Raw genomic sequence first — 113,871 nt, 5'->3', positions numbered from 1 at the left:
CGCCGGCCACGCCCGCCGCACCGCCGTCGGGGGTTTGGCCGCTGCGGAGCGGGGTTCGTCGCGATGCGAGGACATCGGCGCTCTCCGGGGCGTGGGCGGGTTGGGGACGAAGGGAGTCGAGGCAACATATTCCGTCCCGCGCGCCGCGCCACGTCCTCGCCCGTCTGCCGATTTGGCACCCAAGCTCGGCTGGATACCGGGTTGAGTGCCATTTTGTCGGAGGAAAGGGCGATCAGGGGGCCCGTGGGGAGGCACGCCACTTGCAACCTGAGTACCTGTTCGCGGGCGAACGTCCCATATCGGACTCTCGACCCGCGCCATGCGGACCAGAATTGAAACACCGGACAAGGACAACCCAATGGGCAAGATCATCGGCATCGACCTCGGGACGACAAACTCGGTCGTCGCCGTGATGGAAGGTGGAGACCCCGTCGTCATCCCGAGCGCGGAGGGCGCGCGGACGACGCCCTCGGTCGTCGCCTTCACGAAGGAAGGGGAGCGCCTCGTGGGACAGGTCGCCAAGCGGCAGGCCGTCACGAACCCCCTCAACACCGTCGCCTCGATCAAGCGCTTCATGGGCCGCAAGCGGTCCGAGGTCGGCGAGGAGATGAAGCTGGTGACGTACAAGATCGAGGGCGACAGTCAGGATCGCGTCCAGGTCAGCGTCCCGCAGGCGAACAAGACGTTCACGCCGCCCGAACTCTCGGCCATGGTGCTCCAGAAGATGAAGCAGACGGCCGAGGACTACCTGGGTCAGGAAGTGACGGAGGCCGTGATCACGGTCCCGGCGTACTTCAACGACGCGCAGCGCCAGGCGACGAAGGACGCGGGCAGGGTGTCCGGTCTGAAGGTCCGACGGATCATCAACGAGCCGACCGCCGCCGCGCTCGCGTACGGTCTCGACAAGAAGTCGGATGAGAAGATCGCGGTGTTCGACCTCGGCGGCGGCACCTACGACATCTCCGTGCTCGAACTCGGCGACGGGGTGTTCGAGGTGAAGGCCACCAACGGCGACACGCACCTCGGCGGAGATGACTTCGACCAGCGGCTGATCCAGTGGCTCGTCGAGGAGTTCCGGAAGGATCAGGGAATCGACCTGTCGGCCGACCCGATGGCGCTGCAGCGCCTCAAGGAGGCCGCGGAGAAGGCGAAGATCGAGCTCAGCTCGACCATGCAGACGGACATCAACCTGCCCTTCATCACGGCCGACCAGGCGGGGCCCAAGCACCTGAATCTGGTGCTCACGCGGGCCAAGTTCGAGCAGCTGGTGGACGACCTGATCCAGCGCACGATCCCGCCGATGGCGCAAGCGCTCGAAGACGCGGGGCTTTCGGTGAGCGAGATCGACGAGGTCATCCTGGTCGGCGGTTCAACCCGCATTCCGAAGATCCAGGAAGTCGTGAAGGACTTCTTCGGAAAGGATCCGCACAAGGGTGTGAACCCGGATGAGGTGGTGGGGATCGGGGCCGCGATCCAGGGCGGCGTGCTCGGAGGCGACGTCAAGGACGTCCTGCTTCTGGACGTCACGCCGCTGTCGCTCGGGATCGAGACGCTCGGCGGGGTCATGACGTCGCTCATCGAGCGGAACACGACGATTCCGACCAAGAAGTCCGAGATCTTCTCGACCGCCGAGGACAACCAGAGCACGGTCGACATCCATGTGTTGCAGGGCGAGCGGAAGATGGCGAGCGGCAACAAGACGATCGGCCGCTTCCAGCTGACGGGAATCCCGCCCGCGCCGCGGGGTGTGCCGCAGGTGGAGGTCACGTTCGACATCGACGCGAACGGCATCCTCCACGTGAGCGCCAAGGACAAGGCGACCGGGAAGGAGCAGAAGATCCGCATCGAGGCATCTTCGGGACTCTCCGACGCCGAGATCGATCAGATGGTCAGGGACGCCGAGGCGCACGCGACCGAGGACCAGGAACGCCGGGAGGTCGTCGAGGCCAGGAACCGGCTCGACTCGCTCGTCTACCAGACCGAGAAGAACCTCGAGGACTGGAAGGAATCGATCGACGACGACGACCGTTCGGCGATCGAGGCGGCGATGGAGCGTGGCCGGGCGGCGCTCAAGCAGGATGATCAGGAGGAGGTCACCGCGGCCACGACGGCTATCCAGGAGGCGGTGGGCGCCGCAGCCCAGAAGATGTATGCCGCCGCCGGGATGGGAGACGATGCCGCGCCGGGCGATGCCCCGGGACCGGACGACGCGGAGTCCGGGGTCGAGGTCGAGGACGCCGACGAGGAGGAAGTCGTCGAGGCGGACTACGAGATCGTCGAGGAGTCCGGGGACGATAAGTAGGCGGCGTCCCGACAGGCTGTACGCGCGACCCGGGCGAGCTCCCTGCGGGCAACCCCGGGTCGCGGCCGTTCATCCTATGATCCCGCATCCCCTCGGGTGACTCGCGCCGGTCTGACGCCGTCATTGGAGGGAGATGCACTGAAACGCTAGATTGTCCTGATGAATAAAGGGTCCGGCCATGCGATGGGTCGGGCCGGGAGAGGGAGATGGAGCGGATGAGCGACTCGTTGCGTACTCGATTGAATCTCTTGATTGCGACCACCATCGCATTCGCCTTCGGCCTGGGGCTGGCCTCGGCGCTTGACCTGACGCCGTTCTCGATCGCGGCGGACGGCGACACGGACCCCGGCTGGGTGATCGGAGCGCCCGGCGCCGCGGCGCCGACGATGGAGAACGGCTTCGCGGACGTGGCCGACCGGGTCGCGCCCGCTGTCGTGACTCTGTACGTGTCGGGAGAGCGCGGGATGCCGTCCTTCAGCCCGTTCCCGTTTCCGCCGGATTTGGAGCCGGGGCCCGGCGACGAGGAAGACCCGCCGACCCGCATGGAAGCGTGGAGCGGATCCGGCTTCATCGTCTCGGAGGACGGCTACGTGGTGACGAACAACCATGTCGTCGCCGACGCCGAGCGGATCGACCTCCAACTCCACGATGGCCGTCGCTTCAACGACGTGGAACTCGTCGGACGCGATCCGCAGACCGATGTCGCCCTGCTGAGGCTCGACGCGGATGAACTGGCCGTGCTGCCGATCGGCTCCAGTGACGCGACGGAGGTCGGCGAGTGGGTGCTGGCGATCGGCAGCCCCGGCTTCCGGTCGTCGCCGGGACCGCTTCACTCATCGGTCACGGCCGGCATCGTATCGGCCAAGGGCCGGAACATCGACATCCTCGGGCGCTTGAGGGGGAACCCGTTCGCGATCGAGGACTTCATCCAGACCGATGCGGTCATCAACCGCGGCAACTCCGGTGGGCCGTTGGTGAACGCTGCGGGAGAAGTGATCGGGATTAACACGGCAATCCTCTCGACAACGGGGAGCTACCAGGGGTATGGGTTTGCGGTGCCGATCGAACTGGCTCGCGAGGTCGTTGACGATCTAATCGAGTTCGGCGAGGTGCGGCGGGCGCTGATCGGCGTCGCGATCACTGATGTCACGGCGGCCGATGCCGAGTTCTACGGCCTGGATCGGGTGGAGGGCGCCTTGATTCAGAGTTTCTCGTCCGGAGACAGCCCGGCGCGCGATGCGGGGCTGGAGGTGGGTGACGTGATCGTGGCGGCCGCGGGAGAGCCGATTTCCGGCGTGTCGGAACTGCAGCGACGGATCCGCGCGTTCGAACCCGGAGAAACCGTGAACCTGGAGATCGTGCGCCGATCCACCGTCCAGCGCGAGGTGGCGAGCGTTACGCTGATCCCGGCGGAGGTGGACTCTCCTCCGAGGCTCGCCGCGCAAGCCGAGCCAACCGAGTCCGGCGACGCACTCGGCCTCGAGGTGAGAGACTACGACGAATTGTCACGCGCGGACCTCCGGCGATACGAGGGCGACGAAGACGTCGAGGGCGTCATCATCGTCGGCGGCGACCCGCGCGGTGCGGTGGGTCGACAGTTCGGCCGGATCCCGGTCGGCGCCACGATTATCGACATCAACGGCGCCGAGGTTCGCGGCCGCACGGACTACGACCGCATCGTCGCCGGCCTGCGGCCCGGAGATGCCGTGAGCCTGCGCTATCTCCGGGACTTCGATCAGCAGAGCCAGATCCGGAGCGTTCTGATCCCCGAGCGCTGATCCGCGGCACGGCGGGCCGGCCGGCAGTTCCGGTCCGCCGTTGCTTGCCCCCGTTCTGACTGATCCCGAGATTCCCGCCGAATCACGCGAAAGTGGCGGAACTGGCAGACGCGCCAGCCTTAGGAGCTGGTGGCCGCTTGGCCGTGGGGGTTCGAATCCCCCCTTTCGCACCTCGACCTGAACCGTCCGCCCGTCCGGGGACGCGGAGCCGGAGCCATACCGCCCTTGAGTGCAGCCGACGCGCGAACCGCCGCCGCAGATCCGTTCGATGTCGCGATCAAGCGGGAGAACGACTACCTGCGCCGTCTCGACATCACGGTCGCGCCCCCCCAGGTGGCGGCGGCCCGGCGCCGGGAGGCGGCCAAGATCCGCAAGACCACCCGCATCAAGGGATTCCGGAAGGGCAAGGTCCCGATCAGGATTGTCGAGGAGCGCTACGGCCCCTTGATCGACGAGCGGACGGTCGACGCGCTTGTGAACGGCGCGTTCCGGGACGCGGTGCGGCGGCACGACCTCTCGACCATCGGTGAACCCGTCGTGAGCGAGGTCGACTACCGGCCGGGGGAGCGGCTCTCGTTCCGCATCGACGTCGAGGTGATGCCGAAGGTTGACCTGGCTCGGACGGGCGGCTTCCGCGTGAAGCGGCGTGACGTCGATGTCCCGGACACCGCGATCGACGAAGTCGTCGAGAACTTCCGTAAGGAACACGCGGTGCTCCAGCCCGCGGATCGCCAGCCCCGGAGCGGAGATGTCGTATCGGTGACGATCCGGGAGCACGAAGGCGACGACGATGCCCCCGCGAAGCCGTACCGGTTCGAGCTCGGGGCCGGCTACGCGATTCCGGATGTAGAGGAGGCGATCCTCACGCTGGCGCCCGGAGAAGAAGGCCGCTTCACGGTTTCCTATCCGGAGGATTTCGGATCCGAGGAGCTGGCCGGAACCACCCGGTCGCTACGGATCCACCTCGATGATGTCCGCACCAGCCAGCTCCCCGAGCTCACGGATGAGTTCGCGAGCGAGGTCGGGAACTTCTCGACGCTGGTCGAGTTTCGGGAGGCGATCGAAGAGGAACTGCGCCTGCGGGGCGAACGCGAGGCTGATGAAGAGGTGGGCGAGAAGCTCGTCGACGCGGTGATCGAGGCCAACGGGTTCGAGGTGCCGCCGAGTCTCCTGTCGCATTATCTTGATCGGGTGATCGACGCCCCTGAGGGGACCGACCCCGAGCAAGTAGAGGAAGCTCGCAGGTCGGTGACGCCCGTCGTGGAGCGTCAGGTCAAGCGGGACCTTGTGCTGGAGCGGCTCATCGAGGATCAGGATCTCGATCTGTCGAGTGAGGAGTTCGACGAGCGCTTGTCAAAGCTGGCGGAGGCGAGGGGCAAAAGTGTGGTGGAAATCCGTCGACAGCTCGCGAGGGAAAAGCAACTCGATCCCCTGCGCCGCCGCTTCGCCATCGACAAGGCGTTCAAGTTTCTGATCGACCGCTCGGACGTGACCTGATCGGGCGGGGAAAAAACCAGGGGGCTGACCGAGCCATGCCGATATTCGCACCGTACGTCATTGAACGCTCGAGCCGCGGGGAGCGGACCTACGACATCTTCTCGCGCCTGCTCATGGATCGGATCGTCTTTCTGGGATCTCCGATCAACGACGAGGTCGCGAACGTGGTGATCGCCCAGCTTCTGTTCCTCGAGGCCGACAACCCCGAGCGCGAGATCAACATCTACATCAACTCCCCGGGCGGCACCGTTCAGGCCGGCCTGGCGATCTATGACACAATGCAGTTCCTCAACTCGCCGGTGTCGACGATCTGCATGGGCATGGCGGCTTCGATGGGCGCGTTTCTGCTCGCCGCGGGTACGGAGGGCAGGCGGCGGGCGCTGCCCAACGCGCGCATCATGATCCACCAGCCTTCGGGAGGCTCCTACGGGACGGCGTCCGATATCGAAATCCAGGCGAAGGAGATTCTCAACGCCCGCGAGAGGCTGAACCGGATCCTCGCGAGCCACACCGGGCAGGATATCGAGCGGATCGCGGACGATGTCGACCGCGACCGATTCATGTCTCCCAGGGAAGCTCTTGAGTACGGGATCATCGACGAGGTGGTCGAGCACCGGGATGATGTCGCCGGGGCCAACGGCCGTCCCGGACCCACAGTGGCGAAGTAGCGGCACAGCCGCACGGAGGCCGGCCGACCCCGGGACGGAGGTCGAGCCGGCGCGCACGGACCACACCGAGGAGACAGGAGGGCGACGATGCCGAGCGATAAGCACCTGCGCTGCTCCTTCTGCGGCAAGTCCAAGGACGCCGTCAAGAAGTTCATCTCCGGTCCCAACGTCTATATCTGCAACGAGTGCATCGCGCTCTGCAACGAGATCCTCGCCGAGGAAGAGGAACGCGAGCAGTCGGGGCGGTTCACGGAGATCCCGACACCGTCGGAGATCAAGGCCACGCTCGACGAGTACGTGATCGGGCAGGAGATGGCCAAGAAGACGCTCTCGGTGGCCGTCTACAACCACTACAAGAGGATCAACCACAGCAGTCTCATCGACGATGTCGAGATCGAGAAGTCGAACATCCTCCTGCTCGGCCCTACGGGTGTGGGAAAGACGCTCCTGGCCCAGACCCTGGCGCGGATTCTGCAGGTACCGTTCACGATCGCCGACGCGACGACGCTCACAGAGGCGGGCTACGTCGGCGAAGATGTCGAGAACATCCTCGTGCGGCTGCTGCAGGCGGGCGAGTACAACGTGGGCGAATGCGAACGCGGCATCGTCTACATCGACGAGATCGACAAGATCGCGCGCAAGGCCGACAACCCGTCGATCACGCGTGATGTTTCCGGCGAAGGCGTGCAGCAGGCTCTGCTCAAGATCCTCGAGGGGACCGTGGCGTCGGTACCACCGCAGGGCGGCCGGAAGCACCCTCAGCAGGAGTACATCCAGATCGACACGCGGAATATCCTCTTTGTCTGCGGCGGCGCCTTCGACGGTCTGGAGGAGATCATCCAGGAGCGGCAGGGCCGGCGCCAGATCGGCTTCCTGGAGGACCGGGTACGGCCGGACGGCGTGAGCGACGAGGACAACATCCTCACGCACGTCGAACCGGAGGACATGCTGCGCTACGGACTCATCCCGGAACTGGTGGGGCGGCTGCCGGTGCTCGTGTCGCTGCACGACCTCGACGAGGATGCCCTGGTGGAGATTCTGCAGCGGCCCAAGAACGCGCTCCTCAAGCAGTACACGAAGATGTTCGAGCTGGAGGGCGTCGGGCTTACCCTGGACCCCGAGGCGCTACGAGCCATTGCACGCAAGACGATTACGCGGGGCACGGGGGCGCGGGGGCTGAGGGCCGTGATGGAATCCATCATGCTCGATGTGATGTTCGACCTGCCGGGACGCATGGACATCCGCGAGGTGGTGGTCACCCGCGACACCGTCGAGGAGGACAATCAGCCGCTCCTCATCCTCGAACCCGGGGCGAAGCGCAGGGAAGCGTAGGCTCGTGCCACGGGCTGCCGGCGCCGTCACCTGTGTGAGGACGGCCGAATTCGTCGGCGCCGTCGGTGCGCCGGGACAGAAGCCGCCGCGGGACCTTCCCCAGATCGCGATCGCCGGACGCTCCAACGTCGGCAAGTCCTCTCTCCTCAACCGGCTCGTCGGACGGAAGAGCCTCGCCCGGACATCAAAACAGCCCGGGCGCACGCGGGAGATCAACTTCTTCCTGGTCGACGACCGCTACCTCCTCGTCGATCTGCCGGCTTCGATACGGCTTCGCACGGGCGCCGAAGAACGTGCGCAAGCAATGGGGACGGCTGATCGACGCCTATCTTCGGCAGACAACGCCGCTGCTTGGACTCGTACTTCTGGTCGACGGGCGTCGCGGGCTGACGGACGACGACCGGCGCATGGTCGAGTTCCTGGAAGGACTCGGCACACCGACGCTGTTTGCGCTCACGAAGACCGACAAGCTGAACCGCTCGGGGCGTCGGAGGGCGGTCGAAGGCCTCCGGGACGCCCTGGGGCTCGATGAAGACCAGCTGGTCGAGACCTCCGCGCAGACCGGCCTGGGCATGGGCACCCTGCTCGAGAGCATCACCGCCCTCGTCGCCGAGGCGGAAACCCGCTAGACCGGGAGGCCGGGTGTCCAACTCCTTTCCGGCTCGCTACGGGAAGTGGGCCGTGGTGGCGGGTGCGTCGGAGGGGCTCGGCGCCGCCTTCGCCGCCCAGCTTGCCGAACGGGGCATGCACCTGGTGCTGATCGCGCGCCGCAGCCTTCTCCTGGCGGAACTCGGGGAGCGGCTCACCGCAGAATACGGGGTCGAGGTACGCTGCCTGGCCCTGGATCTGGCCGACCCCTCGTTCGCCGGCGCACTTGCGGATGCCGTTACAGGGCTGGACCTCGGCATACTCATCTACAATGCGGCGCACGTACCGGTCGGACCGTTCCTTGACGCCGAAGACGACGCGATCGAGCGGGCAGTGGACGTCAACGTGCGGGGGCCGCTCCTGCTTCTGCGGGCGCTGGCGCCGGCCATGTGCGAGCGTGGGAGGGGGGCTGTGGTGTTGATGTCATCGCTCTCGGGGCTGCAGGGGTCGCCCCACGTCTCCGTCTACGCGGCCAGCAAGGCGTTCAACATCGTTCTCGCCGAAGGTCTCTGGTACGAACTGCGCGCGCACGGTGTCGACGTCGCCGTCTGCTGCGCCGGCGCGATGCGCACCCCCGGCTATGTCAGGTCGTTCGACCGCGACGTACCGGGGATGCTGTCTCCCGAAGAAGCCGCTCGCCAGGCACTCGATGCGCTGGGTAAGGGGCCGCGTCTGGTGCCGGGACGGATCAACCGGATGGCGGCCCAGCTCCTGGGGCGCCTTCTCCCCCGCCGGGCCGCGATCAGACTCATAGCCAGAAGCACGAAGCACCTGACATGATCCGCGTTTGCAGGAAGGAAGCAGGATGACTTTCGGCGGGCTTCGCTGCTGGTGCTGAAGCTGCGGGGCAGGACACCGGACGAGGCCGCCGCGCCCGGGTCAGATATGCGGACCACAAAATACAACCGGATCGGGAGCGCGGTATCCAGCGCGATCGTCGATCGCTTCTCGCGACGGGAGACGCTCAGCCCCGTGCCGGAGAACGTCCGCGTCGACGGCAAGGTCTGCCTGATCACGGGCGCCAACAGGGGGCTCGGAAAGGCGGTGGCGGTCGATCTCGCGAAGCGCGGCGGGCACGTCCTCATGGCCTGCCGCGGCGGCCATCCGAATGCCGGCGAAGACGTCAAGCGATTGTCAGGCTCCGACACGGTGCAAATGCTGAAGGTGGATCTCGCCGACCTCGAGTCGGTGCATGCGCTCTGCGACAAGCTCGAGCGTGACCACCCGCGGGTCGACATCAGCGTTCTGAACGCCGGTCTGATGCCGTTGAATGCGCGCAGGTCGCCCCAGGGTTACGAGTTGATGTTCGCCGTGCATTTTCTGGCCAATCGAGTATTGATCGACCGGTTCCTGGCCGACGGGACGATCCGGCCGTCCGGCCACCCCGGGGAGACTCCGAGGATCGTGTTCGTCGCGTCCGAAACGTATCGATCCGCAGGCCCGATCGACTTCGAAAATTTCGGCACTTTTACCGACTACGGTCTGAAGGACGGCCTCAAATACTATGGGTTGAGCAAACTGCATCTGTGCACCTACGCGCAGGAACTCTCGCGCAGACTGAATCCGGAGCGTGAGATCCGGGTCGCGGTGAACTCGCTCTGCCCGGGGGCGGTCAACTCGAGCCTGGCGCGAGAAGCGCCGTCGTTTCTGAAACCCCTGCTCTACCCGCTCATGCGGTGGTTCTTCGCGACGCCGGAGAGGGCGGCAGCACCCGTCACGTACGCGTGCTGCGCGGAGGAGATGGGCCGGCGCAGCGGTGTCTACCTGCACGTGATGCGGGAGAGGGAGGTGTCCGCGCTGGCCATGGATGAGGCCGCCGGCGCGAGGCTGTGGGAGGCGAGCGAGGCACTGCTGGCAAGACATGCGCCAGGTGGCGCGGCGGACGCGTCCGGATTTCGAGGCTTCACCGAAGCATAGCGAGGGATCACCGTGTTCAAGCACCTGTTGAGTTCGGATGCCGTGGACATCGACGCCCCGATCGAACGGGCGTGGGACATACTCATGGATGTCGAGCGGTACGGGGAGTGGAATCCCTTTACACCCCGCGTCACCACGGATTTCGAACTCGGCTCACGCGTCGATCTGTACGCCATGATCGGGCCGGTGGCGCTGAAGCAGGTCGAACGGATCGAGTCCGTCGATCGGCCGCACCTGCTGGCCTGGAGTACGAAGATCGGCCATCGCTTCCTGCTCTCTGCCCTGCGGGAACAGCGATTGGAAGCCCTGGGTGAAACACGTTGCCGCTACCTGACGACCGACGCGTTTGCCGGTCTCCTCGCACCGCTGGTCATGCTGCTCTTCGGGAACCTGGTCCGGCGTGGCTTCAACGACGTGGCACGGGGGCTGAAAGCACACGCGGAAGCCGCCTCCAGCCGCTGACGAACGCGCTAGAAGTCGATGCCGTACTTGCGGATCTTGCGGTAGATGGTCCGTTCGCCGATCTCGAGTTCCTCGGCAGCTCTACGCCGGTTGCCGCCTACCTTGTGCAGCATCGCGATGATCGCCTGGCGCTCGATCTCCGCCATCGTCATCCCCGGTTCGATGACGATCCCGTCCGGTGCAGGCTCATGCTCGTGAGGGGAAGCTGGCCCCGCGCCAAGTGGATCGGCGTCGGGGCTGGGTTCGGCGGCGGCCCCGGCATCCGTGGAATCCGACCGCGGCCCGGGAGCGTCGAGGGTGTCGGTGATATCGATCTCGACGGCGTCCCCCGCCCCGGCTCGATCCGGACCCGGCGGGAGTCGACGAACGCCCGTCTTGTAGGCCTCGAACTCCCGCTTGAGGTCTTCGATATCCACCTTGAGGTCGACCAGCGTGCGGAACACGAACTCCAGCTGCGGTGAACCGGCGATGTGGCCGGCGCCGGTCTCGCGCCGAGGCATGAGTTCGGGCGCCGGCACCAGGCTGACGCCGCCCGACCGGATCTCGGGAGGGATGTCCTCGGGCCGGATGACGGCGCCGGGGGCGAGCACGACCATGGATTCGATCAGGTTGCGGAGTTCGCGGATGTTGCCGGGCCAGTCGTAGTCGAGGAGGATCTGGAGCGCTTCGGGGGCCAGTCCGCGGAATTCCCGGTCGTGCTGGCGGCTGAACTCCGAGATGAAACGGCGGATGAGCACGGGAATGTCCTTCCGGCGCTCGCGAAGCGGCGGGACGTGGACACTGAGGACGTTGAGACGGTAGTACAGATCTCGCCGGAACTCCCCGGTCTCGACCGCCTGCCTCAGATCGCGGTTCGTCGCGGCCACGACACGCACGCTGACCCGGATTTCGTGGTCGCCGCCGACCCGCATGAAGCGGCGGCTCTCGAGGATTCGCAGCAGCCGGGTCTGCGTGGGCGGCGGCATCTCGGCGATCTCGTCGAGGAGCAGCGTGCCGCCGTCGGCGAGTTCGAACATGCCCCGGCGCAGCGACGTGGCCCCCGTGAACGCGCCCTTTTCGTGCCCGAACAGCTCGGACTCCAGCAGCGATTCGGGCAGGGCGGCGCAGTTCACCGCGATGAACGCCCTCCCGCGCCGTGGCGAGAGCCTGTGGAAGGCCCGCGCCACGAGTTCCTTCCCCGTTCCGCTCTCGCCGGTGAGGAGGACCGTGCTCATGACCGGAGCGATCAGGTGAACGCGCTCGAGGATCTCGCGGACGGCCTCGGTGCGGCCGACGATCCCGGTCTGGCGCTGGAGGTCGTAGCGGTCGAGCTGCGCCTTCAGGACCACCCGGATCTCATCGGGATCGACGGGGACCGAGAGCGCTTCATCGAGATCAAAGGACTGGGCCAGACGCCGGCGCGCGTCAGAACTCGTATCCGTCGTCAGCCCCAGGACAGGGGGACGTGGAATCTCGGCTTCGAACAGGCCCCGCATCGCGGCGGCGCGGCGTTCATCAGGGGCGGACGTGAGGATGAGCGCCACGTCGGCGGCGCCACCCAGTCGCCCTTCGATCTCGCGTACGGACTCGACGAGTTCGACTTCGTGCCCGTCGGCCTGGACGGCCGCCCGGACGGCGATGGCGTCCTCGACCGCGCGCCCGTCGACGAAGACGCGCGCCATCAGCCGCCGGGCCGCGCGGCGGGCTTCGGGGGCGGGGGCGGCGCGTGCACGGTCTGGCCGCGCAGAAGATCGACCGCATGGTCGATGAGAGGTTCGAGGACCGCGAGTCCGTCGGCGACGCCGCCCGGGCTTCCGGGCAGGTTCACGACCAGCGTCTCGCCGCGGATCCCCGCCAACCCCCGCCCGAGGGCGGCGTACGGCGTGGACGCGGCGCCCGCACGGCGCAGCAGTTCGGCGATCCCGGGCGCCTCGCGCTCCAGGATGGTTCGCGTCGCCTCGGGGGTCACATCGCGAGCGGCCAGTCCGGTTCCGCCCGTCGTGAGGACGCAGTCGACGCCCGCCAGGTCGCACCAGTGCAGCAGTCGCGACACGATGGCCGTACTCTCGTCGGGCACGACATCCGCGCCTTCGAGCGTGTACGCCCGGCCCTTGACCCACTTCCTGATCAGCTTCCCCGAACCGTCCTCGCGGGCTCCGGCGTGCACGCCGTCGGAGACCGTCACGACGGCGATCCGCGGGGCGATGCGGTGCAGTGACCCGCGCGTATAGAAGGGCGGCCGCACGACCTCGGCCGCGATGGTCTTCCCCCGAATCACGATCTCGACGGCGTCGCCGAACTCGGCTGCGACCGGCAGATAGGCCGTCGCGATCCCGAAACCGAGGGAGGGGCTCACGGTTCCGCTCCGCACCTTGCCGACCGCGTCCCCCTCGAAGCGCACTTCGTAACCGGGCCGCGGGAACCCCCGTTCCAGAAGCCTCACGAAGCGCAGCCGGCGCGTGAGCCCCCCGGTACGCTGGGCGGCGAGGGCTTCCCCACCCACAAAATCGCCCTTGGCGTGCTTCACGAGCCAGCCGAGACCGGCCTCGAGGGCGGTCGTCTCGTCGTCGATATCGTTCCCGTACAGCGCGTATCCCATCTCGAGACGCAGCGAATCGCGTGCACCCAGGCCCGCGGGGACGGCTCCGGACGAGATGAGCGTGCGCCAGGTTCGCACCGCGTGCGCGTTCGGCATGTACAGCTCGAAACCGATTTCGCCCGTATATCCTGTGCGACTGATGGCGCAGGGGGCACCGGCGATTTCTCCTTCGGCGAACCTGTAGTAGCCGATGTCCGCGAGCGGCTCGTCCGTCAGGTTCGCCAGGATCGCCTCGGCCCGGGGACCCTGGAGGGCGAGGAGGGCGATCTCATCGCTCTCATCCGTCAACTCGACCGAGAACGCCCGTGCAAGTCCGGACAGGTGCGCCCAGTCCTTTGCCATGTTGGCCGCGTTCACGACCAGCCGATAATCCCCCTCTGCCATGCAGTAGACGACGAGGTCATCGATCACCCCGCCCGTCTCGTGGCACATGGCGCTGTATTGGGCGTCTCCCGGGGACAGCCGCGAGGGATCGTTCGTCGTCACATACGAAATGAACCGCAGCGCGTCGTCGCCGCGGACCCGGAACTCTCCCATGTGCGACACGTCGAACAGTCCCGCCGTCTCACGGACCGCGTGGTGCTCGGCCCGGATGCCGGCCGGATACTGCACGGGCATCGCGTAGCCGGCGAAGGAGACAATCTTGCCACCCAGCCGGACGTGCTCTCCAAACAGGGGAGTCTCTTTAAGGTCCTTCACGAGATCGTTCCCATCAGCATGGTGAGGATCGCCTTCTGCGCGTGGAGCCGGTTCTCCGCCTCATCCCAGACGCGCGACGCCGGACCGTCGATCACTTCGGCCGCGACCTCTTCGCCCCGGTGCGCGGGGAGGCAGTGCAGGAAGATCGCATCATCGGCCCCGCGCGCCATGATCCCGGCGTCCACGTGATAGCCGTCGAAAGCACGGGCCCGCTCGGCGGCCTCCTCTTCCTGTCCCATCGAAGCCCACACATCGGTCGTGACGACATGCGCGCCTTCGGCGGCCTCCGCGGGCGCGCGGACCAACTCCACGACGCCTGCAGCCTCTGCCCCGGCGAACACGGCCGGGTCGGGATCGTAGCCTTCGGGGCAGGCCAGCCGTACCCGGAAGCCCAGCTGCGCCGCCGCGTTCAGCCACGAGTTGGCGACGTTGTTCCCGTCCCCGATCCAGGCCACGACAAGCCCCGACAGATCTGCACCGAACTCGGCGCGCACGGTCTGCAGGTCCGCCATGATCTGGCAGGGATGCAACAGATCCGTGAGGCCGTTGATGACGGGGACCGTGCCGTGCCGTGCGAGTCCCTCCACATCCTCCTGCGCGAAGGTCCGGATCATGACCCCGTCCACGTAGCGCGACAGGACGCGGGCCGTGTCGGCGATCGGTTCTCCTCGCCCGATCTGGATGTCGCGGGAGGAGAGGAAGAGGGCCTGTCCGCCAAGTTGATGCGTTCCGACCTCGAACGACACCCGTGTTCGCGTAGAACTCTTCGTGAAGACCATGGCGAGCGTCTTCCCGGCGAGAGGCCGGCCCGCGGCATCCGGGTCCGCCTTCAGCCGGTCGGCCAGGTCGAGCGCCTCTCGAAGCCGCACGGGCGTCCAGTCGGCAATCGAGAGAAAATGTCGGTTCCGGTCCATTGAGACTCCGTTCGGGACGGACGCGGCCGGTGCGCCCGGAGGATCAGAGGATGTATCGTCTCAGGTCTTCGTCATCCGCGATCTGCGAGAGACGGTCCCTGACGAACGCCGCATCGACCGTGATGGTCTGGTCGGCACCCGCCTCCGGCAGGTCGAACAGAATCTTCTCGAGCAGCGTGCTGAGCACGGTGTGGAGCCGCCGGGCGCCGATGTTCTCCGTCCGTTCGTTCACGTGGCTCGCGATGCGGGCAATTTCCCGGATCGCGTCGTCGTCGAACTCGAGGTGGGCGGACTCCGTTTCCACGAGCGCCTGGTATTGCGTCAGCAACGCATACCGGGGCTCGCGAAGGATCCGTGCGAAGGCCTCGGCGTCCAGACTCTCGAGTTCCACCCGGATGGGGAACCGCCCCTGGAGTTCAGGGATGAGATCCGATGGCTTCGAGACGTGGAACGCACCCGCCGCGATGAACAGGATGTGGTCGGTCCTCACCATGCCGTATCGGGTCTGGACCGTCGATCCCTCGACGATCGGCAACAGGTCGCGCTGCACCCCCTCCCGGGAGACGTCAGGCCCCGCACCGCCGCGCCTTCCGGCGACCTTGTCGATCTCGTCGAGAAACACGATGCCGAGGCTCTCGGTTCGGCGGAGGGCCCTCTCGGTCACTTCCTCCATATCGATGAGATTCGCGATCTCTTCGGAATGGAGGATCCTGCGGGCCTCCGCGACGCTGACCAGGCGCCGTCGGGTCTTCCTGGGAAGCATGCCCTTGAGTACCTCCCCGACGTTGAAGTCGAGGCCCTCCATCCCGCCCCCCACGTCCAGCATGGGGATCGAACTCTCGCTCACCTCGACCTCGACCTCGCGTTCGTCGAGCGCGCCGTCGCGGAGAAGTGCCCGGAGCTTCTCGCGCGTGCGCCGTTTGCGCTGGTCGGAAGGTCCATCGTACGGACTCTCGGATGTCTGGCCCGAAAGCGACACGACGAACCGCCTCTCCTCGCCCGGCGCGGGTTCGGGTTCGCCTTCGGCTACGGGAGGCAGGAGCAGGTCGAGCAGGCGTTCCTCGACGCGCTGCTCGGCGATCTCGCCGTGCCGCGCCTCCTGCTCATCCCGGATCACGTTGATGGCGACTTCGACGAGGTCCCGGATCATCGACTCGACATCGCGGCCGACGTAGCCCACCTCGGTGAACTTCGAAGCTTCGACCTTGATGAACGGGGCCCCTGCGAGGCGGGACAGCCGGCGCGCGATCTCGGTCTTTCCCACGCCGGTCGGCCCGATGAGGATGATGTTGTTCGGGAGGATCTCCTCACGCATCCCCTCGTCGACGTGCTGCCGACGCCACCGGTTGCGGAGCGCGATCGCCACGGCCTTCTTGGCTTCGTCCTGTCCGATGATGTACTGGTCGAGTTCCTCGACGATCTGCCGCGGAGTCAGCGCATCCGCGATCCTGGCCTCGCCGGGGGGCGGGACAGGGCTGATATCTGTCTTCATGTGCCTTTCGCCTGGCTGGCCGCCAGTTCGATAACCGTGATCTCTTCGTTCGTATACACGCAGATCTCCGCCGCGATCTCGAGCGCCTGCCGCGCCACTTCGGCAGCCGAGAGATCGGTCCGGCGTGCCAGGGCGCGGCCGGCGGCGAGCGCGTATGGCCCACCGGAGCCGAGGGCGAGGATCCCGTCGTCCGGTTCGATGACCTCTCCCGTGCCGGCGACCATCAGGCTGCTCTCGCGGTCGGCCACGGCAAGCACCGCCTCGAGCCGCCGAAGATAACGATCGCTCCGCCACTCCTTGGCGAGTTCGACCGCCGCCCGTGCGAGGTTGCGCGGGTGTCGCTCGAGCTGCGCCTCGAACTTCTCGAACAGCGTGAGGGCGTCCGCGACCCCGCCTGCGAAGCCCGCCAGAATCCGTCCGTCGCGCATCGTCCGGAGCTTGCTCGACCTCGCCTTGACGATGGTTTCACCCATGGTCACCTGGCCGTCGCCCGCCATGGCGACTTCGCCTCCGACGCGAACGCACAGGATCGTTGTCGCCCTTACGCGCCCGGAACCCACCGCGTTGCGTTCCATCATCTCCTCATTCTCCTCCGCGTGGGTGGGCTCGGGAGTGTACACGCTTGAGGCGGTCGACGGATGTGTGCGTGTAGATCCGCGTCGTACTCAGGCTGGCGTGCCCCAGCATCTCCTTGACCGAAACGAGGTCCGCGCCGCGATCGAGGAGGTGGGTCGCGAACGAGTGGCGGAGCGAGTGCGTCGTCAGTCGCTCGCCACCGGCGACCTGCGCGAGCCGGGCCGCGACATCCCGCTGGATCTGCCGCCTCGAGAGCCGGGTGCCGCGGATCGAGAGGAAGACCGCGCCGGCCTCGCCGGACGGGCGGGCGGAGAAGTACTCGCCGAGCGCCTCGGCCGCAGGCCGGCCCAGCGGAACCACGCGCTCCTTCGCTCCCTTGCCCAGAGCCCGAACCTGTCCGGTGTGGAGGTCCACGTCGATCACGTCCAGGCCGTGCGCCTCCGCCAGCCGCAGCCCGCAGGAATACAGTAGTTCGAGGAGGGCCCAGCGCCGCAGCGCCACTACGGATCCGTCCCGGCGCGCCGTCTCGGCCGCAGAGTCCAGCAGCGCGCGCGCCTGATCCTCGCTCAGGAACGCGGGCAGCGGCCGCTCGCGGCGAGGCGTGCGGAGCAGGAGGGCGGGACTGGCCTCGACCCGATCCGTTCGCTGGAGGAACGTGAAGAAGGCGCGCACGGCGGCGAGTTTGCGGCCGATGGAGGCGCGCTTGAGGCCCCGGAGTTCGAGTTCTCCCATGAAGGAACGGATCGAGACACGATGGACATCCGCCCAGCCCCAGTCGATGGTTCCTTCGTACCCGCACACGAAGGCCTCGAACTGACCCAGGTCGCGCCGGTAGGCCGAGACGGTGTTGGGGGACAGTCGGCGCTCGGCACTCGCGTAGCGGAGGAAGTCCTCGACCCACTCGGTTCGGGCTCGCACCCGTGAATCGGCCGGTGCGGCGGTCCGGGTCATTTCCGGGACGACTTCCCTTGGGGGCCGCGCCGGCCACTCCCCGTCTTCGCGGCGTCCCTCTCCCTCCGCTTCCGCAGAAGCTCCAGCGCGATGGTCACCGTCACATCGTCGGGCTCGAGCCCCTTGGGAAGCGAGGCGTTCATCCTGCCGTGCTTCACATAGGGGCCGTAGCGGCCCTTATGGATCGCGATCGGCTGGCCGTCGTCCGGGTGCTCCCCGACGGTCCGGAGCGGTTTGGCCGCGGCGCGGCGCCCGCGTGTCTTGGGGACCGCGAGGAGTTCCATGGCCCGGTCGAACGTGATGTCGAGCGGGTCGTCTCCGTCCGTCAGCGAACGGTAGTCGGACTGGTGCACGACGTAGGGACCGTACCGGCCGATTCCCACCTTCACCGGCTCGCCGCTCTCCGGATGGGTTCCGAGCGGGGCCGGCATGGCCAGAAGCTTCAACGCTGTCGCCAGCGTGACGTCCTCGGGCAGGACGTTCGCGGGCAGGGAGGCTCGCCTGGGCTTGCCGCCCCCCTTCACGGCCTCGCCGCACTGCACGTAGGGGCCGTAGCGACCGTCCATCAGGTAGATGGTCTCGCCGGACTCAGGATCTTCTCCGAGCCGGTCGGGCCCTTGGGCGCGTTTCTTCAGCAGTTCAAGCGCCTGCTCTTCGCTCAAGTCGGCCGGGGCGACACCCTCCGGTAGCGGGGCCGTGGTGCGCGCGCCATCGAGCTCGAGCTCGAGGTAGGGACCGTAGCGACCGATCCGCACGCGGGGCGTAAGATCCCCGAGGCGCACCGTAGAGGCCTCCCGGGGGTCGATCGCCGCCTCGCGCTCGAGCAGTCGCGCCTCGAGGCCGTCGCGCCCGTTGTAGAAGCCCGCGAGGTAGGATCGCCAGTCGACGTTGCCGCGGGCGATCTCGTCGAGCGCCTCTTCCATCTCGGACGTGAAGCCCGTGTCGACGAGATTCTGGAAGTGGTTCTCGAGCAGTTCCGTCACCGCGAACGCGATGAACGTCGGGACCAGGTGCTTGTTCTGGCGCACCGCGTAACCTCGATCGAGGACCGTGGAGATGATCGCGGCATACGTCGAGGGCCGGCCGATCCCATCGGCCTCCAGTTCCTTCACGAGAGCCGCGTCTGTGAAACGGGCCGGCGGCTTGGTCTCGTGCTTCCGGCTCTCCACCTTGCGGCACGCGAGTTCCTGGCCCTCGCGCATGTCGGGGAGCACGACTTCCTGGTTCTCGAGCGCGGCGTCCGGGTCGTCGGAACCTTCCACGTAGGCCCGGAAGAAACCCGGGAACTCGATCACCTTCCCCGCGGCACGGAACCGTGCGTCATCCGCATCCACGCGGACGGTCAGATGCCTGAGACGGGCGTCCGCCATCTGGGTGGCCGTCGCCCGCCTCCAAATCAGATCGTAGAGCGCCTCTTGCCTGCCCGTGAGTCCGAGTTCGCGGGACGTCGCCATTTCGGTCCCGGCAGGACGGATCGCTTCGTGGGCTTCCTGGGCCGAACGGGACCGCGTCTTGTACCGTCGGGGGGAGGGGCTCAGATATTCCGCTCCGTACCGCGTCTCCACCCGGCTCCTGATCGCCCCGATCGCGACTTCGGACAACGTGACGGAATCCGTTCTCATATAGGTGATGCGCCCGGCCTCATAGAGACCCTGCGCGATCCGCATCGTTTCGCGCGCCCCCAGGTTCAGCTTGCGGTTCGCCTCCTGCTGGAGGGTCGCCGTCGTGAACGGCGGATACGGGCTGCGCTTCGACCGCTTCTCCCGGAGTTCGCCGACGGTGAAGGTCGCGTCGGCAAGCGACGCACGGAGTGCCTCGACCCGGTCCTGGTCCAGGAGGACCACCCGCCGCCCGGCCTTGAGCGCGCCGGTCCGTTCGTCGAAGTCGCGTCCCTTCGCAATGGCCGCCCCCTCCAGCGTCGCGAGATCGGCGGTGAAGGCGCGTCCCTCGGCGGCGAGATGTGCGCGCAAATCCCAGTACGTACCGCTCCTGAACGCCCGGCGCTCACGTTCCCGCTCGACGAGAAGCCGGACGGCGACCGACTGAACGCGACCGGCCGAGAGACCGGGCCTGATCTTCTTCCACAGGAGGGGGGAGACCTTGTACCCGACGAGACGGTCCAGAATGCGCCGCGCCTGCTGGGCCTCGATCCGGGGCAGGTCGATCTCTCCCGGTCGGTCGAGCGCCTCCACCACGGCATTCTTCGTAATCTCGTTGAAGGTGATGCGGCGGAACCGCTGTCGAAGACTCTTTTTTCGCCCGCTGAGCGCTTCGACGATGTGATAGGCGATCGCTTCGCCCTCGCGGTCGGGATCCGTGGCGAGCAGGATCGACTCGGCCTTCTCCGCCGCGTCACGGAGCTTCTTCAGCACAGGCCCCTTACCCTCGATGGTCACGTACTCGGGTTCGAAGCCCCGCTCGACATCGACGCCAAGTCCTTTCCTGGGGAGGTCCCGGACGTGCCCGACCGAGGCCTCCACGCTGAACCCATCGCCGAGATACGATTTCAGTGTGCGCGCCTTCGCGGGCGATTCCACAATCAATAGCTTCACGGGCGGTTCTTCCACTCCTTTTCGGTGAGCTTGCGGAGACCCCTCAGCGCTACCTCTACGAGCTGCTCCGGTTCCAGTCCATCCGTCTCCAGCGTGAGTTCCGCCTCCGCATAGGCGGTCTCTCTCGCGGCGAGCAGAGCGGAAAGCGCGGCCTCAGGCCTCGGGCCCGCCAGCAGCGGGCGAGGCTGCGCGCGGTCCTGCGCGCGGTCCCGGGAGAGGCGATGGATCGCGGTCTCGGGCCGGACGCGCAACCAGACGCGCACGCGGCCGCCGGACGTCCGGTCGATGTCCCGGCGCGCCATCCAGCCGCCCCCGGTGGCTACCACGACGTCCGTGACCTCCGCCACGCGGGCGGCAGCCCTGGCTTCCAGGCGGCGGAACTCGGCCTCCCCGCCTGTACGGAACACATGGGAGATCGTTTCTCCCGCCAGTTCCTCGATCTGGCCGTCGAGGTCGATGAACCGGTATCCCAAACGGCGCGCCAGGAGCGGGCCCACGGTGCTCTTCCCCGCCCCGGACAGCCCGACCAGCCAGATCCGTCGCGGTGCGCTCCCCACGTCACGGGGCTTCCGATCCACCGTTGGTCCCGCCGCGCCCACCATCTCCGATTCTCGCCAGGTAGCTCTCCACGCTGTCCTTCATGTCCGAGAGCGTATCGCCGGCGAATTTCTCGATCCACGCGTCCGCCAGCACAAGCGCCATCATCGCCTCTCCCACGACCCCGGCCGCCGGCACCGCGCACACGTCGCTCCGCTCGCGTATGGCCTTCGCGGGTTCGCCCGTCCGGGTGTTCACGCTGTCGAGCGGACGGCGGAGCGAGCTGAGCGGCTTCATGGCCACGCGGGCAACGATGTCTCCCCCGGTGGTCATCCCCCCCTCGAGCCCGCCCGCGTTGTTCCGCCGCCGCCGGTATCCCCCGCTCTCCGGTCGCGCAGGGTCCCGGTCGATCTCGTCATGCACATCGGATCCACGGGTGCGCGCGGCTTCGAACCCCATGCCGATCTCGACGCCTTTCATGGCATGGATCGACATGAGCGCGCCACCGATCCGGCCGCCCAGCCGGGTCTCCCAGGTGACGTGGCTCCCCACGCCGACCGGCACGCCCCGCGCGACCACCTCGAACACGCCCCCCAACGAATCGCCGTCGCGGCGGGCCGCATCGATCGCCTCGATCATGTCGGCTTCGGCCTGCGGGTCGATACAGCGCACGGGCGAGGCATCGGCCACCGCAAGCAGGTCCTCCGGCAGCGGCCCCGCGGTCGCTTCGACGGGTCCGATGCGAACCACGTGGCTCTCGACACGGACTCCGAACTCGCCGAGCAGCCGCTTGGCCACGGCCCCCGCCGCGACGCGGGCCGCCGTCTCGCGCGCGCTCGCCCGCTCCAGGATGTCGCGCGCATCCCGCCGCCCGTACTTGAGCATGCCGGCGAGGTCCGCGTGCCCCGGCCGCGGCAGATACACGCGCCGCAACACTTCGTCGTCTTCCACATCCGGCGCCTCGACGGCCATCGCCGCCCGCCAGTTTCTGAAGTCGCGGTTGGGGATGCGGATCGCGATCGGCGAGCCCAGCGTCTCCCCGAGGCGGACACCGGCGAAGATCTCGCCTGCGTCCTTCTCGATCCGCATGCGGCCGCCGCGCCCGTGCCCCCCTTGCCGGCGAGTCAGTTCTCGCGCGACGTCGCCCGGCTCGAGCGCCAGTCCGGCGGGCATTCCCTCCAGCACGGCCACGACTGCCGGGCCATGGGACTCGCCCGCCGTCGTCAACCTCAGACACCTCAGCATCGCGCCGCTTCGCTCCTTGTAACGTAGGCCCCGGATGGCGAGGAAAAGGATTCGCCGGGGGCAAGAGCCGCAACCGGCACCCCGTTGCCCCCCCCCCCCCGACCCGCCGGCTATCCGCCGCCGGGGCGGCGTTCGATGACTTCGATGATGTGGGGTGTGACGAGGATGATCAGATCCTGCTTCACCTCGTTCTCTTTCGTGGTCCGGAACAGACTCCCGATCAGGGGGAGGTTCATCAGGCCGGGTATGCCGCTCCGGCTGCGGCTCACCTCACTCAGGGTGAGCCCCCCGATCACCGCCGTCTCGCCATCATCGAGCAGAAGCGTCGTCTCGCCGATCTGTTTCTCGAACACGAAGCCCACGTCGGAGAGACCAAGCTTCAGGCCGGACCGCTCGGCCATGAGCTCGAGTCGAATCTGGTTGTTGTTCGTCACATGCGGGACGACGTCGAGAATGATGCCGGTGTCCTCGAACTGCACGTTGACCCGCGCCGCCTCGGTCCGGGCACCCGGCTCCAGCACGCGGATCGGTGTCCGTTCGCCTACCTGGATTCTCGCGTGGGCATTGTCCACCACCTGAATCGACGGCACCGCCTGAACGTCCGAGAGTTGGTGAGACTCGAGGGCTTCGATGAACGCGAACAGAGAGAACTCGCCGAACGCGACCGCCGTCAGAATCTGGAGCGCCGCCGCCACCGGTCGATCATTCGCGTTCGCCAGGGCCGCGATCGCGTCGCCTCCAAGGTTCACGATCGTCTCGTTCGTTCGTCTGAAGAACGTCTGGTCGGGGACGCCGTCGCCATCGCTGTCGACGAACTGGGGCGGTTCGTTGGGGTCGGGCGCGGCAATGCGGTCGTTGAGGCCTTGCTCCACCAGCCCCCCGTTCCGCTGCTTGAGATCGTAGACGATCCCCAGTTGCTGGACGTCGGTCCGGTCAACGAACACGATCTTCGCTTCGACGGCTACCTGCGGAAGTCGCCGGTCCAGGGTCGCGACGATGGTGTCCAACCGTGCCACGACCGAAGGCGCGTCCGTGACGATGACCGTGTTGCTGCCCGCGAACGCGACGACCTGGCCTCGGTTGGGCGTCGCCAGATGGCGGAGGGTCTCGGCGACGGAATCCGCGCTCGCATAGTTGATCCGGATGACCCGCGTTTCGCTGAGAAGCTGGTCTCGCGCCTGCAGGTTCTCGAGCCAGTCAACGACGATGATGCCGCTCTCGGTCGTGTGCCAGCCGAGGTTCTGGGCTGAGAGGATCGCGCTCAGAGCCACATCCCACGGCTGATCTCTGATGTCGATGCCGCGCACGGTCACCGAGGCGACCTCGCCGTTCGGGACCACCGAGACGTCAGCGAACTCCGAGAAGCCGGCGAGTACGTCGAGCATGCTGGCGCTGTCGTACACGACGGAGATCCGCGGCTCCCCCTGTCCGGCGACCGGCAGCCGGCGGGAGGGTTGCGTCGTCTCCGCCGGGGTGGTCGCAGTCGACCAGGACGCAAACGTCGGGCCGGGATTGCGAAGGATGAGGCGGACTGCACCCGTGTCCATGGCGACCCGGTAGTCGGTCTCAAGAGTGAGATCGAAGACGATCCGTACGACATCGGGCCGAAACTGGCTCGACCGCATGCGAAGGACGCCGCCCCGGCCGATCCCCGTGTAGCTGTGACGCGCGAGCTTGTGGCTCGCTCCCTCCAGGTCGAGGAGGAGCCGCGGGGGGTCCGCGAGCATGAGGTGGCGTGCCGTGACCTCCCCTCCAACCAGGACCGTGATTTCAGTCTCCGATCCGGTCGGCGCGATCCGCACTTCCCGGACGTCGGCTGCCCCGTCGAAGCCGGTCGCGAGGGCGATCGCGAGGACCCACCGGCCCATCATCTTCCGGTACCCCGCTGCCGTCGGACCCTCAGTGTCTCGCTCCGACTGACCCCGAAGTTCGTGATCTCGAAGTCCACCTCGCCGGCGCGGATCCGGACGACCCGTGCCTCCCCGAGGACATCATCTTCCCGTGCCCGATACCTGCGGCCGGTCTTCCTGTCGGTCAGCGTCGCGACGCTGCCCAGGCCGGGGTTGAACAGCACGCCGGAGAGCCTGAGATCCGAGAAACGGGGCCCCCCTTGCTCGCCGATGTTGAGCGGCTGGAACGGGTCTCGCCGACCAAAGGCCGGGTACGTAAAGACTTCGCGTGCCAAGGGGGTCAGGATCGGCACTTGAGCCGAGGCGGACCCGACCGTCGAAGCGGAGGCCGCAGAGGCAAGGATCAGGGCGATCCCGAGAGGCCGGGTCGTGATCATCCGCGCTCCAGTGGAATGCCGCCGGCCGGCGGCAGGACGAAGGTCTCCAGGGTGAAGCGCACATGAACGAGTTGACGCCCTGAATTCGTAATGCGGGCGGGAACGATCTCCTCGACCTCCGGGCGCACGATGCGGGTGAAGGCCGCGACGCGAGCGAGGAACTGGCCGACCCGATGGTATCCGCCCTCGACCTGCATGGCCCAGTGTTGTCGCAGGAAGTAGCCGGCGGAGTCGGGCATCGGGTCGCTCGGTACGACGTGGACGAGCTCGAGCCCGAGTGACTGCGTCTCCGCAGCGATCGCCTCGTAGATCGCGGCGACTTCACTCGTTTCGGGCATAAGCCGCTGGAGAAGGGCGAACTGGCGTTCTCCGAGTTCGAGGTCATCGCGGACGGCATCCAGGTCGCCTGCGCGCGTTTCCGCGAGCGTATTCGCGCGCTCCGCCTGTTCGATGTGTTGCTCCAGTGCGGCGAGTTCGATCCGCCGGGGAGTCCAGACGTACAGATGGAAGGCGACCCCGAACCCCAGGAGAAAGATCAGGCACAGGAGCCGGGTCTGGTCGCGCGGGTCGCGGGGCAGGAGGGTCAAGGTGAGCCGGTCCCGGTCATGTCGGCGCGAGGAGCCGTGGGGGTGCCGGAGAGACGGAGAATCAGAGTGAAGGCCTGCCGGGAGACTTCGTCGGATTCGAAGCCCTGCTTCTGGCTACCGAGAATCCTGACTTCGCCGATGTAGTCGGATGCTCCCAGGTTCCTGACGAATTCCGTGATCGCCAGCGGATTGGCGGCGACACCGTGCAGTTCGAGGGCGAGGTCAGGCGGCGGCGACAGCCGGCGGAGAGAAATCAGCCACGCAAGGCGCGGGAGAGCGCGACTGATCTCGTCGAGGACGTGGGGCCACAGGAAGCGGCCTCGGTCAAGTTGTTCGACGAGGGCGGCCCGCTCCCGGATCTGGGTGGATCTGGCTGTGAGGCTGTCGCTGATGATCCGAAGCCCGGCGAGCCGTGCAGAGTCGGCCGCTGCGTCATCCAGCCGGCCGCGCAGGGTTTGCGCCGCGGAGCGCTGGATCCACCAGAGGAACGCCGCTCCGGACGGGATGGTCAGGGTCGCCACCAGAAGGGCCGTCCCCAGGAGGTCGAAGCGCGCGCGTCGCCGGCGGGACGGATCCTCGGACGATCCGCCCCTCGTGCCCGAGCGCTCCGATCCCGGCAGCAGATTGACTTCGATCACGGGCGCGGCGGTCCGTCTGCGTCGTGCATGCCGGTCACGGCCGACGGAGCGCCAGGCCGACGGACAGCATCAGCATGGGCGCCACATCGCCGAGATCCGTGCGATCCGCCACGTCAGGCCCGACATCGAGACGCTCGAGCGCATTCGCCACATGAGTCTCGACGCCCAGCCGCTGCGCGAGGAGATCCGACAGGCCGGAGGCGGCGACACCGCCGCCGCACAGGAAAATCCGGGCGAGCCCGAGTCCGAAACCACCCGCTTCGACGAACGCTCCGGCACGTTCGATGCCGTTCGCGATGCGGCCTGCGCGCGGGGTCACGTCGTCTCCCGACAATCCCCCGGTTCCGATCCCCAGGTCGCGCGCCAGCACCGGGACACCGTCAGCGAGGACATGCACGGTCGTGGCTTCGGCTCCCACGTCGACCAGCCCGGTGACTCCCTGCATGGCACCCGGGTAGTTGGCCTCGAGCGCATTGTGGAGAGCAAGGGCTTCTACATCGACCGCGACCGGGATGAGCCCCGCCCGCCGGAGCAGAGAGACCCGTGTCTCGATCAGCTCCCGCTTCGCCGCGGCGAGCAACACGGTCATCGTCGGACCCTCCCCCGAGGGATCTGTTATCACGAAGTCCAGCTGCACCGCTTCCATGTCGAACGGCACATGCTGCTCCGCCTCCCAGGGGATCGCTGCGCGGGCTTCCTCCTCATCCATTCGATCCACCTCGATCAGCTTGCTCATGACATCGCGCCCGCTCACGCCGATGACGACCTCACGCTGCGCGATCCCCCCGCGGGCGAACATCGAGGCGAGGGACTCGGCTACCCGGTCGGGATCCCTGATCGCCCCGGCGACCACAGTGCCCTCGGCGTTCGGGGCGATCGCGACCCTCGCCAGTCGGGGCGCGTTCCGGGCGTGATCCACAACCACGGCCTTGTTGAAGCCGCTCCCGATATCCAGGCCGACGGTCGTCCGTCGGCTCCGAAACCCGATCGCCGACAGCACCCGCCCGCCGCTCGCGGGCCGCCCAATCCTCATCGGACACCCATCTCAATTCCGAAGCGGCATCGGGTGGCTGATTCGGCGACCGGCCCCGAGTCTGTTGCGTCCGATGGCCGTCGCGACCAGGCGGACCTCGGCGACACGGGACAGGTCTCCCGAGGCGACACGCGCCTGTGTCGTCCCGTCCGACATCCCATACTCGAACGACGCGCCGGGCCCCAGCGGGAGAGCGAACTCCTGGCCGTTGCGACGGATCGAGAGCGTCCCCGGCTCGGAACTGGATGCCCGGATCGAATACGTGAGGCGGCCGTAGACCCGGGCGAGGGCGCCGCGCGGCGGGGTGGCCCCGAAACGACCGCCCCAGCCGCTCGCGCGGCGGAACTGCCTCGCGGACGCCTGGTTGGCTCGATCCGCCCCGGCTGCCCGGCAGGTAGCCTCCGCGTCAGCCGAGACACCCGAGACCGGCGTAAACCCGTCCGCGTAGATCCAGGGCACGGCGTAGGGACCGGAAACGGCGGTCCCGCGCCATCGGGACCGCAGGTTCGTGGCAGAAACGGAATCGTACACGAACAGGTCTGCGCCGCCGCCACCGACCGTGTCGCACACGATCGTCCTCAGCACGTCGAAACGAAGTGACACGGTATCCGGGGTGGCCTGCAGAAGATCTGCCGAACCGGCTCCGCGGATTTCCGCGCCCATCCCGTCCAGGAGCGCGCGCGTGGTTTGCGCGGCCTGGATGCCGTCTTCGTTACGGAGGTGAAAGCGGCTCTGGCTCGCGAGGAGCCCAATGAGTGCGGCGCCGAGCAGGCTCGCGCCCGCCAGGGCGACGAGCATTTCGGCGAGCGTGAATCCTTCCGGCCCGGCCGCTGGACCGGGTCGGCTCCGCGTCGCGGCGCTCACGGTGCCGCCGGCAGGGGTCGATCCCGCACCAGCAGGATTTCGAACGCGACCGTGGGACCGGGCGGCGAGGCGACCGTCACCTGAACCTGCTTCAACCGCGGCTCGGGGGTCGTCACGACATGCGAAGCCTGGTACCGCCGTCCGGCGACCTCGAGGGTCGTCGTGCCGGAGACCACGCGGTCATGCCCTTCCTGTACGATCGCCTCGACGGCCTTACGACCCGCCAGAGTGTACTGGGTGTCCCAGTTCGAGTGCCGCGCCTGCGAGGCGATCGCGATGGCCACGCCCGCGGCGCCGAGCACGCCGACCGACGACACCGCGATGGCCACCGCGACCTCAACGAGGCCGAACCCCGCGCATCGAGAACCACCCGCGACGTTCACCGCTGCAACGGGACGGCCCGGACCCGCCCCACGAAGTTCGACACGAGACGTACGCCCAGCCGACCGCGATAGAGGTAGAGGCTGCCCGGCGACCCGTGTCCTCGGGCATTGAACCGCAGGGTGGAAGGTCGAAGGCGGGCCGAGTCCAGCCGACCGAGCCCGTGCCGCGCGAGTTCGACGCGAGACAGGAGGCGGCCACCGCGCCGGGCCACTTCGAGCCGCGTGCCGACGAGTCTCACTTCCGTCGGCGCGTGGGTGGCAACGGCCTTGAGTCGCGCCAGCACCAACTGCGATTCCGCCACGCGGGCCGCGCGGCTCAGACCAAGCCGGTCAAGGGGTCCTCGCGACATGACGACGGCGGCCGCTGTGCCGGCGAGACAGATCGCCACCAACATTTCGACCAGGCTGAACCCACTCCACTGTGCACGGGATCGGTATCTTGCCACGGAGCGCCTCCCTCCATCGAATGAGCCTTGCGAGCTTCATCAAGGAGAGTCGTCTCCCGTGTCAACGGCGCCTCAACGACGCCGCCCCCGCCCGCGAACGGGGCGGGGCTCTGTCAGCAGCTGCTGGCAGGCAGGATCTGGCCCACCGCGCCCGTGGCGGAGGCGGCCGACGAGTTCACGCACCATGTCTGGTTCGAAGCTGCGTGCTTCGCGGTGATCTGGTACCCGTCCGTGTAGTCCGTCGCCGTCAGCGACACGTTCTGGCTGGCCTGGAAGTCCGGAGTTCCGTCACCGTCCAGATCCGCCGAGCCTCCGGCCGGGACGGTGGTGGCCGCGTAGGCCTGTGTGGTGAAGAAATAGGCCTCTTCCGCCGTCATCATGTTGCGAATGTCGCTCTTTGCGGCGGCATCGAACGCTTTTTCCTTCGTGCTCGTGAACTGCGGGATCGCCACCGCGGCGAGAATGCCGATGATGACGACCACGATCAGCAGTTCGATCAACGTGAACCCTTCTTCCCTCTTCATCTTCATCCCGCCCCTCACTTCACGCATCGGTGGATCCACGGCGGCTTCCCGGCACCGGCGCCGCCGACGCACAGACTCCGCGCTTTGCGGGAGACGGCGCGCGTTCGCGCTCCAGGAAGCCCTGCACTGACAACGGAGTATCAACCACGGGCCGACCCGGAGGGTTCGTCCATCCCCGGGTCGCACCAGTCGGGCCGCTCATCGAAGCCGGAGATCGAACGGATCCGTCCGTCCCTCAACGAAGCGGTGAGGGAGTGCAGGCGCCCGGCTCCATCGCTCAGCGGAAGGCGTAACGGACCGGCGCCGGCCCCGGCCCGCGATGCAGGAGGAGGCAACCCCGCAGCGCGCATCGCGCCCTCCACCGTGTCGAACCCGTGCAGGAATGCCACGGTCCACGAGCGGATCCGCGCGGGGGCACCCGGCCGCTCCGATCTGGCGCGCAGGCGAACCGACCAGTCCGAGCCCTCGAATCGCAACCATCGATCCTCGCCGACCCTCCGATCGGCGATCGCCCGCCCGAATCGTTCGGAGGCGGTGTCGGCCGGCTCGCCGATAAGGTCTCGCACGTCGGGGGGCGTCCCCCGTCTCGCGTCGCTGGCACTCGCGCACATGGAGCCAAGTAGAGGGACCACCGAACGCCCCGGCAAGCGGGAGTTGCGAAGCCTGTGCCACGGCCCCGCTACTGGATCGTATCGACGAGATCGAAGATCGGAAGGTACATGGCGATGATCATGCCGCCGACGAGGCCGCCCAGGACCACGATGAGGGCGGGCTCGAGCACCTTGAGGAGGCCTTCGACCGCGGCGTCGACCTCCTCGTCGTAGTAGTCGGCGATCCGGGCCAGCATGCCGTCGAGATCTCCCGTTTCTTCCCCCACATGGATCATCTGGGACACCATCGGCGGAAAAACACCGGTCTCCCGGAGCGGCCGCGCGATCGACTCTCCGCCCGCGATCGCGACCCTGCTCTCCAGCACCGCGTCGTGGATCACCCGGTTTCCCGCCGTCCGCGCCGTGACCTCGAGCCCTTCGAGGATGGGTACGCCCGACGAAAGCAGCGTACCGAGGGTCCGGGTGAAACGGGACACCGCCGTCCTGCGGAACAGCGAGCCGAGGATCGGGGACCGCAACAGGATGCGGTCGCAGCGCAGCCGCCCCGCTTCCGTGGCGACCCAGCGGCGCAGGAGCACGCAGACCACGCCGCCCAACGCAAGAATGGCCCACCACCAGCTCTCGACAGCCCGGGAGAGGGCGATGACCACGCGAGTCGGAAGAGGCAGCAGGGCATCGAAGCCCGCGAACACGTTCTCGAACGTCGGGATCACGAACAGGAGCAGCGTCGCGATCACCGCTACCGCCACTCCGAGCACCACGGCGGGATAGATCATGGCGCCCTTCACCTTCCTTCGGATCCGTTCGCTCTTCTCGAGGAAGACGGCGAGACGACCGAGAATCGTGTCGAGCCGGCTGCCGGATTCACCGGCCTCGACCATGTTCACATAGAGTCTCGTGAACACCGCCGGGTGTTGGCGGAGGGCGGCAGCCAGTGTACTTCCGGCTTCCACGTCGTGAAGTATTTCCCGCGCCACCGTCCGGAGCGCGGCGCTCCCGGTCTGCCGAGAGAGAGTCTCCAGCGCCTGCGTGAGCGGCAGACCCGCGTTGATCATGGCGGAGAGCTGACGGGTGAAGATGGCAAGTTCGCGCGGCCTCACACGGTCCCGCGGTTTGAGGGCGGCACGGATGGCCCCGGCCGGCGAAACGGCGCTACGCGTCCAGGCGGGCATATCGCCACACCTCCCAGGGGAGGCCGGGGGGGTAGTTGGACCGACCGCCAGCCCCAGCATCGTCCACCCCACACCCTCGCCGACGGCCGGTCTTCACCACCCCTCTCACTGGACGGCCCCGGCGGGTAGTGAAGTCCCGGTCATCCGTCTGAAGTCCGCCGGATCGGACGAGACCCGAAGGCATTCCTCGAAATCCGCGCTTCGCCGCACGTAGAGCCGGTAGAGGGAATCGTTGAGCGTCTGCATGCCGAACTTCCGGGCGGCCTGCATCGCCGAGTAGATCTGGTGCACCTTCTCCTCCCGGATCAGCGCCCGGGTCGCGGGGGTCGCGACCAGAACCTCGCAGGCCACGACGCGACCCTTCCCCCCGGCCCGGCGGAGGAGGGTCTGGGTGATCACCGCCTCGAACACGAGGGCGAACTGCGCCCGAATCTGCTCCTGCCGGTGGGAGGGGAAGGCGTCGATGATTCGGTTGATCGACTCCGCCGCCGAGTAGGTATGCAGCGTGGCGAGCGCCAGGTGTCCGGTCTCCGCGACCGTGAGCGCCGCCTGGATCGTCTCCGGATCCCGCATCTCGCCGATGAGGATCACGTCGGGGTCCTGCCGGAGCGCGTACTTCAGGGCGTGGGCGAAGCTGCGGGTGTCGTACCCGACCTCGCGCTGGTTGACGATGCACCTCTTGTGGGAATGCACGAATTCGATCGGGTCCTCGATCGTGACGATGTGACCCGCCCGTTCGGTGTTAATCCGATCCACCATGGCCGCCAGCGTCGTCGACTTGCCTGAGCCGGTGGGCCCGGTGACCAGCACCAACCCCCGCGGCTTCCGGGTGAGTCGGGTCACGACGGGCGGGATACCGAGTTCTCTCAGCGTTCGGATCTCGACCGGAATCCGGCGGATCGCACAGGCCACGTTCCCGCGCTGCCTGAACAGGTTCACACGGAAGCGGGACAGGTTCGCGACCGAGAAGCTCAGGTCAAGATCGGCGTCCCGCGCGAAACGCTTCCTCTGGCTGTCGGTGAGGAGGGAGCCCCCGAGCGCCTCCGTGTCGTCGGGACCCAGGACCCCCTCGTCGACGCAGTCCGCCAGCCGGCCGTCGATCCGAAGCTTCGGACGACCGCCCGCCGTGAGGTGCAGGTCGGACGCGCCCCGCTCGATCATCTCGTTCAGCAGTGCGCGCAGCCGGACGCTCGCGACGGGACCTGTTTCCATGACCTCCTCTTCTGGCGCTCGCGGCGGGCGACCCGCCGACCTACGCCGGAGTCTCCCTGAGTACCTCGTCGAGTGTGGCGATCCCCTTCCTCGCCTTGATCAGTCCGTCTTCCCGCAGCGTGACCATCCCTTCCCTGACGGCTCGCCGTTCGATGTCCTCCGCGGACGCGGACGCCAGGACCAGCCGTCGGATGGCGGACGACATCGGGAGCACCTCGTACAGTCCCTGCCGGCCGGAATACCCGGAGCCTCCGCAGGCGTCGCAGCCCTCTCCGTGGTAGAAAACTCGGTCCGCGTCCGGGGAGTCGTCTGTCCCGAACGAGCGAAGGAGTTCGCGCGGATGGGTCGTCTCGGCCCTGCAATGCCCACAGATCCGGCGTACGAGCCGCTGGGCGGTGATCACGCTCACGGCGGCGGCGACGTTGAACGCCTCGATCCCCATGTCCACGAGACGTGTCGTGGTCGAAGCGGCGTCATTGGTGTGGAGCGTCGAAAGGACGAGGTGGCCCGTCAGCGCCGCCTTGACGGCGATGCCCCCCGTCTCGGAGTCGCGGATCTCGCCCACCATCACGATGTTCGGATCCTGCCGCAGGAAGGCGCGCAGCGTGGACGCGAAGGTGAGGCCGATCCCGGATCGGACCTGGACCTGGTTGATGCCGCGGATGCTGTACTCGACCGGATCCTCGGCAGTCAGGATATTGACGTCCTCCGTGTTCAGCCGGGTGAGCGCGCTGTACAGGGTCGTGGTCTTCCCCGACCCCGTGGGCCCGGTAACGAGGATCATGCCTGTGGACTGGGCGACCGCGTCGAGCAGGACGCGTTCCGCGCGTTCCTCCATGCCGAAGGCCTCGAGGTCGAACGCCAGCCTCCCCTTGTCCAGGATCCGAAGCGCGATCCTCTCGCCGAACAGCGTGGGGAGGGTCGAGACACGGAAGTCGATGACCTTCTCTCCCACCCTCATCTTCATCCGGCCGTCCTGGGGCAGCCGACGCTCCGCGATGTTCAGGTCGGCCAGGATCTTGATGCGCGACGTCAACGCGGCCGTCATTCGAAACGGAGGGCGCATGATTTCACGCAGCTTTCCGTCAAGGCGGTAGCGGACGCGGACCTCGCGCTCATAGGGCTCGACGCTTACGTCGGATGCGCCGCGGCGGACGGCGTCACGGAGGATTGAGTTGATCAGCCTGACGACCGGCTCCTCCTCGACTTCGGCCCTCAGCACCACGTCGTTGTAGTCATCGGGCCCGGTGTCCTCGACCCGCTCGATCTCCTTCGCCTCGAACCCGGTCCCCGTTTCCCGGAGGGCGGTGGGTGAGATTCCGTAGTGCTCGTCGATCAGTTGCCGCAGTGTGTATTCCCCTGCGGCGACCGGATCGATTTCGAATCGGGTGATGAACTTCAGGTCATCGATGAGGTTCAGGTTGGAGGGGTCCGCCATGGCCACGGTGAGCCTCCGCCCGGAGCGGCGGAGCGGCAGAACCAGATGCCGGATCGCGAAATCGGCCGGAACAAGCCGGAGGACCCTGCCGTCCGCCTTCTCCAGTTCCGGGCTCGGGGCCGGTCGGCTCACGGAGGCCGCCCCAGTCATGGCGTTCCCGCGCATATGCGATCCGCCAGCCGGGCAAGCGAGCGGTCACCTATACCGCTGACGCGCGTGAGTGCCTGCGGTCGCTCGAAGGGCCCGTTCGCGAGCCTGTCGTCGACGATGCGGTTCGCGATGACGGACCCGATGCCGGGCAGGCTCTCGAGTTGCTCGCGGCTGGCGCGATTCAGGTCGACCAGACTCCCGCCCGGTGGACAGCCGGCCAGCCCTGCGGAAGGGCCGCGGGGAGACCCTCCGGCGAATCCGGGACGCAGTGGCTCCGGCTCGAACCGAAGGTGCGGCGCGAGGCGGCCGGCGGTGACCTCTCCGACGCCGGCCACACGCTTGAGGTCACCCGCCTCCCGGAAGGGGTCCCGCTCCCGTTCCTCGACGATGGCCTGCGCGAGACTCGGGCCGACTCCGGGCAGCCGGCGCAGCTCGTCGACCGAAGCATGATTCACATCGATCCGCTCGCCCTCGGCGAGAGGGGTCTGCGCTCGCTGCTCCCGCACCAGGGCGGAAATCACGTCCCCCTCGACGCCGCGCAGGTCACGCTCGGGATCGATCTTCTCGAGGCCGTCCAATCGACCCGGGTCGGGCGCGAGGACGGTGCGGGCGATGATACTTACGCCCACGAGGACAAGAGCCGTGCCCAGGGCCTTCCGTTCCGCGCGATTCAGATCCCACAAACCCCCACCTCCCCGATCAAGCCGATTGCGGCCCGATGGTCGGAGTCTGTGTCAATCGACTGTCAAACGGTCCGGGGCGGCTGGAAGATGGCGGCTAGAAGATGAAGGTGATCTCGGCCCAGCCGTCGACGGGGTCGCCGTCACGGAGGGCCGGCCTGTACTCCCAGCCGCGTACCTGTCGGATGATATCGCGGTTGAACCCCTCATCCGGGGTCGGTGGGAGCAGTTCCACGAAGCCGGGGCGGCCGGTGGCGTCGACGAAGATCCGCACGGTCACCTCCATGCCCCGCACGGAGCCCGGGGGATCCCAGTGCGGCACGACCGATCTCGGTACGGGCGCTATGTAGCCTCCATCCACGCCCCCACCCTCTCCGTCGTCTCCCTGGCCCGCCCCTTCGCCGCGGCCGGCGGACGGCGCGGGTACGCCGACCGGGAGCAGATCTGCCGCGATCCGGTTTGCCTCCGTCTCCTGTATCTCGACTTCGGGCACGTCGACCGCGAGCACGGGCCGGGGAGGCGGGGGGATCTCGGCGCTGCGGGGCACGGACACGCGCAGCGAGCGCAGTCCTCCGCCGCCCGGGGCGAGATCCGGATCCGACCCGCGCGGCTGAGCGCTGGCAAACTCCGGCACCGGACGGACCCAGGCGAAGAAGAGCAGCGCGTGGAGAAGCGCGGACGCCAGCATTCCGCCCCACCACGCGGCCCGCCCCCGACGCTTGCCTGTCGCTGTCTCACGCACTGTCTGATTCGGCTCCCACCCAGATTGGGGTTTCGCCAACGACGCATCGTACGGAACTCCGTCGCCCCGGGTTCCCCGGCCCCCGGCCGCACACCTCCGATGTGGCGCGTAATCTTGCCGCCCGGTCCGCCGTTCCGGCACATTGTGCGCCGCCCGACCCATCCTCCAGGGAGGAGTCTTCGTCCGTCTCCATGAAAGCGATCCTCAAGTCCGAGGCGGCGCCCGGCCTCGCCCTGCGCGACGTGCCCCTCCCCGAGATCCGTTCCAGCGAGGTCCTGATCAAGGTGCGACGCGCGGGCATCTGCGGCACGGATCTCCACATCCATCAATGGGACCACTGGTCTCGGAACCGCGTGAATCCGCCGCTCGTCCTCGGACACGAGTTCATGGGAGAGGTCGTCGAGACGGGCCGTCTCGTCCAGAACATCGAGGCCGGGGACCGGGTCTCCGCCGAAGGACACATCGTCTGCGGCCACTGCGAGTTCTGCGGTACGGGGCAGTCGCATGTGTGCCGGGACACGCAGATCATCGGCATCGACCGGGACGGCGCGTTCGCGGAATACGTCTCCATCCCGGCGGCGAACATCATTCACATCCCGGACTCGATCAGTGACGACCACGCGGCCCTGTTCGACCCACTCGGGAACGCGTTCCATACGGTCCTGCACACCGACGTGGCGGGGAAAGTCGTGGCCGTGGTGGGGTGCGGCCCGATCGGGCTGTTCGCGATCGGGATCGCCCGCGTGGCGGGCGCGGCCAGAGTGATCGCGATCGAACCGCACGAGGGACGACGCGAACTCGCCGGCCGGATGGGGGCGCACGATTGCCTCGATCCCCTGGGCGGCGGCGTCGAGGACGAGATCGCGGAACTCACCGGGGGCTACGGCGCCCATGTCGTGTGCGAGATGAGCGGGCACCCCGAGGGCGTGCGCTCCGCCTTCCGCATCTGCCGTAACGGGGGCCACGTCCGTCTGCTGGGCCTGCCCAAACACACGGTCGAGGTCAATCTGGCGCGCGACATCATCTTCAAGGGTCTCCACGTCTACGGCGTCGTGGGGCGGCTCATGTACCGGACGTGGATCGAGATGCGGCACTTTCTGGCCGCAGGCCGCCTCGACCTCGACCCGGTGATCACGCACCGTCTGCCGCTCCCCCGCTTCGAAGAAGGGATCGATGCCATGCACTCCGGCGAGGCGGCGAAGGTCGTCCTCGCGCTGGACTAGCCAGCCTTGGCAAGACCGCGCTGCCCGCGTCTCGCGGCTCTCGTGCTCACGCTGCTGATCACGTCCGGTTGCTGGCGGCTCGGAGACGCCATTCCGAGCGACGCGCTCGTCACCTGGGTCGCCTATCCCGAGACCGTGCGGGTGGATGCCCCGTTCTCCTTCGAGTTCGCCGGCCCCGTTTCCCCCGACGGCTGCGGCCGGCTGGACACGGCCACGCTCGCGGTCACGGAGTCCTCGATCGAACTCGCGGCTCGTCGCAGTACCTTCCGGGCCATGTGCGCCCCCCAGCACATCAGCTTCTACGAGGCGCGCCCGCTCACGATTGGTACGCCGGGCGAATACGTCGTGCGTGCCCCGACGGGCATCGAACTCGGCACGCTCGTGGCGACCGACACGGGCCGCTTCTCTGCCGTCCGCACGTGGGGAGAGGGCACGATCCGCGAGGCGGCCGGATGCTGGCTGTTCGGACCGGGGTGGATCGGGAGCCAGCGGGTATTCGCGCTCGACGGCCTCGACCCCGGGCTTCAGGAGGTGGGCACCAACCGTGTGATCTATGTCAGGGGACAACTGCGCGGCTTCATCTCGTGCGGGAACTGGGGTTCGCGCCCCAGAATCCGGGTCGACACCGCGTGGGCCACGGAGAAGCGGGTCGGAGATCTGTACCCGTGAGGACGGTATCATGACACTGTATGAGGAGCGGGATGTGATGACGTCGAATGTGAACCCGGGGCTCGAGCACCGGCTCGCGTCCGAACTCGGGGAGATGAGGGAGAACGGGGTTCACAAGGAGTTGCTGCACATCATGGGGCGTCAGTCTCCCGTGGTGGACATCGCCGGTCTGGGCGAGACCATCAACATGTGTTCGAACAACTACCTGGGACTGTGCGACGAGCCGTCCGTGATGCAGGCCGTGAAGGACGGCACGGACAAGTACGGCGCGGGCACGTCATCGGTACGTTTCATCTGTGGTTCGTTCGACATTCACCGCCAGCTCGAGGCAGAGATCGCCGACTTCCTCGAGACTCCGGCCTCGCTCACCTATACGTCGGCGTGGAACGCGAACGAGGGTCTGTTCGCGCCTCTCCTCGGTCCGGAGGACGCGCTGATCTCGGACCGTCTCAATCACGCCTGCATCATCGACGGGATCCGCCTCTGCAAGGCTCGCCGGCTGATCTACGACCACATGGACATGGACTCGCTGCGCGAGGCACTGGAATCGTCCCGGGACGCGCGGCACCGGCTCGTCATCACCGACGGCATCTTCTCGATGGAGGGGGAGATCGCGCCGCTCCCCGAGATCCGCGAGTTGTGCGACCGGTACGACGCGATCATGGCGGTCGATGACTCGCACGCGACGGGCGTGCTGGGAGACACAGGGCGCGGGACGCCTGAACACTACGGAATGCACGGCGAGGTCGACATCGTCACATCGACGCTCGGGAAGGCGCTCGGGGGCATGGCGGGCGGGTTCACGGCGAGTTCCGAAGCCGTCATCGACTATCTCATCCAGACTTCGCGGACACAGTTGTTCACCAACGCCCTGCCCTGCCATTCGGCGTGCGGCGCGCTGGCCGCGATCCGCCACCTCGAGGAGCACCCCGAACTCGTGGGCCGGCTCCGCGACAACACGGAACACTATCGCGAGGGTTTGATCGAACTGGGGTACAAGCCGATCCCCGGAGGCACCCCCATCGTCCCGGTGATCATCGGGAAGACGGCGGACGCCATTCGGCTCAGTCGCGAACTGTTGCGCGAAGGTGTCTTCGTGATCGGGTTCGGCTATCCGGTGGTCCCGCGCGGCGAGGCCCGTATCCGCTGCCAGCTGTCGGCCGCACACACACGCGAACACATCGACGTCGCGCTCGCCGCCCTGAAGAAGGTGGGCCAACGTCTCGACCTCATCTGAACCGGACCTGACTGGCGGGAGTATCGAATCGTGGATGACCGCGGACTGAAGAGGGACATGCCCGGAGGCCTGATGATCGCGCCTTCGATCCTGGCCGCCGACTATGCGCGGCTGGGCGCGGAGGTGGCCGAGGCGGAGGCCGCCGGCGCGCAGTGGTTCCAGATTGATGTGATGGACGGGCATTTCGTCCCGAACCTCACGATCGGGCTGCCGGTGCTCGAGTCGCTCCGCGCGGTGACGGACGCGTTCCTGGACGTACACCTGATGATCGACAACCCCGGCGAGTTTCTGGAACCCTTCGCGGCGGCGGGCGCCGACCTGATCACGGTCCACCAGGAGGCCTCCGCTCACCTGCACGGAGACCTGCACCGGATCCGGGAGCTGGGCTGCTACGCCGGCGTGGCGCTCAACCCGGCCACTCCCGCCGAGACATTGTCGGAAGTGCTGGGGTACGTCGACCTCGTGCTCGTGATGACCGTGAACCCCGGCTTCGGGGGGCAGAAGTTCATCGGCGAGGCGGTGCCGAAGATCTCCACCGTCCTCCGGATGGCCGCAGACCGCGGGTCGGCTCCGCCGGTCGTCCAGGTCGACGGGGGGATCGACCCGAGCTCGGCTCCCGTCTGCGCCGCCGCCGGGGCGTCGTCGTTCGTGGCCGGCTCTTCGGTGTTCCGGTGGGCACCGGGGATCGCCGCGAACATGGCGGCGCTGCGCGCGTCACTCGCCGTCCACGTCTGAGGGTGCCGTGAGCGACGAGCTTTCGCGTGACGAGCTGGTCCGGTACGGGCGCCACGTCAGCATCCCGGAAGTGGGCCTGGAAGGGCAGCGGCGGCTACGGGCATCGAGCGTCCTCATCGTCGGGGCGGGCGGTCTCGGTTCCCCCGCCGCCCTCTACCTCGCCGCCGCCGGAGTGGGGCGGCTCGGGCTGGTGGACCACGACCTCGTCGAACTCTCCAACCTTCAGCGTCAGGTGCTTCACGACACGCGTGCGGTCGGCACGTCCAAGCTCGCTTCCGCCCGGGCGCGGCTCGAAGGGCTGAACCCGCACGTCGCGGTGGAAACGTTCGAGACCCGCCTGGATTCCGGCAATGCGCTGGACATCCTCGCGGGGTGGGACTTCGTGGTCGACGGAAGCGACAACTTCCCGACCCGGTATCTGGTGAACGACGCCTGTGTGATGCTCGGGACGCCCTTCGCGTACGGGGCCATCCTCCGCTTCGAGGGCCAGGCGTCGGTCTTCGCGGCCCCGGGAGGCCCTTGTTATCGCTGCCTTTTCCGGGATCCTCCGCCGCCCGATCTCGTGCCCAACTGCGCGGAGGCGGGGGTGCTCGGAGTCCTGCCGGGCATCGTGGGGTCGATCCAGGCGAATGAGGCCATCAAATGGCTGGCCGGGATCGGTGACACACTTGCCGGACGCCTGCTCCTGATCGATGCCCTGCGGATGGAGTTCCGTTCGTTGAACATCACGCCGGACCCCGAATGCGCGGTATGCGGGCCGAAGCCGAGCGTGACGGAACTCATCGACTACGAACGCTTCTGCAGGGGGCCGTTGGACGGTGCGGACGCTGGCCCCGCGGAAACGGAGGACACCGAGGAAGCCATGGAAGAGCTGGAGATCGACGTACATGAACTGAAACGCCGCGTCGACGACGGGGAGACGTTCCAGCTCGTCGATGTGCGTGAAGACTACGAGTGGGACATCTGCAACCTGGCGCACGCGGGGGCACGGCTCGTGCCGCTCGCCACGCTTCCGGAAGCCGTCGAGAGCTTCGATCGGGCGGCCCCGCTCATCATCCATTGTCGCTCAGGGCCCCGGGGAGACCGGGCCGTCGCGTACCTGCGCGCGATGGGGTACGACAATGCGGTGAACCTCGCGGGCGGCATTCTCGCCTGGGCCGAGGAGATCGAACCCGGAATGCCGCAGTACTGATGACACCGCCGACCCCGCGCATCGTCTCCCTGCTCGCGTCGGGGACGGAGATCGTCGACGCCCTCGGTCTCGATGGGTACCTCGTCGGCATCTCTCACGAGTGCGATCACCCGCCGCACCTGCTCGACCGTCCACGGGTCAGCCGACCGCGCTTCGATCCCCGGGGCCTGTCCAGCGGCGAGATCGACGCGGCGGTGCGACGGGCGATGACGGAGTACGGCAGCGTCTACGAGATCGACGAACCCGTCCTTGAGGACCTCGACCCCGACATCATCATCACGCAGGCCGTCTGCGAAGTCTGCGCCGTGCCGACCGGCGGCGTGCGGGAGGTCCTCGGCGCGCGGGGTATCGAGGCCGAGATCGTATCGCTCGACGCGCACACGATCGAAGACATTCTCGCCTCGGTGGCGCAGGTGGCACGCGCCGCCGGAAATGCGGAGACCTCGCGAAGCGCGACGGTGGCGCTGAGAGGGCGACTTGACGCCGTGCGAGACGTCGTGCGCGGCGCCGAGCGTCCTCGGGTGCTGGGCATCGAATGGCTCGACCCGCCGTTCGCACCCGGACACTGGGTACCGGAGATGATCGACCTCGCCGGGGGTCGGAACCTGATCGGCGAGGCGGGCCGCCCCTCCCGTGAGGTGCGGTGGGACGAGCTGGAAGGGCTGGACCCGGACGCGCTGCTCATCATGCCCTGCGGATACGGTCTCGAAGGGGCCCGGGCCGATGCAGACGCCCATGCCGAGCGCCTGCGGCGGGTCGCGCCGCGCGCCATCGCGGAGGGCCGGGCCTGGGTCGTCGACGCCTCCTCGTACTTCAACCGCTCGGGTCCCCGCTTCGTGACGGGCGTCGAGATCCTCGGCGGACTGCTGCACCCGGACCTCCTCCCCGCGCCCGCTTCGGAGCACGCCTCGGTCTGGGCGACGCGACGTTAGCAGCCCGTGGTGAAACTCCGCTGCCAGCGACCGCCGGCCGGTTCAGGCCGCCGCAGGAACCATCACGAAGCCGGCCGTTCCGAAGTGCCGGTCCAGCGTCAGCGCTTCTTCGATACCCAATTCGGTCATGATGGCAAAGCTCGCCGCGTCGGCGAGCGAGAAGCTCTGGTCGGAAAAGCGCCGGAGCCACCGGGCTACGGCCACCGCTTCCCGCTCACTCGTGACGTACTCGACTCGATTTGGAGGTTGCCGGATCGCCTCCAGAAAGGTGAGCGCGGCCCGCCGTCCACCTCGACGCAGCAGGAGGGCATGAGTCTCTGTCACCACGAGGTTTGTGGTGACGACTGCCGCACCCGCGCGGACTCGAACCCGAAGGGCCCCGGCGACCGCCTTGTGGTCCGGGTGGGCGCGGTCAGACAGCGGATACCAAGCGCTCGTATCGACGAACAGCGACCTCACCCGGACGCGCCGCCACGAGGCTCGTCCGGCGAATCGAGCGACCAGGCATCGATTTCGCCGGCGGTGAGGAACTCGTCGTGATCGCGCGCTACATCGGCGTGCGGCTCCCCCGGCGGTGGTCGCGTCCCGCAGAAGATACCGATGATCGACAGCGCGGGGTGAAGATCCGGGTCCGAGAGCTGTAACTCCAGCGCCTCGAGGCCTCTCCGCAGAACGTCCGACTTCGTCGTGTCGAGCGTGACCCTCAGACGTTCGAGCCGATCGCGCTCCGTCGCCGCCAGATAGACCTGGACCGGCTCCGAGACTCGCCGCCCTTTGCCCTCGTGTATCATGAATTGCTGTCATGATTCATGATACGAGGCAGACCGCCGGGATGCTAACCACGGGCTGGGTTCAGTCGAAGTTGACCTGGCGGACTTCCTCCACAGCGTCGAGGTCGTTCAGACCACGCAGCACCTCGGGTGGGAGTTCGCCGTCGATGCGCACCACCCCCAGGGAGCGGCGCCCGCCTCTGCGCCGTGCGAGGTGGTACTCCGCGATGTTCGCGTTCGCGGCGCCGAGCACCGTCCCGACGGCGCCGATCACGCCCGGCTGGTCGTGGTTGCGGATGAGGAGACAGGTCCCGCTGGGTTCGGTGTCCACACGGAAGGTCCCGACGCGCACGATCCGAGGCTCCATCCGGGACCCCATGAGCGCCCCTCCCACCACCTCGTGCCCGGTCCGGCCGGAAGCCACGCGGAGTTCGACGTAGTTCGTGTAGTCGCCCTCGGCCTGGGTACGGACGCGTGTGATCTCCAGGCCGCGTTCGGCCGCGATCGACAGCGCGTTCACGACATTGAGCGGGGGAGCGACCCGGCGCTCGAGGAAACCCACGACCACGCTCGCCGCGAGCGGTCCCAGCACACCATCGCGAGGCCCGCCGTACCGGACCTCGATGCGGCGGGGCGCGGCGTCGGCGAGCCCGGCCAACAGGCGACCCAGACAGCGACCCAGGTCCATGATGGGCCCGGCGCCGTCCCGGTCCTCCGCTTCGAACGGCGCATTGAGCGCAAGGCTGTAGTCGTCCTCGAGCAGCGCGTCGCGCACGGACACGGCGATCTGCCGGGAGACCTGTCGCTGGGCCTCGAACGTCGAGGCGCCGAGATGGGGCGTGAACACGAGCCGGGGCGCTTGCCGGAGCGGGCTGTCGGCGGGAAGCGGCTCGGTCTCGAACACGTCGAGGCCGGCGGCGCCCAGGTGGCCGCTGGTGAGCCCTTCGGCCAACGCGGCTTCGTCCACCAGGCCGCCCCGGGCCGCGTTGATCAGGATCGCGCCCGGCCGCATGGCCTTGATCTTCTTGCGTCCGATGAATCCTCGATTCTCGGCCGAGAGCGGGACGTGCAGCGTAATCGCGTCGGACGCAGGCAGAAGCGTGGCGAGGTCGACGAGTTCGACGCCCAGATCGCTGGCTCGCTCGGCGTTCACGAACGGATCGTGGCCAACCACGCGCATGTCGAACGCCCGCGCCCGCCAGGCGACCTCCGCCCCGATCCGGCCGAGTCCGATGACCCCCAGCGTCTTCCCGCTGAGCTGGATGCCCCGCAACTCCGTACGTTTCCATTCCCCGTTGCGCATGCTCGCGTCCGCCTCCGGCAGCCGGCGGGCGGCAGCAAGGAGAAGGGCGAACGCCAACTCGGCGGTCGACTGGGTGTTCGCGGCCGGAGCGTTCAGCACCGCGATCCCACGCCGGGTGGCCGCCGGGATATCGATGTTGTCCACGCCGACGCCCGCACGTCCGACAACCCGGAGCGAGTCGCCGGTCCGGAGGAGTTCCGCGTCTACCTTCGTGCGGCTGCGGACGATCAGCGCAGACGCACCCGGCAGCGCGGCCAGGAGCGTCGGGCGATCCGCCTCGCTGAGATCCTCGACGACGAGGGCCGGTGCGGCACGCAACGTCTCCAGCCCGTCCGGGAGAAGTGGATCGGCGATGATCAGGCGCTGGGCGCCCTCGGTCGAACCGCTCACAGCACCTCGTCGAGTACCGCCAGGAGCGCCTCCAGTTCGTCCAGCGTGTGCTCCCCCATGTGTCCGATCCTGAACGAAGATTCCTTCAACGGCCCGTAGCCTGCGGCAACCGTGTATCCATGCGCCCGGGCGCGCGAGGCGACTTCGGGCCCGGTCAGGCCGTCGGGAAGCACGATGACCGTTACGCACGGCGACCGATAGCCCTCCGGCGCCAGCACATGCCACGGCTGGCCCGTACGGGCGGCCGTTCGTTCCACCCATTCATAGGTTCGGCGCGCCATTTCGTCGTGCCGTCGCCACCGCGCCTCCAGCCCCTCCTCCATCATGCGGGCCAGTTGCCGATCGAGGGCGAAGAGCAGCGAGACCGCGGGCGTGTTCGGGGTCTGCCAGCGTTCGAGGTTCTTCTCGAACTTGAGGATGTCGAAGTAGAAGCCACGGTGCTCGACCTCCCGGGCGCGGGCGAGCGCCCGCTCCGACGCCACGGCCAGCGCCAGGCCGGGGGGCAGAGCCACCGCCTTCTGGGAACCCGTGAGGACGAAGTCCAGACCCCAGTCGTCGGTCCGCACCGGCGCACCGGCGAGCGACGAGACGGTGTCCACCGCGATCAGCACATCGTCGAATTCGCGCACGACGGCGGCCAGTTCCTCGAGCGGATTCAGGACACCCGTCGAACTCTCGGAATGCACCAACGTGACGAGGTCGTAGCGGCCGGGCGCTTCGGACAGCGCGGTCCGCAGCCGGTCCGGCAGGTTGGGCTCACCCCACTTCGCCTCGAGCGTATCGGCCGGGCGTCCCGTAGCCCCGGCGATGGCGTGGAATCGCTGGCTGAACGAACCGTTGGTGAGGCAGAGCGCGCGGCGGCGCGTGAGGTTCGTGATCGCGGCTTCCATCATCCCGGTGGCGGAGGAGGTCGAGAGATAGACCGGCCGCCATGTCTGAAACAGCCGCGAGGCGGCGGGCTGCATCTCCTCGATGAGCCTCGACACCTCCGGGCTCCGGTGCCCCACGACGGGTCGCCGCATGGCGTCGAACAGATCGGGCGGAACTTCGGTCGGGCCGGGGAGGAAAAAGCGGCCGAACGAGATTTCGGAGCTCATGGCGGGAGATGGTATCGCCCCCGGCCCCGCGGGGCCAATGACCCGGTTGACGCGCCGCTGGGAGCGCAAGATCTTGCGGCCCGATCAAGGGCGCGTCGCTCCGCCGGAGCCGCCCCCGGGCCGTGATCGCCGAACCGGAATTCACATGCGCTACGTCACCATCACCGACCTTTCTCCGGAAGACGTCCTCGAACGCGCAAAGCGTTTCTTCGGCGAACATTCCGGGCTTCAGGTGCGGGAGGAGACGGAGGCATCGGTCACCTTCACGGGCGAGATCGGGCTGGCTCGGTTCACCGTCGACCGCGCCGGAGGTCACACCAACGTACGCGTGGAGACGGACCGCGTGGTGGGACTCGATGTGACCGACCTCGCGAAGCGTTTCCTCTACACCCTCCGCAACCTCCACTGAGACCGGGTACGGGATGAACGCCGGAGAACGGATCACGGTTCGTCTCATCATGCCCGACCGCTGGCTCGAGCACGTGGCCGAACTGCCGGCCGACACCACCGTGGCCGCGGCCAAGGCGTTCGGGATCCGTGAGATGCTCCAGCGCTCAGCGGACGACCCCGCCGACTTCTACACCGAGTACGCCGAGCGCCGGATCCGGGACGAGACGCGCACGCTGACCGATGTGGGCGTGTCGCCGCGCGGGGTCCTGTCGATCCGGGCCTACGATCTGGGCCACTACCCGCCCTTCATGGGCTGACCCCACGGGCTGCTATCTGCGGCCGAAGTAGCTCCGCGTCTCCCGCCACACGACGCCTGACAGCAGGAGCAGGCCCACGAGGTTGGGAGCCGCCATGAGGCCGTTGAGGATGTCGGAGACCAGCCACACGACATCCAGTTCCACGACGGCGGCCAAACCCACCACGAGCACGAAGGCCAGACGGTACGGTTTGATCACGCGCTCGCCGAGCAGGTACGCGAAGCTCCGCTCCCCGTAGTAGGACCACCCGAGCATCGTGCTGAACGCGAAGGTGGCGAGACCCAGCGCCACCACGATGTTTCCGGCACCCGAGAGGAGACCCGTGTCGAAGGCCATCTGCGTCATGTTGGCGCCCTCGGCGCCGGAGCTCCACGCCCCCGTGGTGAGGATCGCGAGTCCCGTGAGGGTGCAGACGACGATGGTGTCGATGAAGGTCTGGGTCATCGACACGAGCGCCTGCCGTACGGGTTCCCGGGTCTGGGCGGCCGCAGCGACGATGGCCCCCGTCCCCAGCCCCGACTCGTTCGAGAAGATCCCGCGCGCGACCCCGAACCGCATGGCCTGCAGGACGGTGTAGCCGAGGGCGCCACCCGCCATCGCCCGCCCACCGAAGGCGTGCTCGAACACGAGCCCGAAAGCGGCCGGGATCTCCGCCGCGTTGGAGATGAGCACGAGACCGGCGGCGCCCATGTAGAGGACGATCATCGTCGGCACGATCACGCTCGCCACACGGCCGATGGAACGGATGCCGCCGATGATGACGAGGCCGACCGCGGCCGCGGTGACGAGGCCCACGATCCAGTGCGGAACGCCGAACGACTCGTTCATCGCGTCCGCGACCGCCTGCGACTGGACGCCGTTGCCGATCCCGAACGCGGCGAGCGTCGCGAAGGCGGCAAAGGCGATGGCCAGGCCCCGGCCCAGCCCACCGCGGCCCAGCCCGTGTTCGAGGTAGTACATGGGGCCGCCGGCCTTCTCGCCCCGGGCGTCCGTCTCCCGGTAGCGGACGCCGAGCACCGCCTCCGCGTACTTCGTCGCCATCCCGAGCAGCCCCGTGACCCACATCCAGAACAGCGCGCCGGGGCCTCCGGCGCCGATGGCGGTCGCGACACCCACGATGTTGCCGGTGCCAACGGTGGCGGCGAGGGCCGTCATCAGCGCCTGGAAGTGTGAGATGTCGCCCTCGCCATCGGGCTCGCGTCGCTTCACGAGCGCGAGCCAGAGCGCATGCCACAGGCGGCGGAACTGGAGGCCCCGCAGGAGAAAGGTGTACACGAGGCCCGTCATGAGAAGGAGGATGATGAGCGGCACCCCCCATACCCACGCCTGAATTGTCTCCAGGGCCTGGATCACGGGAATCGCGTTCGCCTCGTGCTGAGAAATCCGGAGAGAGCCCGCGGGCGGGCCGCGGCGCGTGGAGGGGTGACGTTAGACCAGCGTCGGCGCCGACGTCAACGTCAACGTGGAGGGCCTCCGAGGGGCATCGTCGGGCCGAGGCACTCTTTGGGCGGATCGACGCCTTGCGTACCTTGCCAGCGATCCGGACGGAAGCCCACTCACGACCCTTGTCCACCTTCTTCGCGAGATCCCGCCCTTGAATCAGGACCAGTCGGAGGATTCGGTCGAGACGGTCGCGGCGCCGGAAGCGCTCGAGGCCCTCGCGGCGGCGGTCGAGCGCGGGCGCCACCTCGCGCTCGTCGCCGCTGAAGGCGCGGGGCTCGCGCAGCTCTATGCCGCGGCCGCGACGCGAGACCTGGAGTCCGCGGCCGCCGATGGGCGCGTCTTCGTGCTCACCGCATCCGTCGACCGCGCGCGGCGCTGCGCGGCTCGCATGTACGAGGCGGTTCGAGAAGCCGGGCACAACGTTGTGATCGTCGCGCCGGGGTCCACGCCGGACGCCGCCCACCAGGCCCCTGTCCTCGTGGGGCCGCCGGCCCCACTCCTCGAGGCGGTCCGGAAAGGTGACATCCCCGCGTCGGCGATCTGCACCCTGGTCCTCGACGACGTGCGGGCGCTGGAGCCGGCGCGGGCCGCCGTCGAGGCGATCTTGCAGGCCTCCGACGAAGGGGCTCGCCGGATCGCGACGACCCACGCCCGCGATGCGGCGTTCGACGAGTTGATCGTCCGCCGGTTGCCGCGCGCGCGCCGGTGGCCGAACGAACTGTTCGGAGAGCCGGGCGCCACGGCGCCGGGTGCGGGCCGGGTGTCCGGCGGGCCGATCGCCGTCGCGAGCCGGGCCACGCGAGCAGGGCGACTGGCCCGCCTGGCCGAGCTGCTCCACGACATCGCCCGGGCCGACGCCGGGACCGCCGTCAGCGTCGAAACGGCTCCCGCCGCCATCGACGAGGTACGCGCGGCCCTCTCGGTGGCCGGCATCGATGTGCCCGCAGCCGGCGTCGACCACCCCGTGCGGATCGGCGCGTGGGGCCAGGTCGAGCCAGCCCCGGACGCGGTCGTCCTCGGGCTGCCGCCCACGCCGGCGCTCCTCGCCCGCGCGGTCGAGGGCGCCGATCGCTGCTACGCCATCGTCGACACGCTGCACGAGCGGCAACTGGAGCTGACCGTGGCCCGGGCCGGGCGGTCCGTGACGCCCCTCGCCGAGCGGGCGGATCCCGATCTGATGGACGAGGTCGCGGCCTTCCGGGCCCGCGTCTCGGAAGCCATCGAGCAGCAGGACCTGGCCAGCGGCGCCCTGCTGCTCGCGCCGCTGATCGAAGCGCACGGAGCCCCGCGCGTTGCCGGCGCCCTCGCCGGCCTGCTCCGTGCGACGGACCGCGCCGACACGAGCGCTGAAGCCCCTGCGGCCGACCGCCCTGCCCCCCGCTCCGACGCGAGCGCCGAACGCGCGACCCGTCCGACCTGGACCCGGGTCTTCGTCGGCGTGGGCAAGCGGGACGACGCCGGCCCCGGCGACCTCGTCGGCGCGATCACGGGCGAGACCGGCGCGGCCGGCGGACAGATCGGGCGCATCGACATCCGCCAGAACTTCACGCTCGTCGACGTCGATTCGCTCGTGGCCGACGAGGTCGTCCGCGGTCTCGACGGCCGCATGATCAAGGGCCGACAGGTCGTGGCCCGACTCGACCGTGGCGCGGCACGCGGCTGATGTGCTGCCTGCCGGACTTCTCCCGCTTCAGGAACCGCCTGCTGGGGGCCGTCTTCTTTACGGCGGGCCTCGTCGTGGTCGGGACGATCGGCTTCTCCCTCATGCCGGGCTGGAACCTGTCGGACGCCTTCTTCATGACCGCGATTACGGTCTCGGCGGTCGGATACGGTGAGATCCAGACCCTGACGCCCGGCGGCCGCCTCTTTGCGAGTTTCCTGATCGGCGGCGGCATCGTCACGCTCGCGATCTGGTTCGCCCTCATTACCGCGACACTCGTCGAGATGGACCTGACCCACGCATTCACGAAACGCAGAACGATGAAGAGGATCGAGCGCATCAAGGACCACGTGATCCTGTGCGGCGCGGGCCGTACCGGAATCCACGCGATCAAGAGGTTCGTCGCCCGTGGCGACCCTTACGTCGCCATCGAGAGCGACCCGCAGCAGGTCGCGCACGCACGGCAGCTGGACCCGAACGCACTCATCATCGAAGACGATGCGACGAGTGACGAGGCTCTGGCGGCGGCGGGCATCGCCCGCGCCCGGGGGCTCATCGCCGCACTCAGCGCGGACACCGACAACGCCTTCGTCTGTCTGGCGGCGCGGGAGCTGAACCCGAATCTGACCATCGTGGGCCGGGCCCGGTCGGAGCCTTCGGTGGGGAAGCTGAAGAAGGCCGGTGCCGACCGCGTCGTCACCCCCAACGCGACGGGCGGCGTTCAGATGGCCTCGCTCGTACTGCGCCCCGATGTGACGCTCTTCGTCGACGTACCCGGCGAAGACGGCCTGGAGCTCCTTCTCGAGCAGTTGCTCGTGTCCCCGACTTCGGAACTTGCCGGGCTCACGCTGGCCGAAGCCGCGATTCCGGCCAGGACCGGGTCACTCGTCGTCGCGATCCAGCGGAGCGAGACGGACGAAGGGGGCGAACGCTTCCTCTACAACCCGGGGCCAGGGGAACGGGTGCGTCCCGGCGACCACCTCGTCGTCCTGGGCCCTCCGGGCAAGCTCGACGAACTCCGCGGCCTGCTCGCCTGAGGACTAGAGCCGTTCCGGGTTCTTCTGGAAGAAGGGCGCCCACTTCTCCTCGGGCGAAGGCGGCGTCAGCAGGCTCACCACGATCAGCAGTCCCAGCGAGATGATGACGCCGGGGATCACGATGTAGTCGCTCGAGGCGAAGTCGAACGGCGTCTCCCCGATCATGGCCGTGAAGTTCATCCCGAACCGGGAAAGGACCGCGATCCCGACGATGCTCCCGAGTCCTCCCGCGATGCACGCCACGCCACCCTGTGGCGTCACGCGGCGCCACAGGAAGGCCGCGAGCAGGGCCGGCGTCAAGCTCGCCCCCACGAGTGAGTAGGCGTACAGCGCCATCGAGAGCACGGTGTCGAACTGCGTCAGCAGCACGAGCCCCAGGCCGCCGAACAGGACGATGCAGAGACGCTGCACTCCCAGCTTCATCCCTTCGCTGGCGTCCGGATCGACGAAGCGCTCGTACAGGTCGCGGCTCACGTTGGTGGACGGCACGAGCAGGAACGTATTGCCCGTCGAGAGCACGATCGCGACAGCCGCCGCGAGGAGGATCGCGCCGCCGATCACCGGCAATCCGTTGGCAGCGATGTAGAGGATGACCGTCTCCGACGCGGCCCGGCCGACCAATGAGACCTGCTCCGGATCCGCCAGTTCGGGGAACACCGCACGCCCGACGATCGCCATCAGGGCCAGCGTAGTCTCGATGAAAACCACGCCGACGAACATCCCGACTACCGCCTTCTTGGCGGACCCCGCGTCCTTGGCGGAGAAGAACTTCTGGTACATCCCGCTCTCGCCCAGGATGAGGAGGAAGGTGGGCATGGCTACGCCGAGGACCCAGAGGATGTTGTGCCCCCCCAACATGGTGAGGTGCCCCTCGGGCAGCCCGGCCGCGATGGCCTCGACCCCGCCGTTTGAGAGCACGAGATAGGGGAGGCCGATGATGATGCCGAGGGTGATGATGATCCCGTTCAGGAGGTCCACCGAGACGATCGACACCATGCCGGCGAGCGCCGTGAACGCCACGATGGTCACGGCGGTGATGATCATTCCGGTCGTGGGCGAGATCGCGCCGTCGGTCACGATGCTCAGGATCCAGCCGCCGCCCCGGAACTGGTAGGCGGCGATCGTCACGTAGGCGAGGATGATCGCGACGGTGCCCAGAACGCGAGCCGCCGCATTGTAGCGCTGCTCCAGGAGGTCCGGGACCGTGTACTTCGCGATCGCGCGGACACGCGGCGCGAGATAGAAGGCGACGAGCAGCCCCGCCCAGGCTCCGAACGAGAACCACAACTCGGCGATGCCGGTACGGTACGCGAGCCCGGCCCCTGCGAACAGCGATCCGGACCCGATCCAGGTGCAGATCAGCGTGCCGACGAGGAGGGTCACGGGCACGTTTCGGCCGGCGACCATGAAATCCGCGTGGCTCTTGATCTGCCGGGAGCGCCACAGCCCGATCCCGATCAGGATGAGCGGATAGCCGAATACGGCGATCGTCAGCAGGTCCATCGGGCCTCCGGTTCTTCCGGGGGGAGGGTGGCTACTTCCCTTTCGACATCCGGCGCTTCAACTCCTCGAGCATGGCGTCGGCCCGCGCCTCCCGCAGTTCGCGCTCGGCCGCGAAGTCGCGGCGCGGGGCGCCGGCGGACGGGTTCAACTCGCTCTCGACCTCTCGCTGCGCTTCGTCGAGATCGGTCCGGCTTGCCATCTTGTCAGCCATGCGATCGAACGCATCGACCGAGTCGAAACGGCCCGCGGAGTGCCCGATCGCCCGCGCGCGGCGCTGCTGGACGGACAGCGAGTCGCGGCGCGCCATCGCGCTCTTCAACTGCTCGGCGCCCTGCGCCGCCTCGTCCTTGTGCTGGAGGATTTCGGCCTGGGTCGCCTCGGCCTTGACGACGAGTACCTCGAGCCGCTGCCGGTGCCGGGCCGCGAAGCGGTTCGCCACTTCGACCGTCTCCGCATCCCCGATCTCGGCCGCCCTCGCCGCCCTTCGTTCGGCGGTGCTGGCCGCGTTTTTCTCATGGTCGGCCTGGCGCACCTGCGACTCGAGCAACGCTTCCAGTTCGGTGATCCGCGCCCGGGTCTCGACGAGTTCCTCTCGCATGGCGTGGATGACCCGGTCGATGTCATCTTCCGAGACCCCGTCATGCTTCGCTTCCATGCGGTCGAGCACGTCGTCGACCATCTGCCTGAATTTCTTGAACATGGGCCTGAGTTTAGCAGCCCCCGGCAAAACGCCGCCACCGTCCGCGCGTCACCGCCCGCCTCTGCTCCGTCGTCTTGCGATCAATACTATACCCCTGTATAGTATAATCTCGTGGAAGAGCATCTATGCTCGGCAGAGCGTACGGAGTGAATGGCGGTGAGCGGTGCAGGGGCGCATGCGATGGGGATCGCGGAGGGGACGAAGCACGACCTCGACCGTCGGCTGGCCCGTATCCGGGGACAGGTCGGGGGCATCGCCCGTATGGTGGAGGACGAGCGGTACTGTCCTGACATCCTGCAGCAGTTCGCCGCCGTTCACTCCGCTCTCCGCTCGGCCGAGAAGGAGCTTCTGATGAACCACCTCGAACGGTGCGCCACGCACGCGATCGAGGAGGGCGGCGACGCCGCAACACGGGTGCGCGAGGAGATCGCGCAGCTGTTCATGCGGTTCGCGGGCAAATGAACCAGGTATGGAGCAGGTGAAGAAGACCTACCGGATCAACGGGATGCACTGCGCCGGCTGCGTGGGCTCCGTCGAGAAGAGTCTCAACGCCATCGACGGCGTGGAAGCGTCCGTGAGCCTGCCGGCCGAGTCCGCCACGGTGACGCTCACCCGCGAGATCGGGTTCGAGGAACTCGCCGCAGCGGTCGAACGGGCCGGGTACGAGATCGAACCCATAGCGGAGGCGGACCGCGGAGAGGCCGAACGCAAGCGCCTCGCGGATACGGAGGCCCGCTCGCACCAGGCGTGGCGGACGATGTGGACCGCGTGGGCGCTCACCGCCCCGGCCATGGTATGGATGTTGCCCGAGATGTTCGCGGGCGTACGCTGGCCGTCCCCCCTCGCCTTCGACCTGGGGGTGACTGCGCTGGGGGCCGCCGTGCTCGCCGGGCCGGGCGCGGACACCGTGCGCGGCGCCTGGCGTTCGGCGCGGGGCCGGATGCCCAATATGGATGTCCTTATCGCCCTCGGAGCCGGCGTTTCCGTGCTCACCGGTGTGTGGGCCGTCCTGCACGTGTTGGGACTCGCGCCGATGATCATGAACTTTGCCCCCGTCGGCGCGATGATCGCCTCCATCCACCTCACGGGACGCTTCGTCGAGGCGAAGGCCCGCGGCCGCTCCTCTTCCGCCATCCAGGCCCTGCTCTCGCTCGAGGCTCCGACCGCCCGCGTCGAACGGGACGGCACCGAACTCGAGGTCCCGACCCGTGACGTGCGGGTGGGCGACATCATGATCATCCGGCCGGGCGAGAAGATCCCCACCGACGGAGTCGTCCTCGACGGACGGAGCGCGGTCGACGAATCGCTCGCGACGGGGGAGTCGATTCCGGTGGAGAAAGGACCGGGGGACAGCGCACTGGGTTCGACCGTGAACCACTCGGGCGTCCTGCGCGTGAGAGCCACGGGAGTGGGCGAGGACACCTTCCTGTCGAACGTCATCCGCCTCGTGGAGGAGGCGCAGGCGAGCAAGGTTCCGATCCAGGAGTTCGCCGACCGGGTGACGGCCGTCTTCGTGCCCGCGATCCTGGTCGTGGCGCTGGCGGCGTTCGCGGGCTGGTTCGTGCTGCCGGGTGTCTTCTTCGACGCCGCCCGCTGGGCGTCGGGCTTCCTCCCCTGGGTGAACCCGGAGCTGGGCCGCCTCTCGCTCGCGCTCTTCGCCGCGGTGGCGGTGCTGGTGATCGCGTGTCCGTGCGCGCTGGGGCTCGCGACGCCCACGGCGCTCATGGTCGGCACCGGCGTCGGGGCGACGCGCGGCGTCCTCATCCGGGACGGGGCCGCCGTCCAGACGCTGGACCGGGCGGACACGCTCGTGTTCGACAAGACGGGGACGCTGACCCGCGGTGCTCCGCGCGTGGTCGAGGTGTATGCGATGGGGGACCCGGCCGACGACGAGACCCGGGTGCTCGGACTCGCCGCTTCGATCGAGGACGCCTCGGAGCACCCCCTTGCCCGCGCGGTGGTGGAGGAAGCCGGCCGCCGCGGCGCCCGTGTGGCGCGGGCGAGCGACGTGGAGGCCCGGGTCGGCATGGGCATCGTGGGCGTCGTCGACGGGGAGTGGGTCGTGGTGGGCAGCACGCGGCTCCTGCGGGCGGAAGGCGTCGCGCGCGAGGACATCGTGGAAGTGGAACGACGCTTCGGGTCGGACGCGCGAACGATCGCCTGCGTGGCCGCCGGCGGGCGGCTGCGGGGCGCGATCGCGATCGCCGACCCCGTGAAGGAGGACGCACGGGAGACCCTCCTCGAGCTGAGCCGCCGCGGCTTCCGGACCGTCATGCTCACCGGCGACCGCGAGGCCGTGGCGGCCGCCGTCGCGCAGCAACTCGGGATCGACGACTACCAGGCCGGTCTGCTCCCCGCCCAGAAGGTCTACGCCGTACGGCAACTGCGCGCCGAGGGCCGCACCGTGGCGTTCGTGGGCGACGGCATCAACGACGCCCCCGCGCTCAAGGCGGCGGATGTCGGCCTCGCGGTAGGCACCGGCACCGACATCGCGATCGAGGCCGCGGACATCACACTGGTCCAGGGCGACCTGCGCTCCGTGCTCCGCGCGACCCGGCTCGCCAAGGCCACGTTTCGCAAGATCCGCGAGAACCTCTTCTGGGCCTATGTCTACAACGTGGTCGCGATCCCCGTCGCCTTCCTGGGCCTCCTGCATCCCGTCATCGCCGAGGCCGCGATGGCGCTGAGTTCGATCTCCGTCGTCACCAACGCGAACCGCCTGCGCCGCGCCCGGCTGTAGGCTGCCGGCGACCGGCTGCGAGCGGTTTGCCTTCGCCCGCGAGGGCGCGCATCATAGGCGCCGGTTCTTCTGATTCATACGGATTCATTCGGTTCTTCCGAGAGAGGTTCGATGGCCTCACGCTGGATCGGCTTGGGACTGGGGCTCTGGTACCTGGGCGCACCGTTCGTGTGGGGATATCCGTTCGGCTTCCTGTGGTGGCACAGCGTGGTGCTCGGCGGATCGATCCTCGTCGTCACGATCACCTTCAACCTCGGCATCAACCGGATCAGCGGCTGGGGCCTGATCGCACTCGGCGCCTACAGCATGCTGTCGCCCTTCATCCACGGATATCTGCCCAACGCGCAGGCCTTCTTCAACGACCTCATGTTCGGCGTCGTCACGGTGGGTACCGGCGTCGCCATGGGCGGCGCGGGCATCGAACACTCCGACGAGGCGCACAGCGCGGCCTGACCCCGGACGTTCCCGCGGGAACGTTCCCTACCTCGCCTCCAGACCCAGCGCCGCACATCCCGGGGAGTTTCGCCGCTGGCGCGTCCGCTCAGATCCCGGCGCCCAGGAGCAGCCACAGGATGTCGACCAGGAGAGAAATCCCGACCCCCCACGCCGCTCCCACGATCAAGCGCTGGCCGCGGATACGGCAATACGCGACGCCGAGCAGCGCGTGGAAGGCCATCTCGAACACTCCCACCGGCGGAGCATCGGCGACGGACCCGAAGGACAACGTCACGAACAGGACCGCCACGGGAGGATCTTCCGCCGGCAACAGGGCTTCCGCGGGTCCGGCGAGTTCCACACCGGACACCGCGAGGGCGAGCCGCAGCGCGTGGCCGGCGAGCAGTATGTACGCGGCATGGACCGTCGCGCTGAAGAGCTGTCTGAACGACACGCGGTGCCCGGGCCCGATTTTCGACACCGCCAGGAGAATGCCCGCCAGCGTGGCGAAGTACAGCGGAGCGTTGATCACGGCGGCGGCGGCGGAGAGGGCGTGTGCGGCGACGAGCATGATGACGCGTCCGGCGACGGGCACGCCCGCGATGGACTCGACTCCATACTCGGGATGGGCCAGTCCGGCCAACGTCAACACGGACGCGCTCGCGACAACGTATCCGGCTAGCGTGCTCCTCCACACGGGCCCTTCCACCAGCACATCAAACAACCGGAGGGGCGCCGCGAACAACATCCCGATGCGCCGGGGGAGAGGAGGAGGCTGGCTCCGCGACGACGTGCCCCCGGTCACGAATCAGCGCCAGCCGGCGGCGAACGGCGGCGGACCGGGCGCGGCGGGCAGCAACTCGTAGACGCGGACCTGATCCATACAAAGCACCGCCAACCGCTCGCCGAGGACGGCAAAGTCCAGCTCCGCGCATCCAGAGCGCGGGTCCAGGTGCCCGCGCGCCACGACCGAAACCGAGTCGCCTGCCGAAAGCGGGATCGTCGTGGCGAGAACCAGGTTGGCGGCCGAATGCGGCGTTACCCAGAGATTGCCCACCGACATCCGCACACCCCGCGAGAAGGGAATGAACGAGCTTCCCGCGCCGGGTGGAATCCCTTCGCGCTTCTCGCGGGACTCCCGCTCGATGTCCTCCGCCTGGGCGGCGATCGCCTCGGTGAGCCACGCCGGAAAGGCGACCGGAGCGATGCCGGTGATCCGGGCCGACGCGATGTCCAGCGCGATGCGCCACGCGCCGTAGGCTCGGACATCGGTGTTCCGAAATGCGACGACCGTGTCGGGCGCGACGACCGCGAACTCGAGGTCGTACTCCGCCCAAAGTGACCGGACATCGTCGGGTGCCAACTCGGGGGGGAGGTCTCCGGCGAAATCCACCGCGTCGCCGCCGGACTGCACCGCCAGCGAGGCCGTCCGGCCATCGAACTTTCGGTACAGCACCGCGCCGTCCGGCAGCACGGCGAAGCCCCGCACCAATTGCGGCACCCGCATCTCCTCCAGCAGTCGGCCGTCGGGATCGAACCGCGACAGCCGGGCGAGCCTGAGGTCGGCCACCCACACGCCGCCGCGGGGATCGGCCTCGATCGAATAGGCATACTCGAACTCGCCGGGGCCGCCGCCCGGGCCCCCGATCACGGCTCGCAGCTTCGCGTCCCGGTCGAGACGAAGAACATGCTTCGCCTGCGTGTCGAGGACGTATATCTCGTCCGCGCCGGCGCCGACGGCGAGATCCCACGCGCGCTCGATGAAGAACTCCGACCCCATGTCGAGAGGATCGGCGGGGAACCCCGCGATGAACGCGCCGGGTTCCAGGACGCGATAACCGGCCACCGATGCCGCGGCCGAGGCGACCGACGGGGCGGACACCCCCCGGCTTGCCGGGTCACCGCCACCCGCGCACCCGGCGGCGATGGCCGCAACCAACGCCGCCGCGCCCCGGCCGGCTAAGCGCAGCCTCACTGCAAGTTGCAATCGACCCAGTGCTCTCGATGGTATCGGCGAAAGCCATTGTCGTCCGTGTAGACCCATCCGCAGTCACAGACGACGCATGTGAGCGTGCGGTCGATGGTCACCGATATGATTCCAATAGTGAGTCCGACCGATACGTTAAGGCCGGAGACCAGGCAGGCTCCGGCTCCTCCGTCCGGGCAGCCCTGTAGCTCGATGCCAGTCTGGGCCACCAGGGCTGCCGCCTCCGTGGCGGCCGCGGCGTGATCGGCCACCTCCGCGTGAGCGACTTGGTGCGGCACCAGGGAAGCCACCATCGCGGCGACGAGCGCGCACGCCACGAGTCGGCGGTTCTTCGTTCCGGGACTCACCGCAGCGAACGTGCTCGCACGGGTCCTCAGCCCGGCGGACAGCGCGAGGAAGAGGTACAGAGACGGGTGAAGGAACGACCTGAGGCGGGTCATTTTGATCCTCCCGGGTCAAAGAAACTCACTCCCGGGACTCACTCCCGGGACTCGCTCCCATCATCGCCCTCGGTGATTGTCGGTGCCAGATACAGAATCGGTGGAATCTGTGACGAAATCGGTGATTCCCGAAAGGACTGGGGCTCGAACCTCGTGCTGACGGGAGTCCGCTACCGGTTGCGGCGGCCGCCATCCAATAGCGGCCGTAGATACTCCGACACGAGAGCTGCCAGCAGCTGGTCGGGGGACACCGTCCCCAGTTGTCGCAACGTGTACCCGGTCCATCGCTTCGACTTGCGCTGAAGAGTCTCGCGAGCGAAGCCGAGGCGCGCGGCCACGCACTTCCAGCCAAGACCTGATGAATAATGAAGTTGTCTGGCTCTCAGGAACACGAGGGCACCGAGGAATCGGGCCAGGGTCGTCCCACCGCCCTGCCACCTGCTGAACTCTTTGGAGATTGTGATCGGTGAGTAACTAAGGGCGGCGGCCAACTCCTTTACGTTACGGACCGGCCCGCTGGTGGCCGCGCGGAGACTGTACGCCAGGGCGGAGCGAAGGGCCGGAGGCAACGTCGATCCCTCAATGTCCTCAGCCAGGCAGAGCAGCGGGACCGATCCCCGGGCAGCTTCGATCTCGAGCCGGAGTTTGGTCTGAAGGTCTGCGAACCAGACGATGGCCGACACTTTGACGTCCCTCAGCCGGCGAGCGGATTCGGGCTCGGGATCCGTGACGAGGATGAGGGGAATCCACAGCATGTTCCGTTCGATCTCCCGCAGGAGTTCGATCTTCCTCGCCGGAACGGGATGGCGGCAACCGAGAATCAGACACTCAACGTGGCCGTCGCCATTCGTGAACTGGTCGGCATCCTTCGCGACTTGTGCTGTGCCGCCGACCGCTCCCGCGATCAGCGTCGCGTCGTCTGGCGAATCCGCAAGGATTCTGATCATCCGGAACCTCGTCCGAGCACCCGTGACATGTCCCTCTACCTTCTATATGCCACGAGAGAGCCAAACTTCACGCGAGCCTGGTGAGCCGAGGCGCCGTTGGGGACTGTCGGGGTCGACGATGACCCAGTCGGGCTGTACGGATCTGGCCGTTCGGGCTAGGCTCCGAACTTCGCGAGGCGGCCGGCGCTGGCCGCGGCCAGGCGCATGAGTTCGCAGCCTCGGACCCGGCCGTGGGCACCGGTGCGGCAGGCGGTCTCTCCGAAGGAGGTGGCGGCGTCGTGACGGGCCGGGCCGCCGTGGATGAGGAAGGGGACCGGGTGCCAGCTGTGGGCGCGCATCGTAGCCGGCGTCGAGTGGTCTCCGGTCACGAGAATGACGTCGGGCCCCGCGTCGACGAGTTCCGGCACGATGGCGTCGGCCTCCTCGATGGCGGCTACCTTGCGGTCGAAGTCGCCGTCTTCTCCGGCCTTGTCGGGAGGCTTGAAGTGGAGGAAGAAGAAATCGTGCTCGGCGAGCCGCGCCCTCAGGGCGTCGACGAGCGGGCGCGCGCCGTCGGGAGCCGTCCTCGCGTCCATGCCGACGAGGCGTGCGACCCCGCGGTACATGGGATAGGCGGCGGCCGCGGCGGCCCGCATCCCGAACACCTCCTCGAAAAGCGGCCAGTCGGGCTTGCTGGAGACGCCGCGCAGCAGCGTCATGTTCGCGCGTGGGTGGTCCGCGAGCCGCTCGGCGGCCGCCTTGAGCCACGCCGCGAGCAGGCGGGCGGTCGCCTCGGAGCCGGCGTCGCGCGCACACGGGGCTCGAGGAGGCTGGCCGGTCTGGCCGGGATCGGTATCGTCGACCCCGTCGCCCGACGCGAGGTCGGGGTGCAGCACGAGGACGAAGCGGTGCTCCTTCACATGACGCACGGAGCAGCGGGCGCCGTCCAGTTCGATGCCGTCAAGCTGAGCGGCCAGGGGGGCGGCTTCCTCGGTCGAGATGCGGCCCGCGCGGCGATCGGTTACCCGGCCTTGGGCGTCGACGGTGCAGAAGTTGGCGCGCACGGCGATGTCGCCCGGCCCGAGCGGGAATTCGATCCCGAGGGCTTCGAGCACGCCGCGGCCGGTCTCGTACACGAGGGGGTCGTAGCCGAACAACGCGAGATGACCGGGGCCGCTCCCCGGCGTGATGCCCGGCGCAACCGGGTCGTGGAGGCCGCACGTCCCGCCGCGCGCCAGCTCGTCGAAGTTCGGGGTGCGTGCGGCCTCGAGTTCCGTCGGGCCCCCGGGCTCGAGGGGGAGCCCGCCCAGCCCATCGAGCACGTAGAGCAGCACTTTGCCGCCGCCGCCCCCGGCGAGACGGGCGATCCGGTCGAGTTCCATGCGGCGGAACGTATGAGCACCCCCGAGGGTGGGCCAGCAGTCTCTGATGCCGGACCAGTGGCGGGCGGCGGCGGGACGTGCCCGTGAGTTTCGCCGTCGCGGCCGAGGGCGTCACGCGGCGCTTCGGGCGCCGCTGGGCGCTCCGCGGGGTCGATCTCGCCGTTCCGCGCGGGGCCGTCGTCGCGCTGCTCGGCGCAAACGGAACGGGCAAGACGACGCTGCTGCGCGTGATCTCCACGCTGCTGCGTCCGACCGCGGGCCGGGTCGAGGTGCTGGGCCACACCCTCCCGGCGGGCGGAGACGCGATTCGCGCCCGGGCCGCGTTCCTGACCGCCGGCGGGCACGCGTACGAAGAGCTGACCGGGCTGGAGAACCTCCGCTTCGCGACTCGCATGTCGGGCACGGACATCGCGGCCGGCGCCCTGCGCGAGGCGCTGGCGGACGTCGATCTCGCGGGGGCGGCGGACGTTCCCGTGCGGGCCTGGTCCACCGGGATGCGCAAGCGCCTGGAGCTGGCGCGCCTCCGCCTCCGCCCGCTCGAGCTGGTCCTGCTCGACGAGCCCTTCGTGAGCCTCGACGAGGACGGAGTGGGGCTCGTCCAGGAGGCGATCCGAGGGTGGCGCGACGCGGGGGCCGCGGTGCTCGTCGCCTCGCACCGGGTCGACGACGCGACGCGACACGCCGACGAGGTCGTGCGGCTGGAGGGCGGACGGGTCGCCGCCGGAGCCGCGTGAGGGCGCTGGCGCGGCGTGCCGCCGCCATCCTGTGGAAGGACATCCTCTCGGAGACCCGAACGCGGCAGGGTTTCACGGCCATGCTCTCCTTCGCCGCGCTCGTCCTCTTCCTGTTCAGTTTCGCGATCGGTCCGGACAGCGAGCTGCTCGGCAGACTTGCGGGCGGCCTCATCTGGGTCGCGATCGTCTTCACCGGGACGCTGTCGCTGAGCCGGACGTTCCAGAACGAGGAACTGGCGGGCGGCGCGCGGCTGCTGAGGCTCTATCCCGGGGATGTGCGCGCGATCTACCTGGGCAAGCTGGCGGGCAACCTCGTCGTGCTCGCCGCGCTCGAGGTGCTCCTCTTCCCGGCCGCCGCGATCCTGTACGAGGTCGACTTCGCCTCGCACGCCGGCCCCCTCCTGTTCGTGGCCCTGCTCGGCACGTTCGGCTTCTCCGTCATCGGGACCTTTTTCTCGGCCCTCACGGTACACCTCCGGGCGCGTGAACTCCTGCTCCCGCTGCTCCTCTTCCCGGCCCTCGTCCCGGTCGTGCTCGGGAGTGTGGGGGCGACGGACGCGTTCCTGGACGGGGACCCGCTCGGCCGGGCCGCGGGTTGGTTAAGGTTACTGGCGTCGTACGACGTGATACTGTTCGTGGTGTGTGTCTGGGTCTTCCCCGTCGTCCTCGAGGAGTGATGCGGGTTCGATGAACCAACCGAATAACAAACTGACGGTGTTGGGCTGGGTGGCGATCGCCAGCATCGTCGCCTGCGCCGTGCTCGGCCTCCTCGTCCTGCCCGCCGACGCGCTGCAGGGCGAGGTTCAGCGCCTGCTCTACGTTCACGTGCCCATGGCGTGGGCGATGATGCTGGCGTTCTTCGTCGTGTTTCTCATGAGCATCCTCTATCTCGTTCAACGAGATCTGAAATGGGACCTCCTGGCGGTCTCCGCCGCGGAACTGGGGGTGCTCGGCGCCGTTCTCACCCTCGTCCTGGGCTCGCTGTGGGCCCGGCCCACGTGGGGCATCTGGTGGACGTGGGATCCGCGAATCACCACGACGGCGCTCCTCGTACCCATCTACACGGGTTACCTGGTCGTCCGCTCGATGACGGAAGATCCGGATCAGCGCGCGCGCTGGGCGGCCGTGATCGGCCTCATCGGGTTCGTCCAGGTACCGATCGTGTACCTGTCGGTGTTCTGGTGGCGGAGCCTGCACCAAGCCCCCTCGTCGCCCCGTTCGATGGCGAGCGCGTTCGGGCTGGTGATGCTGCTCGGGTTCGCGGCGTACACGATCGCTTTCACGTACCTCTGGCTCCGGCGTTACAGGTTGGCTGCAACGGAACTCGAACTCGAACTGTCCGGACCTGAGGGCGAGGAGTGAACGAGCGATGAACGAGCACTGGCTCTTCGTCGGCGCCGGATACGGGATTGCCTGGGCCGCGCTGATCTGGTACGTCCTACGCCTTCGGACGCGGGAACGCGCCGCGAGCGAGAGGTCGGGCGGTGGGGACTTCGGCGGGGGTACGGGGTAGAAGTAGTCGGGACAACGTGCGGTTCGCTCTACATCTCTCTATTGTTTCAAGTTTGTATCAAAAGCGATCGGATCGAACCGCAGCGGGGCGAAGCGCCGGTTAGCTCGCTCCGGGACGCGGGTTTTCGACAACCGACCCCGAAGCCAGGATTCGGACACCATATGGCGAAGACGGCCACAAGCCGACGCATGTTCTTCGACACGCACGCGCTCGACTCGTTCGATCAGTATCTGCAGGACGTGGAGCGGTACCCGCTGATCGAGAACCCTCAGATCGAGCGGGAGATCGCCCGCAAGGCCCGTGCCGGAGACCGCCACGCGGCGGAGCGGCTGGTCACGGCGAACCTGCGGTTCGTGATCTCGTACGTGAAGAAGTACCAGGGCCGGGGACTCAACCTGGCCGAACTCGTCTGCATCGGGAACGAGGGCCTGCTCAAGGCCGTGAAGAAGTTCGATCCCGACAAGGGCGTGAAGTTCATCTCCTACGCGGTGTGGTGGATCCGGCAGACGGTGCTCCAGGCGCTGGCCGAGCAGACCCGCTCGGTGCGGATCCCGCTCAACCAGAACTCGAATCTGGTCAAGCTGTCCCGGACGGAGACGGCGCTGACCCAGAAGCTGGGACGCTCGCCGACCGACCGGGAGATCGCCGAGGAGATGGAGGAGCCGGTGGAGACGGTGCGGGCGCTGCGGCGCGTCGCTTCCGCCGAGCTGAGCCTCGACGCGCCGCTCGACAAGTCCGACCGCGACAGCGCCTCGTTCGGCGAGCGCTTCTCGGGGATGGACGACGCGGACATCGAGGAGGATGTCGAGGACCAGGCGCGCCGGGAGTTCCTCGAGAAGATGTTCGAGCGCTACCTGACCGAGCGTGAGCGGAAGATCCTGGTGCTCTACTACGGCCTCGACGATGGCGAGGAGATGACGCTGGAGGAGATCGGTTCCCTGCTCGGCGTCACTCGGGAGCGGATCCGGCAGATCCGGAATCGGGCCTTCGACAAGCTCCGCGCGTCGCCGGACGGCGAGGCGCTGGAAGGTTTCTGGCGCGCCACCGCCTGAACTCCACGGGTTGCCGATGGATTCGGGGCATCGGCATGATGCCCGCATGACAACCCATCAAGTATTCGGGCGGATTTCGGTAGCCCTGGTCGGGGGAATCCTCGCGGCCCATCCAGCCGCGGCCCAGTCGGGGGCGGATCTCGCGCGGACGTACCGGGAGGCGCACGAGGTGGAGATCCTGCGGGACTTCGCCGAACTCCTGTCGTATCCCAACCGTGCCCGTGACCTCGAGGATATCACCCGGGCGGCCGAGTACATCCGCGACGAGTTGCGGGCGGTCGGGGTCACTTCGGAGTTGCTTCGGATCGACGGCGTCGCACCCCTCGTGCACGGCGAGCTTCGCGTGCCCGACGCGGAGCGGACTCTGGGCATCTACGTCCACTACGACGGCCAGCCGGTCGACCCCTTGAACTGGACGCACCCGCCGTTCGAACCCACGCTCTATACGGCTTCCATGGAGGCCGGCGGGACGCCGCGCCCCATGCCCGAGCCGGGAGATCCGGTGGACCCGGAGTGGCGGCTGTACGCCCGTTCGGCCGGTGACGACAAGGCGCCGATCGCGGCCCTGCTGCCCGTCCTGCGCGCGTTCCGGGAGGAAGGCGTCCAGCCTACATCCAATCTCGTCTTCTTCTTCGACGGCGAGGAGGAGGCGGGCTCGCGCCACCTCGGCCAGTACATGGAGATGGCCGCGGATCGCATCGCGGACATCGACGTATGGCTCTTCTTCGACGGACCCGCGCACCAGAGCGGCCGCCCGCAGTTGACGTTCGGCGTCCGGGGTTCGATGGGGATGGAGGTCACGGTCTACGGAGCCACCCGCAATCTTCACTCCGGCCACTACGGGAACTGGACCCCCGACACCGGGAACATCCTCGCCCGGCTGCTCGCCTCCATGAAGGACGACAGCGGGCGGGTGCTCGTCGACGGCTGGTACGACACAGTCGAGCCGCTGGGGGCCGAGGAACAAGCGGCGCTGGAGGCGATGCCACCGGTCGACGAAGACCTCAAGCGCGAACTGGGGCTGGTGTGGACCGAGGGAGAGCCCGAGACGCTGTCGGAGCGTATCCTCCTTCCGGCGTTGAACATCCGCGGCCTCACGAGCGGGAACACCGGCGCGCTGGCCCGGAACATCATACCCAATACGGCGGTCGCCGCGCTGGGAATCCGGCTCGTCAAGGGCAACGAAGCGGACCACCTGCGGCAACTCGTCGTGGAGCACATTGAGCGGCAGGGATTTCACGTCGTGTCCGAGGCCCCGGACATGGAGACCCGGCTTCGATATCCCCGCATCGCCAGGGTTACGGGCGGGGGCGGCTACCCCGCGGCCCGCACGGGGATGGATAACCCGTTCGTGCAGGAGATCATCGGCGCGGCTTCGGCGGCGGCCGACCGTGCGTTCGGCCCGGGCTCGCTCGTCCTGGCCCCCGGCCTGGGCGGCACCCTTCCCCTCTATCTGTTCACGGATGTGGCCGGGAAACCCGCCTTGAACGTCCCCGTCGCGAACCACGACAACAACCAGCACGCGCCCGACGAGAATCTCCGGATCGCCAATCTGTGGTACGCGATCGATCTCTACGCGGCGCTGCTGACGATGCCGATCACGGTTTTCTGACAGACTTCGACCGCCTTCCTACAGGACCCGGTCCCATGAGACGATCCCCGAATGCGTCTGCGCTGCGGCTCGGCGCCGTCCTGCTGCTTTCGCTCGCCCCGGCGGCGGCCGCGCAGACGAACCCGCTGTGGACCCAGGAGAAGGTGAGGAACTACCTGCCGCACATGTCGGTGCCGGAGGTGCGCGACTTCCTCACGCGGAGCGACTTGGTGCTGATTCCGGTCGCGTCGCTGGAACAGCACGGCAACCACCTGCCGATCGGCACGGACTACCTGAACGGGGTCGAGCAGGCGAAGCTCGTGGCTCAGCGTGCCGACGTGCTCGTGGCCCCGATCCTCCTGCCGGGGCAGTCGCCCTACCACATGGGGTTCGAGGGGACGATCACGCTGCCCTCGTCGCTGGTCCAGGAGGTGTACGTCGAGGCCGTGAAGAGTCTGATCGCTCACGGGTTCAAGCGCTTCCTCATCATGAACGCGCACGGGGGGAACCGGGCGATCACGACGTTCATCGTCGACCGCATCAACCAGGAGACGGCGGGCATCGCCGTGGATCTGGGCGCGGTGGCGGGACCGTTCAGGGACCGGGCACGGATGGCCTCCGCCCCGACTCCGCCGCCGGATCAACTCGACCGTCACGGGGGAACGCCCGAGACCTCGAGTTCGCTCTACCTCATGCCGACACTGGTGGATCTCGACGCCGCGGTACCGGCCGAGGTCACCATGCCCCCGCAGCTCGAGGCGATGCTGCCCGACGTGCTGGCCGGCGACCCGACGGCGCTCGCCGTGTTTCTGGCCGAGGGGCTCAAGGACGAGTCGACGGGCAAGGGGACGTCGTCGATCGAGATGTCGTCCACGGGCGTGTGGGGGACGCGCGACCCGGCGGAAGCCACGACGGAGCGGGGACGCATCGCGACGGAGGTGTTCGTCGACGCCGCGGTGGCGTTCATCGAACGCTGGAACGAACTGCGCCCGTCGGGCACCTGACCGACTGCTGCGTCAGGCGGAGCGGCGGAAGGCGCGGAACTCCGGGAGGGTGGCGGGACAGCAGGAAGATCGCGATGGTGAGGGCGGCGCTCCCGACACACCAGCGGCAGATCGCGTGGATGACCCAGATCTCGAGCGCGGTCAGGTAGATCGTGAACGCGACACCGCCGAGCGCGAGCAGGACGAGGATCCGCGGGATCCAGGTCGCGCCGCCGATCCCGTCGCGGGTGCCCAGCATCGAGACGCCGAACACGGCGACGTACCAGCCCACACCCCAGCCTGCCACGGGGAAGCCGAGGAAGCGGGCCCAACGGGATCCCTGGACCAGATCGCATCCTCCTCCCGCGCCGCATGCGAGCTCGCCGTAGTAGCCGAGCGCGTAGAGGAACAGGTACATCGAGAGGAAGAAACCGGTCAGCGCCAGGACTGCGATGCCCCGGCGCCGATTCAGTCCGCTCAAGGTTACGGCGTTCCCTGCGGCGAAGGGTCGCTCCCGGCGGACCCGGAGGACATCGCCGCGAGCCTGGCCTGGATGAGTCCTTCGAGGTGCGTGTAGGGATCCACGCCCTGCAGGTCCACGCGCTCGCCGTCGATGAACAGCGTCGGCGTCGAGTTCACGCCCCGCGTCTCTCCCACCTTGTGCGATGCCGCGATCGCGTCGAGGTGGCGGCGGTCGCGCATGCAGGCTTCCCAGGCGCCGGCCTCGACACCTGCCTGGCCCGCGATCTCCGCGATCGCGTCGCCCGGATCCGGCAGCTGATACCAGCGCGTCTGGCGCGCGAGAAGGAGGTCGTGCACAGGCCAGTAGAGGCCCTGGTCACCCGCGCAGCGCGCGGCCAGCGATGCCGCGACGGAGTTGGGGAACCCGATCATGTAGTCGTAGGAGACCCAGCGCACCGGGGCGTTCGCCGTCTCCACGTAGTTCTGACGGATCAGCTTCCCCGCGAAGCCCGCGAAGGTCGCGCAGTGGGGACACGAGGGATCGTAGAATTCCTCGATTGTAATCGGCGCGGACTCGGGGCCGAGGGTCACGCCGACGGAGGGATCGGCCTCGGCCTCGGCGAGGACCGCGAGGAGATCCGGGTGCGTCGCGGGCGGCCCCGACCCGCCTCGCCCGCCGAGCAGGAGCCAGCCCCCGCCGACGATCACGATGGCGGCCAGCGTGCCTCGAAACAGCCAGTTCGTTTTCTTTGCCATCTGTCTTACTCTCCCGGGCTTGGGCAGCCCCCTGCGCCTTCGCCAGGGGCCTGCCGGCAGCCCATCCAGTGTCGTGACCGCCTCGGGTCAGAACATGTCCCGGGCCAGCCAGGCCAGCGCGGCCACGGCCAGGAACGTCACAATCGCAAGAATCCACAATCGGGCTCTCTCCGACAAGCGTCGGCCGCGCAGAGCCGTCAGTCCTCGAAGGGACGGGATCAGGCGGTCGGACCAGAGGGCTGCGAGTTCGAGAAGCACCTCGGCTCCGGCCGCTCCGTAGGCCACATCGAGTCTCGCCACCTGGTTTCGCCAGGAAGCGATGGCCTGTTCTACGCCCGCCTCCTCCGCTTCCGGCGGAGCGAGGTCGCGCGCATGCAACTGCTGCAAGAGGAGTTGCTGTCGCGCGACGACGCCGTTGAACGCTGGGTTCAGTGCCTCGATGTGTTGAGCCATCGATTCCCGCAGTGATGGTTCATCCGCGGCGGCCAGCGCCTTCTCGGCATGTTCACGGTCGAGCCGCTTCGCCTTGACGAGGGTCCGCACTTCGGAACCATAGACCCGCAGCAGCTCCACGGTGACGCTGTCGAGCGCGGCGATCGCGTCCTGCCGCACCTGCTCCGCATCCATGGCCTCGATCGCACTCATGAGGGAGCCCGCCTCGAGGGCGGCCGATCGCCTCAGCATCAGAGGCCCGAGCGCGATCTCGCCGAGCGTCTGCAGATGCCGCTCGAAGTAACGTCGATCGAAACGCTCGCCGATCGAGGGATCGATCTTCACGCGCGCAACCGCGGCTTCGCAGGCTCGCTGCAGCGTGTTCGTGGCCTCGGAGAACTGTGGCGGCCGGGCCGGCAGCGGCCGGGTGACCTCCCCCTTGTCGAACATCTCGAGCGCGCCGTCGCGGTCCGGAGGCGCGGGAGTCCTCCGGGCGACCTGGACCACGGCCCCGATCTCCTCGGGGAAGAGGTAGCGAATCTTGAGCGCCGCATCGCCGCCGGCCAGCTCGAGTACGGGCCGGCTCGCACCTTCTGCCTCGGCGACGACCTCCGCCGCCCGCTCGAGGGGCCAGCGAAGGGTGTGCCGCCGCTCCTCGGCGAAGAGGTGGAGGCCCTGCCGGGTGAACACCGCGAGGTAGAGGCCGCTGATCCGCTCCTGCCCGACGTGGCCGGCGACCGCCGTGCCGGCCGTGCAGACGACGACCTCGGCCGCCAGCGGCCGAAGCATCGACCGTCGCGCATCGTTGTCGCTGCCGCGCTCGACGAGGCGGGCCAGTTCCTCGAGATCCCCACTCTCTCCGAAGAACGCCAGGGTACGGTTCCGCGCGAAGAGCAGGACGAGACCGGCGCGCCGCGACACCCAGAACACGGACTCGAGATCCACCTGCTCGCCCTCGAACTGGATGCCGAGGGGGGAGCAGATGACCGGGATTCGGCGGCGGACGGGTTCTCCGGCGATGAGCACGTCGAACCTGAACCCGCGCGGTTCGCCCGCGGAACGGATCATGCGCGAGCGAGCGTCGACATCACGCGGCCTGTGTCCAGCAGCGATGGAAAGGCTTCGTTCGCGCCGGCTCGCCGGAGATCAGCCACCGAGAAGCGTCCGGTCGCGACGCCGAGCACGGGCAGGCCGGACTCGCGGGCGCAGGCGATGTCGTGCGGCGTGTCGCCGACGACCCACGTGTGACCCGGGCCATAGCGCGTTCCGGTATGGCGGTAGGCCCGGTCGAGGGCAATCGGCGGGAGCCGGTTGCGGTCGGCGTCGTCGCACCCGAAGGCGCCGAACGGGAACCGGTGCCAGAGTCCGACCGCGGAGAGTTTGCCCTGGGCGCCGGCCACGATGTTGCCGGTCACGAGCCCCAGGGCCACCCCCGCCTCTTCGAGCGCATCGAGGATCGCCGGTACACCAGGCGCCGGTCGCATCCGTCCACGCCGCTCGACGACCTCGCGCTGCAGGCGGGCAGTGTATTCGGTCCACAGCCGGTCGAGGCCCGCGTCGATCGCGGCCCCCGAGAGGCCCGCCGCCCGGAGCAGTGTGCGCGCGATCTGGGGATCGGTCATTCCGTCGAAGGGGAGTTCGTCGATGGGACCGGAGGTGCCGTACACCTCGACCATGGCGCCCTCGATCGCGGCGCGGCCGGCCCCCGCGGCGTGCATCAGCGTCCCATCGATATCGAACAGCACGAGCATGGGGGCCTCGCCGCCCGCGGGGACCGTCAACCGCGGATCCACTCGGCGAGCAGCGCCGGCTCGATGTTGCCTCCCGACAGGATCGCCACGGTCTCGCCTTGCGCCGCAGGGTCCACAACGCCGCTGAGCAGCGCGGCCACCGTGGCCGCGCCCGACGGCTCTACGACCAGCCGCAGGCCGAAGAGCCAGCGCACGGCATCCCGAATCGCGTCGTCCTCCACGGTGACGACCCAGTCCACGAGATCACGGCAGTGCGCGAACGTGAGGTCACCGGGCCGCACGGGCTTGAGGCCATCGGCGACCGTCGACACGCGGTCGAGCGTCACGGGCGCGCCGTGCTCCAGCGAGCGAAGCATGGAGGCCGCTCCGGCGGGCTCGACACCGATCACCTCGGCCTCGGGACACCGGCGCCGCACGACCGCCGCCACGCCGGACAGCTGGCCGCCACCCCCGATCGGCGCCAGCACCATCCCCGGTTTCCGCGTACCGAGTTGCTCGACGACCTCGAGGGCGACGGTCCCCTGGCCCGCGATGATGTCGGGGTCGTCGAACGGGGGCACCATCGTCCCTCCGGCCTCACGCTGGATCTGCTCGGCCCGCGCTTTGCGCTCGGAAGAGGTCGTGCCTTCGAGTTCGACCTCGGCCCCGAGCGCGATCGTCGCCGTGCGCTTCACGTCGGGGGCATCGACCGGCATCACGATCCTGGCCGGCACCCCGAACTCGCGTGCGGCCCAGGCCACTGCCTGGGCGTGGTTGCCCGACGAGTACGTGAGCAGCCCGGCGGCCCGCTCGGCCGGAGACAGGCGGCTCACGAAGTTGTACGCGCCCCGCGCCTTGAACGCCGACACCCGCTGAAGGTTCTCGCACTTGAGCCACAGCGTCTCGCCGGCATCCGTGGCGGCGCGCCCTCCGGGCCGCGGAAGCGGCGCCGGAATCAGGGGCGTGCGCCGGACCGCCCCCCGAATCCGGGCGTAGGCGTCCTCGACGTCGGCGATCGAAACCAGGGCCGTGGCCGCGCGGCTCACTCCTCGCTCCCGCCGGACGCGACCGACTCCTCCACCCCCACCTCCACCTCCACCTCATCGTCATCCGGGTCCGTCCCGATCGGGTCGATGAGGCACGCAACATCCACGAGTTCGTCCCCTTCGTCGAGCGCGACCAGCCGCACGCCCTGCGTGTTGCGTCCGATGGTCCGGATGCCCTCGGCCATCTGTCGATTGATGACACCGTTTCGGGTCACGAACATCAACTCATCGTCATCCGTCACCTCGCGGATGGCCGCCACCTGTCCCGACTTGTCGGTCACCTTCAGGTTGATGACGCCTTTCCCCCCGCGCCTCTGGCTCCGGTAGTCCTCCACGTTGCTCCGCTTCCCCATGCCCAGTTCCGTCGCGGTCAACAGGTCGCCTTCGCGCCGCACCACGACCATCCCGATCACGTCGTCTTTGCGCCGGAGTCTGATTCCCATCACGCCCTGAGTCCTGCGACCCGTCACCCGGGCATCCTCCTCCGAGAAACGGATCGACACTCCGAGCCGGGTGGCGAGGATCACGTCGTTGGAGCCATCGCTGAGCTGGACGTCGATCAACCGATCGCGGTCCAGGATATTGATCGCCTCCAGTCCTCCCACGCGGACGTGCCGGTAGGCGGCCAGGCTCGTCTTCTTCACGAGTCCCCGGCGGGTGGCGAAGATGAGGAAGCGGTCCTCCGAGAACTCCCGTGCCCTCACGATGGACGCGATTTTCTCTCCCTTCCCCATCCTCAGCAGGTTCACGATCGGCTTCCCGCGCGCCGTACGGCGGGCGGGGGGGATCTGGTAGACCTTGAGCCAGTACATCCGGCCCGCGGTCGTGAAGATGAGGAGGTAGTCGTGGGTCGAGGCGAGGAAGAGATGTTCCACCCAATCCTCCTCCTTCGTCCCCATGCCGGCGATCCCGCGGCCGCCGCGCCGCTGCGACCGGTAGACGTGCGGCTCGATCCGCTTGATGTACCCCGTGTGGGACACCGTGATCACCATGCGCTCCTCGGCGATCAGGTCCTCGTCCGTCAGATTCGAGGTGTCGGGCACGATCTCGGTCCGGCGCTCGTCACCGAACTTGTCGACCAGCGCGGACAACTCCTGCCCGACGATCTCCATCCGGCGGCGGCGCGAGGAGAGAATCTCTTCCAGTTCCCGCCGGCGAACGCGGACCTTGGCCAACTCATCTTCGAGTTTTTCGATCTCGAGGCCCGTGAGGCGTGCCAGCCGCATGTTGAGGATCGAATCGGCCTGCCGCTCACTGAGTTCGAAGGCGCCCCGGAGCTGGGCGGCGGCGATCTCGGTCTCGGCGGACCCGCGGATGATCCTGATGACCTCGTCGATGTGGTCGACGGCAATCTTCAGACCCTCGAGGACGTGTTCCCGGTCCTTCGCCACCCGCAGCTCGAACTGAGTGCGCCGCTCCACGACCTCGTGCCGGTGCTCGAGGAAATGTTCGAGCATCGTCTTGAGGTCCAGCACCTGTGGTTCACCGTCGACGAGCGCGAGCATGATGACGCCGAACGTGGACTGGAGCTGCGTGCCCTTGAACAGCTGGTTGAGCACGATCTGCGGCACCGCGTCCCGCTTCAGTTCGATGACGACGCGGATGCCGTCGCGGTCGGACTCATCGCGGAGGTCGGAGATGTCCGTGACCTTCTTGTCGCGCACGAGGCCCGCGATCTGCTCGACCAGCCGGGTCTTGTTGACCATGAACGGGATCTCGCGGACGATGATCCGATCGCGGCCGTCCCTGCCTTCCTCGATGTCCGCCTTGGCCCGCATGACGATTCGGCCCCGGCCCTCCCGGTAGGCCTCGCGGATGCCGGCGCCGCCGAAGATGGTGCCTCCGGTGGGGAAGTCGGGGCCGCGGATGATATCCATCAGCCCTTCCAGCGTCGTGTCGGGCGCTTCGATCAGCTGATGACACGCCGCGGCCACTTCGCGGAGGTTGTGAGGCGGGATATTCGTCGCCATGCCGACAGCGATGCCGGACGACCCGTTGACGAGCAGGTTCGGGAGCGCCGACGGCAGCACGGTGGGCTCCCGCAGCCTGTCATCGAAGTTGGGCGTGTGGGCGACCGTCTCCTTGTCGATATCGCCGAGCAACTCGCTCGCGAAGCCGGCCAGCCGGGCCTCGGTGTAGCGGTACGCCGCGGCGGAATCGCCGTCCACCGAGCCGAAGTTGCCCTGGCCGTCAACGAGCGGATACCGGAGCGAGAAGTCCTGCGCCATCCGGACGAGCGAGTCGTAGACCGCCGAGTCGCCATGAGGGTGGTACTTGCCGATGACGTCGCCGACGACCGTGGCGCTCTTTCGATACGGCCTCGTCGGCCCGAGCCCTGCCTCGTGCATCGCGAACAGGATCCGGCGGTGCACGGGTTTCAGGCCGTCACGGACATCGGGCAGTGCACGCTGCACGATCACGCTCATCGAGTAGTCGATGAACGAGTCGCGCATCTCGTCTTCGAGCCGTCTCGGCTCGACGCGTTCTACGCTGTCGGTGGTGCTGTCGGTGGTCATGGATTCCGATCGGAACGGGCGTTTGCGAGATCCCCGAGGGCGCGGCGGCGGCGGGTCTCCGGAGAAGCCCGGCCACGCTCGGGAAAGCCTTGTAACTTACCGGTTTTTGGGGCGTTTCGCGACTTTCGGACCGCCTCTTCGCGCGTTCCGAAAACATAGCCCGTCAAAGGCGACCGTTTCCCTCAGTCGAGCCGCCAGGCAACCCCCGCCGGACCGGCGTTCACGACGGGCGTATCGCCCACCCGGGAGCGGACTTTCCAGGAGTCGTGAATGTGACCGCACACGACCAGTCGGGGCCGGGTGCGCTCGATCGCCTCGAGGACCGCAACGCTGCCGATGTGCCGGCCGGCGCGGTCGCGGTCCGCATGCCCCAGCGGGGGGGAGTGCGACACCAGCACGGCCCCGGGCGGGCAGTCCGCCAGGAGTTCCCGCGCTTCGTCTTCGGTGAAGTCGTAGCTCCAGGGTCCGAACGGCGTCACGGGCACCCCGCCACCGAGTCCGAAGAACGGCACGCCCCGGATGTCGACGCCCGTGCCGTGCAGGACGTGGGCCGCCGGCCAGCCGGCGCACGCCTCCGCAAGTTCCCCGGCCGATTCGCCGTTTCCCGGTACGAGGACGGTCGGCGTCTCGATCGCGGACAGGACGCGCACGATCCGGTGCAGCCCTCGACGCCTGACCGCGAAATCACCCGCTCCCACGACCGCGTCGAAGTCGGGCGCCCGTTCGGCGATCGAGGTCGCCGCGTGGAGGTCGGTGTGCAAGTCGCTGACGAGCAGGAGCCGCATGGCAGGTCCTCGGGTGTCGACGCCCAACGGGCCGCGAAGCGTGGGCACTTACGCGGTGGCACGGTAGTCGCGCACCTTCCGGGAATCCAGTTCCCCAGCGGGGTTTGACCGTGAGTGAATCGAAGCTGCTCATCTACGGCGCCACCGGATACACGGGTCGACTCGTGACGGCCGAGGCGGTGCGATCCGGATTGCGCCCCGTCCTGGCGGGGCGGGACGCCGCCAGGCTCGCGGCGATGGCGCCGACTCCGGGGCTGGAGACCAGGGCTGTCGGTCTGGACGAGCCGGATCGGCTCGCGGCGGCCCTGGAGGACATAGCGGTGGTCCTGCATTGCGCCGGGCCCTTTTCCCGGACGGCCCTCCCGATGTACGAGGCCTGCCTCACGACGCGCTCGCACTATCTCGACATCACCGGAGAGATCGAGGTGTTCGAGATGCTGGCCGCCCGCGATGCGGCGGCCGGAGAAGCGGGAATCATGGTCCTGCCGGGCGTCGGGTTCGATGTCGTACCCAGCGATTGCCTGATCGCCGATCTCGCCGCGCGACACCCCGGCGGCCGAGTTCTGAGGCTCGGCCTCGGGGCCCGGAGCCGCACGTCCCGCGGGACGACGCGAACGATTCTGGAGAGCGTCAACAACTTTCGCATTCGGCGCGATGGCGTGATCACGAGGGTCCGCCCCGGCCAACTGCACCATGAGTTCGACTTCGGGGAGCCCCCACGCGCGGCCCTCGTCAGCGTGCTCGGTGATGTCTCGACGGCGTACAGGTCGACGGGCATCGCCAACATCGAGACGTACAGCCAGGCGAACCGTCTCTTCAGCGGCCTCACACGCATGAGCCGCAGCATCGGATGGCTGCTCGCCGGGCGGACCGCGCAGGCGCTGCTGAACCGCCTGGTCGACCGCGGGCCGGAGGGGCCGAGCGACTCCGCGCGCCGCAGGAGTTACGCGATCCTCGTCGCGGAGATCGAAGATCCGGGTGGGCAACGCGCCGCGGCGCGCCTGCGGACACCCGACCCCTATGGCTTCACCGCGATGACAGCGGTCGCCATTGCGGCACGCGCGCTCGGTGGCGACGTGAAGGTCGGCTATCAGACGCCTTCATCCGCGTACGGGGCCGATCTGCTTCGAGAATTCGAAGACGTGCAATGGGAACTGCTCGGCTGTCAGGCCACGGCTCGATAGTCCTCGATCTCCCGGTAATCCATGGCGTCGAGCGCCTCCCGGATCTCGCGGCGGGCTCCGGGCGACCCCACCGCGAGCAGCACATACGGGCGGACGGGGGCGGCGAACTCCGGGAGCGCTTCGGGTCTGATGACGACGGCCCCGTGGATGTTCTGTCCGATCTTGCGCGGATCCAGATCGACGAACGCGGCGATCGGGACCATCGAGCCTCTGGGCGCGGGCTGCCTCAGCCAGGCGCGGGCGAAGGCTTTTCCAACCTTGCCGGCACCCCAGATCACGAGCGGCCGGTCCCGCGGCAGGCGCCCGGCGGCCAGGAAAGACACCTTCAGGCTCCGGAACGCATCGGCGCCGTAGCGTGCCGACCGCTCCGACAGCCGATGGGCGCCGAGCCTCCATTCGTGCAGGGTCTCCGGAACGTTGGTCAGCCCGTGCCCCTCGGCGGCAAGGCGCAGGACCAGGTCGTAGTCTTCCGGTCCGTCGGTCTCGCGATAGCCGCCGACCGCTTCGAACGCGTCGCGCCGCACCATCAGAGTGGGATGCGCGATGGGACATTCGACGAACAGGTTCCGCTCGACCGTGACAGGATCGATCAGGCCGTTGAGCCACGCCTCGTAGCGCCGATAGCCGGAGCCGGCGGGAGGGCGCGGGAAGTAGCGGACGCCCGTCCCACACGCGGCGATGCCGGGTCGCCGGGCCAGAAGGCGAAGCTGCGCGGCCAGCCGTCCGGGGCGTGCGATGTCGTCCGCGTCCATGCGGGCGATGAGCGGCGATCGCGCCTCGCGGGCCAGCCGCCGCAACGCCGCCACGATCCCCGAGCCGTCGCGGTCGACGAGCCGCACCCTCGAATCGCGCTCGGCCCACGCCTGGAGCAGGGCACCCGTGTGGTCCCTCGACCCGTCATCCAGGGCGAGCACCTCGAAACGCGACTCGGACTGCGCCCGCAGGCTCTCGATGCAGTCGCCGAGAAACTGTCCCGCATCGCGGCATGGCAGGAGGACCGAGACGCTCGGTTCCGCCGCGTCCCTCACGCCGGTCTCGCGGCCGCGGCAACGTGGGCGTCCGCTTCGAGGCGGGCCGCGCGCGCCCTCAGGAACACTCCGGTTCGGGACCCATCGGCTTCGGCGATCGCGGCGGGCGGACCCGCCGCCACGATCCTCCCTCCGTCGTCCGCGGGCCCGGGCCCCATGTCGATGACCCAGTCCGCGCCCGCGACCAGGTCGAGGTTGTGCTCCACCACGACCACGGTGTGGCCCTCCCCCACCAGCTCGCGGAGCACACTGGTCAGAGTGCCGACCTCGCCGACACCGAGCCCCACGGTGGGTTCGTCCAGGATGTAGAGCCGCCTGCCGGCGCGTCCCCGCCGCGCGAGTTCACGTGCGATCTTCAGTCGCTGCGCCTCGCCGCCGGAGAGGGTCGTCGCCGGCTGGCCCAGCCGCAGATAGCCGAGGCCCACCCGCTGCAGGTGCCACAACTTCGCTCCCAGGCGATCGTGGCGGATGAAGAACCGGATCGCCTCGTCGACGGTCATGTCGAGCGCGTCACGGATCGAGCGGCCGCGGATCCCGATTTCCAGCACTTCGGGACGGTACCGCGAGCCGTCGCACGCCTCGCAGGGAACGGAGACATCCGCCAGGAAGACCATCTCCACCGTCTCCTCGCCCGCACCCTTGCACCGCTCGCACCGGCCGCCCGCCCGGTTGAAGGAGAAATACCCCGCCTCGTACCCACGGGCGCGCGCCTCGGGTGTGGCCGCGTACGCGCTGCGCAGAGGTGTGAATGCTCCGATGTAGGTGGCCGGGTTCGAGCGCGGGGTGCGCCCGATCGGCCGCTGGTCGACGAGTACGACATCCTCGAGAGACTCGGCCCCCTCCAGTCGATCCCAGGAGCCCGCGGGTTCGCCGAGGTGCGGCTTGGCCGAAGACCGGCCGGCAACTTCCTGCTCGAGCGCATGGAAGAGCACCCCGCGCACGAGCGTCGATTTGCCGGATCCCGAGACGCCGGTCACGAGCGTAAGCGACCCGAGGGGAATCGACACGTCGACGCCCCGGACGTTGTGCAGCGTGGCCCCGCGCAGGACGAGTTCCCCGGTCGTCGCCGCTCCGCCGGATCGGGTGTGCCGCCGGACCGGTCGATCCGCACCGCGCTCGTCCCCACGCGACCTCGCCCCCGTCGCCCGGCGGGCCAGCGCCCGCCCGGTACCGGTGTCCGACGCCAGCAGGCTCGCCCACGTACCCTCGAACACGATTTCGCCCCCCTGTTCCCCTGCGCGCGGGCCCAGTTCCACGATCCGGTCGGCCCGTTCGAGGAGCGATGGTTCATGCTCGACAACCAGCACGGTATTGTCGCGGCCCGCGAGTCGCTCGAGCACGCCGGCAAACGCCGCGATGTCGTACGGGTGAAGCCCGATCGTCGGCTCATCGAGTACGTACAGCGTGTTCACGAGCCGGCTCCCGAGGCAGCTGGCCAGCCGGATTCTCTGCATCTCCCCGCCGGAGAGCGATCGCGCCTGACGGTCCAGCGTGAGGTACGCCAGACCGACTTGCGCCAGGAACGAGAGTCGGTGCTCGAGTTCGCGCAGGATGGTCGCCGCCACCTGGCGCCCGAACGGCGGAAGATCGAGGTCCTCCGAGAGCCAGCGGGCGATTTCGCCCACGGTGCGCCCGGCGACTCCGGCGATATGTCGGCCGCCCACCCGGACGTTCATGGCCTCCGGCTTCAGCCGCGTCCCGCCACAGCCGGAGCACCGCTTCGGGAGCTGATACTGGCGGAGAAAGACGCGGATGTACGCTTTGTATCGCTTGTTCTCCTTGGAACGAAGGAAAGGAATCATTCCTCGGAATCGCTCTCCGGCGTACGTCCCTCCGTGCATGAGAACGTCGCGCGCCCCCTCCGGAAGCGTCTCCCACGGGGCCGCCATGTCGACTCCTGCCGACAGCGCGAACCCTCGCAGCCGGGATCTGGCGCGGGAGTAGCGAGGCTTCTCCCAGGGATCCAGTGCCCCCGCTTCGAGTGAACGCCCGGGGTCGGGGACGATGAGGCGGGGCGAGTATTCGAGTACCGCGCCGAACCCGGTGCACACGCCGCACGCGCCGGCGGGACTGTTGAAACTGAACGTCGCCGGCGTCGGTCGGGGGAACCCGCGCCCGCACGCCGCGCACCGGTACGATTCCTCGAACTCGTGGCGTTCCGGAGTCTCCGAACCCCTTCGCCAGGCTAGCGCCACCGCGGCGCCACCGCCTTCGGCAAAAGCGGCCGCGAGTGAGTCCGCGATCCGTTCGCGGTCCTCCTCCCGGGCCACGACGCGGTCCACCACCACGAGCAGCTCCGTCGCCCGCGTCAGCGCCCCAGCGGCGTCCTCGCCCGCACTCTCCTCGAGGTCGATGTCCGGCAGGTAGATCTCGTCGCCGTCGGCCTGCACCCGCACATAGCCGCGCGCTGTGAGGTTCTCCACAGCTCCGGTGCCGGCTCCACGCTCTTCGCGGGCGACCGGGAAGGCTATGGCGAGTCGAACTTCCGACCCCAGATCGAGCAGCGCGTCGGTGGCCGAAGTCACCGTGTCCGGCACGACGGGGCGCTCGCAGTCGGGGCATACGGTCGTCCCGACGCGGGCCCAGAGGAGTCTCAGGTAGTCGTAGACTTCCGTGATCGTCCCCACCGTCGAACGACTCGACTGGACGCGGTTGTTCTGGTCGATGGCGACGGAGGGACTCACGCCTTCGACGAGATCGACGGCCGGCTTGGGCATCCGCTCGAGGAACTGCTTCGCGTACGTGGAGAGGGACTCGATGTAACGGCGCTGCCCTTCGGCGTAGATCGTGTCGAAGGCGAGGCTCGATTTCCCCGAGCCGGAAGGCCCCGTGAGGACCGTGAGGGCCCCGCGCGTGATATCGATGTCGACGCCCTTGAGGTTGTGCTGCCGGGCGCCTCGGACCCTGATCCGGTCGCTCATATGAGGATGATGGCCGGCGGCGCGGACCCGCGCCAACCTGATTGGAAGGGAGTGGCCCAGTCCGTACTATGGGGCATGCAAACGCCCGACGGCCCGCTCCAGGAAGAAGAAGCGCTCGGCAAGGCGTACGACGCCCACCTCATGAGGCGGTTGCTCGCCTACCTCAGGCCCTACCGGCTCAGGGTCGCGATCGCCGTGGTCATGCTCATCGCGGCGTCCGCCCTGGCGCTGGTCGGCCCCTGGCTGACCATGGAGGTCATCGACGGCGCCATCCCGCGCGGCGACTTCGCCGCCCTCCGCAACCTCGCGATCATCTTCTTCGTCGCGCTCCTGCTCTCCGGCGTACTCGAGTACGCGCGCACGATCCTCACCACGTGGATCGGCCAGAACGTGATGCTCGACCTTCGGCAGGAGATCTTCCGTCATCTCCAGCGCCTCCGGCTCGCCTACTACGACCGGAACCCGGTCGGACGGCTGATGACCCGGCTCACGAGCGACGTCGAGGTCCTGAACGAGATGTTCACCTCGGGCGTCGTCACGATCTTCGGGGATGTGTTCACCGTCGCCTTCATCATGGTGGCGATGCTGGTCATGGACTGGCGGCTCGCCCTGGTGACCTTCGCGGTGCTTCCGCTCGTGTTCGGCGCGGCCTGGCTCTTCCGGAAGAAGGTCCGCGAGGCGTACCGCGACATCCGGGTCCGGCTTGCGCGGATCAACGCCTACCTGCAGGAGCGGATCACCGGAGTCCGGGTGGTGCAGCTGTTCCGCCAGGAGAGGACGGCGACGCGGTGGTTCCGGGAGATCAACGACGATCACCTCGAGGCGCATCTCCGCTCGATCACCTACTACGCGCTCTTCTTCCCCGTGATCGAGGTGCTCGCTTCGGTCGCGCTGGCCCTCATCATCTGGTACGGCGGCGGCCGGGCTCTCGAGGGGACGCTGACGATCGGAGTGATCGCCGGCTTCCTCCAGTACGCGAGACGGTTCTTCCGTCCCATCCAGGATCTGTCGGAGAAATACAACATCCTCCAGGGTGCGATGGCGAGTTCGGAGCGGATCTTTCGGCTCCTGGACGAGAGCCCGGGGATCGAGGATGCGCGCCGTCCGGTCGAGCTCCCGCCAGCCGTGAAGGGCCGGATCGAGTTCGAGGACGTGTGGTTCCGGTACCTCTCGCCGGAGGAGGACGCGGCGGGCATTACGACGCCCGCGCTGGCAAACGCGGCGGCCTGGGAGGGCGCCGAGGGGAGGCTGGATCAGGACGGGCCCGACGATGGCTGGGTACTCCGCGGAATCAGTTTCGTAGCCGATCCGGGCCAGCGGCTGGCAGTGGTCGGGGCCACCGGAGCCGGCAAGACGACGCTGTTCAGCCTTCTGATGCGGTTCTACGAGCCGCAGCGCGGCAGGATCACGCTCGACGGGGTCGACATTCGGGATCTGCGGCTCGCGGACCTGCGCCATCGGATGGGACTCGTGCTGCAGGACGTCTATCTCTTTTCCGGAACCGCGGCGGATAACATCTCGCTCGATCGGGAGGGAATCGGCACGGCCGAGATTCGGGATGCGGCGCGGCAGGTGGGGGTCGACCGCCACCTCGCGCGGCTGCCGAAAAAGTACGACGAGCCTTTGAGCGAGAGGGGCGGCAACCTTTCGGTCGGCGAGCGGCAGCTCGTCTCGTTCGCGCGCGCCCTCGCCGGCGACCCGCCCATCCTGCTGCTCGACGAAGCCACCAGTTCGGTGGACTCGCAGATCGAAGCGGAGATTCAGACAGCGCTCGAGCATCTCATGCGGGGGCGAACGAGCCTCGTCATCGCGCACCGGCTCTCGACGATTCAGGGAGCCGACCGGATTCTCGTCCTCCACCGCGGGCGCATCAGCGAGTCGGGTACGCACGACACTCTGCTCGAGCAGGGCGGCCTCTACGCGCAGCTTCACCGCCTGCAGTTTCAGAAACCCACGGCGGCAGCATGAACGCGGCCCTCGAGTGGGCCGCGACAGTGGACCCGCGCTGGCCGCTCCTCACCTTCCTCGTGCTCCTGAACCTCTGGTCCACGGGGCTCGTCATCCTCTCGGCGGCGCCCAGGCGGGAAAAGGCGCTTTGGGTCGCGGTGATCTTTCTCTGTCCGATCATCGGTGGCGTACTCTGGTTCGTCTTCGGACCCAAGCCGTGGGCGGGGCGACGCGGCTAGCCGGGCCACAGGGGGAGGAGCAGATCCGCGGTTAGAGCGGCTGCGCCGGCCCCGGACTCGATGAACGCGCGTGCGGCCGCGCCGCGGTGCGCCCGCAGTCGCGGGTCGGCCAGCCCGGCCAGGGTGTCGGGCAGCGCGCCGGGCGAACAGGCGAGCCCGCCGCCGGCCGCTTCGAGCGCACGCGCGTCGGACCGGTCGTGCCGTGGACCGAACACGACCGGCAGTCCGGCGGCGGCGGGCTCGAGCACGTTGTGGAGCCCGGTGCCCCCGAGGCCACCGCCGACGTAGGCCACATCGCCCACCGCGTACAACTCGGCGAGCCGGCCGACTTCGTCGAACACCACAATCGCGCCGGCGGGCGCCGCGCGGGACGCGCCGATCCGGCTCCAGCGTACGACGCGCTCGCCGCGGGCCTCGCACGACGCGACGAGCGCGCGGACATGCGCGGCGGTCGGCTCGTGCGGCGCGATCACGAGCTGCCAGCCTGGTCCGCCGTCCCGCCGAGTGGCCACGAGGCTGTCCAGCGCATCGAGCAGCGCACGTTCGTCGGCGCCCCACGTCGAGCCTGCGACCAGGCGCAGCGTCGCCGGTTCCGACCCCCCGAGGGCGGAGCGATACGCGGCGGCGGAGCCATCCGCCTGTGCCCGGTCCGCCCGTTCAAGGGCCAGATCGAAGGCTGCGTCGCCGGTCAGCGTCACCCGGTCGGTCCGTGCGCCGAGCGCAACCAGACGCCGACGATCCTCCCGGCTGGCGGCGCCGACCGCCTCCAGCTGCGCGTACGATTCCCGGAACAGGCGTCGGGCCGCGCGTCTCGACCGGCGGCTCCCGTCGCGTACCGTGCCGTTGATGAGTGCGGTCGGCGTCCCGGCCCGCGCCGCGGCGGCGGCCAGACCGGGCCAGACATCCAGCTTGGCGAAGACGAGCAGTCCGGGCCGTAGAACCGCCAGCACGCGGTCGCAGTCGCGCCGCCGATCCAGCGGGGCGTACCCGGAGTGGTCCGGTCCAAGCCATTGGAGCGCGGCCTGCCCGGACGGCGAGGAATAGGTCACGAGAAGCTGCGGGCGGTCGCCGGATCGGGCGGCCACACCCGCGCGAAGCACTCGCACAGTTGCCGCCGCACCGAGCAGTTCACCTGCCGACGCGCCGTGGAGCCAAAGCAGGGGACCCGGCTCGCGCCGACATCCCCATGCGACCAACTCCGCGGCGGCGGCGCGGCGCGCCGCCAGCACCCGCCCGATGTCCGGCCGGACGCGCCGGAGCAGCGGCGCGGCGGCGAGCGCCACCCCGGCCGCGGCGTCCGACAGCCGCGCCCCGGCGTTCACGACGTAGCCCCAGAGCTTTTCGACCGCATCCGGGCTTCATATTCTCCCGCGTGCGTTATCTCGGGAACAAGACGAAACTCATCCCCTTCCTCATGGACGCCGTGCGTCGCATTCAGCCGGCGCCTGGGGTCGCGTGCGACCCGTTCGCGGGTACTGCCAGCGTCTCGATGGCGCTCAAGGCAGCCGGTTGGCAGGTCCACTCCGGCGACCTGCTGGCGTCCTCCTACGCCCTGCAGGTGGCCCGGGTCGAACTCGACGCCGCCCCGCGCTTCGCCTCCTCGCTGCTCCCCGCCGGGACCCCAAACGGACGAGGGGACATCGGTTATCCCAGATTCCTCGAGCGACTCGCGGACATCGATGATTCGGATCGGTCCGGCAGCCGCGGGTTCGTCTCGGAGCACTATACCCTCCACGGGGCGGCCGGACGCGCGCACGGCCGCATGTACTTCTCTCGGGAGAACGGCCGGAAGATCGACGGCGTCCGGGAGCGGATCGAGCGCTGGACCGGCGAATCCCGTATCGGCCGGACCGAGGCGCAGCTCCTCATCGCGACGCTGATCGAAGCCGCCGACCGGGTCGCGAACACGACCGGCGTGTACGCCTCGTTCGTGAAGACGATGCAACCCAACGCCCGACGCCCCCTCGAGCTGCGCCCCATCGAGCCGACGCCGCGCGCGAACGGAGCCGCAGCGTGTCGCGCGTTCCGCGGACCCGCGGCCCGGCTCCTCGAAGCGGTCGGCCCCGTCGATCTCGTGTATCTCGACCCTCCCTACAACAGCCGGCAATACCCCGCGTATTATCACATCCCCGAACTCCTCGCGCTCGGCTGGACACCGCCGCCCGAGATTCGAGGAAAGACCGGGTTGATCCCCGACGAGGCCGTGCGGTCGGACTGGTGCCGGAAGCAGCGGGCTGCCGACGCCTTGCAGGCGGTGCTGGAAGCGGCTGATAGTCGTCACATCCTGTTCAGTTACAACGATGAGGGGCTGCTGGACCGCGAAGTGATCGAGCGGGCCCTGCGCGACCGCGGCCGTCCCGACTCGTACCAGTTCCTTCACCGCCCCTATCGCCGCTACCGGAGCGACGCCGACGGCCCGCACCGGAACTACCGGCGCGATGACGTCCGGGAGCATCTCCACTACGTGAGGTGCGCATGAGAACCGCCGTGTGCACGGGCATCCGGCCGCTCGCCGCGGTCCTCCTCCTCTCCGCGGGCGGCTGCTCGCCCGCCTACGTGCTCAGGGCCGGGTGGGAGGAGGCCCGCATTCTCTCGGTCCGGCGACCGATCCGCGCCGTGATTCACGACACGACCGTGGCCCGCGAAACCCGCGACAAGTTGCGGCTCGTGCTCGACGCGCGTGATTTCGCCGAGCGCGACCTCGGCCTGCGGGCGGGGGCGAGCTATGAATCGTTCGCCCAACTCCACCGCGACACCCTGGTGCTGAACGTGCTGGCCGCCCCGGAGTTCGCCCTCCGCTGGAAGACCTGGTGGTTCCCGATCGTCGGCCACCTTCCCTACAAGGGGTACTTCGACTTCGATGACGCCCGCGCCGAGGCCGCCAGCCTCGCGGAGGAGGGGTACGACGTGTCGGTGCGGGCGGTGTCCGCCTTCTCGACCCTGGGCTGGTTCCCCGATCCGATCATGTCGACCACGCTGCGGCTCGACAGCCTGGGGCTGGTCGAGACGGTGATTCACGAGATCACTCACAGCACCTATTTCCCCACGGGCCAGGCCGACTTCAACGAGAGTTTCGCCAACTTCGTCGGACACCGCGGCGCAATCGAGTTCTTCTGCGGGGCCGTGCGCGATGCGAGCGCCTGCGAGCGGGCGCATCAACGGTGGGATGACACGCGGGTGTTCGGGCGCTTCTTCCACTCGATTCTCGAGCCGCTCGAAGAGGTGTACGCCTCCCCGCTCCCCGACGAAGCGAAGCGCACCGCCAAGCGAGAGGTCTTCGAGGAGGCCGCCCGCCGATTCGAAACGGAGTACAGACCTCAGCTCGCGGCGCAGTACGGTTCGATCGATCCCGCCAGCCTCGACAACGCCTGGATCATCTCGCGTCTGCTCTACTACACGAGGCTGGACGACTTCGAGCGCATCTACGAGTCGCTCGGGGAGCTGGTCCCGTCCGTGGAGGCGTTGATGAGAGAAGCGGCCACGGGCGATCCGTGGGAGGCCCTCACGCGGCTGACGGGGTCGGGAGCCGCCGAGCCCGGACGCGATCGCTGACCGCGGCCCGCCGACCCCCCCCCCCAAGAAAAGAAGACCAAAGGGTACACATGACGGAATCATTCGTTTGCACCCGCTGCGGCCGCGGCGATCAGGGAAGAATCGACCGCGACCCGTTCCCCAGCGACCTGGGGGCACGGATCGTGGCCGAGATCTGCGCCTCCTGCTGGGACGAGTGGAAGGAGCGGCAGATGCTTCTGATCAACCACTACGGCCTGAAGCTCCACGAGGCGGCATCGCGCGAGTTCCTCTATACGAACCTGCGCATCTTCCTGTTCGGCGAGGAGGGATCCGCCGCCTCCATCGACACGAGCGCGGAGGGGTCCGTCGAATGGTGAGGGCTGGCAGCCCCTGCTAGGAGACGACGAGGTTGAGCATGCGGTCCGGGACGTGGATCACCTTTCGGATCGCGACCCCATCCAGCCGTCGGATGACGTTCGCCTCGGCCAGTGCCGCCTCGCAAACGACCGCCTCCGGGGCGCCCCGTGCGACGCGGATCGTGGCCCGCAGCCGGCCGTTCACCTGCACTGGAAGCTCGACCTCGTCCACTACCAGCCTGCTCTCGTCCCACGCCGGCCACTCGGCGTGATCGAACACGCTCGACTCACCCCCGAGACGGGCCCACAGCTCCTCGGCGATGTGCGGCGCGACCGGCGCGATCAGGACGACGAGCGGCCGCACTTCATCGATCGATGCGGTACGCCCCCCGAACCGTAGCGTGTTCAGATAGTCCATCGCCGCGGCGATGGCCGTGTTGTAGCTGAGCGCCTCGAGGTCTTCGGAGATCTGCTTGATCGTGGCGTGCAGCGCGCGCTCGACATCGGGATCGTCGAACCCCGTGCGTCCCGACTCGACCGCCGTCGTCACGCTGTCCCACACCTTTTTCAGGAACCGCTCGGGCCCCGCGAGGCCGCGGTCCCGGAAGTCGCCGCCACGCTGGAAGGGGCCGAGGAACATCAGGTACATGCGGAAGGCGTCCGCGCCGAAGCGTTCGATATGCTCGTCGGGCAGGATCACGTTCCCGCGCGACTTCGAGATCTTGGCGCCGTCCTTGATCAGCAGGCCGTGCTTCCGGAAGCGGTCGTACGGTTCCTCGAACTCGATATGCCCCAGGTCGCTCAGCACCATGGTGAGAAAACGGGAGTAGAGGAGGTGGAGAACGGAGTGTTCCTCGCCTCCGATGTAGCTGCTCACGGGCAGCCATCTGCGCGTCCGCTCGGGGTCGAACGGCCGGTCATCGAACTCGGTCGAGGGATAGCGCAGGAAGTACCAGCCCGAGTCGAGGAAGGTGTCGGAGACATCGGTCTCCCGTCGCGCGTCGCCGCCACACGCAGGGCACGTCGTGGCGTAGAAGGACTCGTCGCGCGCGAGCGGACTCACCCCTGTCGCCGTGGGCCGGAAATCCTCGACGAACGGGAGGACCACGGGCAGATCCTCCTCCGGAACCGCCTGCGGGCCGCATCGGTCGCAGTAGATGATGGGGATCGGCGGACCCCAGTACCGCTGCCGCGAGATACACCAGTCGTGCAGCCGGTAGTTGATCTCCGCCGCGCCCAGCTTTCGTTCCGTCAGCCACTCGGTGATGGCGCGCCCGCCTGCGTCCGCCTCCATGCCGCTGAAGCGCCCCGAGTTGATGAGGATCTCGTCGGACGTGTGCTCGACGAACGCGGTCTCGGCCTCCTCCGGCAGAGATGCGCGAGAGCGAACGACCTGGATGATCGGCAGCCCGAACTGCCTCGCGAAATCGAAGTCGCGCTGGTCGTGTCCGGGGACCGCCATGATCGCGCCGGTCCCGTAGTCCATGAGGACGTAGTCGGCCACCCAGACCGGAATGTCCTCGCCGGTCGCCGGGTTCCGCGCGTAGCCGCCGGTGAAGATGCCGGTCTTCTCGCGCTCGTCCGTCTTCTGCCGCTCGACGAGGTCGACCGCCGCCGCCGCGCGCACATAGGCCTCCACTTCGGCGCGCCGCTCATCCGTCGTCAGGCGCTCGACCAGCGGGTGTTCCGGCGCCAGGACCATGAAGGTCGCGCCGAAGAGCGTGTCGGGCCGGGTCGTGAACACCTCGATCCGGTCCCCCTCCGCTCCGGCGGTGTCTCCGGCACCCGCGGCGCCCGCGAGCGCGAAGTGTAGCCGGGCGCCTTCCGAGCGGCCGATCCAGTTCCGCTGCGCCGTCCTGGTGGTCTCGGACCAGTCGATCCACTCGAGGTTGTCGAGCAGCCGCTGCGAGTAATCCGTGATCCGGAAGAACCACTGGCTCAGCATCCGCTGTTCGACGGCGGTGTCGCAGCGTTCGCACAGACCCGCGATGACCTGTTCGTTGGCGAGCACCGTCTGGTCCTTCGGGCACCAGTTGACCGCGGCTTCCTTCTTCTCCGCCAGTCCCGCCTTGAACAGCTGGACGAAGAGCCACTGTGTCCACTTGTAGTAGCGCGGGTCCGTCGTATCGACCGTACGCGACCAGTCGGTCATGAGCCCCGCCGCCCGCAGCATCCGTTCGAAGTTGCGGATGTTCGAGGGGATGAGCTCCATCGGGTGCGTGTCCACCTTGAGCGCGTGGTTCTCGGAGTGGATGCCGAATGCGTCGTAGCCGATGGGTTCGAAGACGTCGTCGCCCTGCAGACGGCGGAAGCGCCCGTAGATGTCCGCGCCGGTGAAGGCGTAGAGGTTGCCGACGTGAAGCCCCTCCGCCGACGGATACGGGTACATCATGAGATTGAAGAATGGGCGCTCGGCGGCGTCGAGGTCGGGCTCGTTCGTCCCGTTCTCCTCCCACCAGGCCTGCCATCCGGCTTCGATGGCTCCGGGGTCGTACATGGCTCGCGGGTCCGTTCCGTCCGTGGAGATCACGTCACCCCGTGGCACGGGGATGCGCGAGACGGCGGCACCCTGCGGAAGCCGCCGTCCGGCCGCACAAGATGGGGCCGGAGCGGCGACCGAACAACTTGAGGCGGCAGTCCGCGGCTAGTCGTCCCTGCCGGGGCCGGGGACGAGGTGGTCGAGGTTCCACTTCCCACCACCGGTCGTCCACAGGAAGAGGAAGATGGCGCAGTAGAGGACGGCCAGTTCTCCGCCGTTCACGATCGGCCAGAAGTCCATCTCGCGGCCGAAGAAGTGGCGCCACCAGTAGACCACCGCGAAGTGTCCCGTGAGGAGGAAGGCGACGTAACGGGTCCGGATCCCGAGGATGATGAGGATCGGTGCGAAGAACTCGATGATGCCGGCGATGCCGACGGGCCATGCGAACCAGGAATCGGCGGCGTTGCCGCCCAGCCAGCCGAAGAGCTTTTGGGCGCCGTGCTGCCATAGCATGAGACCGGCGACGATCCGAAGCAGCGCGTGCGTCGTGTCCTTCGTGACTGGTGCTCTCATCATGCCTCCAGGGGCTGTCCTGCGGTCGGTGGCGGCAGTCCGTGGCGCAGCTTGCTCGCCCGAATATCCTGCCGTAGCCTCCCTTTCTATATGCCTCTCGACTTCGGTTCCCCACAAGACACCCGGTTCACGGGCGGCGTCCCCGTGCAGATTCCTCTTGCGATGCTCGCCGCCCTCCATGAGCTGGACATGCCCGACGACCCGCGGGACCTGGCCGTCTCGCATCTGTCGCTCAATCTGAGGCAGAGGCTGGGGCTGTCGAGCGTCGTCCTGGACCAGATCCGCCGCTACGAAGCCACCCGTGGCGACGTGAGTGCGGACGAGGTTGCGAGCCTGTTCACCCTGCTCGCGCGCCGCTCCGATGCGACGGTGATCTTCGATGCCGCGGGCCATCGGATCGCGCGGGAGAGCCTGGACGATCGGGGCGCCGGACGCCGGTTCGCCACGCGGCTCCTTCCCCTTCGGCTGCGGCGCTGGCGGGCCTGGCGGCGGGCGGGAAAGATCGCCCGTCGTCTGTGCCCGGGCTCCCCGGTCCGGGTTGCCCGCGGGAACTCGGCGCTCGTGATCGAGGAAGGACTCCCGGCACACGCGACCCCGTGCGGGAGAGGCTGCGCGCTCCTGGCAGGTCTGATCGACGAGATTCTCGGTGAATACGGGGCTACGGGGAACGACATCGTCCACCGCCGCTGCGAGGCACGGGGAGATGACGACTGCACGTGGGAATTCGCGGGCGACGACGAGGCTAACGGCGAAAGCGTCGTCCGCGGCTGAAGCTCGGCCTCGACCGGTTCGGGTCCAGTTCCGGTTCCCCGTCTTCTTCCTCTTCCCGCACCACCGCGTCGAACCGGCTCGAGCGGGCGCGTTGGCGACCGGCCAGCAACCATCTCCAGGGGGATTGGCGCGGGGCTTTTCCCGTCTGCTCGTACTTGTCGTACAGCCCCGGAGACCCGAGTCCGATCCAGATCCCGAACACGAACGCGAGCAGCGCAACGAGCGCTCCGGCGCTGATCAAAACCAGTTCAAGGGTGCCGTTGCTCATGAGACTCCGTCTTGCTTGCGTGCCTCGCCGCAGGTCGCCTAATGTCACGCCGGCAGGCTCCGCACCGGGCCGCTAAATGGCGGCTCGAGCGGCACCGTGACAAGCGCGCCCCGTGACCCCTCCCGCCGACCCGAGCGTTTCCATGACAGAACAGCACCGGGAAATCGACGTCCTGCTGGACGAGAGGCGAACCTTCCAGCCGCCGGCCGCCTTCGTCGAGACCGCGCATGTGGCCGGTCACGGTCCCTACGACGATGCCGTCCGTGACCGGGAAGCGTACTGGGAGGCGTGGGCGCGGAAACTCGACTGGTTCGCGCCGTGGGACAGGGTACTGGAGTGGGATCCGCCGTTCTCGAAGTGGTTCGTGGGTGGCACCATCAATGCCGCGTACAACTGCCTCGACCGCCACCTCGAGACGCGGGGCTCCGCGCACGCCCTGATCTGGGAGGGCGAGCCGGGGGATGTGCGGCGTTACACGTATCGCGAACTGCACGAGGAAGTATGCCGGTTCGCCAACGCACTCAAGGGGCTCGGCGTCGGGAAGGGCGACCGGGTCGCGATCTACCTCCCCATGATCCCCGAGGCCGCGATCGCCATGCTCGCCTGCGCGCGGATCGGCGCGCCGCATTCGGTGGTGTTCGGAGGCTTTTCCCCGCAATCGCTGCGGGACCGGATCGAGGATGCGGGGGCCCGCTGCGTGATCACGGCGGATGGGGGGTACCGACGCGGCGGCATCATCCCGCTCAAGGCGAGCACCGACGCGGCGATCGAGGGTCTCGACTACGTGACCAGCGTGGTCGTCGTCCAGCGCTCCGCGGTGACCGACCCGAAGGAGGCGCCGCACGGGGATCAGGTGGAAACACCGTCCTGTGACATGACCGCGGGCCGCGACCACTGGTATCACGAGTTGATTTCGCACGCGTCGTCCGAGTGCCCGCCCGAGCGCATGGATTCCGAAGATCTCCTCTACATCCTCTACACCTCGGGGACGACGGGGAAACCGAAGGGCGTCATGCACACGACGGGCGGTTACATGACGCAGGTGACCGCGACCGCGAAGTGGGTGTTCGACCTCAAGAACGACGACACGTACTGGTGCACCGCCGACGTGGGGTGGGTGACGGGGCACTCCTACATCGTCTACGGCCCCCTCTCCAACGGGGCTACGGTGCTCATGTACGAAGGTTCTCCGGACTGGCCCGACCGAGGGCGTTTCTGGTCGCTATGCGAGAACTACGGCGTGACCGTGTTCTATACGGCGCCCACGGCCATCCGCGCCTTCATGCGCTGGGGCGACCACTGGCCGGCGGGCTACGACCTCTCGAAGCTCCGCCTGCTGGGGACGGTGGGCGAGCCGATCAACCCGGAGGCGTGGATCTGGTACGACCGCCACATCGGCGGGGGGCGCTGTCCGATCGTGGACACCTGGTGGCAGACGGAGACGGGCGGGATCATGATCACGCCGCTGCCGGGGGCGATCACGACGAAGCCCGGAACGGCCACGGTCCCCTTCCCCGGCATCGAGGCTGCGATCCTGGACGAGGACGGGAATCCGGCCGAGAGCGGCTATCTGGCGATCACCTCGCCCTGGCCAGGGATGCTGCGGGGCGTGTGGGGGGACGAGGCCCGTTACCGGGAGACCTACTGGTCGAAGTGGCCGGATATCTACTTCGCGGGGGACGGAGCGCGCGTCGACGGGGACGGCTACTACTGGATCATGGGGCGCGTCGACGACGTGCTGAACGTGGCCGGCCACCGGATCGGCACGATGGAGGTCGAATCCGCCCTCGTGGACCATGACGCCGTGGCGGAAGCGGCCGTCGTGGGGCGTTCGGACGAGATCAAGGGACAGGCCGTAGCCGCGTTCGTGAGCGTGCTCGAGGGCGTACGGACGTCCGAGGAATTGCGGCAGGAGTTGCGGGCGCATGTGGCGACGCAGATTGGCGCCATCGCCCGGCCGGCGGACCTCATCTTCGCCGCCGAGCTTCCGAAGACGCGGAGCGGAAAGATCATGCGGCGGCTCCTCCGCGACGTGGCGGAGGGCCGGGCGCTGGGAGACACGACGACGCTGGCCGATCCCGCCGTCGTCCGGAGCCTGCAGCGACAGTTCGCGGACAGCGAGGGCTAGCCGCCCGGTGGCGGACCCGCGCCGATCCCGTCAACTCGCGCTCCTTGCGCTCGTCGAACTACTGGCGATGGGGCTGTGGTTCTCGGCCAGCGCGGTCGCACCTGAGTTGCGCGTCGAGTGGGGACTCACGGATTCGGGGGCGGCCTGGCTCACGAACTCCGTGCAACTGGGCTTCGTCGCGGGCGCGGTTCTCTCGGCCGTCTTCACCCTCGCGGACATCTGGGATCCCCGGCGCCTCATCGCCGGGTCCGCGCTGCTCGGTGCCGGCGCCACGGCCGCGATCGCGGGGTTCGGAACCGGCCTTGAAGTGGCCCTCCCGCTGCGTTTCGTGACCGGCCTGGCGCTGGCGGGCATCTACCCGCCGGGCATGAAGATCGTCGCCGGCTGGTTCCGGGAGGGCCGCGGGATGGCGATCGGGGTGCTCATCGGCGCACTCGCGATCGGCACCGCGGCCCCACACCTGCTGCGCCCGCTCGGCGGCATCGGGGCCTGGCGGCCCGTCCTGTGGTGCTCGGCCGCGCTGGCCGTCGTCGCTGCCGGGGTGGCATCGCGGGGGCTCCGCACCGGACCCTGGCAGGCGCCTGCCGCGCCCTTCGACCCCCGGGCGGTCCGGCGCATCCTCGCCGACCGCGCGACCATGCTCGCGAACGGCGGCTACTTCGGACACATGTGGGAACTGTACGCGATGTGGACCTGGATACCGGCCTTCCTCGCCGCGAGCTTCGCGTCCGATCCGAGCCCCGGCACAACGTCCACCCTCGCGTCCGTGGTGGCCTTCGCGACCATCGCGGCGGGGAGCCTGGGGGCGGCCGCGGGCGGCGTGCTCGCAGACCGTATCGGCCGGACGGTAGTCACGAGCTGGAGCATGGTCGTCAGCGGCCTGTGCTGCCTCGCGATCGGGCCGCTGTTCGGCGGCCCCGCGTGGCTGATCGCGGCGCTCTGCCTCGTGTGGGGGATCACGGTCCTCGCCGACTCGGCGCAGTTCTCCGCCTGTGTCAGCGAACTTGCCGAACCCGAGTACGTCGGCACGGCGCTCACTCTCCAGACCGCGATGGCTTCCTCCTCACGGTCGTCACCATCGCCTTCTCCCGGTGTGGGAGACATCGCTCGGCTGGCGGTGGGCGTTCGCACCGCTCGCGATCGGGCCCGCCCTCGGCATGGAGCATGCTCGTCCTGGCCGGCGCCCCGAGGCCGCCCGCATCGCCGGCGGCCGTCGCTAGCAGGCCGTCGCCGGCGTGGCCGACTGTAGAAACGGCAAGTGGCGGATGATTTGGGCGCTGTTATACAAAAGGCGGCCCGGGGGGCGGTGAAAGTCGCGATTTGCGCCCGGGAGGCCGAGAATGCGCCCGATTCGGCCAAGAAAGGCGGCAAAGTCGCGTGCGGAGGCGTCCGAGAGGGCCGCGGCCGCTGCCGCGAGGCCCTGCAGGCCGCGCGGGGTGCCGAAGCCAAAGCGGCTGCGCATCGGCTTCTCTCCGCTCTGCCTCGTGTGGGGGATCACGGTCCTCGCCGACTCGGCGCAGTTCTCCGCCTGTGTCAGCGAACTTGCCGAACCCGAGTACGTCGGCACGGCGCTCACTCTCCAGACCGCGATCGGCTTCCTCCTCACGGTCGTCACCATCCGCCTTCTCCCGGTGTGGGAGACATCGCTCGGCTGGCGGTGGGCGTTCGCACCGCTCGCGATCGGGCCCGCCCTCGGCACCTGGAGCATGCTCGTCCTGCGCCGGCGCCCCGAGGCCGCCCGCATCGCCGGCGGCCGTCGCTAGCGGCCCGCACACTCAGTGTCTACCGTGAGACCGTGTACCCAGCCTGGTTCGGAACCCGGGAGTCAGACGTGATACGAAACACCGATTCGCTCGGAGCCTGGTCCGCCACGGCGTGGAGCGCGCTGGCCTTCGCCGTGTTCGCGACATCCGCCTGCGGGCAGGCTGAGACCGGCTCACGAGCCGAAGGAGAAGGGATCCCTGAAGGCATGGCCGCGAGCCAGGAGGCCGCGAACCAGCTGGCGGCCGAGGAGGCGGCGGAGGGCTTCGAACTCCTCTTTGACGGCGAGTCGCTCGACGCCTGGCGAGGGTTCCAGATGGAGGCTGTACCCGAGGGCTGGAGCGCGATCGATGGCGCGCTCGCGTTCACGCCCGGCGTTGGGGGCGGGACGCTCATCACCCGCGACACATACACCGACTTCGACCTGCGGATCGAGTGGAAGGTCGGCCCGGCCGGGAACAGCGGGGTCTTCTTCGGCATCTCGGAGGCCACCGAGAGCGCGTTCCAGTCGGGTCCCGAGATGCAGGTGCTCGACAACGCCGGGCACTACGACGGCGGCAATCCCCTGACCTCGGCAGGGTCGAACTACGGTCTTCATGCCCCGCCGGAAGATGTCAGCCGACCGGCCGGCGAGTGGAACGAGGTTCGGATCGTGCGTCACGGCAACCAAGTCGTGCACTGGCTGAACGGGGTCCGGATCGTCGAGTATGAGATCGGCTCCACGGAGTGGGAGGAGCTGGTGGCGGGGAGCAAGTTCATTGAGTGGCCCGACTATGGCAGGCACCACGAGGGCCATCTCGGTCTCCAGGATCACGGCGACCCCGCCTGGTACCGCAACATCCGGGTCCGGCGACTCTAGCTGCGTTCCTGACGCAACCGGAGGGTTATCCGATCTCGAACACGAATCCGATCTGACCGGCCAGGTGTGATGTGGTCGCTCTGCCGCGCTCGCTCCTGATGTCCGCCATCCCGAAGAAGTGAATCAGCTCGAGCGCCAGATCGACATCATCGCTGACCGCCAGTGCCACACCCCCGCCGAGCGCCAGTCCATAATCGTAACTTTCGAAATCTCTGCCACGATCTGCGCAAGGATCATTCCGGTAACTGCACCACGTGATCAACCCGAACCACGGCCCGCCGACCATTCCGAATTCAACAAGCCCGGCCTGCGTCTCCAGCGAGGCATGGAGCAAAGCGGACAATTGTGCATAACTCATCACCAGCACGTTTTGCGGGTGTGCTGCATTGGCGTACCTCGTCCCACGAGGCGTACCGTCACCGAACCCGGTATCGGGCATATTGGGATTCGACCGACGACCGCCACGGGGCGCATATGCCGCTCCCACGCGTATGCCGAGGAGGCCGTACAGCGGGAGCGTCACATCCGCAGCGGCTATGATCCTGGTGATGGATTCATCGTATTCGGGAGAGACGGAATTCACGCCAATTCCGGTCCGAATCCCCAGTTGCGTCTGCGCAGCCGCGGGAATGGCGATGAGCAGAACGCAACCGAGCAGCGGGATTTTACCTATCATGCGCCTCCCTCACCGTGTCGAGGCCCGTGCCAACGTACCATACGTGAACGTTCGAACTCAGCCGTGGTTGACGGTCTCCGGTTCTGAACGAGCGTACGCAGGATGCGCTGGGCTAGCCGTCCAGGGGGCGGTGCGTGAAGCTTCGCCGGCCGGGTCCGTAGTCGGCGGCACCCTGGCCTTCACCCCGTAGCAGCCAACGCGTCGTTAGGAGACCCTCGACGCCCACCGGCCCGCGCGCGTGGATGCGCGCCGTGCTGATCCCCACCTCGGCCCCGAGCCCGTAGCGGAACCCGTCCGCGAATCGGGTGCTCGCGTTGTGGAAGACGCTCGCCGCGTCCACCTCCTTCAGGAACCGCTCGCCCGTCTCGCGATCCTCGGCCACGATCGCGTCCGTGTGACTGCTCCCGTACCGATGGATGTGATCGACGGCTTCTTCCAGACTCTCCACCGTTCGCACCGCCAGCGTGAGGGCACCGAACTCCTGTCCCCAGTCCTGTTCGGAAGCGGCTTCGGCCCACGGCAGGGCGCGCAGGGCCCGCTCGTCGCAGCGCAGTTCGACCCCCCGTTCCCGGAGCGCGTCCCCGATCCCGGGCAGACGAGGCAGGAAGGACGCGTGCACGAGCAGCGTCTCCGTGGCGTTGCACGCGGCCGGGTAGTCGCACTTTCCGTCTACCGCGAGCCGAACGGCCATATCCGGATCCGCCGACGCGTCCACGTAGAGGTGGCAAACGCCCTCCGCGTGGCCCAGGACGGGGATCCGGCTCCGTTCCTGGATCGACCTCACCAGCGCCCCCGAGCCCCGGGGAATCACGAGGTCGATCAGGTCGTCGAGCGCGAGCAGTTCGTCGACGTCCCGACGGTCCGGCACACCCAGCACGGCACGGGGATTGAGTCCCACTCCCTCGAGCGCCCGCCGCAGACAGTCCACGAGTACGACGTTCGAGTGCGCAGCCTCCCGACCGCCCTTCATGATCACGCCGTTGCCGGAGCGGATGGCGAGCGACCCGATCTGGATCACCGCGTCGGGACGACTCTCGAAGATGATGAGGAGTACGCCGAGCGGACTCCTCACCGACTCGAGCACGAGACCTTCGTCCAGTTCCGTGCGGCTCAGGACCTGATCGATGGGGTCCTCGCCGTCGGCCAGCGCGTCCACACCCTCGAGGAGACTCTCGAACTTGGCGTCGCTGAGCCCCAGACGGTGCAGCAGCGGCCCGGAGAGCCCTTCCTCGGCGGCGAGAGAGAGATCCGCCTCATTTGCCCGCGAGATCTCGGCCCGCGAGCGGAGGAGGACATCTTTCAGGGCGCGGAGCGCGGCGGTGCGACGCTCGGCGGGAGCGCTCCCCAGCACACGCTGTGCCTCGCGTACCGCCGCCGTCCTCACGCGCAGGTTCTCAGCCATTGGAGTCGCCATTGGAGCCATCAGGTCGGCCCTGAGGTCGGTGCTTGAGGATGATGTGCTCCCGGGCGACGAGTTCCCGGCCTCCGAAGGATGCGGGCCGGCGGGCGACCGCCTCTCGCGCCACCGCGGAATCCACCGCCACGACCCCGCGGCCGACGAGCGCGCCATCCGGAGCCCGGATTTCGACCACATCGCCGCGCCGGAACTGCCCCTCCGCCTTCGCCACGGCTCCGGCCCGTAGCGCCGTTCCGCCGCGGAGGCGGTCGACGGCCTCCGGCCCGAGCACGAGGGTCCCGCGCGGATGCGAGCAGTACGCGATCCAGCGACTGCGGGACGAAAGCGCCTGACGCGGCGGGACCCAGGTGCCTTCTTCTTCGCCGGCCAGCACGCGGTCCAGCACCCCGGGTGCCAGCCCTGATGCGATGACCGTATGGCAGCCGCCACGCGAGGCGACCGAGGCCGCCTCCAGTTTGCTCGCCATGCCGCCGCGCCCGGCGTCGGATTGTCCGTCGATCTCGATTTCGTGGTCCTCGGGACGATCGATCCGGGTAATGAGGGTCGCACCCGGATCTCGTCTCGGATCCGCCGTCATGACGCCCGGGACATCCGTCAGGAGCACGATCAGATCGGCGGCCAGTTCGCTCGCGACCAGCGCACCCAACCGGTCGTTGTCGTCGAAGATCGGTCGCTTTCCCGTCCCCCGGTACACGCGGTCGTTCAGGGAGATGGCGTCGTTCTCGTTGACGATCGGAACCACGCCGAGCCGGAACAGGCTCTGGAGAGTCTCGTGGAGGTTGAGGTAACGGACGCGGTCATCGAAGTCGGTCCAGGTGATGAGGATCTGCGCGCAGGTGACGCCGAGGCGGGCGAACCCCTGCTGGTAGAGCTCCATGAGGCGACTCTGGCCCACCGCGGCGCACGTCTGCTTCAACTCCGCCGTATCGGGCGGATCGGGCAGCTGCAGAGCGACACGCCCCAGGCCCACCGCGCCGGAGGTCACGATGAGCACTTCCCGCCCCTCGCGGCGCAGTCGGCTGGCCACTTCCACGACGCTGAAGAGCCGGGCGAGCGCGATGGTGCCATCGGGGTGGGTGAGCACACCGGTCCCGACCTTGAGCACAATCCGCCCCGCACGCGCGGTCACCTCGCGCGTCACGTCCGGCACGCCGGTCTCGGGCCGGGGGGTCGGGATCTGCTGCGCCTGGGTCACGCGGGAAGCCTCGTAGCTCGAGCAGAGAAATCAAGGCCGACAAAGGTATCCCCGGCGATAACCCGTTGCACGCTGGCCCCCGATCCCCGACGCTAGGAGACCGGATGACCGCCACCCTCCGCAGATTGTGTCGCATATGCAGGTCCATCTGATCGACGGCACCTACGAGCTGTTCCGCCATTTCTACGGGGTTCCGGCCGCGAAGAACGCCGGCGGGCACGAGGTGGGCGCCGCCCGGGGCGTCGTAAGCTCGATGCTGGGGCTTCTCGAATCGGGCGCGACGCATGTAGCGATCGCCACGGACCGCGTGATCGAGTCGTTCCGCAACGATCTCTGGCCCGGATACAAGGACGGCGACGGCATCGATCCCGCACTCTACGCGCAGTTTCCCCTCGTGGAGGAGGCGCTCGCCTCCGCAGGGTTCGTCGTGTGGCCGATGGTGGAGCACGAGGCCGACGACGCGCTGGCCTCGGGCGCCGCGATGGCGGCTGCGGACCCCTGCGTGGAGCGTGTGCTGATCTGCACGCCCGACAAGGATCTCTCCCAGTGCGTCGAAGGCGACCGCGTCGTGCAGTTCGACCGTCGGCAGCGCCTGATGCGCGACGAGGCCGGCGTGATCGAGAAGTTCGGCGTCGGCCCGGCGGCGATACCCGACTGGCTGGCCCTGGTCGGAGACTCGGCGGACGGCTTCCCCGGTATCAGGGGTTTCGGCGCCAAGACCGCCGCCGCGGTGCTCTCGCGCTACGGCCACATCGAGGAGATCCCCCTCGACGGGACCGAGTGGGACGTGCCGGTCCGCGGGGCCGCGAGGCTGGCGGCCACCCTGCGCAAGGGGATCGACGACGCGCTCCTCTTCCGCCGTCTGGCGACCCTCGTCCGCGACGCCCCCGTCGCGGCCAGCGTGGACGAACTCCTGTGGTCCGGGCCGCGGGACGACTTCGAGCTCGTCGCGACAGTCCTCGACGCGCCCGATCTCGTCCCCCGTGCCCGGCGTCTCACCGCGGCCCGCCGCCCGCCGGGCTAGCCGCCCGGGTTAGTCATCGATCGAGGGGACGGCCTCCAGCAGCAGGGCGATCGCCGCGTCCAGGTTGTCCCCGCCCGGTCCCTGGCCCGTGTACTTCCCGAGCCGCGTGATGACGAGGCCCCGCGCGGGAATGAAGACCGTGTACTGTCCGCCGGCCCCCCCGAAGGCGCCGTAGTCGTCCTCGATCGGGAACCCGAGATCCCTCCACACGAAGCCGCCGCCATAGATCGGGCGTCCATCATTTATCCAGGCCGGGGCGACTTCCATGGCATAGTCCACATAGCCCTCCGGGAGTATGCGTTCGCCCTCCCACACACCGTCCTGCAGATAGAGGTTGCCCAGTCGTGCCCAGTCGCGCGCCGAACCGAACTCGTAGCCCTGCGTGAGGAAGTTCCCGTTCGGGTCCGTCTCCATGACGAAGTTCCGGATCCCGAGCTTGTCGAACAGGTTCCGCTGCGGGAAGGCGTGATAGTCGTCGCCACGCCCCTCCACGCCCAGGCGGATCAGATAGTTGGTCAGCGCCGGGTCCGTGTTCCGGTACCGCCCCACGGTATTCGGCTCCCATTGCTGCGGACGCGTGGCGGCCCACTGGAAGGCGTTCTCGCCGGTATAGAGATACAGATGGTCGGGATACCCCATCTCTTCCGTATATCCGGGATCCTGGGGCGCGACGATCCGGATCCCGCTCGACATCCGCATGATGTCTCCGATGCGGATGTTCTTCCGCGCGTCGTCCTGCCACTCGGGGACGGGAGCGCGCTGCCACAGTCCGTAGACGCCCTGCTGGATCAGCACCGCCATGAGCGTCCCGGTGAGTGACTTCCCCTTGGACCAACTCTCGAACGGAGTGTGCATGTCGACGCCGGGGCCGTAGTCCTCGCCGATGATCCGGCCCTTGTAGGTAACGACGAAGCCGAGCGTCTTACCCTCCTGGTCCATCGCGATCTCGACCGCCTGCCGCACCTTGTCCATGTCGATTTCCGGCGGATACGGCGTGTCGGGCAGCACGTCTCCCATGGGCCACGGCGTCGTGGCCGGATCGGGCGTCATCGGCTCGACGACGGTGGGCGCGAAGTAGATCGAGTCCTGACCGAGCGGGTTCGTGATGCAGCCCTGGCTGCCGTACAGCTTCGCGGTGCGCGTAATCCCCGAGCCGAGGGTCAGGCTCACGGTCTGTGCCTCCATGTCGACGACGGTGTCGACGACCGCGCCCCGATGCTGGAAGGGCGCCGTGAAGCCGCCCACGTTCGCCGCCGCGTCGCGCCAGTCCAGTCCCGTGATGAACGTCCCGGAACAGAGCGTCTTCGCGAACCCCGCCGTGTGGTGCACGATCGGCTCACCTGGGGGCGGGTCCCACTCGGTGGGAAGCTCGAGCGCTTCCCCGCGCGAGATCAGGCTCTCGCGGGAGCCATCGCCCGGAGGCACATCCTGCGTGGCCACCATGGCCCCACCCCCCTCACCGCCTTCGTCCGGCGCACAGGCGGGGAGGCCGAGCAGAACGAGAGAAAGGGCGCAACAGAGAAGAGTTCGAATGGGGGAGCGGCGCATGGGGAGTCCTCCGGTTGAGAGTCGGGTCCGCCTGGGTTGAACGTGCGCCGGACGATGGAACCTGACAAGCGGCTCGGCGGTCGCGGGAGGCGCGTGGGACGTTCCCGCGGGAACGTGTTCGCGGCGGACTCGAGCGCCAGCGACGCCGATTCGGGTCCGCAGACGTTCCCGCGGGAACGCGGGCGGGTGGCTCGCTACGGCTGCACGAGCTTGTAGTCGACGGGCGGCTCGGCGCCCATGAGGTGCTCGACGAAGTAGTCCCAGGTGCGTCGCATGAGGTACGGCTCGCGCGCGTAGCCGTGGTTGCGGTTGGGGAAGACGAGCATGTCGAACGTCCTGTTCGCCTCGATGAGCGCGTCGGCCACGAGCAGCGTCATGTTCGGGTGCACGTTGTCATCCAGCGACCCGTAGTGGAGCAGGAGCTTCCCCTTGAGGTTCGCGGCGATGTTCTGGTTCGCCTGCGAATCGAAGCTGTCCGTGCCATCCGGGTTCCGCTCGAGCAGCCCGTGGTACTTCTCTCCCCACGGGAAGTGATAGCCCCGCTGGTCGTGGTTCCCCGCGCCCGACACCGCGACCTTGAAGAAATCGGGATAGCTCAGGATGGCGTCCGTCGAGGAGAAGCCGCCCCCCGAGTGGCCGAAGATCCCCACCCGGTCGATATCGACGGGATACGCGAGGGCGAGCGCCTTGAGCGCCGAGATATGGTCGGCGATCCCGTTGTCGCGCATGTCCCCGTAGTAGCTCTCGTGGAACGCCTTCGACCGGTAGGGGGTGCCCAGCGCGTCGACCGCGAAGGTGATGAAGCCGAGCTCCGCGAGCGCGTGCCCCTGCCCCCGTGGCCCCGTGGTGAAGCCGGGCGTACGGATGGGGCCGATCTGGGGTCCGGGATAGATGTAGTCGATGACGGGATAGACCGTCCCCTCCTCCATGGTCGCGGGCAGCCACAGATAGCCGTAAACGTCCGTGACGCCATCGCGAGCCTTGGCGGAGAAGCGGACCGGGGGTTCCCAGCCCGCCTCGAGCAGCGGAGAGATGTCGGCTTCCTCGACCGTCATCACGGCGCGTCCGGACCGATCCCTGAGGACGGTGACCGGCGCGGATGAGCGCAGCGAGTAGGTGTCCACGAAATGGCGGCCATCGGGTGAGACCGAGATCTCGTGGTGCATGTCCTCCGGGGAGAGAAGGGTCACGTCTCCGCCGTCCAGCGAGGCCCGATAGAGGTGATGATTGTAGGGGTCGCGTCCGGGCTCGCGACCCACGCCGGTGAAGTAGACCTGCCGCGCCGACTCGTCGACCCACAGGAGCTGGACCACGAGCCACGACCCCTGCGTGATCCGGTTCTTCATTTGTCCGGTCGCGAGGTCGTGCAGGTAGAGGTGCCCCCAGCCCTCGCGTTCTGAGAACCAGACGAACTCGTTCCCGTTCCCGAGCACGCGCCAGTTGTACGGAGTGCGGAGCTGGTTCAACTCGACCCACGTGTCGCCGCTCTCGACAACTACCTTTCGCGAGGCACCCGTGGCGGCGTCGACTTCGACGAGCGTCTGGTTCCTGAAATCGCGCGAGTGGTGCGAGACGTAGACGCGGTCTCCGTCCGAGGTCCATTGGGCGGCGTGCCAGGTCGTGTCCGCCCCGCCGAAGTAGCCGGGCACGGGGTCGTAGTCCGCCCGCACCGAGGCGCCGGTCTCGGCGTCGAACATGTAGAGCTCCCACGTGGGGACGATCGAGTCGCCGGGGAGCGCGTAGCGGTAGCTGTGAAGGATGGGGCGTCCCGTGGCGGCCTCGAGCAGGTGCAGTTCCTCCACTCCCCGTTCGTCATAGCGATGGGTGGCGATCCGGCGACCAGCGGGGGACCACTCGGCCACGGGAGGCGGCATGAACCCGCGGCGGCGGTTCGTGATCTCCTGGCAGCAGCCCTCCGGCGCGACGCCGTACCCCCAGTGCGCCTCCCCATCGGTCGACAGCTGGCGCTCCTCATCGGAATCCGTGTCACGCACCCACAGGTTTTCGTCGCGCGAGAAGACGGCGAGGGTGCCATCGGGAGAGTCGATCTCGTGCGTCGCCCTCGCGACCGAATCCGGCCCGGCGCAGCGGTAGCTGCCGAGGTCGCAGTCCCATCGCTCGTGTGTGTCCGTCCAGAAGCGGATGCCACCGGAGCCGACCAGCTCGATGTCCTCGAATGGGAGGGCCGTCGCTTCGTAGTTCTCCGTTGAGGCTTCGGAGAGGGCCGCGGCGAGACGGTCATGGTCGAATGCGGGCCGGCGCGTGCGGGCGGCGGCATCGATCATGATGAACTCGTGGCCCCCGAACACCTGGTTCCGGTACCAGAAGCGGTTGGCGTCTACCCAGCGCGGGGCCACGGTCACGCCCGACGTGAGCTTCTCCGCGTTCCACGGCACGAACTGCTCGGCGCGCGCGTATTCGCTCGCGCTCACGGACTCGGGCGCGTGGGGCCGGGACTGGGCGGCGGCCTCCGGCGCGGCGGCGAGGGCAGCGGCGAGGGCAGCGGCGAGGGCAACGGCGAGGGCAACGGCGAGCGTAGCGGCGGACGGGCCGAAGCGGGAAAAGCGTCTCACGGGATCCTCCTGGGTCTGGTGCGGCCGTGATCGGGTCTGAACATAGACCGTGCCGTTCACCGCCCGGTAGGCCGGCAGCGATCTCGGGGACCCTGACGCGTTGCGGACCCGGACGAGGCGGGGCTAGCGTGCCCGCCGACCCCATTCGAGGAGTCTCACGTGAACACGACCTCGTCCGCCGCCCGCCCGAGGCGGCTCTTCCTGGCCAGCTGCGTTTCGCTGATCGCTACCTCCGTCACGTTTGCCGTGGTCGGCGCGATCATGCTCACGCTCAAGAGCGAGTTCACGCTCACGAACTACGAGGTCGGCCTCATTGGCGGGGCGGCGATCTGGGGTTTCGCCGTGTCCCAACTCCTGTTTGCGCCCTTCTGCGACACGCTGGGCATGCGGTTCCTGCTGCGCCTCGCCTTCGTGTGCCACCTCCTTGGTGCGATCCTCCTCATGTCCGCGGGAGGCTTTCTCCAGCTCTTCCTCGGGGCGCTGACGCTGGCACTGGGGAACGGACTCGTCGAGGCTGCCTGCAACCCGCTGGTGGCCGCGCTCTATCCCGACGAGAAGACGGTCAAGCTCAACCAGTTCCACGTGTGGTTCCCGGGCGGGATCGTCATCGGCTCCGTGCTGGCCTTCGCGCTGGACTCGGCGGGGCTCGGCGCGTGGCAGTTCAAGGTCGGTCTCATCCTCATCCCCACCCTCATCTACGGCCATCTGATGCTCCGGGAGGAGTTCCCGCCGACAGAGGGCGTGAGCGCGGGGGTGAGCATGGGCTCGATGTTCCATGCGAGCTTCACGCCGCTCATGATCCTGATGCTTTTCTGCATGGCCATCACCGCCTCGACGGAGCTGGGACCGAACCGGTGGGTGCCGCCGGTGCTCGAAGCCGGCGGCATTCACGGCATCCTCGTGCTCGCCTGGATCAACGGCTTGATGGCCGTGCTCCGGTACAAGGCCGGGTTCGCTGTGGAACGGCTCTCGCCGCCGGGGGTGCTGGCGGCCAGCGCCGCGATTTCCGTCGTGGGGCTTCTCTGGCTCAGTTACGCGGAGACGACGACGATGGCCTTCGCCTCCGCGACCGTGTTCGCGGTGGGCGTGTGCTATTTCTGGCCGACGATGCTCGGGTTCGTGTCCGAGCGGGTCCCGCGCTCCGGAGCCCTCGGACTGGGGTTGATGGGCGCGACGGGGATGGCGGTCGTCGGGTTGTGGACCACGCCCTGGATGGGCGGTATCGCCGACCGTGTCGGTCACGAGCGGCTTCCGGCGGTCGAGACGCGGGCCCTCCTCACGGACGCGGCGGCGGCGTTCGCCGGGTTCGACGAGAGCGCCGCGCCGGATCTGGCTGCTGCGGGTGAAGCGGTCGGAGCTGTGCTCACCGAAGCGGGACCGGAGGGCGCTCTTCCCGAGTCGATCACGGCAAACGCCCTGCGGGCGATCATCAACTCGGGCGGGGATGAGGCGCTCGTGGAGCGAGCCACCGCGCTGCTCGGGCCGGCGGACAACTACGGCGGCCGGGTCTCCTTCCGGTACATCGTGCCGTTCACGGCTGTGCTGATCCTCATCTTCGGGCTCCTGTACGCCCGTGACCGGCGGGCCGGCGGCTATCGGGCCGTGAAGATCGGGCGGGGGCCGGAGGGCGGATGACGCGCCGCCTCACCTACGGCATGGTCGGCGGCGGACCCGGCGCCTTCATCGGGGACGTACATCGAATGGCCGCCGAACTCGACGGGCTGGCCGAACTCGCGGCCGGCGCCTTCTCCTCCGATGCGGCTCGGTCGGCGGCAAAGGGAGCCGACATCGGGCTCGACCCGGCACGGGTGTACGGGAGTTATGCCGAAATGGCAGACGTGGAAGCGGCGCGGCCGGACGAGGAACGGCTGGATTTCGTGATCGTCGTGACGCCGAACCATCTCCACTTCGACGTGGCGCGCACCTTTCTCGAGGCCGACTTCCACGTCGTGTGCGACAAGCCGCTGACGACGGACCTCGGCGACGCGGAAGCGCTGTGCCGGCTTGTGGACGCGCGGGGTCGCGTGTTCGCTCTCACGCACAACTACAGCGGCTATCCGATGATCAAGGACGCCCGCCACCTGATCCGCGAGGGGAGGCTGGGGGAGATCCGGCGCATCCAGGTGGAGTACTTCCAGGGCTGGCTGGCCACGCCACTCGAAGAGACCGGACACCCGCAGGCGGCGTGGCGCACCGACCCCGCGCAGGCCGGCGTGGCCGGTGCTCTCGGCGACATCGGGACACACGCGCATCATCTGGCCCGCTACGTGACCGGACTCGAAGTCGAGGCGCTGTGCGGCGAGCTGACCACTTTCGTGCCGGGCCGGCGCCTGGAGGACGACGCCAGCCTGCTCATGCGCTGGACGGGCGGCGTGCGCGGGACGCTCACGGCCTCGCAGGTCGCGGCGGGAGAGGAGAACGGACTCGCGCTGCGCGTGTTCGGGAGCGAGGGTTCGCTGGCCTGGCGGCACGACGACGCGGAGACGCTGTGGTTCCGGACGCCGGACGGACGCGCGCGCGCGCGCCGTCGCGGGCACGGGTGGATCTCCCCGGCGGCCGCGTCGGCTTCGCGGGTGCCGCCCGGGCACCCCGAGGGGTTCATCGAGGGATTCGCCAACCTGTATCGCAACGTGATCTCCACCATCGGGGCTCTGCAGGGTGGGAGGACACCGGAAGAGACGGACCTCGATTTCCCCACGGTCCGGGACGGGGCCCGGGGAGTCCATTTCATCGAGCGCGCGGTCGAGAGCGGGCAGCGCGGGGCGTGGGTGGACGCGCGCTACGAACCGCCCGGGGAGACGGCGCCATGAACCCCCGGCCAATCACGCTGTTTACCGGCCAGTGGGCGGACATGCCGCTCGCGACGCTCGCTGGGAAGGCGGCCGCGTGGGGCTACGACGGACTCGAACTCGCGTGCTGGGGAGACCACTTCGACGTGGTGCGAGCGACGGAGGAAGACGGCTATGCCGACGGGCGGCGCGACCTCCTCGCCGCCAACGGACTCGAGGTGCATGCGATCGCCAACCACCTCGTCGGCCAGGCGGTATGCGACCCGATCGACCAGCGGCACGAACTGATTCTGCCCCCGCGCGTGTGGGGTGACGGAGACCCCGAGGGGGTGCGCGGACGGGCCGCTGCGGAGATGCAGCGGACGGCAGTGGCGGCGGCGACGCTCGGCGTGCCCGTCGTGAACGGCTTCACGGGCAGCTCGATCTGGGCCGCAGCCTATGCGTTTCCACCGCACCCGCCGGATCTCGTCGAGGCGGGGTTTGCCGATTTCGCGGATCGCTGGAACCCGATCCTCGACGCGTTCGACGCGGCGGGCGTGAAGTTCGCGCTCGAGGTGCACCCGACCGAGATCGCCTTCGATGCGAGCAGCGCCGCCCGCGCCGTGGAAGCGCTGGGGGGTCGGAGCGCGTTCGGATTCAACTACGATCCCAGCCATCTCGCCTATCAGGGCGTCGACTACGTCGGCTTCATCCTCGAATTCGGCGACCGTATCCATCACGCCCACATGAAGGATGTCTGGTGGTCGGAGACGCCGCGCAGGTCGGGCGTGTTCGGCGGCCACCTCGGCTTCGGACATGTGGACCGTGGGTGGGACTTCCGCTCGATCGGACGCGGGCGCGTGGACTTCGAGGAGATCCTGCGCGCGCTGGACCGGGTCGGTTACGAGGGCCCACTCTCGATCGAGTGGGAAGACAGCGGCCTGGACCGCGAACACGGCGCCCAGGAAGCCTGCGCACGGCTCAGGGCGCTGACCTTTCCGCCCTCCGCGACCGCCTTCGACGCCGCCTTCTCCGAGGATTGACCCCGGGACAGGCGAGAGAGCCTAAGGCGGGACGCCGCTCCACACGGCGTTCAGACCCATATCGTAAGGCACGACCTGGCCGTTGCCGGCGCCGTCCGGCAGCACGAAGAGCGGAGTCCGCGACGGGTACGAGGCGATGAGCCGCGCGTTCGCTTCGGGCCCGAGATCCCGGGCCCAGAGCACGCCCGAACCATCCAGGCCGGGCAGGTCACCGCGCCACACGTAGTCCGTGAGACCGAGCCAGCCAAGCCGATCGGACCCGGCTTCCAGCTGACATCTATCGGCGACCTCTTCCGGTCCCTGGGCGCCGACGAAGGCGGCCTCGAGCTGGCAGGGATGGTACCGCGCCAGCAGGGCCCGCACGCTGTCGAGCCTCATCCCGCGCGCGGCGAGCCGGGCGCCGACCCGGTCCGCCCACAGCTCGTGGACGAATACGAGACTCGGCCCCGGCTCGGTGACCTCCGGGACCGGGGCGGCGCGGCTCGCCATGCGCTCGACGCGTCCACGCCCGCCCGCGGCCAGACCGTAGCCGAGGGCCGCGATGACGACGACGGCGACCATATCGGAGAGCCACGGGCGTCGGCCCAGGCGGACGAGGCCAAGCGTCGCCAGCACCAGGAGCGCGCACCAGGCGGGCACGGCTTCGCCCAGCATGCGGGGCCCGAAGATGAGGTCGTGGTGCCAGTAGAGCGCGCTCGCCAGGATGGGGAGAAGCGCCCAGGCGGCGAGGATGCGTTCGCCGCGGTCCAGGCGGCGCGCGAAGAGCAGGAAGAGCCCGATCAGCGCAGCGACGGGCAGCGCGGTGCCGAGGAGTCCCCGGCCGAGCGAAGTCAACTCCGTCGATGTATAGCCGAGCGCCTGGGTGAACCCGTACATGCGGCCCCACGGGTCGACGTGGAAGCCGAGGCCGTGGCTCGGGCCCGCCGCCGCCGTATAGCCCAGGGTGAGCGGACCGCCGAAGAACCGCGTGTTGAACCACGCGAGGCCGATCGCGAACGGGAGGCCGCCCAGCGCCCAGTGGCCGAACCGGCGCAGGAGCCACGGCCGGTGCAGGCCCGGCGCCTGCCGCGGCGAGGTGAGCCACACGCCGGCCGTGACGGCGGCGCCGATGAGCAGACCGGAGATGGGGCGCGTCGTGACCATGAAGCCCATCGCGCCGCCCGCCGCCAACGCCCACAGTGCCCGGCCCGTTTCGGCACGGAGGGCGAGGTAGAGGGCGAGCGCGGCGAACGCCGCCACCGTCGCATGGTTCATGTAGGCCCCGGCGAGAGCCAGCAGCATGGGGCTGGTGACCGCGAGCAGGACCCCGATCCGCACCGCCGCGATGCGATTGGGCAGCAAGCGCTCGAACGAGAGGACGGAGAACACGCCCAGCAGGCCCATCGCCCCGGCCATCGCGATCCACGGGCCGCCCAGCCCGAAGCCCGCCGCCAGCCACAGCGCGTGCGCCGGCGGATACTGTGACACCCACCCCGCGGGTGTGTACAACATGAACTGGATCGCCCAGAACTCGGGCATGGGCACCGGAGGTCCGGCCAGCTGCCCGGCCGCGAAGTAGCGGGCCTGCAGCAGCTGCACGCTCGCGTCGTTGAGAATCGTGCGGCCCTCGAACACCAGCAGCGCGACCGCGGCCGTGAGGCCGGCGCCGATGAGCCCCATGAGCCCCGCCACCGCCCAGCGGGGAGGCCGCGCGATAGCCTGGCCCGCCCGCGCGAGGAACCCCGACACCCGTCCCTTCGCGATCACCCCGGCCAGCACGGCGACACCGACCACGAGCAGGGTCCAGAGACCGGTCGTCACGCCCCACGTGTACGACCAGTGCTGAGAGCCCGACCGGCGCATGAGATCATCGAGCGAGTTCGGGATGGCGGCAGGATCGAGGACCATGAAGGCGGGGACGGCAACCAGCGTCACCAGCAGCAACCCCACCACACGTCGGCCTGCGTCGAGGAACACCCTGAGAAACGCGTTCATGCCGGGGGAAGCTACGGCCGCGCGGCCCACTTGTCTGCGACGAGCCGGTCACCCCGGGGCCGGGGCCGTGCTTGACTCGCACCGTGCCCGATCTACCTTTCCCGCCCGTTGGCCCGGACGCCGCAGGCGCCGCGGGCAACACTCGAACGGACTGAACTGTCCATCGGCGGGCCCGTCCCGGCGACGCCGGGCGGTTCGTGCACCCCCCAACGGCAGATCCGATGTCACTCGTATCACTCACAGATGTTGTGAAGACGTTCGGTGAGACGGTCGCCGTCGATTCGGCGAGCTTCTCGATCGATCGCGGCGAAGTCGTGGGTTTCCTCGGGCCGAACGGCGCCGGGAAGACGACGACCATGCGGCTGCTCACCCAGTACCTCGAACCCGATGGCGGGACGATCTCGATCGATGGTCTGTCCATCGACAACCATCCGGTCGAACTGAGGCGCCGCATCGGCTACCTGCCGGAAACCAACCCCCTGTACCGCGACATGCTGGCCGGCGAATACATCACGTTCATGGGCCGACTCCGCGGGATGGGCAGCGACGAGATCCGCGTCCGGACGGACGATGTCGTCGCCCAGACCGGCATCGAAGAGGTGTACTATCGGCCCATCAACCAGCTCTCCAAGGGGTACCGCCAGCGGGTCGGCCTCGCCCAGGCCATCCTGTCACACCCGGAGATTCTGATTCTCGATGAGCCCACGGAAGGGCTCGACCCGAACCAGCGCGTCGAAATCCGAAGTCTCATCCGGGACGTGGGGTCGGACCGCACCGTGCTCCTGAGCACGCATGTCATGCAGGAGGTCCGCAAGACCTGCTCGCGCGTCGTCATCATCAACGACGGGCGCATCGTCGCCGACGGTTCTGTCGACGCGCTGGTCGCCGGTCAGGGAGGCGCTCGCGTGATGGTCGAACTCGAAGCCCCGCCGGAGGCCGCGCTGGACGCGCTGGGCGATCTTCCCTCCGTGACGCGGGCCGACGCGCTGGAGCCGGAGGGCGATCGCTCCCGGTTCTCCGTCGAGGGCGCCTCCGGCGAGGACCCCCGCCCGGACATTTCGAGCCTCGCCGCGGCCCGCGGCTGGCCGCTGTGGGAGCTGCACCTCGCGCAGGCGAGCCTCGAGGACCTCTTCCACAAGCTCACCGCCGAAGGCACCGGCGCTGCAGCCGAGACGCCGGCCGGGACGCCCGAGGCTACCGAGAGCGAGCCCCGCGAGGAGGTGGAGGGATGATCGGCCGCATTCTTACGGTCGCGAGACGCGAGTTCGCGAGCTACTTCGACCACGCGACCGCCTACATCCTTCTGGTCATCTTCCTGGGGATCAACTTCTACTTCTACTTCCAGGAAGCCTACATCCTGGACGAGGCGTCGCTCCGGCCCATGCTGTCGCTGCTTCCGTGGCTGCTGCTCTTCTTCATCCCGGCGGTCTGCATGCGGTCGTTCGCGGAGGAGCGCAACACGGGGACGCTCGAGCTCGTCCTCGCACAGCCGATCGAGGTCCTGGAGTTCCTGCTGGGCAAGTTCCTCGGCGTCCTCCTCTTCCTGCTCGTCGCGATGGCGGGGACGCTGGGGATTCCCTTCGGCCTCTCATGGGGAGCCGATCTTCAGTGGGGCGTGGTGTTCTCCCAGTATCTGGGCTCGGTCTTTCTGATCTCGGCCCTGATATCGGTCGGCCTGTGGGCGTCATCCCTCACGCGCAATCAGGTCACCGCGTTCATCATCGGCGTCACGATCAGTTTCGCCCTCTACCTCATCGGATTGCCGACGGTCACGCTTTCGCTTCCCGCTCCGCTCGCGGCCCTGGCTTCCCGCCTCGGTGTACTCGGGCACTTTTCGAACGTCGCGCGCGGTGTGATCGACCTGCGGGATATCCTGTACTTCCTGGCGCTCGGCGCGGCGTTCCTGTCGCTCACATACTTCTCGATCATGCGCGAGCGGCTGAGCCGGGGACGCCAGGCCTACCGACGACTGCGCGTGGGGGTTCTGGGCCTGGTGGGGATCGCGATCGTCGCCGCGCTGGCGGGTGCTCAACTGCGCGGACGACTCGATCTCACGCCCGGCAAGGTCTACACCCTGTCGCCGGCGACGGCCGAACTGGTTCGCGGACTCGACGATCTCGTGACGCTCAAGCTCTTCCGCTCGACCGAACTCCCGCCTGAACTGACTCCGGTGAGTCGCGATGTCGATGATCTGCTTCAGGATCTCGACGCGACCGGCGGGGCGAACGTCAATCTCGTCCGCGTGGATCCCGCCGCAGACCCCGAAGCCGAGGAGGAGGCGGGCCTGCTCGGCGTGAGCCCGGCTCGGTTCCGGGTGTACAATGATGACGCGGTGTCGATCCGGGAAGGCTACTTCGGGCTCGCCGTCCAGTATGCGGGTGAGAACCAGATCATTCCGCTCATCCGGCAGACCGTCGATCTGGAGTACCGCCTGGCCACGATGATCCGGGCGCTCACGAGGCCGGAACGGCCCAACGTCGCGATCATGACGGGGCACGGCGAACTGGATCTGCGCTCGGGGCTGCGGCTCGCCAACACCCGTCTCAGCCTGGAGTACGATGTATCGGAGTTCTCTGTCGACTCGATGACGATGGCCGTCCCGGACTCGGTCGACGTCCTCGTGATCGCGGGCGGCCGAGAGCCGCTGGCGCCGATGGAAGGCGAGATCGTGAGCCGCTTCGTCGACGAAGGCGGAAGCCTCTTCGTCCTGAAATCGGGCGTGACGGCGGACATGCAGGCGCGGTTCGCGGGACCCACCTTCGATCCGGCCCTCGACTCGCTGCTTGAAGTGCGAGGTTTGGGCATCGTCCCCGCGATGGCTTACGACCTGGACTTCAATGAGCAGGTTCAGGTGCCCTCCGGCCTCGGCCCGCTCATCATACCCTATCCGCTGTGGGCGCTCGCCCAGCCGGCTTCCCGGCACGTGATCGTCGAGGGGGTGGCGAACGTGCCGATGCGCTTCGGGAGTCCGCTCCTGATCGAAGTGGAGGACAGCACGACGGTGACCCCGCTGCTCGCGACCTCGGATGTGGGAGGACGGCTGCAAACCCCGCGTTCGATCGACCCCAACCAGGACTGGCTGGAGGCCATCGCCCCGGAGGATGTAGCGGTCGAGACGCTGGCCGCGGCGTACTCGCAGCCGGGGGGCGGACGCATCGTGCTTGCAGGCTCGTCATCGTTGATCGCGGACGAGACGCTGCGGCGGTCGGTGTCCGGCCTCGCCGGCGTGGTCTTCTTCCAGAACGCCATCGACTGGCTGGCGCAGGATGAGGCGCTGATTTCGATTCGGTCCAAGGATCGCGCGCCGCCTCCCCTCCGCTTCCCGAGCCAATGGCTCCGCGATCTGACCAGATACGGAAACCTGGCCGGCGTGCCGCTGCTCTTCATCCTCATCGGCGGGCTGCGTCTCGCACGCAGGCGGGGGGTACAGCACCGCACGTACACCGATGGCGGAGCGCTCGTATGAACGCGAAGCAGCTGAAGATCATCGCGGTCGTGCTCGGGGCGGCGGTCCTCCTCTACCTGCCCAGGCTGCTGAGGGACGACGGCTCCGGAGGGACGCTGGATGTAGGCGACGGTTTCTCGTTCGTCGTCACGGACGCCATCACGGGTGTCGACATCGTGCTCGCGGATAACGCGGGCACCGTGCGTCTTGCAGAGGGGGCCGGTGGCTGGACGGTCGACGGATACGTGGCGGACGAGCAGAAGGTCGTCGACCTCCTGGGTGTGATCGGCGACCTCGCGTCCGCGGAGACCGTCGCCCGCAACCCGTCGAATCATGCGGCGATGGGGGTCGGGGAGGACGGCCGGCGCGTCGAGGTCCGCACCCAGGCGGGCGACCGCGTACTGTTCCATCTCGGACCACGCGACACGCGCTCGGGAGGCTATTTCGTGCGCCTGCCGGGCGACCCCGTCGTGTATCGGCTGGACGGGCCGGCCGGGGGCTACCTGAGCCGGCCCCGCGACGGATGGCGTCCGCGACGAGTCGCTTCGGTCGACACGGCCGCGGTGCGGGAAATCCTCATGCGTCGGGCAGACCAGGAGGCCGTCCTGCGGCGAACCGATGATGGCTGGCTTGCGGGCGACGCGCCGGCGGACTCCGCGGTCGTGCGGCGCATGCTCGACGTTCTGCCCACGCTATCCGCCTCGGGCTTCCCCACGGAGCAGGAACAGGGTGCGGCGGATTTCTCCCTCCCGGACGCCTCGGTCGAAGTCTTCTCTACCGGATCCGGCGATGTGACCGAGCGCGAGCTCGAACTCTCGCTCCTCCTGCTGGAAGATGAAGACCGCGGAGACTGGCTCGCACGTCTGGCGGACGGAACGGAGGTATTCAGGCTCGCCGGCCTTACCGTGAACCGCCTGCTCCCGGAAGCGCTCGTCCCCGTTCCCTAGCAGCCACGGACCGGCTAGGGGAGTCCCGGTTCGGTCATCGCGCGGAAGTCGAGGATGCGGTCGAGTTCCGCCGGGCCCACCAGTCCCCGCTCGAGCACGAGTTCCTTCAGCGTCCGGTCTTCCGCCAGGCTGAGCTTGGCCAACTCGGCCGCCTTGTCGTAGCCGATGACCGGCGCGAGGGCCGTGGCGAGCGCCGCGGTGGATTCGGCGTTCCGGAGGCAGCGCTCCTCGTTCGCGGTGATTCCGCGCACGCAGCGCTCCGCGAACTCGACGCTCACGCTGGCCAGTATCCGAACGCTCTCGATCAGATTGTGGGCCATGACCGGGATCATCACGTTGAGTTCGAGGCTCCCGGACTGTCCGCCCACGACGATCGCCGTATCGTTGCCGATGACCTGCGCACACACCTGAAGGACGGACTCCGCCATCACCGGGTTGACCTTGCCCGGCATGATGGAAGACCCGGGCTGCACGGCCGGCAGGTTGATCTCCCCGAGGCCCGTGCGCGGGCCGGATGACAGCCAGCGAAGGTCGTTCGCGATCTTGGTCAGGCTCACGGCCACCGTCCGCAGCGCTCCGCTTGCCTCGACGACGGCATCGCGGGCGGACTGAGCCTCGAAGTGGTTCGCGGCTTCGGCGAACTCGACCTCCAGGATCTCGCTCAGCGCGGCCGCCATGCGCGCGCCGAAGTCGGCAGGCGTGTTAATTCCCGTGCCCACCGCCGTCCCGCCGATGGCGAGTTCCGCCAGCGCTGGGCGGATCCCCTCGATCCGACGGATCCCGTGCGCCATCTGGCTGGCGTAGCCTCCGAACTCCTGACCCAGTCGCACGGGGGTCGCGTCCTGCAGGTGGGTGCGGCCCGCCTTCGCGATGTGATCGAACTCCCCGGCCTTGGCGGCGAGCGCCGAGCGAAGCTCCTCGAGCGCGGGGAGAAGCTCCCGTTCGATCGCGACCAGCCCGGCGATGTGAGTTGCGGTCGGGATCACGTCGTTCGATGACTGTCCGAGGTTGACGTGATCGTTCGGATGGACGGGACTCCGCGAGCCCACGACCCCGCCCAGCAGCTGGATGGCCCGGTTCGCGATCACCTCGTTCGCGTTCATGTTCGTCGACGTACCGGAACCGGTCTGGAAGATGTCCAGTACGAAATGCGCGTCGAGATCCCCCACCATCGCCTCGCGGGCCGCCCGCTCGATCGCCTCTCCGAGTTCGGCGTCGAGCAGTCCCAGATCGCGGTTGACGCGTGTCGCAGCCAGCTTGATCGCGCCCAGCGCCTCGATGAATCGGCGGCCGAAGCGGAGATTGGAAATGGGGAAGTTCTGGCGGGCCCGCTCGGTCTGGGCTCCGTAGAGCCGATCGGCGGGGATCGCCATCTCCCCCATCGAGTCCTTCTCTATGCGATGATCCATGCGTTGATCCAGGCTAGAATTCGATCATGTCGCCCACGCGGACCCCGTTGGCCTCGAACCAGCCCTGGTTCATCTCCAGTGCGTACATGGCCGGCGCCGCCGAGTTGTGGGTCTCCGTGGATTGCGGTTCCATCTGCTGGATGTCGACGATGCGGCCTTCGCGGTCGATGTACGCGATGTCGAGGGGGATGAGCGTGTTCTTCATCCAGAAGCCGAGGGTTCGTTCCTCGGGATACGCGAACAGCATCCCCTGATTCTCCTCGAGCGACTCCCGGTACATCAGGCCCCGCTGGCGTTCGTCCGCGTCATCGGCGAGTTCCACCTGGACCTCGATCCCACCCACGCGAAGCGGGACCAGCTCCGGGGCGACGGAGGCGACGGCCTCGGCGGCGGGCTCCCTGCTCTGTTCGACTCCCGCTTCGCGGGCCGTGCCCGCGTCCACCGTGCCACAGGCCAGAAGACCGGCCAGGCAGGCCAGCCGGAATCTCGACTTTCTCATGTTCTGCATCCGATCGACTCGTTGCGGCTCCTGCTCTCGCAGCCAAAACTAGCAAGAGGGGTTGGGGTATGGAACTTGACGGCGAGGCGGACACGCGGCGAGGCCACGGGAGGGGAGGCGACATGATTCTGCCGGATGTCAGGGTTTCCTTCGGGCGCGACGACGCGGCCCGGCTCGTGCAGTTGCTCACCCGGGAAGGGGAGGATCAGGGGCGCCTCGAGTCGCTGGTGTCGGAACGGGGGATCGACGTGCTGCTCGATCACCCTGGCGCGGCCCGCGCCCTCGTCGCCGAACCGGGGGTGT

The 113,871-nt window shown here is 68.5% G+C and carries 105 protein-coding genes, 1 tRNA gene and 2 pseudogenes (2 of these 108 cut by a window edge); 50 read left to right on the top strand and 58 right to left on the bottom strand.

Annotation, left to right across the window (positions count from 1 at the left end; translation table 11 throughout):
* Positions 1 to 75: the 5' portion of a NupC/NupG family nucleoside CNT transporter gene (locus tag ACN9M6_RS12395; protein WP_419163210.1), read on the bottom strand. Its footprint begins 1,377 nt before the window's first position; only the first 75 of its 1,452 coding nucleotides appear in the window; it begins with the start codon at positions 73 to 75; the stop codon falls past the left edge of the window.
* Between the two features lie 283 nt (positions 76 to 358).
* On the opposite strand from ACN9M6_RS12395, the gene dnaK reads away from it, so the two are divergent.
* The 11 genes and pseudogenes from dnaK to ACN9M6_RS12340 all read left to right on the top strand — a co-directional run bounded on the left by dnaK (position 359) and on the right by ACN9M6_RS12340 (position 10,604).
* Positions 359 to 2,302 carry a molecular chaperone DnaK gene (gene dnaK / locus ACN9M6_RS12390; protein ID WP_419163209.1) on the top strand — a complete coding sequence of 648 codons (1,944 nt, stop codon included), beginning with the start codon at positions 359 to 361 and terminating at the stop codon, positions 2,300 to 2,302.
* 215 nt (positions 2,303 to 2,517) lie between these two features.
* Positions 2,518 to 4,080 carry a trypsin-like peptidase domain-containing protein gene (locus ACN9M6_RS12385; protein ID WP_419163208.1) on the top strand — a complete coding sequence of 521 codons (1,563 nt, stop codon included), beginning with the start codon at positions 2,518 to 2,520 and terminating at the stop codon, positions 4,078 to 4,080.
* Positions 4,081 to 4,166: 86 nt separating this feature from the next.
* A tRNA-Leu gene (locus ACN9M6_RS12380) sits at positions 4,167 to 4,250 on the top strand.
* A 55-nt stretch (positions 4,251 to 4,305) separates the two neighbouring features.
* Positions 4,306 to 5,577: a trigger factor gene (tig, locus tag ACN9M6_RS12375; RefSeq protein ID WP_419163207.1), complete on the top strand. Its 1,272-nt coding sequence runs from the start codon at positions 4,306 to 4,308 to the stop codon at positions 5,575 to 5,577.
* A gap of 35 nt (positions 5,578 to 5,612) precedes the next feature.
* Entirely contained in the window at positions 5,613 to 6,245 is a 633-nt protein-coding gene (locus ACN9M6_RS12370; RefSeq protein WP_419163206.1) for an ATP-dependent Clp protease proteolytic subunit, read from the top strand.
* An 87-nt stretch (positions 6,246 to 6,332) separates the two neighbouring features.
* Positions 6,333 to 7,577 (top strand): ATP-dependent Clp protease ATP-binding subunit ClpX, encoded by a 1,245-nt coding sequence (clpX, locus tag ACN9M6_RS12365; protein WP_419163205.1) that lies wholly within the window; start codon positions 6,333 to 6,335, stop codon positions 7,575 to 7,577.
* Positions 7,578 to 7,581: 4 nt separating this feature from the next.
* Positions 7,582 to 7,857: pseudogene (locus ACN9M6_RS12360) on the top strand (GTP-binding protein); the annotation flags it as partial.
* Positions 7,858 to 7,870: 13 nt separating this feature from the next.
* Complete coding sequence (locus ACN9M6_RS12355) at positions 7,871 to 8,206, top strand: hypothetical protein (RefSeq protein WP_419163777.1); 336 nt, start codon at positions 7,871 to 7,873, stop codon at positions 8,204 to 8,206.
* Positions 8,207 to 8,219: 13 nt separating this feature from the next.
* Complete coding sequence (locus ACN9M6_RS12350) at positions 8,220 to 9,005, top strand: SDR family NAD(P)-dependent oxidoreductase (RefSeq protein ID WP_419163204.1); 786 nt, start codon at positions 8,220 to 8,222, stop codon at positions 9,003 to 9,005.
* Between the two features lie 51 nt (positions 9,006 to 9,056).
* The gene (locus ACN9M6_RS12345) at positions 9,057 to 10,142 is read left to right on the top strand and encodes an SDR family NAD(P)-dependent oxidoreductase (RefSeq protein ID WP_419163203.1); all 1,086 of its coding nucleotides are present in this window, start codon (positions 9,057 to 9,059) and stop codon (positions 10,140 to 10,142) included.
* A 12-nt stretch (positions 10,143 to 10,154) separates the two neighbouring features.
* Complete coding sequence (locus tag ACN9M6_RS12340; RefSeq protein ID WP_419163202.1) at positions 10,155 to 10,604, top strand: SRPBCC domain-containing protein; 450 nt, start codon at positions 10,155 to 10,157, stop codon at positions 10,602 to 10,604.
* Positions 10,605 to 10,612: 8 nt separating this feature from the next.
* On the opposite strand, the gene ACN9M6_RS12335 is transcribed toward ACN9M6_RS12340, so the two are convergent.
* The 24 genes from ACN9M6_RS12335 to ACN9M6_RS12220 all read right to left on the bottom strand — a co-directional run bounded on the left by ACN9M6_RS12335 (position 10,613) and on the right by ACN9M6_RS12220 (position 34,861).
* Positions 10,613 to 12,265, bottom strand: a complete 1,653-nt coding sequence (locus ACN9M6_RS12335) for a sigma 54-interacting transcriptional regulator (protein ID WP_419163201.1) — start codon at positions 12,263 to 12,265, stop codon at positions 10,613 to 10,615.
* The gene (gene gcvT, locus ACN9M6_RS12330) at positions 12,265 to 13,881 is read right to left on the bottom strand and encodes a glycine cleavage system aminomethyltransferase GcvT (RefSeq protein ID WP_419163200.1); all 1,617 of its coding nucleotides are present in this window, start codon (positions 13,879 to 13,881) and stop codon (positions 12,265 to 12,267) included. Before gcvT ends, ACN9M6_RS12335 begins: the two co-directional genes overlap by 1 nt.
* The gene (gene argF / locus ACN9M6_RS12325) at positions 13,878 to 14,795 is read right to left on the bottom strand and encodes an ornithine carbamoyltransferase (RefSeq protein WP_419163199.1); all 918 of its coding nucleotides are present in this window, start codon (positions 14,793 to 14,795) and stop codon (positions 13,878 to 13,880) included. Before argF ends, gcvT begins: the two co-directional genes overlap by 4 nt.
* Positions 14,796 to 14,838: 43 nt before the next feature.
* Positions 14,839 to 16,287 carry an ATP-dependent protease ATPase subunit HslU gene (gene hslU, locus ACN9M6_RS12320; protein ID WP_419163198.1) on the bottom strand — a complete coding sequence of 483 codons (1,449 nt, stop codon included), beginning with the start codon at positions 16,285 to 16,287 and terminating at the stop codon, positions 14,839 to 14,841.
* Positions 16,284 to 16,865 (bottom strand): ATP-dependent protease subunit HslV, encoded by a 582-nt coding sequence (hslV, locus tag ACN9M6_RS12315; RefSeq protein WP_419163197.1) that lies wholly within the window; start codon positions 16,863 to 16,865, stop codon positions 16,284 to 16,286. Before hslV ends, hslU begins: the two co-directional genes overlap by 4 nt.
* 4 nt (positions 16,866 to 16,869) lie before the next feature.
* The gene (locus tag ACN9M6_RS12310; protein WP_419163196.1) at positions 16,870 to 17,814 is read right to left on the bottom strand and encodes a tyrosine recombinase XerC; all 945 of its coding nucleotides are present in this window, start codon (positions 17,812 to 17,814) and stop codon (positions 16,870 to 16,872) included.
* A complete protein-coding gene (gene topA / locus ACN9M6_RS12305) occupies positions 17,811 to 20,366 on the bottom strand; it encodes a type I DNA topoisomerase (protein ID WP_419163195.1) in 2,556 nt (851 codons plus the stop codon). Before topA ends, ACN9M6_RS12310 begins: the two co-directional genes overlap by 4 nt.
* Positions 20,363 to 20,944, bottom strand: a complete 582-nt coding sequence (locus tag ACN9M6_RS12300) for a shikimate kinase (RefSeq protein WP_419163194.1) — start codon at positions 20,942 to 20,944, stop codon at positions 20,363 to 20,365. The genes topA and ACN9M6_RS12300 overlap by 4 nt, the downstream gene beginning before the upstream one ends.
* Entirely contained in the window at positions 20,925 to 22,148 is a 1,224-nt protein-coding gene (gene aroC / locus ACN9M6_RS12295; protein WP_419163193.1) for a chorismate synthase, read from the bottom strand. Before aroC ends, ACN9M6_RS12300 begins: the two co-directional genes overlap by 20 nt.
* 110 nt (positions 22,149 to 22,258) lie before the next feature.
* Complete coding sequence (locus ACN9M6_RS12290) at positions 22,259 to 24,019, bottom strand: secretin N-terminal domain-containing protein (protein WP_419163192.1); 1,761 nt, start codon at positions 24,017 to 24,019, stop codon at positions 22,259 to 22,261.
* Positions 24,016 to 24,435 carry a hypothetical protein gene (locus ACN9M6_RS12285; RefSeq protein WP_419163191.1) on the bottom strand — a complete coding sequence of 140 codons (420 nt, stop codon included), beginning with the start codon at positions 24,433 to 24,435 and terminating at the stop codon, positions 24,016 to 24,018. Before ACN9M6_RS12285 ends, ACN9M6_RS12290 begins: the two co-directional genes overlap by 4 nt.
* A complete protein-coding gene (locus ACN9M6_RS12280; protein WP_419163190.1) occupies positions 24,432 to 25,022 on the bottom strand; it encodes a type 4a pilus biogenesis protein PilO in 591 nt (196 codons plus the stop codon). Before ACN9M6_RS12280 ends, ACN9M6_RS12285 begins: the two co-directional genes overlap by 4 nt.
* Positions 25,019 to 25,660, bottom strand: coding sequence for a PilN domain-containing protein (locus ACN9M6_RS12275; protein ID WP_419163189.1), 642 nt, complete (start codon positions 25,658 to 25,660; stop codon positions 25,019 to 25,021). The genes ACN9M6_RS12280 and ACN9M6_RS12275 overlap by 4 nt, the downstream gene beginning before the upstream one ends.
* A gap of 34 nt (positions 25,661 to 25,694) precedes the next feature.
* Positions 25,695 to 26,693 carry a type IV pilus biogenesis protein PilM gene (gene pilM / locus ACN9M6_RS12270; RefSeq protein WP_419163188.1) on the bottom strand — a complete coding sequence of 333 codons (999 nt, stop codon included), beginning with the start codon at positions 26,691 to 26,693 and terminating at the stop codon, positions 25,695 to 25,697.
* Positions 26,694 to 26,705: 12 nt separating this feature from the next.
* The gene (locus ACN9M6_RS12265) at positions 26,706 to 27,557 is read right to left on the bottom strand and encodes a hypothetical protein (protein WP_419163187.1); all 852 of its coding nucleotides are present in this window, start codon (positions 27,555 to 27,557) and stop codon (positions 26,706 to 26,708) included.
* Positions 27,554 to 27,940, bottom strand: coding sequence for a prepilin-type N-terminal cleavage/methylation domain-containing protein (locus ACN9M6_RS12260; protein ID WP_419163186.1), 387 nt, complete (start codon positions 27,938 to 27,940; stop codon positions 27,554 to 27,556). The genes ACN9M6_RS12265 and ACN9M6_RS12260 overlap by 4 nt, the downstream gene beginning before the upstream one ends.
* Positions 27,937 to 28,386, bottom strand: coding sequence for a prepilin-type N-terminal cleavage/methylation domain-containing protein (locus tag ACN9M6_RS12255; protein WP_419163185.1), 450 nt, complete (start codon positions 28,384 to 28,386; stop codon positions 27,937 to 27,939). The genes ACN9M6_RS12260 and ACN9M6_RS12255 overlap by 4 nt, the downstream gene beginning before the upstream one ends.
* Before the next feature lie 113 nt (positions 28,387 to 28,499).
* Positions 28,500 to 28,916, bottom strand: a complete 417-nt coding sequence (locus ACN9M6_RS12250) for a type IV pilin protein (RefSeq protein WP_419163184.1) — start codon at positions 28,914 to 28,916, stop codon at positions 28,500 to 28,502.
* A gap of 134 nt (positions 28,917 to 29,050) precedes the next feature.
* Complete coding sequence (locus ACN9M6_RS12245; protein ID WP_419163183.1) at positions 29,051 to 29,476, bottom strand: hypothetical protein; 426 nt, start codon at positions 29,474 to 29,476, stop codon at positions 29,051 to 29,053.
* A 113-nt stretch (positions 29,477 to 29,589) separates the two neighbouring features.
* Complete coding sequence (locus tag ACN9M6_RS12240; protein ID WP_419163182.1) at positions 29,590 to 30,693, bottom strand: type II secretion system F family protein; 1,104 nt, start codon at positions 30,691 to 30,693, stop codon at positions 29,590 to 29,592.
* Positions 30,694 to 30,798: 105 nt separating this feature from the next.
* Positions 30,799 to 31,905 (bottom strand): type IV pilus twitching motility protein PilT, encoded by a 1,107-nt coding sequence (locus ACN9M6_RS12235; protein ID WP_419163181.1) that lies wholly within the window; start codon positions 31,903 to 31,905, stop codon positions 30,799 to 30,801.
* A 40-nt stretch (positions 31,906 to 31,945) separates the two neighbouring features.
* A complete protein-coding gene (locus ACN9M6_RS12230; protein WP_419163180.1) occupies positions 31,946 to 33,475 on the bottom strand; it encodes a GspE/PulE family protein in 1,530 nt (509 codons plus the stop codon).
* Positions 33,476 to 33,489: 14 nt separating this feature from the next.
* Positions 33,490 to 34,176, bottom strand: coding sequence for a ComEA family DNA-binding protein (locus ACN9M6_RS12225; protein WP_419163179.1), 687 nt, complete (start codon positions 34,174 to 34,176; stop codon positions 33,490 to 33,492).
* A gap of 94 nt (positions 34,177 to 34,270) precedes the next feature.
* Positions 34,271 to 34,861, bottom strand: a complete 591-nt coding sequence (locus ACN9M6_RS12220; protein ID WP_419163178.1) for an energy transducer TonB family protein — start codon at positions 34,859 to 34,861, stop codon at positions 34,271 to 34,273.
* A gap of 245 nt (positions 34,862 to 35,106) precedes the next feature.
* Between ACN9M6_RS12220 and tdh the strand changes: the two genes are divergently transcribed.
* The 6 genes from tdh to ACN9M6_RS12190 all read left to right on the top strand — a co-directional run bounded on the left by tdh (position 35,107) and on the right by ACN9M6_RS12190 (position 40,903).
* Positions 35,107 to 36,138 (top strand): L-threonine 3-dehydrogenase, encoded by a 1,032-nt coding sequence (tdh, locus tag ACN9M6_RS12215; RefSeq protein WP_419163177.1) that lies wholly within the window; start codon positions 35,107 to 35,109, stop codon positions 36,136 to 36,138.
* Between the two features lie 6 nt (positions 36,139 to 36,144).
* A complete protein-coding gene (locus ACN9M6_RS12210) occupies positions 36,145 to 36,807 on the top strand; it encodes a hypothetical protein (protein WP_419163176.1) in 663 nt (220 codons plus the stop codon).
* Between the two features lie 10 nt (positions 36,808 to 36,817).
* Positions 36,818 to 38,044, top strand: coding sequence for a glycine C-acetyltransferase (locus ACN9M6_RS12205; RefSeq protein ID WP_419163175.1), 1,227 nt, complete (start codon positions 36,818 to 36,820; stop codon positions 38,042 to 38,044).
* Between the two features lie 72 nt (positions 38,045 to 38,116).
* Entirely contained in the window at positions 38,117 to 38,779 is a 663-nt protein-coding gene (gene rpe / locus ACN9M6_RS12200; RefSeq protein WP_419163174.1) for a ribulose-phosphate 3-epimerase, read from the top strand.
* Positions 38,780 to 38,786: 7 nt separating this feature from the next.
* Complete coding sequence (gene moeB / locus ACN9M6_RS12195) at positions 38,787 to 39,971, top strand: molybdopterin-synthase adenylyltransferase MoeB (RefSeq protein ID WP_419163173.1); 1,185 nt, start codon at positions 38,787 to 38,789, stop codon at positions 39,969 to 39,971.
* Positions 39,971 to 40,903, top strand: coding sequence for a cobalamin-binding protein (locus tag ACN9M6_RS12190; protein ID WP_419163172.1), 933 nt, complete (start codon positions 39,971 to 39,973; stop codon positions 40,901 to 40,903). Before moeB ends, ACN9M6_RS12190 begins: the two co-directional genes overlap by 1 nt.
* Positions 40,904 to 40,945: 42 nt before the next feature.
* Here ACN9M6_RS12190 and ACN9M6_RS12185 read toward each other — a convergent pair whose 3' ends face one another.
* The 4 genes from ACN9M6_RS12185 to ACN9M6_RS12170 all read right to left on the bottom strand — a co-directional run bounded on the left by ACN9M6_RS12185 (position 40,946) and on the right by ACN9M6_RS12170 (position 44,463).
* Positions 40,946 to 41,362, bottom strand: a complete 417-nt coding sequence (locus tag ACN9M6_RS12185; protein WP_419163171.1) for a type II toxin-antitoxin system VapC family toxin — start codon at positions 41,360 to 41,362, stop codon at positions 40,946 to 40,948.
* Positions 41,359 to 41,694 carry a hypothetical protein gene (locus ACN9M6_RS12180; protein ID WP_419163170.1) on the bottom strand — a complete coding sequence of 112 codons (336 nt, stop codon included), beginning with the start codon at positions 41,692 to 41,694 and terminating at the stop codon, positions 41,359 to 41,361. Before ACN9M6_RS12180 ends, ACN9M6_RS12185 begins: the two co-directional genes overlap by 4 nt.
* Positions 41,695 to 41,755: 61 nt before the next feature.
* Positions 41,756 to 43,366, bottom strand: a complete 1,611-nt coding sequence (gene serA, locus ACN9M6_RS12175; protein WP_419163169.1) for a phosphoglycerate dehydrogenase — start codon at positions 43,364 to 43,366, stop codon at positions 41,756 to 41,758.
* The gene (locus ACN9M6_RS12170) at positions 43,363 to 44,463 is read right to left on the bottom strand and encodes a pyridoxal-phosphate-dependent aminotransferase family protein (RefSeq protein ID WP_419163168.1); all 1,101 of its coding nucleotides are present in this window, start codon (positions 44,461 to 44,463) and stop codon (positions 43,363 to 43,365) included. The genes serA and ACN9M6_RS12170 overlap by 4 nt, the downstream gene beginning before the upstream one ends.
* Before the next feature lie 145 nt (positions 44,464 to 44,608).
* On the opposite strand from ACN9M6_RS12170, the gene ACN9M6_RS12165 reads away from it, so the two are divergent.
* Both ACN9M6_RS12165 and ACN9M6_RS12160 read left to right on the top strand, forming a co-directional pair.
* Entirely contained in the window at positions 44,609 to 44,872 is a 264-nt protein-coding gene (locus ACN9M6_RS12165) for a hypothetical protein (protein WP_419163167.1), read from the top strand.
* A 13-nt stretch (positions 44,873 to 44,885) separates the two neighbouring features.
* Positions 44,886 to 45,170, top strand: coding sequence for a hypothetical protein (locus tag ACN9M6_RS12160; protein ID WP_419163166.1), 285 nt, complete (start codon positions 44,886 to 44,888; stop codon positions 45,168 to 45,170).
* Between the two features lie 12 nt (positions 45,171 to 45,182).
* Here the strand turns inward: ACN9M6_RS12160 and ACN9M6_RS12155 are convergent, their stop codons facing one another.
* Positions 45,183 to 46,523 (bottom strand): alanine/glycine:cation symporter family protein, encoded by a 1,341-nt coding sequence (locus ACN9M6_RS12155; protein ID WP_419163165.1) that lies wholly within the window; start codon positions 46,521 to 46,523, stop codon positions 45,183 to 45,185.
* Between the two features lie 241 nt (positions 46,524 to 46,764).
* Here ACN9M6_RS12155 and ACN9M6_RS12150 point away from each other — a divergent pair, with 241 nt between their 5' ends.
* Both ACN9M6_RS12150 and ACN9M6_RS12145 read left to right on the top strand, forming a co-directional pair.
* Entirely contained in the window at positions 46,765 to 48,276 is a 1,512-nt protein-coding gene (locus ACN9M6_RS12150) for a DbpA RNA binding domain-containing protein (RefSeq protein WP_419163164.1), read from the top strand.
* Positions 48,276 to 49,310, top strand: a complete 1,035-nt coding sequence (locus ACN9M6_RS12145) for a potassium channel family protein (protein WP_419163163.1) — start codon at positions 48,276 to 48,278, stop codon at positions 49,308 to 49,310. Before ACN9M6_RS12150 ends, ACN9M6_RS12145 begins: the two co-directional genes overlap by 1 nt.
* 3 nt (positions 49,311 to 49,313) lie before the next feature.
* Here ACN9M6_RS12145 and ACN9M6_RS12140 read toward each other — a convergent pair whose 3' ends face one another.
* Positions 49,314 to 50,813 carry a sodium:solute symporter family protein gene (locus ACN9M6_RS12140; protein WP_419163162.1) on the bottom strand — a complete coding sequence of 500 codons (1,500 nt, stop codon included), beginning with the start codon at positions 50,811 to 50,813 and terminating at the stop codon, positions 49,314 to 49,316.
* Positions 50,814 to 50,844: 31 nt separating this feature from the next.
* Positions 50,845 to 51,513: a hypothetical protein gene (locus ACN9M6_RS12135; RefSeq protein WP_419163161.1), complete on the bottom strand. Its 669-nt coding sequence runs from the start codon at positions 51,511 to 51,513 to the stop codon at positions 50,845 to 50,847.
* Positions 51,514 to 51,669: 156 nt separating this feature from the next.
* Between ACN9M6_RS12135 and ACN9M6_RS12130 the strand changes: the two genes are divergently transcribed.
* The 3 genes from ACN9M6_RS12130 (at position 51,670) to ACN9M6_RS12120 (ending at position 54,706) form a co-directional block, all read left to right on the top strand.
* Positions 51,670 to 51,975 (top strand): metal-sensitive transcriptional regulator, encoded by a 306-nt coding sequence (locus ACN9M6_RS12130; protein ID WP_419163160.1) that lies wholly within the window; start codon positions 51,670 to 51,672, stop codon positions 51,973 to 51,975.
* A gap of 16 nt (positions 51,976 to 51,991) precedes the next feature.
* The gene (locus tag ACN9M6_RS12125; protein WP_419163159.1) at positions 51,992 to 54,253 is read left to right on the top strand and encodes a heavy metal translocating P-type ATPase; all 2,262 of its coding nucleotides are present in this window, start codon (positions 51,992 to 51,994) and stop codon (positions 54,251 to 54,253) included.
* Between the two features lie 111 nt (positions 54,254 to 54,364).
* Positions 54,365 to 54,706 carry an SPW repeat domain-containing protein gene (locus ACN9M6_RS12120; RefSeq protein WP_419163158.1) on the top strand — a complete coding sequence of 114 codons (342 nt, stop codon included), beginning with the start codon at positions 54,365 to 54,367 and terminating at the stop codon, positions 54,704 to 54,706.
* 88 nt (positions 54,707 to 54,794) lie between these two features.
* Here ACN9M6_RS12120 and ACN9M6_RS12115 read toward each other — a convergent pair whose 3' ends face one another.
* From ACN9M6_RS12115 to ACN9M6_RS12095, 5 genes are all read right to left on the bottom strand, one after another.
* Positions 54,795 to 55,340, bottom strand: coding sequence for a hypothetical protein (locus tag ACN9M6_RS12115; RefSeq protein ID WP_419163157.1), 546 nt, complete (start codon positions 55,338 to 55,340; stop codon positions 54,795 to 54,797).
* Positions 55,341 to 55,496: 156 nt separating this feature from the next.
* The gene (locus ACN9M6_RS12110) at positions 55,497 to 56,663 is read right to left on the bottom strand and encodes a hypothetical protein (RefSeq protein WP_419163156.1); all 1,167 of its coding nucleotides are present in this window, start codon (positions 56,661 to 56,663) and stop codon (positions 55,497 to 55,499) included.
* Complete coding sequence (locus tag ACN9M6_RS12105) at positions 56,660 to 57,115, bottom strand: hypothetical protein (protein WP_419163155.1); 456 nt, start codon at positions 57,113 to 57,115, stop codon at positions 56,660 to 56,662. The genes ACN9M6_RS12110 and ACN9M6_RS12105 overlap by 4 nt, the downstream gene beginning before the upstream one ends.
* A gap of 170 nt (positions 57,116 to 57,285) precedes the next feature.
* Positions 57,286 to 58,062: a hypothetical protein gene (locus ACN9M6_RS12100; RefSeq protein ID WP_419163154.1), complete on the bottom strand. Its 777-nt coding sequence runs from the start codon at positions 58,060 to 58,062 to the stop codon at positions 57,286 to 57,288.
* Positions 58,063 to 58,217: 155 nt separating this feature from the next.
* Positions 58,218 to 59,423: a 2,3-bisphosphoglycerate-independent phosphoglycerate mutase gene (locus ACN9M6_RS12095; RefSeq protein WP_419163153.1), complete on the bottom strand. Its 1,206-nt coding sequence runs from the start codon at positions 59,421 to 59,423 to the stop codon at positions 58,218 to 58,220.
* Positions 59,424 to 59,506: 83 nt separating this feature from the next.
* Between ACN9M6_RS12095 and ACN9M6_RS12090 the strand changes: the two genes are divergently transcribed.
* The 7 genes from ACN9M6_RS12090 (at position 59,507) to ACN9M6_RS12060 (ending at position 65,317) form a co-directional block, all read left to right on the top strand.
* Entirely contained in the window at positions 59,507 to 60,157 is a 651-nt protein-coding gene (locus ACN9M6_RS12090) for an ATP-binding cassette domain-containing protein (RefSeq protein WP_419163152.1), read from the top strand.
* Positions 60,154 to 60,834 (top strand): heme exporter protein CcmB, encoded by a 681-nt coding sequence (locus tag ACN9M6_RS12085; protein WP_419163151.1) that lies wholly within the window; start codon positions 60,154 to 60,156, stop codon positions 60,832 to 60,834. Before ACN9M6_RS12090 ends, ACN9M6_RS12085 begins: the two co-directional genes overlap by 4 nt.
* A 10-nt stretch (positions 60,835 to 60,844) precedes the next feature.
* Entirely contained in the window at positions 60,845 to 61,519 is a 675-nt protein-coding gene (ccsA, locus tag ACN9M6_RS12080) for a cytochrome c biogenesis protein CcsA (RefSeq protein ID WP_419163150.1), read from the top strand.
* A 7-nt stretch (positions 61,520 to 61,526) separates the two neighbouring features.
* Positions 61,527 to 61,670 carry a hypothetical protein gene (locus tag ACN9M6_RS12075; RefSeq protein ID WP_419163149.1) on the top strand — a complete coding sequence of 48 codons (144 nt, stop codon included), beginning with the start codon at positions 61,527 to 61,529 and terminating at the stop codon, positions 61,668 to 61,670.
* 161 nt (positions 61,671 to 61,831) lie between these two features.
* On the top strand, positions 61,832 to 62,722 hold the full coding sequence (locus tag ACN9M6_RS12070) for an RNA polymerase sigma factor RpoD/SigA (protein WP_310758554.1): 891 nt from the start codon (positions 61,832 to 61,834) through the stop codon (positions 62,720 to 62,722).
* Between the two features lie 46 nt (positions 62,723 to 62,768).
* Positions 62,769 to 64,334 carry a M20/M25/M40 family metallo-hydrolase gene (locus tag ACN9M6_RS12065; RefSeq protein ID WP_419163148.1) on the top strand — a complete coding sequence of 522 codons (1,566 nt, stop codon included), beginning with the start codon at positions 62,769 to 62,771 and terminating at the stop codon, positions 64,332 to 64,334.
* Between the two features lie 35 nt (positions 64,335 to 64,369).
* Positions 64,370 to 65,317 carry a creatininase family protein gene (locus ACN9M6_RS12060; RefSeq protein WP_419163147.1) on the top strand — a complete coding sequence of 316 codons (948 nt, stop codon included), beginning with the start codon at positions 64,370 to 64,372 and terminating at the stop codon, positions 65,315 to 65,317.
* On the opposite strand, the gene ACN9M6_RS12055 is transcribed toward ACN9M6_RS12060, so the two are convergent.
* The 7 genes from ACN9M6_RS12055 to ACN9M6_RS12025 form a co-directional block, all read right to left on the bottom strand.
* The gene (locus ACN9M6_RS12055; RefSeq protein ID WP_419163146.1) at positions 65,277 to 65,777 is read right to left on the bottom strand and encodes a vitamin K epoxide reductase family protein; all 501 of its coding nucleotides are present in this window, start codon (positions 65,775 to 65,777) and stop codon (positions 65,277 to 65,279) included. The genes ACN9M6_RS12060 and ACN9M6_RS12055 overlap by 41 nt on opposite strands.
* A gap of 2 nt (positions 65,778 to 65,779) precedes the next feature.
* Positions 65,780 to 66,514 (bottom strand): DsbA family protein, encoded by a 735-nt coding sequence (locus ACN9M6_RS12050; protein WP_419163145.1) that lies wholly within the window; start codon positions 66,512 to 66,514, stop codon positions 65,780 to 65,782.
* A gap of 87 nt (positions 66,515 to 66,601) precedes the next feature.
* Positions 66,602 to 68,014: a hypothetical protein gene (locus ACN9M6_RS12045; protein ID WP_419163144.1), complete on the bottom strand. Its 1,413-nt coding sequence runs from the start codon at positions 68,012 to 68,014 to the stop codon at positions 66,602 to 66,604.
* Complete coding sequence (locus tag ACN9M6_RS12040; protein ID WP_419163143.1) at positions 68,011 to 68,727, bottom strand: HAD family hydrolase; 717 nt, start codon at positions 68,725 to 68,727, stop codon at positions 68,011 to 68,013. The genes ACN9M6_RS12045 and ACN9M6_RS12040 overlap by 4 nt, the downstream gene beginning before the upstream one ends.
* Complete coding sequence (locus tag ACN9M6_RS12035) at positions 68,724 to 69,722, bottom strand: threonine ammonia-lyase (protein ID WP_419163142.1); 999 nt, start codon at positions 69,720 to 69,722, stop codon at positions 68,724 to 68,726. The genes ACN9M6_RS12040 and ACN9M6_RS12035 overlap by 4 nt, the downstream gene beginning before the upstream one ends.
* Positions 69,719 to 72,238 (bottom strand): DNA gyrase subunit A, encoded by a 2,520-nt coding sequence (gyrA, locus tag ACN9M6_RS12030; RefSeq protein WP_419163141.1) that lies wholly within the window; start codon positions 72,236 to 72,238, stop codon positions 69,719 to 69,721. Before gyrA ends, ACN9M6_RS12035 begins: the two co-directional genes overlap by 4 nt.
* Positions 72,239 to 72,420: 182 nt before the next feature.
* On the bottom strand, positions 72,421 to 73,023 hold the full coding sequence (locus tag ACN9M6_RS12025; protein ID WP_419163140.1) for a metallophosphoesterase family protein: 603 nt from the start codon (positions 73,021 to 73,023) through the stop codon (positions 72,421 to 72,423).
* A 110-nt stretch (positions 73,024 to 73,133) separates the two neighbouring features.
* Here ACN9M6_RS12025 and ACN9M6_RS12020 point away from each other — a divergent pair, with 110 nt between their 5' ends.
* Positions 73,134 to 74,207 (top strand): saccharopine dehydrogenase family protein, encoded by a 1,074-nt coding sequence (locus ACN9M6_RS12020; protein WP_419163139.1) that lies wholly within the window; start codon positions 73,134 to 73,136, stop codon positions 74,205 to 74,207.
* Here the strand turns inward: ACN9M6_RS12020 and ACN9M6_RS12015 are convergent.
* Both ACN9M6_RS12015 and uvrA read right to left on the bottom strand, forming a co-directional pair.
* Positions 74,189 to 75,235: a glycosyltransferase gene (locus tag ACN9M6_RS12015; RefSeq protein ID WP_419163138.1), complete on the bottom strand. Its 1,047-nt coding sequence runs from the start codon at positions 75,233 to 75,235 to the stop codon at positions 74,189 to 74,191. The two genes, ACN9M6_RS12020 and ACN9M6_RS12015, sit on opposite strands and share 19 nt — an antisense overlap.
* On the bottom strand, positions 75,232 to 78,156 hold the full coding sequence (gene uvrA, locus ACN9M6_RS12010; RefSeq protein ID WP_419163137.1) for an excinuclease ABC subunit UvrA: 2,925 nt from the start codon (positions 78,154 to 78,156) through the stop codon (positions 75,232 to 75,234). Before uvrA ends, ACN9M6_RS12015 begins: the two co-directional genes overlap by 4 nt.
* 75 nt (positions 78,157 to 78,231) lie before the next feature.
* Between uvrA and ACN9M6_RS12005 the strand changes: the two genes are divergently transcribed.
* Positions 78,232 to 80,124 (top strand): ABC transporter ATP-binding protein, encoded by a 1,893-nt coding sequence (locus ACN9M6_RS12005; RefSeq protein ID WP_419163136.1) that lies wholly within the window; start codon positions 78,232 to 78,234, stop codon positions 80,122 to 80,124.
* Positions 80,121 to 80,342: a PLD nuclease N-terminal domain-containing protein gene (locus tag ACN9M6_RS12000; protein WP_419163135.1), complete on the top strand. Its 222-nt coding sequence runs from the start codon at positions 80,121 to 80,123 to the stop codon at positions 80,340 to 80,342. The genes ACN9M6_RS12005 and ACN9M6_RS12000 overlap by 4 nt, the downstream gene beginning before the upstream one ends.
* Here the strand turns inward: ACN9M6_RS12000 and ACN9M6_RS11995 are convergent.
* Positions 80,339 to 81,664, bottom strand: coding sequence for a 3-deoxy-D-manno-octulosonic acid transferase (locus ACN9M6_RS11995; RefSeq protein ID WP_419163134.1), 1,326 nt, complete (start codon positions 81,662 to 81,664; stop codon positions 80,339 to 80,341). The genes ACN9M6_RS12000 and ACN9M6_RS11995 overlap by 4 nt on opposite strands.
* Before the next feature lie 50 nt (positions 81,665 to 81,714).
* Here ACN9M6_RS11995 and ACN9M6_RS11990 point away from each other — a divergent pair, with 50 nt between their 5' ends.
* From ACN9M6_RS11990 to ACN9M6_RS11980, 3 genes are read left to right on the top strand one after another with little or no spacing between them, the layout of a single operon-like run.
* Positions 81,715 to 82,821: a DNA adenine methylase gene (locus ACN9M6_RS11990; protein ID WP_419163133.1), complete on the top strand. Its 1,107-nt coding sequence runs from the start codon at positions 81,715 to 81,717 to the stop codon at positions 82,819 to 82,821.
* Positions 82,818 to 83,894, top strand: coding sequence for an aminopeptidase (locus tag ACN9M6_RS11985; protein ID WP_419163132.1), 1,077 nt, complete (start codon positions 82,818 to 82,820; stop codon positions 83,892 to 83,894). The genes ACN9M6_RS11990 and ACN9M6_RS11985 overlap by 4 nt, the downstream gene beginning before the upstream one ends.
* A gap of 50 nt (positions 83,895 to 83,944) precedes the next feature.
* Positions 83,945 to 84,232 (top strand): Fe(2+)-trafficking protein, encoded by a 288-nt coding sequence (locus tag ACN9M6_RS11980; RefSeq protein WP_419163131.1) that lies wholly within the window; start codon positions 83,945 to 83,947, stop codon positions 84,230 to 84,232.
* Between the two features lie 16 nt (positions 84,233 to 84,248).
* On the opposite strand, the gene leuS is transcribed toward ACN9M6_RS11980, so the two are convergent.
* Both leuS and ACN9M6_RS11970 read right to left on the bottom strand, forming a co-directional pair.
* The gene (gene leuS / locus ACN9M6_RS11975; protein WP_419163130.1) at positions 84,249 to 86,756 is read right to left on the bottom strand and encodes a leucine--tRNA ligase; all 2,508 of its coding nucleotides are present in this window, start codon (positions 86,754 to 86,756) and stop codon (positions 84,249 to 84,251) included.
* A 99-nt stretch (positions 86,757 to 86,855) separates the two neighbouring features.
* On the bottom strand, positions 86,856 to 87,266 hold the full coding sequence (locus ACN9M6_RS11970) for a DoxX family protein (RefSeq protein WP_419163129.1): 411 nt from the start codon (positions 87,264 to 87,266) through the stop codon (positions 86,856 to 86,858).
* A 141-nt stretch (positions 87,267 to 87,407) separates the two neighbouring features.
* Here ACN9M6_RS11970 and ACN9M6_RS11965 point away from each other — a divergent pair, with 141 nt between their 5' ends.
* Positions 87,408 to 88,034: a hypothetical protein gene (locus tag ACN9M6_RS11965; protein ID WP_419163128.1), complete on the top strand. Its 627-nt coding sequence runs from the start codon at positions 87,408 to 87,410 to the stop codon at positions 88,032 to 88,034.
* Here the strand turns inward: ACN9M6_RS11965 and ACN9M6_RS11960 are convergent.
* Positions 88,006 to 88,302, bottom strand: coding sequence for a hypothetical protein (locus ACN9M6_RS11960; protein WP_419163127.1), 297 nt, complete (start codon positions 88,300 to 88,302; stop codon positions 88,006 to 88,008). The two genes, ACN9M6_RS11965 and ACN9M6_RS11960, sit on opposite strands and share 29 nt — an antisense overlap.
* 142 nt (positions 88,303 to 88,444) lie before the next feature.
* On the opposite strand from ACN9M6_RS11960, the gene acs reads away from it, so the two are divergent.
* The 4 genes and pseudogenes from acs (at position 88,445) to ACN9M6_RS11940 (ending at position 93,050) form a co-directional block, all read left to right on the top strand.
* Complete coding sequence (acs, locus tag ACN9M6_RS11955) at positions 88,445 to 90,430, top strand: acetate--CoA ligase (RefSeq protein WP_419163126.1); 1,986 nt, start codon at positions 88,445 to 88,447, stop codon at positions 90,428 to 90,430.
* A gap of 7 nt (positions 90,431 to 90,437) precedes the next feature.
* The gene (locus ACN9M6_RS11950) at positions 90,438 to 91,679 is read left to right on the top strand and encodes an MFS transporter (RefSeq protein WP_419163125.1); all 1,242 of its coding nucleotides are present in this window, start codon (positions 90,438 to 90,440) and stop codon (positions 91,677 to 91,679) included.
* Between the two features lie 223 nt (positions 91,680 to 91,902).
* Positions 91,903 to 92,193: pseudogene (locus ACN9M6_RS11945) on the top strand (MFS transporter); the annotation flags it as partial.
* Between the two features lie 68 nt (positions 92,194 to 92,261).
* Complete coding sequence (locus ACN9M6_RS11940) at positions 92,262 to 93,050, top strand: 3-keto-disaccharide hydrolase (RefSeq protein ID WP_419163124.1); 789 nt, start codon at positions 92,262 to 92,264, stop codon at positions 93,048 to 93,050.
* Between the two features lie 25 nt (positions 93,051 to 93,075).
* Here ACN9M6_RS11940 and ACN9M6_RS11935 read toward each other — a convergent pair whose 3' ends face one another.
* The 3 genes from ACN9M6_RS11935 to proB form a co-directional block, all read right to left on the bottom strand.
* Positions 93,076 to 93,726 (bottom strand): hypothetical protein, encoded by a 651-nt coding sequence (locus ACN9M6_RS11935; protein ID WP_419163123.1) that lies wholly within the window; start codon positions 93,724 to 93,726, stop codon positions 93,076 to 93,078.
* A gap of 112 nt (positions 93,727 to 93,838) precedes the next feature.
* Positions 93,839 to 95,149: a glutamate-5-semialdehyde dehydrogenase gene (locus ACN9M6_RS11930; RefSeq protein WP_419163122.1), complete on the bottom strand. Its 1,311-nt coding sequence runs from the start codon at positions 95,147 to 95,149 to the stop codon at positions 93,839 to 93,841.
* Entirely contained in the window at positions 95,121 to 96,338 is a 1,218-nt protein-coding gene (proB, locus tag ACN9M6_RS11925) for a glutamate 5-kinase (protein ID WP_419163121.1), read from the bottom strand. The genes ACN9M6_RS11930 and proB overlap by 29 nt, the downstream gene beginning before the upstream one ends.
* A gap of 136 nt (positions 96,339 to 96,474) precedes the next feature.
* Between proB and ACN9M6_RS11920 the strand changes: the two genes are divergently transcribed.
* Positions 96,475 to 97,362: a 5'-3' exonuclease gene (locus ACN9M6_RS11920; RefSeq protein ID WP_419163120.1), complete on the top strand. Its 888-nt coding sequence runs from the start codon at positions 96,475 to 96,477 to the stop codon at positions 97,360 to 97,362.
* Positions 97,363 to 97,371: 9 nt separating this feature from the next.
* On the opposite strand, the gene ACN9M6_RS11915 is transcribed toward ACN9M6_RS11920, so the two are convergent.
* Both ACN9M6_RS11915 and ACN9M6_RS11910 read right to left on the bottom strand, forming a co-directional pair.
* Positions 97,372 to 98,910 carry a serine hydrolase domain-containing protein gene (locus ACN9M6_RS11915; protein WP_419163119.1) on the bottom strand — a complete coding sequence of 513 codons (1,539 nt, stop codon included), beginning with the start codon at positions 98,908 to 98,910 and terminating at the stop codon, positions 97,372 to 97,374.
* Between the two features lie 194 nt (positions 98,911 to 99,104).
* The gene (locus ACN9M6_RS11910) at positions 99,105 to 101,483 is read right to left on the bottom strand and encodes a DPP IV N-terminal domain-containing protein (protein WP_419163118.1); all 2,379 of its coding nucleotides are present in this window, start codon (positions 101,481 to 101,483) and stop codon (positions 99,105 to 99,107) included.
* A gap of 159 nt (positions 101,484 to 101,642) precedes the next feature.
* On the opposite strand from ACN9M6_RS11910, the gene ACN9M6_RS11905 reads away from it, so the two are divergent.
* The 3 genes from ACN9M6_RS11905 to ACN9M6_RS11895 are packed head-to-tail and all read left to right on the top strand — an operon-like array spanning position 101,643 to position 105,294.
* On the top strand, positions 101,643 to 103,118 hold the full coding sequence (locus ACN9M6_RS11905) for an MFS transporter (protein ID WP_419163117.1): 1,476 nt from the start codon (positions 101,643 to 101,645) through the stop codon (positions 103,116 to 103,118).
* Positions 103,115 to 104,293: a Gfo/Idh/MocA family protein gene (locus ACN9M6_RS11900; protein ID WP_419163116.1), complete on the top strand. Its 1,179-nt coding sequence runs from the start codon at positions 103,115 to 103,117 to the stop codon at positions 104,291 to 104,293. The genes ACN9M6_RS11905 and ACN9M6_RS11900 overlap by 4 nt, the downstream gene beginning before the upstream one ends.
* Complete coding sequence (locus ACN9M6_RS11895; RefSeq protein ID WP_419163115.1) at positions 104,290 to 105,294, top strand: sugar phosphate isomerase/epimerase family protein; 1,005 nt, start codon at positions 104,290 to 104,292, stop codon at positions 105,292 to 105,294. The genes ACN9M6_RS11900 and ACN9M6_RS11895 overlap by 4 nt, the downstream gene beginning before the upstream one ends.
* Before the next feature lie 21 nt (positions 105,295 to 105,315).
* Here ACN9M6_RS11895 and ACN9M6_RS11890 read toward each other — a convergent pair whose 3' ends face one another.
* Complete coding sequence (locus ACN9M6_RS11890) at positions 105,316 to 107,268, bottom strand: hypothetical protein (RefSeq protein ID WP_419163114.1); 1,953 nt, start codon at positions 107,266 to 107,268, stop codon at positions 105,316 to 105,318.
* A gap of 221 nt (positions 107,269 to 107,489) precedes the next feature.
* Between ACN9M6_RS11890 and ACN9M6_RS11885 the strand changes: the two genes are divergently transcribed.
* From ACN9M6_RS11885 to ACN9M6_RS11875, 3 genes are read left to right on the top strand one after another with little or no spacing between them, the layout of a single operon-like run.
* Positions 107,490 to 108,500: an ATP-binding cassette domain-containing protein gene (locus tag ACN9M6_RS11885; protein WP_419163113.1), complete on the top strand. Its 1,011-nt coding sequence runs from the start codon at positions 107,490 to 107,492 to the stop codon at positions 108,498 to 108,500.
* The gene (locus ACN9M6_RS11880) at positions 108,497 to 110,734 is read left to right on the top strand and encodes a Gldg family protein (RefSeq protein WP_419163112.1); all 2,238 of its coding nucleotides are present in this window, start codon (positions 108,497 to 108,499) and stop codon (positions 110,732 to 110,734) included. The genes ACN9M6_RS11885 and ACN9M6_RS11880 overlap by 4 nt, the downstream gene beginning before the upstream one ends.
* On the top strand, positions 110,731 to 111,660 hold the full coding sequence (locus ACN9M6_RS11875; protein WP_419163111.1) for a DUF4340 domain-containing protein: 930 nt from the start codon (positions 110,731 to 110,733) through the stop codon (positions 111,658 to 111,660). The genes ACN9M6_RS11880 and ACN9M6_RS11875 overlap by 4 nt, the downstream gene beginning before the upstream one ends.
* Positions 111,661 to 111,674: 14 nt before the next feature.
* Here ACN9M6_RS11875 and ACN9M6_RS11870 read toward each other — a convergent pair whose 3' ends face one another.
* Positions 111,675 to 113,069 (bottom strand): class II fumarate hydratase, encoded by a 1,395-nt coding sequence (locus ACN9M6_RS11870; protein ID WP_419163110.1) that lies wholly within the window; start codon positions 113,067 to 113,069, stop codon positions 111,675 to 111,677.
* A gap of 13 nt (positions 113,070 to 113,082) precedes the next feature.
* Entirely contained in the window at positions 113,083 to 113,568 is a 486-nt protein-coding gene (locus tag ACN9M6_RS11865; protein ID WP_419163109.1) for a DUF192 domain-containing protein, read from the bottom strand.
* 122 nt (positions 113,569 to 113,690) lie between these two features.
* Here ACN9M6_RS11865 and ACN9M6_RS11860 point away from each other — a divergent pair, with 122 nt between their 5' ends.
* Positions 113,691 to 113,871: the beginning of a hypothetical protein gene (locus tag ACN9M6_RS11860; RefSeq protein ID WP_419163108.1), read on the top strand. The gene runs 554 nt beyond the window's last position; only the first 181 of its 735 coding nucleotides appear in the window; the start codon lies at positions 113,691 to 113,693; its stop codon lies beyond the right edge, outside the window.

Origin of the sequence: Candidatus Palauibacter sp., from assembly GCF_965197445.1 — a bacterium.
Lineage (GTDB): Bacteria > Gemmatimonadota > Gemmatimonadetes > Palauibacterales > Palauibacteraceae > Palauibacter.
Note: the sequence above shows the minus strand (reverse complement) of the source record. Positions and strands in the feature narration are given on the sequence as shown.

What these genes read in the sequence shown, in the direction of transcription:
- dnaK (WP_419163209.1), top strand. Translation starts at nt 359, where the DNA reads ATGGGCAAGATCATCGGCATCGACCTCGGGACGACAAACTCGGTCGTC.
- ACN9M6_RS12385 (WP_419163208.1), top strand. Translation starts at nt 2,518, where the DNA reads ATGAGCGACTCGTTGCGTACTCGATTGAATCTCTTGATTGCGACCACC.
- ACN9M6_RS12370 (WP_419163206.1), top strand. Translation starts at nt 5,613, where the DNA reads ATGCCGATATTCGCACCGTACGTCATTGAACGCTCGAGCCGCGGGGAG.
- clpX (WP_419163205.1), top strand. Translation starts at nt 6,333, where the DNA reads ATGCCGAGCGATAAGCACCTGCGCTGCTCCTTCTGCGGCAAGTCCAAG.
- ACN9M6_RS12335 (WP_419163201.1), bottom strand. Translation starts at nt 12,265, where the DNA reads ATGGCGCGCGTCTTCGTCGACGGGCGCGCGGTCGAGGACGCCATCGCC.
- argF (WP_419163199.1), bottom strand. Translation starts at nt 14,795, where the DNA reads ATGGACCGGAACCGACATTTTCTCTCGATTGCCGACTGGACGCCCGTG.
- hslU (WP_419163198.1), bottom strand. Translation starts at nt 16,287, where the DNA reads ATGAAGACAGATATCAGCCCTGTCCCGCCCCCCGGCGAGGCCAGGATC.
- hslV (WP_419163197.1), bottom strand. Translation starts at nt 16,865, where the DNA reads ATGATGGAACGCAACGCGGTGGGTTCCGGGCGCGTAAGGGCGACAACG.
- ACN9M6_RS12310 (WP_419163196.1), bottom strand. Translation starts at nt 17,814, where the DNA reads ATGACCCGGACCGCCGCACCGGCCGATTCACGGGTGCGAGCCCGAACC.
- aroC (WP_419163193.1), bottom strand. Translation starts at nt 22,148, where the DNA reads ATGCTGAGGTGTCTGAGGTTGACGACGGCGGGCGAGTCCCATGGCCCG.
- ACN9M6_RS12290 (WP_419163192.1), bottom strand. Translation starts at nt 24,019, where the DNA reads ATGATGGGCCGGTGGGTCCTCGCGATCGCCCTCGCGACCGGCTTCGAC.
- ACN9M6_RS12285 (WP_419163191.1), bottom strand. Translation starts at nt 24,435, where the DNA reads ATGATCACGACCCGGCCTCTCGGGATCGCCCTGATCCTTGCCTCTGCG.
- pilM (WP_419163188.1), bottom strand. Translation starts at nt 26,693, where the DNA reads ATGAGGATTGGGCGGCCCGCGAGCGGCGGGCGGGTGCTGTCGGCGATC.
- ACN9M6_RS12250 (WP_419163184.1), bottom strand. Translation starts at nt 28,916, where the DNA reads ATGAAGATGAAGAGGGAAGAAGGGTTCACGTTGATCGAACTGCTGATC.
- ACN9M6_RS12240 (WP_419163182.1), bottom strand. Translation starts at nt 30,693, where the DNA reads ATGCCCGCCTGGACGCGTAGCGCCGTTTCGCCGGCCGGGGCCATCCGT.
- ACN9M6_RS12235 (WP_419163181.1), bottom strand. Translation starts at nt 31,905, where the DNA reads ATGGAAACAGGTCCCGTCGCGAGCGTCCGGCTGCGCGCACTGCTGAAC.
- ACN9M6_RS12220 (WP_419163178.1), bottom strand. Translation starts at nt 34,861, where the DNA reads ATGCTGGCGTCCGCGCTTCTCCACGCGCTGCTCTTCTTCGCCTGGGTC.
- tdh (WP_419163177.1), top strand. Translation starts at nt 35,107, where the DNA reads ATGAAAGCGATCCTCAAGTCCGAGGCGGCGCCCGGCCTCGCCCTGCGC.
- ACN9M6_RS12205 (WP_419163175.1), top strand. Translation starts at nt 36,818, where the DNA reads ATGACACTGTATGAGGAGCGGGATGTGATGACGTCGAATGTGAACCCG.
- rpe (WP_419163174.1), top strand. Translation starts at nt 38,117, where the DNA reads ATGATCGCGCCTTCGATCCTGGCCGCCGACTATGCGCGGCTGGGCGCG.
- ACN9M6_RS12190 (WP_419163172.1), top strand. Translation starts at nt 39,971, where the DNA reads ATGACACCGCCGACCCCGCGCATCGTCTCCCTGCTCGCGTCGGGGACG.
- ACN9M6_RS12180 (WP_419163170.1), bottom strand. Translation starts at nt 41,694, where the DNA reads ATGATACACGAGGGCAAAGGGCGGCGAGTCTCGGAGCCGGTCCAGGTC.
- ACN9M6_RS12170 (WP_419163168.1), bottom strand. Translation starts at nt 44,463, where the DNA reads ATGAGCTCCGAAATCTCGTTCGGCCGCTTTTTCCTCCCCGGCCCGACC.
- ACN9M6_RS12165 (WP_419163167.1), top strand. Translation starts at nt 44,609, where the DNA reads ATGCGCTACGTCACCATCACCGACCTTTCTCCGGAAGACGTCCTCGAA.
- ACN9M6_RS12160 (WP_419163166.1), top strand. Translation starts at nt 44,886, where the DNA reads ATGAACGCCGGAGAACGGATCACGGTTCGTCTCATCATGCCCGACCGC.
- ACN9M6_RS12145 (WP_419163163.1), top strand. Translation starts at nt 48,276, where the DNA reads ATGTGCTGCCTGCCGGACTTCTCCCGCTTCAGGAACCGCCTGCTGGGG.
- ACN9M6_RS12140 (WP_419163162.1), bottom strand. Translation starts at nt 50,813, where the DNA reads ATGGACCTGCTGACGATCGCCGTATTCGGCTATCCGCTCATCCTGATC.
- ACN9M6_RS12135 (WP_419163161.1), bottom strand. Translation starts at nt 51,513, where the DNA reads ATGTTCAAGAAATTCAGGCAGATGGTCGACGACGTGCTCGACCGCATG.
- ACN9M6_RS12120 (WP_419163158.1), top strand. Translation starts at nt 54,365, where the DNA reads ATGGCCTCACGCTGGATCGGCTTGGGACTGGGGCTCTGGTACCTGGGC.
- ACN9M6_RS12105 (WP_419163155.1), bottom strand. Translation starts at nt 57,115, where the DNA reads ATGACCCGCCTCAGGTCGTTCCTTCACCCGTCTCTGTACCTCTTCCTC.
- ACN9M6_RS12100 (WP_419163154.1), bottom strand. Translation starts at nt 58,062, where the DNA reads ATGATCAGAATCCTTGCGGATTCGCCAGACGACGCGACGCTGATCGCG.
- ACN9M6_RS12095 (WP_419163153.1), bottom strand. Translation starts at nt 59,423, where the DNA reads ATGGAACTCGACCGGATCGCCCGTCTCGCCGGGGGCGGCGGCGGCAAA.
- ccsA (WP_419163150.1), top strand. Translation starts at nt 60,845, where the DNA reads ATGAACCAACCGAATAACAAACTGACGGTGTTGGGCTGGGTGGCGATC.
- ACN9M6_RS12075 (WP_419163149.1), top strand. Translation starts at nt 61,527, where the DNA reads ATGAACGAGCACTGGCTCTTCGTCGGCGCCGGATACGGGATTGCCTGG.
- ACN9M6_RS12070 (WP_310758554.1), top strand. Translation starts at nt 61,832, where the DNA reads ATGGCGAAGACGGCCACAAGCCGACGCATGTTCTTCGACACGCACGCG.
- ACN9M6_RS12065 (WP_419163148.1), top strand. Translation starts at nt 62,769, where the DNA reads ATGACAACCCATCAAGTATTCGGGCGGATTTCGGTAGCCCTGGTCGGG.
- ACN9M6_RS12060 (WP_419163147.1), top strand. Translation starts at nt 64,370, where the DNA reads ATGAGACGATCCCCGAATGCGTCTGCGCTGCGGCTCGGCGCCGTCCTG.
- ACN9M6_RS12050 (WP_419163145.1), bottom strand. Translation starts at nt 66,514, where the DNA reads ATGGCAAAGAAAACGAACTGGCTGTTTCGAGGCACGCTGGCCGCCATC.
- ACN9M6_RS12045 (WP_419163144.1), bottom strand. Translation starts at nt 68,014, where the DNA reads ATGATCCGTTCCGCGGGCGAACCGCGCGGGTTCAGGTTCGACGTGCTC.
- gyrA (WP_419163141.1), bottom strand. Translation starts at nt 72,238, where the DNA reads ATGACCACCGACAGCACCACCGACAGCGTAGAACGCGTCGAGCCGAGA.
- ACN9M6_RS12025 (WP_419163140.1), bottom strand. Translation starts at nt 73,023, where the DNA reads ATGCGGCTCCTGCTCGTCAGCGACTTGCACACCGACCTCCACGCGGCG.
- uvrA (WP_419163137.1), bottom strand. Translation starts at nt 78,156, where the DNA reads ATGAGCGACCGGATCAGGGTCCGAGGCGCCCGGCAGCACAACCTCAAG.
- ACN9M6_RS12005 (WP_419163136.1), top strand. Translation starts at nt 78,232, where the DNA reads ATGCAAACGCCCGACGGCCCGCTCCAGGAAGAAGAAGCGCTCGGCAAG.
- ACN9M6_RS12000 (WP_419163135.1), top strand. Translation starts at nt 80,121, where the DNA reads ATGAACGCGGCCCTCGAGTGGGCCGCGACAGTGGACCCGCGCTGGCCG.
- ACN9M6_RS11985 (WP_419163132.1), top strand. Translation starts at nt 82,818, where the DNA reads ATGAGAACCGCCGTGTGCACGGGCATCCGGCCGCTCGCCGCGGTCCTC.
- ACN9M6_RS11980 (WP_419163131.1), top strand. Translation starts at nt 83,945, where the DNA reads ATGACGGAATCATTCGTTTGCACCCGCTGCGGCCGCGGCGATCAGGGA.
- ACN9M6_RS11970 (WP_419163129.1), bottom strand. Translation starts at nt 87,266, where the DNA reads ATGATGAGAGCACCAGTCACGAAGGACACGACGCACGCGCTGCTTCGG.
- ACN9M6_RS11960 (WP_419163127.1), bottom strand. Translation starts at nt 88,302, where the DNA reads ATGAGCAACGGCACCCTTGAACTGGTTTTGATCAGCGCCGGAGCGCTC.
- acs (WP_419163126.1), top strand. Translation starts at nt 88,445, where the DNA reads ATGACAGAACAGCACCGGGAAATCGACGTCCTGCTGGACGAGAGGCGA.
- ACN9M6_RS11935 (WP_419163123.1), bottom strand. Translation starts at nt 93,726, where the DNA reads ATGATAGGTAAAATCCCGCTGCTCGGTTGCGTTCTGCTCATCGCCATT.
- ACN9M6_RS11930 (WP_419163122.1), bottom strand. Translation starts at nt 95,149, where the DNA reads ATGGCTCCAATGGCGACTCCAATGGCTGAGAACCTGCGCGTGAGGACG.
- ACN9M6_RS11920 (WP_419163120.1), top strand. Translation starts at nt 96,475, where the DNA reads ATGCAGGTCCATCTGATCGACGGCACCTACGAGCTGTTCCGCCATTTC.
- ACN9M6_RS11915 (WP_419163119.1), bottom strand. Translation starts at nt 98,910, where the DNA reads ATGCGCCGCTCCCCCATTCGAACTCTTCTCTGTTGCGCCCTTTCTCTC.
- ACN9M6_RS11900 (WP_419163116.1), top strand. Translation starts at nt 103,115, where the DNA reads ATGACGCGCCGCCTCACCTACGGCATGGTCGGCGGCGGACCCGGCGCC.
- ACN9M6_RS11895 (WP_419163115.1), top strand. Translation starts at nt 104,290, where the DNA reads ATGAACCCCCGGCCAATCACGCTGTTTACCGGCCAGTGGGCGGACATG.
- ACN9M6_RS11890 (WP_419163114.1), bottom strand. Translation starts at nt 107,268, where the DNA reads ATGAACGCGTTTCTCAGGGTGTTCCTCGACGCAGGCCGACGTGTGGTG.
- ACN9M6_RS11885 (WP_419163113.1), top strand. Translation starts at nt 107,490, where the DNA reads ATGTCACTCGTATCACTCACAGATGTTGTGAAGACGTTCGGTGAGACG.
- ACN9M6_RS11880 (WP_419163112.1), top strand. Translation starts at nt 108,497, where the DNA reads ATGATCGGCCGCATTCTTACGGTCGCGAGACGCGAGTTCGCGAGCTAC.
- ACN9M6_RS11875 (WP_419163111.1), top strand. Translation starts at nt 110,731, where the DNA reads ATGAACGCGAAGCAGCTGAAGATCATCGCGGTCGTGCTCGGGGCGGCG.
- ACN9M6_RS11870 (WP_419163110.1), bottom strand. Translation starts at nt 113,069, where the DNA reads ATGGATCATCGCATAGAGAAGGACTCGATGGGGGAGATGGCGATCCCC.
- ACN9M6_RS11865 (WP_419163109.1), bottom strand. Translation starts at nt 113,568, where the DNA reads ATGAGAAAGTCGAGATTCCGGCTGGCCTGCCTGGCCGGTCTTCTGGCC.